This window comes from uncultured Methanobrevibacter sp. (genome assembly GCF_937881195.1).
Lineage (GTDB): Archaea > Methanobacteriota > Methanobacteria > Methanobacteriales > Methanobacteriaceae > Methanobinarius.
Genome location: NZ_CALGFC010000032.1, coordinates 57,672 through 139,468 on the forward strand (window position 1 = coordinate 57,672; position 81,797 = coordinate 139,468).

The window sequence follows — 81,797 nt, forward strand, 5'->3', positions numbered from 1 at the left end:
TAGCAAACAAAGTAGGCAAACCATCATTTTTATAAAGATCTTCACCTAATGAAATCAAATCAGGTATTTTATCGCCATTTTCTCCAACATCACATCCAATTAAACATGTCCCAGCTTTTTTAGCTGCTTCTACTTTAAGGGGAACAGTTCCAAATCTATCACGATCCATAGGAACCTTTCTAATGTCAATAATTTTATGAACTTTTTCTGCATTACTTTTTGCACGTTTCCAATTAGCTTTCTTTAATAAATCCTTAGAATAGAGATCAATAGCAGCACCACCTTTTTTATCGACTTTATCAGTGCCGCGAACTAGAGAATCTGCTATAACTCCTGCAAGACCTAAAAAATTTCCAACAGTATGTGCATAAGGCTCATCATTATTGACGACCCTACCAGCTAAAGTTGATCCAAAATCAATAGAAACACAAGGATTTCTATAATCAACATCAGTCCACTTAGATCCAAGTTTTATTCCTGCAGTAACAAGTTCTCCTTCCATTTCATTAGATACTACTTCTTCTCCTTGGGGAGGAAGAACACTTACAACTGCACCATCAAACATGACTTTATCAAGAAGAGTATAATCTTTTAACCTTTCAGGAAAATTATCAATAGACATTGCAGGAGCCATTTTTCTTGGAGCAACACCTGCATCCAAACAACCATTAGCTAAAGCAATAATGAGTTTTCCACTTTCTTCAGGTGTTGCAAAACCTGCAGTTACACCAGTTGAACGAACAACAAAATCTAAATCTTTTTCAATATCAATATGGGCTTTTTTTGCAGCTTCAATAACAGTATCTTTAATCAATTCAGAAACAGACTCTTTTGAAAGTTCAATTCCCCATACTGTCTCACCAAAAACTTCCTCATTTGGTTTTGGTGGCCTAATATCCCTTGTCATTTTAACAGTCTTGCTAAGAATATAACTTTCACTTGTATTTAAGTTTGTTGCACTTATAATACACTTTGTAGTTGTATTACCCAATTCAACAGATCCTGCAACATAATATTCATCTGGCCTCATTTTATAGCCAGAACCCGCAGTTTTAGTTGAAAAAGGAGATGATTTTAAAGACTCAAATTTTTTAAATTTGCTTTTAGCAATTACTGGTTTAGGTCCTAAACCAAATATTTTATTTATAAAAGACATATATTTCCCTCAAAACTTCCTTTTTATTTATAATGCTACACTTAAAAATCATTTAAATTAATAAATTAATAAATTAATAAATTAAATATAAAATAATCTGTTATTTCTATATATTAAGAATAAAGTTTATAAATATTATTAAAATATTTTAGATAAAAGTAAAAATTAGGGAAAAATAAAAAGTTTAATAATAAAATTATAAAATCTAACTAAAAACAATTAATAATAAAAATAGAATATTGAAATATAAGAACAAATAATCTAATAAAAAAGATAAAAATTTTGTAGATAAATAAAAAATAAAAATAAAATAAAAATAAAGTAGAAATAAAGTAAAAATCGATTTAAATTAAATAACTCTAAAAATAAAAAATCTAATCTAAATTACAATTTTTTTCAATTGTTCTTACTAAATGTATTGTACATGGAGCAAAATGTACGACTTCTTCTGAAACACTCCCTAATAAATGTTTATCAACAATACTTTTCCCAGTTCCCATAACAATAACATCTACACAATTATTTTCTGCAGTTTTTACAATTATTTCTGCTGGTTTACCCTTAGACAATTCTTTTCTGAATGATATATTTTTATTTTTTTCTAAATTCAATAATTCCATAAATTCTTCTAAAAATATTTTTCCTTTTGAATTAAGTTCAATAACCATTTCTTCTTTTATTCTTTTAGGTGTTAAAAAAGGAACAGAATCATCAACAACATATAACCCTATAATTTCAACTTCTCTATCCCCAATCAAATCAAGAGTGCTCTCAACTAGCTCTTCAGAATAATTACCCATTATTGGCACTAAAACTTTACTATACATAAAATCCCTCTTATAATTTCTAATAAATTTAATTTATATACTATTTAATAAATTATGGATACTTTATAAAACTATCAATTTCACTAATTAACATTATATAAAATATGCTATTTAAAAATTTTCTATCCTAATACAAATATTCTTAAAAATGCATATAATACATAAACCCCTAGAAGAATAATTCCAGAAAATCTATTTAGCCTATTTTTATTATATTTCATTAAAAGTAATGTACCTGCTGTAACCCCTATCATTACGGGGGCATCAAAGTAAAGAGACAATGGTTCAATTGGAACAGCAACTAATAATGCAGGAATACCAATACCAACCAATATATTAAAAGTTACACTTCCAAAAACAGTGCCCATAGATAAATCATGCAATCCTTTCATTGCAGAAGATAGAGTAACTACAAGTTCTGGAATACTAGTACCAATAGACAAAGTGAATAACCCCATGATAGCAGGAGGAATTCCAAATGTGGTGGCTAAAGAACTAGCACTTGTAATTAAAAGCTGACAACCTACTCCCAAACCAATAATACCTAATAAAACAAATAATATACTTTTTTTGTTTATAGAATTTCTTTTATTAGATAATTTTTCATTAGAAACATCTTCAGTATTTTTAACATCTTTTTTATTGTTAAAATCTTCTTCAATCTTATCTTTATGTTCTTTTTCTTGGTCTTTTACCAATATCCTCATGTAATAGATATAAAAAATAATCATTATAATAGAAGAAAATCCAGAAATATATAATTCACCAGTAAAATATCCAAATAACATAAATGCTAATAATACAAGCCCAGTAACTACTGCCATAAGCCCATCACGATTTATAGATTTCTTATCTGCTTGTACTAAACCAGTTATAGTTGCAGTTATACCAAAAATACCTGCTACATTCCATATATTTGACCCTATTACGACACCGACCCCCATTTCAGTATTACCACTTAAAGAAGCAATTAATGCAGACCCGAACTCAGGCAAAGATGTTCCAATAGCAGCAGCAGTTACACCAAGAAGAATCTGAGATATTCCCAAAGCAGTTCCTATCTCAACAATATTATCCACAAATAAATCTGCTGCTTTTATAACAATTAATAAAGATATTATTAGTAAAATACACATTAATATAATCTCAAACATACCCCACTTTCCTCCGAAACAAGCTAAATTAAATTTTTATAATATTTAATATATCAATTTATAACTAAAATCAATTTAGATTTCCTTGCATATAAAGTTTATTGAAAAGTATATAAAATAATTAAATAATTAAATAAAATTAGATATTCTTGTTTGAAATATATATCAAATTCCAAAAAATATAGAGTTATATTAAAAAATAAATAACTATTAAAATGATAAATAATTTTTAAAATGAAGTAAATTATAAAAATAAAATTAATAGAATGAATAATAATAATGACAATAATAGATAAAAATAAATTAAAAAATAAAATCTAGATTAGATGATACACATCTAATCAGATATTATTCGTGTTTAATGATAAATTATTAAAGAATTTAAATATTCTTATAATAATTTATTCATAGGGTGGCTTTCTACAGCTTCGGTTCCCATATCTTTAGCTGCTTCAGCTATGAATATGTCGACCATTGCACATGCAGGGAAAGCCAATCTAGCATTTTCAATAGGGCCAAAGAGAACAAAGTCCCCTCCAGTCATTTGTTGAACAATGTTAGATCCCATATCACAAACAGGCCATGCTTCTTTGTGATCTTTTTTGTATTCTCTTAACCAATTCCATGCAGAAGGTACATTGTGAATACCAGAACCTACAGGTAATCCCCATTTACTTTTTACAGCAAAAGAAGTTCTTGCAGCAACTCCAGCTCCTTGTCCAAGAGGAGTAACAGCAGTATCCATTAAAGGTTTAGTGATTCCACATTCTTCTGAAATTTGTAATAAACCTTGGTCAATAGTTCCATCACCATCTTCCCACATACCAATTTTACCTTCAACAGTAGGATTCATTGGGTTGAAACCTAATACAATAGAAGCAGATAAATCAGATTCTTTTACAGCTTCAATTTCTTCAGGTTCTGCTGCCATATTGATTGAGTTATAAATAGCTCTTTCAGATAATCCAGCTTCAGTAGCATATTTTGCTCCAGCCATTCTTGCTTCACCAGAAGTAGAATCTATAAGGAAAGGAGAATCAGAAATGTCACCAACAAACTCTAAGTACTTAACTAAAGCTTCTTCAGTTTGTCCGAAAACTTGTACTAAACAAGGATTTCCAGTGACATCCATCATTTCTTCCATAGTCTTAATTCTTTCTTCTGCCGCATCTTTATCAAAGACACCTGCTTTTTCATCACTAATAATATTGTGTCCACCATAAAAGATGGTACCTGCTAAAACAGTTGGATATTCTCCTGGCTGACCTCCAATCTTAACGCCAGCTATATCCAATACTTCTTGTTCTTTATCAAACCTAAACATAAATAATCCTCCATCCTTAGAGTAATGCACCTAGTAATAATGGTAAAAGATTATATTTCATAACTACAACCATTATTATAAGACCTATTATTATACCATATAAAATACCAACATCTCTACCAGTTTGTTGACCTAACCTTTGATAGTATTCACCAATAGTAAAATCAACTTTATCTTCAATATCATCTAATTTTTCATTAGCTTTGTTGTAATCATCAGCAGAGACAAGTACTCGAGGTATTGTATTTTCTTCAGACATTCATAACACCTCTTAGACCAAATTCGCTAAATATGGGATTACTACAATTAATACAAAAGCGATAGCTAATCCTAAACCAATCCCAGTGAATCTTGTTGAAATTAATCCTGCGAACAATCTTCCTTCTCTTCCAATTAATTGAGACCTATATTTTATATCTTCAGATACTTTTTTAATACCACGGACGTTAGGTTTGTTAGATAATTTAACCATTATTAAACCTCCTTATATAAATCCTAGGAATAAACATCCGACAACCAAAGTGAAAATTAATCCAATCATAATACCTTGAACTTTACCTGCATAATTACCAGCAAAATTTCTTTGTACAGCACCAATCATTTTCATTTGGGATTGAATGTTTCTCATCCTTGCCTCAATTAAAGCAGTTTCAGGAGCGACTGGGCGAACTTCTTCACCTTCATCCTCTTCATCTCCACTTTCATCAAGAGAAATTACATAAGCTTCCTCTTCGAAAGCTCCAGGATCTTTTTCTATGCATTCTTTAACTTTAGCTTCGATTGCACCAGCATCTTCTATATCAACCATATTAATAACTTCAAGTTGATTTTGGAATCTATCAATTCCTTCATCAGGAATATTTTCAACATATGGAATAGCTCCAGTAGCACCCATGATACTTCTTTTTTCTGGATCTACACCATTTTGATGTAATGCTTCAAAACTTTGACCTGTAATATGTCCTTGAACTTCAGATCCACATAATATTAAAAATCTGATGTTAGGGTTTGATATTATATTAGCTACAACTGTTTCAATTCCTAGATTTTCTGTTTTACAAGGACCAGAAATCGCTGCACCCGCATTAGCAGCAATATCCTCATTGTGAGAACCTAAAGTTGTAACTGCAACAGGACTTTCAGGGTCCCCTGCAATATAATCTCCATTAATTATTGGCCATCCTTCTGCAGGTGATTTTTTATCTGCCATCTATAAAACCCCCAAATTGACTAATAAAGGAATTGCAGCTAATAATACGAATAATCCTATTACAAAACCGTACACCATGTTTGTAAGCATACCTGCAGTAGCATAAGTGCCTTCTCTTCCAGGATAAGCCCCTTCGGAAACAGTGTTTGGATCTAATGAATGCATTAAATCATCTGCTGCAGCCTCTAAACTAGTTATTTCATTGTTTATATCGTCCATAGAGAGTACTAAAACTTCTCTTCCTAAAGCAGCGCCAATTACCCCAGTAGAGGGATCAAGAGTTAAGCTGTACTCAGGAACTATTTTAATTAAAGGTAACATTTCCATATTTTTTCCCCCTATTGTTCTTCAACTTTAGGCCATAATCCAGACCATTTAACAGATGCAGCTTCATTGAATGATGCTTTAATATATGCCCTAATAGATATTATCCATCCGACTCCAGCAACGATAATAACAGCTACCCATACAGGAATTCCCATCCAAGTATTAGGAACAGGATTAATAATAGTTAAAATTCCAGTGATAAACATAGCTAAAAATGCTGTGGAAGCGGCTAATTTAAGAGTTCTAACTTGATTTTCGTTAGGTCCTAAACATGCATTAAATGGATGTTGGATAGCCATGGTATTCATTATAAAGAATAATGCTATAAATCCAGGAGCTACAACAGATGTGAGAATTCCATCAAGATGATAGGTTCCTGCAAGAGTTGCAGAAAATGCTAATACAGATAAAGCAGCAGCACCAGAAATTTCAGCAGTACATCTTTCGAGTACAGGAATTTTCATTCCAATAATTTTCTTAGCAATTAAACCAACAATGAGACCTAATATCATTGAGAGTACTAAAGCAAAGATAGGCCCTAACATTCCAAGACCAGTAGTAAATGAAAGAGATACTAAAGCAATACCTGCTAATGCACCAATAATACCAATAGAAAGAGACATATATCCAATAGAAGGGACACCAGTACCTAAACCATAACTTGCAACTCTACGAATAGCATCTGCACCCCATACAATAGCACAAACACCACCTAAAGCTGCAAAAACAGGCCCAAATACGGGATTAAATGGAACTAGGTAAATACCAATAAGGCCACCAATAACTCCTAAAAGGAGTAATTTTTCAGCACCTATAGCACCACCAGTAGGTCCTCCACCAGCTGCTGACATTATGCAACACCTCCAGTTAAAAGAATAGCAAATACTCCCATTATTATAGAAGCAATACCACAAGCAAGAATACCAGTACCGATTCTTTTGAATTTAGGGTCGTGGAAACCTTCAATAGTACCACCAATATTATAAGAAGCAATTACTGAATTAATAAAGAAAACAGCTACAGCTAAGATAGCAGCTAATCCAGCAGTTACAGTAGGGTCAGTTATAAAACTTCCTTCTGTCATTGCAATATTAATACCATAGTAAACAAGTCCTCCACCAGCACCACCGAGTAAACCCCCGATAATACCACTGACAAAACAAACAGTAGGTAAACCATGTCCTTCAGTACCAGAAGTAACATATTTTTCTTGATTTCTACCAGTTATTGGGTCTACTTCAGCTTTTGCAGAAGAAGGTACAACACCAACACCGAATACATAAATTATGTTAGCAACTAACATGGTTAAACCCATCATCATCATTGCACCTACTGCTCCAGCAATTGCAATAATATACCATGGTTGACCAGTCATAGCTGCTGCAGTAATTAAACCAGTTAATCCAGCACCTGCTGCAAGCATTGCTGTACCAGTTCCTACCCCAGTAGCTGTTGCCATAGCTGCAGGAGCTCCTCCTACTGGTATGAAGTGTACACCTCCACCAATGAGGATTCCTCCAACTGTAATAAATATTATTAAACTTATTGGATCCATAAATGAAACCTCCTTAATCTTCCTTATATGGTCCATATTTAGTTCTAGCAAAGTTTTCAAGTCTCTCATTCATAATAATAAGAAGAATAATTATAATTAAACCTGCAATTAATCCTCCAATTAAACCAAATACAACAGTGATCCAGAAACTTAAAAATACAACAGTACCAAAACAAAAACCAGTTAACGGTCCACCAAATTTAGCACAAAAATTAACAGTATCAATAGAATTTCTTGCACCAACTTCGGATTTAGTTACAATATCACCATGAATAGCTACAGGAATACCTCCACCAAACGGATATTGTTGGTATTCTCTTTCTGCACCATAATGAACATCCCCAGTAGAAGAACCAATAGCACCAATAGTTATTCCCCACAAAACAGCGAGAAGCGGTAATGGGAAAACATGTAATGGAGTTCCGTTAAGAGGTATAGTCATTAAGTATGCTACACTTACAATACAAAAAGTAGTTATAAAACCATGACCTGCAACAGGTCCTAATGCTTGGGTTAAAGCATCCATAAACAAAGGTTGCTCAAATTGAGATTGACTTACAATCCTTCCCATATGAGCTGTTACTGTGTAAACAGTGTGTACTAAAGCAGCAATAGTTGCACCAATAGCAATTCCTACAATAGGCATTAAATTAAAGTTAAACATTGGTGAAATCAAAACAAATGCTATAGAACCTGCGATACCACACCATGTACCATATGCAACTGGTTCACCAGAAACAGCCTTATTAATAAATCGGTGTAAATGTCCCATTTGAGGAGCTAGCTGAACTTGTGAGTTTGGATTACTCATGGAACCAACATCAGATTCTAAATCCTCTGCGGCACCAGCTATAGTTGCAGCTGCACCCATCAATGCAACAACACCTAAAGTTATAGGGTCCATATTTTCTTTTCCTCCTTAGTTTTTATTAAATTGATAATTTAATAAATATGATATATTTCTTTATTGATTAAAATAGTTGTTTATTTTTATTTATAACTAATATAAAATCTTTAGAATTTATTAATAATTTTAATGAATATGATAATGATAATAATAATTTATCTTTTAACTCTCTTGATACTTATTTTATAAACAACTAAACTAAAAAAATAAAAAAAAATAGGTGTTAATACACCTATTTAGCAGGTATAATAAGAGATCTTTCACCATCAGGCATAAATTCTCTTAATGCACCTTTTGCAATTTCAGCACGAGGTTGGGAGAAATCGAAACTTAAGTTTTTATCAGCAAATGCAATTTTAACGAGTGGGTTAAATGCAAATGCGTCTCCACGAGCTGAATGAGGAGCTTGGGAAATACCTGCGTATTCTCCTTGGTGTCCTACGTTCATTGCATAGTTAGGATAATTTGGTCCTCTCATTTCAACAGGTAATCCTTCGTCATTTCTTATAGAGAATACGTTGGATGCACCACATTGATCTTGTAAATCGTAACCATAGAATCCTAATCTAGAATGTTGTTCTTTATGTAAGTACATAGCTAAATACCATGCACTTAAACCAGTTTGAGAGTTTCCAGTAGCGAAAGCTGTTGAACAACCAGCTGCTGCTGATATAACAGATGCTCTTTGAGAACCACCAAATTGAGTTTCAAGCAATGCAGGATATTCTTCATATTGTTCTAATGCATAGAAAGCTACTTCAGAACCTACATCAAGAACGGTGTCCATATTGTTTGGAGCTTCACATAAACCAAATTTATCTTCGACGTATTCTTTACCATAGTAAGTAAAGTCATCGAGAATATTATCAGTATAAGCTGCAGATGCGTATTGAGTAAATCCAACACCACCAGACATGTATGAACCTAACCAAATTTGATCGTATAATGCTGCACCCATAGCTACTACATCTAAAGTAGATCTTACAGGATCTTCAGGATTAACTCTTGAAGATTGACACATATCAGCTAAGAAACCAAATGCAATTCCACCAGGTTCATTTTCTGCTCTTGCTCTTCTAACTGGTAAGTAAGTACCCATGTGAATAACTTCTGCGTGTTTTGATGCATATGCAAAATCACCAGTAGCTCCTTCACCAGCACATTGATTATAAGCAGAAATCATGGACATACCGATTTGCATAGCAGACCATCTGGAAGTAGTACCTCCATCACAAACTCTTCCTACAATTGTAGGAATTCTTACAGCTTGCCATACTTTGTCACCAACTTCAGCTTTTAAAGCTTCAGCTTGTTCTTCGGAAAACTCTTTATTAATATCTAAAACGAATGCACTGTCAATTTCATCAGCTAACTCGTCATCACCAGTAAATACTTTTACATAACTGTCAGCTACGAGTGATGGGTTGGTTTCAACCATGTGCTCTTGTACAATAGCAGCACCAGGCATAGCGTGGTTAACAGTCTCTAAATATTCAGTGATTGTTTCAGGAGTAACTTCCATACCTAACCTTTTTTCAAGAACATTATGTGCAGTGTTTAATCCTACAATAACAGTTCTTCTAATGTCATCCCACATTTGTTGGATAGCAGCATTGTTAACAAAATGGAAATCGTCTCCTTCAACATAAGTTTCAGTTGTAGATACCTGGTAAGGCATTAATGCTCTTTGTCCTAATGGAGAACCTACATCTGGATTATATTGAGGAATACCTCTTTTTGCAGCGATTTCTTTACCTGCGTTAGCAAATTCAGTTTTCCTTTCAGATTGTTTCCATCCACCTAAGTTGTAAAAGGTAGTGGTTTTTTCTTCAGGATCTTCTTTGAATTTTTTATTTAATGCTTCGATAAACTTTTTATCAGCCATTTTAATCTCCTCTCCTTATTCTGGACAGAATCCACCTTCGGATCTTGTGACGTGTATTCTGTGTAATATTTCTACAGCGTCTTTATCGTCCTTATAAGCTTCACCATCTACTCTGTAAATGGTAGTCTTCTTCATTAAAGTTTCTTCATCTAATGGCTCACCGAGTACAACAGGTTCATCTAGTTCTTTACCAATTTGATCTTTTACCATTTCGATTTTACCAGTTTCTTTGTTTAATAATTGTCTTCTTAACATATCAAACATTACACCGTCTTCATCGAGTCTTAAAGAGTGACCGTGAACAGATTTACCTCTGATTCCAGACCTTGCTGGATCAAAATATTCGGTTTCTAATAATTCTTTGGAGATTTTTTCGAGATCTCTTTCTCTTGCTTCGATAATTTGTCTTCCTGACAAAGTACCAGCATCTACTCCTCTAAATCTGTTTAAGTAAGACCTAGATCTTAAATAAGGTTGAGCAGGGGCAAAATACATAGAATCTACAAATTGAATATATCTTACTCTATCTCCAGCTTTTGCACCGTCGATTGGTTCTACTAATTCTCTAATGATGTCTTCAGGCTCATCCATTTCATCTAATGGAGGGTGAACACTTTTATATTCTTCACCTGGAGCTCTGTGACCTAATACTTTTACTACGCCTTCATCAGATATTTCTCTTAATTTTTCTAACTCATATTCTGGGTCAGAAAAGTTTCTTCTGTTTTGAGCTACCTGAGAAGTTCCTGGATAATATTGTGCCATAAATCATGCACCTCCTAATGCTAACTTAACTTTTCTAATAATCTCATCTAATTTTTCTTGGGAACATGTTTCTCCCCTAATAACACCACTAACAATATCAACAATTTTACCATTAGTTTTAATTCCTCCTTTAGCCTCATTAGGCATGACATGGGAAGTTTTAACACCAATTTTTGCAAAATCTTCAAAATCGACAGGATATTCACAAATAACAACACAAGGACAATTAACATTACGAAGAATTAATCTTGCTTTATAAGTAATATGATTTTTAACTCCGCCAAGATGAATTACAAGTAATTTAAACTGTGACATTTGATTAACTTCTTTATCAGTCAATCCAAATCCGCCACTTGCACCTGGAGCATCAGATGGAGTTCCTGCACCCGCATTGAGTATCATTGTACTAGTTAAAACATTGGCTTCGCGAAGTGCAAAAGTTATTTCACAAACAGGTTTTGTAATATGCCTTCTTCCAGGAGACATAGCTACTGCAAGAACATCACTTCCACATTCTGCGAAAGTTCCTCTTTGAGCTATTCCTCCACCTTCACCAAGACCCATTGTTTCACGACAATCTACAACATGGGTACAACGTCCAATCATATTTTCATCCTTATTGTTAATTAAATAAATTTTCCTTTATTTATATTTAAATCTTTATTTATATTATAAGTAAATTATAATTGAATTATTATTATTTAATATACAAAATATAAGATCCTTAATCCATATCTTTTTTTATGATAGTTACTCTGTCTGCGAGCTTAGCTGATTGATCAGTCATTCCAATTAACTCTTCAGGGATGTCTGAGTCACCATATTTTATGTTATCAGAGACAGTCTTCTGAGTTCTGATGTATTTTCCGATATTAATATCAAATCCAAAAGGAAGATATTCATTGCATATCTCCTTTATATCATCAATAGTTGATTCATTTGAAATTTCAACAAAAATACGGCCAGTTTTGACTTTAAGCTCAAGTTCTTTACCATTGACTGTAATTTTTCTCCTATCAACATATCTAGGATCTTCGTTAGGGTCTTCGGGTGGGAGCCTAGGTCCTTGAATAACTGTTCTTTTAACATCATCAAGACTTTCAATACCATTTAACAACTTTTCAGTTGTATTTGCTCCTAAAACTCTATGTGGAAATACTTCTATGTCCATTTATAATTATCCCCATTTAATTAGTATGATTGTATGATTAATTCAAATTAATAATATTTAGATTTATATTAATTTTATATTCATGTTAATTTTTATTAATAAAATAATTTATCCAATTAAAACCATGATATGTAAAATCATCCAAATATATTGTAATTAATTATTATAATTAATCAAAAAACATGCGAGATTTTAGATGTCACCTTTTATGTCTGCAGCTGCTTCCACTACATATTTTAATGGTTCTCTGAATTCATCAACACTACTGAATACTTCTTTAATTAAACCAGAAGTTGCTTCAGGTGAGAAAAGCTGAGTACCTGCGTCAAGACACATTGCAGCAACAACACAAGGGATACAGAATCCTTTACTGTGTCTAGTTACAACGTGATTACCATTAAAGAGACCTGGGCCTCCTCCACCATAAATAGAGTGACTAAAGAATGAAAATCCTACAGCTACACCTTCAGCTCTACCGAAATCTACACCTGGAAGACCAGTTGCAAATTCAATAGAATCATTGAAGTATAATAATGAAGAAGGTACACCTTGAGCAGCTCTTGCAGCAGCTACATTTACCATAGTTGCAGCAGTAGCTCCAGCAGCAGCATAAGCATTCCATTTTGCTAAATCATTAGTTTCATAAACATTAAAACCATTTAAATCTTTTTCTACACTAACAACGCCATCAGCAGTAGCTTTAGCAACAGTGTCATTCCTAACAGAACCAACAGTTCCTTCTTTAGCATTATCTTTAACTAAATCTAAAACAATGTTGTCTGCGTTCATTCCTTGGTAAGCTAATCCTAATAAATGCATTCTTTCAAATGCTCCAATAGCGTCGCCCATTTCAAACATAGCAGTTTGTTCTAAGATACTGGAAAGTGCAGTTCCTTGTAATGTATTTTTTAATGTAGCAGCAGCTACGTGGTTAGCCATAATATTTCTTAAAGCATAACCCGGACCTTCAAGCTTTTGAGGAATATCTAACATAGTTGCAATGTTAGAACCCATATAATCAACAGATTGAGGATATCTTCCAAGAATTGCAGCTTTTACCATGTTAGCATCATACATACTAATATCAAATTGTTTAATAATAGCTTGTACTAATGCAGTTGCAGTTGATAAGGTTGCTACAGAATATTCAGCAGCAGATTCTAATCTTGCAGTTGGTATTTGAACTAAAATCCTCTTTCCACCGGAAAGAAGCTCTACATTGGTATCATCATCATCAGTTACTTGAACCATTTCTTTTAAAGCAGATGCAATAGATTGAGCATTGCCAGTAATATCTAGGTCCATTTCTCTTCCTAAGATCTTAGATCCCTGTCCACCGACAGTTGCAGATCTTAATGAATTTTCTATACCTTCTAAGTTTACAGCTACGGTCCTTTTTACACCACTTACGATGCTTTTTATAGCAGGATTCCGTAGTGGGCTTAAGGCTTCGATAGGCACATTAGATTCTACTAATGACCCTCTATCGTCGTATAAATCGACTTTATCATCAAACTTCGCCATTTTTTCCCTCCTAACTAAATATAGTTATTAATATACCTCTCTAATACAAACGGTCATTTTTAAGCCTGCATTGAGTAAGCTTATTTGCAGTTTTTTGCAATAACTAGCTATTTGGTATACGAATTTTAATTTGATTAATATATATTATAAATATTATTTCTGAGAACAAATAGCAAAGCTTATAAAGGAGAAGTGAACCTGAATTTTTTAAGAAACCTAGAATATAAAGTAATACTTTTTTAATCATTTGAAAAAGAATTTTAAATCTTTTAGAAATGAAATAAGAATTTAAAACTATTAATAAACCCCTAAATCTATCAAATGATAAAATAAAGATTTTAAAAATGGCAATTTGCGAAAAAATTGAAAAAATAATTGCAAAAAAATATATTTGCTATATGAAAAAACTATACAAAAATAGTAGGAATAATGAACAAAAAAACCGAAAGATAAAATAATATAAAAATTTGAGGAAAATTATATAAAAAGTAAATAAAATTTTGAAAACAAGAATATAATTATAAAAATTGTAGTTTTTAATAATTAAAATATAAAAGAAATAATAAGAAAAAAATAATAAAAGATAATTGAGAAATAATAAAAAATGTATATTTAATTATATTTAATAAAAAGTAATAAAGAATTAAAAAGTAATAAAAAATTTATTTTTAATTTTATTATACAAAAGTAATAAAAATATAAAAAATAATGAAAAAATAATTATTATGAAAAATTAAAATAAAACTAAAAAATTATAATAAAATTAGAATAAAACTAAAATTTGAAAATTACTTTTTTTTCATTCCAAAAAAATTAATAGCTCCAACCAAATCCCTAAATAATTCAAGTTCCTTCTCAATTACATTTTCTTCAGTTAGTGTTCCACTCATTTCTCCATCAACAGATAACTTATCCGGTCCTCGGCCGACTACTCTTTCAATACCATCAGAACTCAAAATTCTTTCTGCATCAATCTGATGAACAAAACATCTTCCAGGTATGATAGCCGTATCTTTAACATTAGATAAATCTAAATCTTCAAGATCTTCTTTTGTAATTAAACAAGCAATATCTTTTTTAGTAGCAATAACATTAACATCATCCGTATCCAACTTATCAAATATTTTTTCAATATATGGAGCAGCAATTTTAGAGGTTATTATTGTAGCCTCACCCACTATTTCCTGGATAAATTGTAAATATATTTCGTTTTCATCTTTTGATATTGCAAATGGAGCACCTGTATCCGGATCTGAGACCGGTGTCCCAGTAACCCTAATATTATATTTTTTATTTATATCTTCTACAAGTTTCTGAAATTCTTCAACACTTGTAGAATCAATATCTTTTATAATAGGTTCATTTCCAAGAATTAAACCTTCATTTGTAGTATTAGCAAATCTCATGAGAATCAAAGCTTTAGCACCCCAATTTTCAAGGTCTTCACAAGTTTGGTGTAAAACATCACCATCATTTACACCAGGAATAATAACTGTAGCTGCATGAAGTTCTGTACTCTCAGCAAAAATTTTCGCTGCTTTAATCGATTCTTCAGGATTAGGGTCTTTCATCCATTTTGCCCTAAGATCAGGATTAGAAGAAAACAAAGTAAATGTAACTTCATCTACTCCATTATTTATTAGTCTTGTAGCGATATCTGCATCATCAATACCCTTTCCACTTGTATATCCAAGATGCATAGGGATTTCAAATTGTTTTAAAGTTCCAGTTAATTCTTCAAGGTGAGGATAACAACTAACATCCCCCCCACCACTTATATTAACTTTTAGATTATTATCTGCTGGATTGATCATCATCAAAGTAGTTTGAATCTCATTTACAACAAAAAAAGGCATTTTAAATTCGTTTTTTGTTTCAGTAACGCCTTCACCACAATGAGAACAACCAATTTTACCAGAAGAACATTGAGAACATCCTAAAGGCTCAATAGATTTTACTTTTCTAAAATAACAATATTTACAGAAGCCTCGACAATCTTTTCCAGGAATCCCGCCAACATCAGCTACAATTTGCATATCAATACTATTTTTTTTATAGTATAAAAATCTTTTTAGTTAATAAAAATCATTTTAAATTAAATATCAAAAATAATTAAACATCCCAAAAAAACATATTTTATTCTTCATATGATTCATTTTTATGAGATTTATAACATCAATTAATCATGAAATATTATAAAAAGAAATAAAATAAATTAGAAAAAGAATAAAATAAATTAAAAAATAAAATAAATAAAATAAATTAGAAAAAGAATAAAATAAATTAAAGAATAAGATAAATAAAATAAATTAAAAAATAAAATAAATAAAATAAATTAGAAAATTATTTTTCTATTAATTAGTTTATTTCATTATATATTAAACCAATAGCTCTTGCTTGGAATAGAGTTAAAAATGATGGAATTATTAATAAATAAACAATCAATCCTATTATTGGAATAAATACAATCAAAGCAGCTATAAATGAAATAACAATTATGATTATACAAAGAAGTATAAACCAAATTATATAATTTCCCCATCCAATATTAGATATATTATTTATTATCTCCCTAAATTTAATAATTGAACCCAATTTACCAGATTCAGCTAATCTTGCCATAGCAATAAATGCAAATAATGAGAATATTATTGATAAAATTGCAGCAACTGTATTGACAATTAGCATAGCATAACCAGTATTAGCCATGTACATTGTAGCCATTGAATTAGGCATATATAATCCAGATTGGTTATAAGTATTTAATGATTGACTAAAAGAAGTAAACTCAGAAAATACTCCTAAAACATATGCAAGAATTAAAGTGATAACAAAAGGTATTATCATGTACACAATGTTTAAAATTAAAACTTTTATACCATCAATAATATTTTCAGACCATTGAAATTCAGGTAGAGCTTCTTCTTGACCCTCAAAAGATATATTTTTATTAATTATAGTTTCTCTTATAACACTAAGACTATATCCACTATAAATTAAAGCAACAACAAAAGTAAAAATTAATGCTATTATAAATATTATGGCTGCAGGGATAGCTTGAGCAAATGCCAAACTGATTAATGCAATCACCATAAATATACAAATTCCTATTATTAATAACCCTAGGATTAAAACCTTGCCCCAATCTTTACTAGGATATTTAAACGAATTTTTGAATAGTTCCGTAATGTTCATTTTATCACCTATTATAGAATTATCAAATAAATAATTTTATTACTTAATAATAATTATTCATTTATATCTATATATTATTTTACCAATAATAATTTATTTCATTGATAATCTTTATATATACTATTTTTATTTAATATAATATTTTTATTTAATATACTGATTTTTATATATAAAATAAAATTTACTTATCAATTTTACTTATTAATTTTAGATTTCCTATAAATTAAACCAACAGACCTTCCCCAAAATATTGTTATGAATGGTAAAATTATTAAAAATAATATAATAAAACCAAAAAATGGAATAACTGCAATTACAATTACTATAGATAAAATAAGAATTAATATAACACATAAAATTATAAGAGAAATTAAGTAATGTTTCCAAGTAATGTTTCCAATATCATATATTACTGCTTTTAAGTCCAAGGCAAATTTCATATCTCCATAATAAGAGAACCTAGAAATAGCAATAATCAAGAATATTGTTGATATAATAAATAAAATAACAGCAACAATAGGAACTAAAATAATATTATGAACACTCAAAACCATTGAATAAGTGGGAATAGATGTTTCATAACCAAAAGAAAAAAATGAAGTAATTATTTCAGAAATTATAGCATATGCACCAATTATATAAGAAAATAAAATAGTTATTACAATTGGCACAATATAATATATTATCGATATGAAAAATACTTTAATTCCTTTTGAAAAATTTTTAATAAGATTTAAATGAGGAAAATCTAATTTATTATCTACCGTATCTTTAATTATAAAAGTTATATATCCAATAGCAATAATAAATATGATGAAACCAATTAAATTTGAAATAAAATACAAAATCGGAGTTAAAAAATCTTGGCTTAATGCAGTAGTAATTGAAGGTAAAAGGGAAAATATGGCATCAAAAAAAAATAAAACACCTAAAGTTAATAATTTATCAATATCATTAATAGGATAAGATAAAGAATCTTGAAAAAGCCTTATGACCTTCATTTTTTCACCTGAAAACATTCTAATGTTCTAAAATTAATAAAATCATATAATTTTAATTAATAATGAAAAAACACAATCAAATAAAACAATATATGATTAATAATATAGAATTTGTAAAAAGATATTATTAAATCTATCGAAATTTAGTAATAACTACTCATATAATTCCATGTATTAAAAAATAAAGCTATGAAAAAGATTTTTATCTAATAATTAATTATTATTTAATATATTATATTCTAAAAGATATAAAATATAATGAATTCTTAGAATATATATAAAAAAAAAATTTATAAAAAATAAATTAAAATAATTAAAAGGAAAATATAATAAAAAAAATTAAAATAAAAATTGATATTGAAATAAATAAAAATTAAAATATCATATTTCTATTCTTTAGATTCATTATAGACTAAACCAAGAGCCCTTGCAGCAAAAATCTCTATATATGGCCTAATAATTAAAAATGCAATTATAAGTCCAATTACAGGAATAGCTGAAATCAAGTTAACTACAAAGCTGAGAATAAAAATGATTATTGCATAAAGAATAGCCCATAATATATAATTTCCCCAACTTATTTCACCAATTTTTTTGAAAACATCTACCATATTAACTGCAGATCCTAAACTTTCAGTATCGGCTAAAACAGCTTTAGCAGCTAAGAATAGTAAACCGAATATGATAAAAAGTATTGCAGCTACTATAAATACAGTTAAAAAACTAGCTCCAGCAGCACTTAAAAGAGATTCCGGTGCAGCAGCGAGTGATCCGCTTACAGCATAAAATGCTATTAATTGATATAAATGTTGAAAAGCACCAGTTGCATAAATCACAATTAAAGTGATTATTACAGGAATTATATAATATACTATACTTAATATAAGTACTTTGACTCCATCTACGAAATTTCTACCCCAATCAAATTCAGGCAAATCATCACCCTTATTAACTGTTTTTCGAACTATACTAAGGGTATAACCATAGATAATCAGAGTTATAATAACTGCAAGAATAAATGATATAATTCCTAGAATATCTGCAGCAATATATTGATTTAATACAATACCAAATGCTTGTAAAATAGCAAAAACGCCCATAATTAAAAATAAAACACCTAGTATTAATAACTTGTCCCATTGTTTTGTTGGATATGTTAATGAATCTTTAAAAAGTTCAACAATTTCCATATTTTCACCTCACATACACAAAAAATAATAATATTTTTTGTTATTAAATTATCTGTTTGATATTATTAATATAGTTTTAGGATTATTAAGATAAAATTTATAGATAAGATAAACTATTTAGATTCAATCATCTGATACTTAATAAGAAATACATAGTTAAAATAAAGCATTCAAAAAATCTAAATTGAAATTAAAAAATTATAATTAAAAAATTATAATTAAAAATATATAAAATTAATAAAAATATTAAGAAATTGATCATTATTGAATAAAAAATATTAAGAACTTAAAGATTTAATAATTTCTTTCAATCTTAGAATATCAATATCTGATTTTAAACCAATAGGATTAAAATGAGTCTTAGAAACTTTAAAACCTTCTTCGGTTATTTTATCCATAACATCGGCTATTTTAGGAGCACTTATTTTAAGATTTCTGCAAATTATATGAATATCATAAAAAGTGATAGGAGAATTTGCCTCTTCAATACATGTATTAAGCAATTTTAATATTTTATTCTCAGTATTTAGTTTTTTCTTATTAGGGTTATTTTCATCAAGTTTTTCAACCATTTTAGATATGAATTCAGAATTTTGAATCTTTCCAATCCATAATGGCCCTGCAGAAATCAATTTTTCTCCACAAACAGGACAATAATCAGGAATAGGGTTAGCTAAACCAACAACAGGAACCCTATAGAGACATTTTTTACAGTGCGAAATATAACCAATATTATTAGCTAATGAATTATCAGTAGCTGCTGAACCTTTATTTACTTTAATATATAAACGCATGTAATGTTCACTACTATGAGAAAGTTTAATGTCACCAATATACTTTTTATATTTAGCAAGTGTTAGAGAAACAAATCCTGCTAAAATTCTAATTCCATTTTCATGACAATACTCGCTTTTGTATGGTTTTGCATTATATTTCCGAATACAAGGTTCTTTATAAGTTCCACATAATGCAGAAGTATCTGTAGCAGTTATACAGAGAAGAGAATCCTTTTTTAGAGAATATCCTACAGAATCAACAAAATATGAAGGAGTTCCAAATGGATCTATATCTATTACATCAAATATTCCTCTGTTTTCCCTCAATATCATATTAGCTTCTTTTTGATAAAAATCAATTTCAACATTATTATTAATTGCATTTTCTTTTGATTGTTCTATAGCAAGAGAACTTATATCATTTACAGCAACCTCATTAACATTGAAAATTTCTTTTTTATACCTTATAGCGCGTATACCACTTCCTCCAAAAACATCACAAATATTTATTTCTCTTCCTATTTCCTCCTGAAATGTTTGTAAAGCAAGTATAGATATATCCCTATTAAATTCCATCCTAGGATTGTAAAAAACAGGAGCACTAGATGAAACTTTATCAAATTTAGGAACTTTGATTTCAACTAAACCTTCATTAATTATTTCTATATCATGTTCATTCATTAGCTACTCCCCTAATAATTAATTTTCAATATTAATAACATATTGAATTTTATTAGCATATTAACTTTCAAATATTTTATATTATATATTATTTAACTATCATTTAATTATTATTTATAAAATTATATACTAAGTCCTTATATCATCAACATATAATGAAAATACAAGAAATAAATAAAAATAATAGTAATGAATAAAAATACTAAAGATATTTTAATATGTATATATTTTTAAATATTAATAATTTTAATAATTTTAACTTTATAAATTTATATATAATTTAACAATTAATTAAATAAATCATTCAAACTAAAGATATATTAATGATAATTAAAATAAAAATAAAATATAAATAGTTATAATATAAATCATTGAGCTATAATTGATAGTTATAATAAAGGTGTATTAATGTCAGAAATAAAAATTCCTATTGCAAATCCAATTATTGGAGAAGAAGAGATAAAAGAAGTTGTTGAAGTTTTAAAATCAGGTTTTATTGCTCAAGGACCAAAAGTAGCTGAATTTGAAGAAAAATTTGCAGATTTTGTTGGCGCAAAATATGCAATAGCAACTAGCTCAGGTACAACAGCTTTACATGTAGCTCTTCTAGCTTGTGGAATTGGAGAAGGGGATGAAGTAATTACAACACCATTTTCATTTGCAGCTACTGGAAATTCTATTCTTTACACAGGAGCAAAACCTGTTTTTGTAGATATTGATAAAAAAACTTTTAACATAGATCCTAATAAAATAGAAGAAAAAATAAGTAAAAAAACAAAAGCAATTATGCCGGTACATCTATATGGTCAAGCAGCAGATATGGATAAAATTAAAGAGATAGCTGAAAAACATGATTTATATATAATTGAAGATGCTGCACAAGCTCATGGTTCTATATATAAAAACACTAAAGTAGGTAGTATAGGAGATATTGCTTGTTTTAGTTTTTACCCAACTAAAAATATGACTACTAGTGAAGGAGGAATCATAACTACAAATAACAAGGATTTAGCTGAAAAATCAAAGATTTATAGAGCTCACGGAGAAACAAAAAGATATGAACATGCAGTTTTGGGATATAATTACAGAATGACAGATATAGCTGCTGCTATTGGCCTTGCTCAATTAAAAAAAATTGATGACTTCAATCAAAAAAGAATTAATAATGCCAATTACCTTACTACTAATTTAAAAGGTGTTGAAGGAATATCAACTCCAAAAGTATTAAATGGTGTGAAACATGTTTATCACCAATACACTATAAAAATAGAAAAAGATAACAGGGACGAGTGGGTTAGTTTCCTTAATGATAATGGAATTGGAACTGGGATTCATTACCCAATACCCATCTATAAACAAGAGTTATATATCAATTTAGGATATGATGAAAATCTTGAAGAAACAGAGAAAGCTGCAAGTTCAGTTATTTCAATCCCCGTACATCCAAGCATTAGTGAAAAAGATTTAGACACTATTATTAAAGTAATAAAAGAAGCTTCAAATAAATTTAATTAATTTTATTTAATTAAATTTTATTTATTTAAGATTATTTAATCAATATTTATAAATTAATATTATATAAACAAAATTAGTTTATATAATATAGAATTAATTTTTATAATCTAAATATTAGTTTATATAATCTAAAATTAATTTACATCCATTAAAAGTGCATATATTATTATTAAAATTATATATAAAATTATTTTAAATATATTAACTCAATTATTTTAAATATATGAATTTATTTTCACATATTAAATTTTCAAACATAGCTATTTTTAATATTTATCAGAATAATTACATTATAACATTCTATTTTGACCATTTTGATTTATCCATCTATTTTTTATCAAAAAATATTTTTAATATTATAATCCATTTTATTAGTTTATAATATTACAGTTATAGTATTCCAATTATATTACAGAAGAAGAATGATAATTATAATTATAATGATAATAAAATGAATTATTATATAGGAATTATATAAACATATAATAATTATATGAACTAAATATTATATTTTAATTAAAAATAAATATCATATTAGTAAATATTATAAAAAAATTTTTAAATTTATTAATATTATAAATGTAGTAAAATTAATGAGATGTTGAATATGAATAAAAAATATTTTAAAATTATTATTGTTCTAATTTTTTTATTATTTGTTGTTTCTACAATAGAATGTTCTATAGCCACAACTAAAGTTGATGATAACATTTCAAACTCAGAAAACACTCTTAAATCAAATTACACTAATAATTCTGAAATAAACATAAACAATGAATATTTAAATTCAAATAATAGTGCTTTAAATGATGTGAAAAAAACAACAAGTAAAAATTCAAATGATTTGAATAGTAATACAAGTACTAAAAAGAAATCTAAGATAGAAAGTGGTTGTTGTTCAATAATCCTTCAAGTAAATTCTAGTGCTTATGCTTATGCTTATAGAAGAGATTCAACATATGCAGCAAATTTGTACATAAAAAAAGTAAAATTATATGGAATAGAGGCCTTAAAAGAATATAAAACAACAAACACTTACTTTTTCCACTCCATAATATTTAAAAATGGTTGGTACCTTGGAGCAGGAGGTAGTGATAATCCAAGTGTTAATAAATATCTTGAGAATTTAGGCGCAAAAATGGTATATAAAAATTCTATAACAAAAAATTACTTGGAAAAAGCTATGAAAAAAGTTAGAAGTTTAGGAATAGGGCATTTTGTTATTAAATCCCCAAAAGGAAAAGTGGGAGTTGTAGTTTATAATTATGGTGTTTCAAAAATGAATATCTTTAGGATGAAATCTGGAGAATATTTAAGCATTCCAAACAGCCCTAATCTTTTTAGGCATAGTAAATATACTGTTAAAAAAAATAATCCTGTTGATGCAGCTATATATATAGCTGGTACAGATAGTTTTGGAGTTAATAGGAGAAATATAATGGTTTATAATGTTACAAATTTTAAGTATAATAAGAATAATACTAAAAACAACATAAATACCAAAACACTTATAAAAATATGGGTAACAAACGATAATGGCAAATATGTTGGAAGAAATACAGGTAGTAAGTCAGATAATGTTTTTTTTAATGGTAAAAAAGTCAGAGCGGGATCTATACCAATTATTCCTAATAAAAAGTATATTGGAAGAGTTGTACTTAAATAAAAAGTGAAAAATAAAAATAAAAAAAGATTGAAGATAATATAATTTTTAGAGCATATATATTAAAAATAAAATTATGTTAAGAATAAAGTTATATTAAGAAAATTAATATTAAATATATAATATATATTAAATAATCTATCAATTAATTATCTCATTAACAGTATCAACTTTATCTTTTAATCCCCTATTTTTTTTATCTCTTCTATCATCTATTTTTAGAACAGTGTATACCCTATTAGCACCAATATTGAAAACTGCTTCTTGAGCAGATTTAATTGCATCATAAACCTCATCAAGATTTTGAGCTTCAATCTGAGTTCCCATACCCGTAAGTTTATATTTAAGTCCAGAATCCTTAATAGCCTGAACAGCTACAGCAACATATTCACCTAAGTCAGTACCCTCTGTTCCAATAGGAACAACACCAAAATCTACAAGTATCATAATTTTACCATTAAAATTTTGTATAATATATTATTTTTATTAATTGTAATTATTATATTAAATATTAGCTATTTTTAATAACAAATAAACCTAAAATATTAGCTATCTTCAATTAGCCGAATAAGTTCAATATCATTTAAATCTTTAAGATTATCACTTAAGTATATAATTGCATCATAAATTTCTTCTGCTCTTTTACCGAGTAATTGACCATTTAAATCATTTTCAGCTAAAACAATGACCTTTTCTGGATGTAAAGAAGATTTTTTCCTATTTATATCATTATGAATATGCTTAACCCTAGTTTCTATCCCTTTTAATGCAGATTCGGGGATTTTTGGATTAATCTCTTTAATATCCAATACATTAAGAGGGACACTAGCCACTATTATTCTCTGAACATCAACCCCTAATTTTTTTAAAGTCTTTTTAAAATTATTTTTAGAGGTTATAAAAAGAATATTTTCAGTTAAATTAGATATATCAATTTTTTCTTCTTTTTTCTCAATAACATTAAAGTCAACTAAAATAGAATCTATATTTTTTCTTGCTGAAATAAGGAATTTTGTGAATTTTTCTGCTTCTTCTTTAGAAAGTTGATGCTTTGGTAAGCTACTATAAATAAAATCTTCTGCAGCTATTAAATCCTTAAATATATTTTCAAACCTTTTTAAGTTAATATCTGAAGCATTAGGAGATTTTAATTTAAAATTTTCTTCAGAATTAGCAGCTGATTTTTTTAATAAACTTTGAGCCTGTTTTAATCGAAGATCTTTCATGAAAATTCCCTTATTTGTTTAGAAAAAAATTAAAGCATGTGAATTGAACTTGAATCTTCTTTAACAACATTCAAGACGGTCTGAGTATACGTTCGTTCGACATATGGTTCTTTTAGTAAATCTTTTACAAAAACATCCAATTCATCGGTATCTTTGAACTTAGCTATTAAAAATGCATCATATTCTCCAGTAACATCATAAATAGCTAAAACATGCCTACTAAAAGATTCTTTATTTTCCCAATTCTGTAGTTTTCCACCTTTTACCCTAACTCCAATAATACTTGTAAGGCCATAGCCAAGTTTCCTATGATCCATTATTGGAGCAAACTTCTTGATTACTCCTGTTTTCATTAATTTATCAACACGATTATGAACAGTCCCTACAGAAATATCAAGTTCCCTAGAAATCTGCCTATAAGGAGTTCTAGCATCTTCATTTATCATTTCAATAATATTTTTATCTGTTTCATCGATGACAACCAATTCATCTTTGTTATTACTACTCATAGTATCCTCCTAAAAATAATAATTAAATTAACCAACCACAATTAGTAATGAAAAATATAAGATGAAAAATTTATTTCATCCTAATTTTAAAATTACTACACCTTTGAACAATGTTTAGTTTTTCATTATTAATATTCTTTTTCTTTTTAAATTTTTTATAAAAACATTATATTGATACATTTATAGTTTATTAAATATCATATTTAAAATAAAAATATTCTATTAATAACAAACAGTTGTAATTATTATATAAATTACAATTAATAAATAGCAAAAAGGCAAAAAAATGAGAAATGTTAAAATATATTGAAAAATATTAAAAATTGTTGAAAAATGTTAAAATATGATGAAAAATATTAATAAATTTCTAAAATATTAGAAAATTATAAAAAGTAGAAAAAGTAGAAAAAGTAGAAAAATTAATAGATATATGAATTAATTTATATTAAAATTATATTATAGCACTTTCACTTAAAAGTTTTACAAGAATATAATTATACATTTGAGACCTTTTTATATCTGCAATTTCAGCCAAATGTTTGTCATTTATCATAACATTAGCTATTTCTTCATTATATTTATCATAATCAAGTTTAACCCTAACACCATCAAGTTGGCTTGTGACCGGAGTTGGTGAAATTATTTCAGATATAGCTGGAACTTGATTTTCAATTGCATTCTTTACTAATATAGATGGAGCTAAAGGTGGATCTAAAGCCATGTCCTTTCTTTTTTTATCTAAAGTTTTTTCAACAACTTCAACTAATTTTCTAAGAGCCCTTATATTTTCTCCTCTTTTTAGTCTCCTTGGAATTCTGCCCAAACCACTAACATATTCATCAGCACCTGGAAGATCATTAATATCTATTTCAGGAGCCCCTGTAACAATTACAGGAATATCAATATCATCAAATAAGAAAGTTTTATCTATTATACACTGTTTAAAACTACCAAGAGCATATATGGCTATATCATGCTCTTCAATCAATCTTTTCTCATATTCCGTGATTCCTGCAGTACCCTTACCTGCACCACGAGCAAGCCCAATCATATTATCTTTTGCACCAAATCTTCTAAGATATTCAGAAATATCACAAGCAGCATGAGGAAGATGGTGTCTTGCAAGAGTTGGAGACACAATAGCTATTTCACAACCAGCCATTGGAGCAATAGATATTTTACCCAACAATTCTTTTGATTTTTCTTTAATTTTATCAACATCATCAATAGGAATTGCCATGTTTAAAATTAAATCCATCTGAAGAATATTCTCCTGAAGAATAAATCCTCCTAAATCATCGATGAGTTCTCTTATTTCTTCACTTTTATGGACTCCTCCAGAATAAGTTAGGGTTTCATACACATTTTCATCTCCAAATATGATACAAAAATTAATCCAATATTATTATACAATAATATAATTCTAATTATATAATATAATTCTAATTATTATTAATAATTTTAATTATATAAAATTTATAATTATTATTAGAATTCAATACAAATTATATTATTAATAATGAAAAGGATATATTAATAACAACTTAAATTTATTAATAATAATTAGATTTATTAATTATAAAGTAGATTTCTTAATGATAATTTATATTTATAATCATTATTTATAAAATTATTTAATTATTTAATTATTTAAACAATAGTTCTCACAATCCTAAAAACCATAGGAAACTATTAAATAGGTATATTTTAATCATGAAGATTAATCATAGAAAATTAGAATATATTTAAAAACAAAGAATATTATTAAAAAATATAAAATATTATCAAAAAACAAAGAGTATTATTAAAAAAATATAAAATATTATTAAAAAATATTATTTAATTTTTAAATTATTTAAAATAGAATATCTCAATTCAGCTCTTTTAATTGGATCCTTAGGGGCATTATTATGAGTAGGGATAGAAATTAATATGTTTGATCCGTCTTTATTGTTAAAATTCATATAATCAGGAAATATAGTATAATCTGATTTTGAATCATTATCTTCTAATTCGACTATTGTAAACCCCATATCCTCAACAATATCCCTTAAAAAAAGAGAATATACTTTAACTCTTATATTTAAATTTTTTTTTCGAAAATCTCTTTTTTTATCATTATCCAGCCAATCAAGTGCTAAAGAATAATTTGAAAATATATCACTGATTAATTTAGAACTTAAATCAGATTCATTTAAAAATAAATCATTATTTTTTAGACTAAGCTCTTCAATGTCAGAATTAAAATTGTCATCTGGGATTGAATAATTAATGTTGAGTTTATTATTTGGAATTTTTTTAAGTTTTGATACTTGAACAATACTATTTTTTATTTGAGTGAAAGTATTTAATTTTATTTTTAATGAATCCATTTTAGTATCACTTTCAGATAAAATAATAGCTATATCCCCCTCTTCATTATCAGGGTTCTTATTAACTTTATAATTAATTATACCTGCAAATTCAAGTATTTTTTCACACATTGGTGTTGTAACGATTTTCATATTACCTAATTCACATATTAATGTTATTGAGAGATTATTATAATTAGATACAATTTTAGAATGATGATAATTTTTATAAATATAATTTATTATAATAATTATAAATTCTCATAATATAGGACCTGATTAATATTTTAATTAAAATTTTTTTTAAATATTTAATTAAAAATTTCTAATAAATAATTAAATATTTTTAATTAATGTTTCTAATAAATAATTAAATATTTTTAATTAATGTTTCTAACTAATAATTTTAATTAATAGTTTTTAACTAATAATTTTTAATTATATTTATTGTGTTAATATTTTATAATTATAACCAATTTATCTTAAATCATTTACTAACAATAGACATTTAAATATATAAATATACTATTTAAAAAAATATATTAAATTCTTTATATAATAATCCTCTTTATATAATATATTCATTATAATTATAATAATATTAAACTATTATAATAATAAAATTAAATATTAATTTTATAATTATTAGAATTAATTATAATTATCAAACAAAAATAAAATATAAAAAATATATAAAAAAATATATAAAAAGGAAAAAACATGGAAATTACATTAAGTCTTGAAAAAACAAATTCGAAAGATATTTCTATAATGGTGGATGCTTTTAGAGCTAGTACTAGTATTACAATTGCATTAGATAAATTTGAAGAAGTCATACCTACATTTACACCTGAAGAAGCTAAAAAAATAGCTAAAGAAAAAAAAGGAATACTCGCAGGAGAACGTATGGGAAAAGCTTTAAAAGGCTTTGATTTGGGAAATTCCCCAGTTGAAATAAATAATCTAAATACAAACATTAAGAACCTAATATTAACAACTAGTAATGGAACAAGAATTTTAAAAGATATGAAATCAACAATCCTTATAGGTTGTTTTATAAATGCAAAAGCAGTCGCTGAAAAAAGTTTACATATAGCAAAAGAGAATAATTATACACATATTGATGTGGTTATGGCAGGATGGAAAGGAAATTTTGCAATAGAAGATTTTTTAGCTAGTGGAGAGATATTATATTGGATTCAAGAAGAATTTGATGAGAAATATTCCGATGAAAAGTTTAATATTAGTGAATATGCACAAAGTGCTATTTTAGCTAGTAGAAACTATAAAGAAGCTAAAGAAATAGTCTATAATACAAAATCTTCTAACAGATTGAAAAAATTAGGATATGAAAAAGACATAGAATTTTCTTTAAGAAAAAATATTAGTCAAAATGTAGCTATTTATGATAAAGGTGCTTTAAAGCTATATAAATAAAGTAAAAATTATGAAAATAATATCTTATAAAAAAATTGCACATAGTTTTATATATACATAGTAACATATTATTATAGCTAATAATATTAATTTTACAATTATTATAAAAATTATTAAATATATAAATCATATGATTATTTATTATTAAGTTAAAAAATCATAAACTCAAAAAGTTTTATTAATTAAGAGTGTTTTTTAATGAAAAGAGAATGTTTAACAATTATAGGAACCGCTCATGTCTCCCAAAATAGTGTCGAAGAAGTTAAAAATGCAATATATGAACAAAACCCAGAAGTAGTTGCAATAGAACTTGATATTGGAAGATATGAACGCCTTATGAAAGAACAGGCAGGTATTGAAGAAGATGAAGAAATATCTGTAACAAAAATAATTAAAGAAAACAAAGTTGGTTTATTTGTAGCTAGTGGAATTTTAACATACATCCAAAGTAAAATTGGGGAAGATGTAGATGTTAAACCAGGTTCTGAAATGATTGGAGCTATAGAAGCAGCTAATGAAATAGGTGCAAAAATTTCTTTAATTGATAGAGATATAAACATAACACTTCAAAGAGCCCTAAATGAAATGTCCTTATGGGAAAAATTAAAATTTGTAATAAGTGCAATCTCTTCATTGTTTGCAAGTGATGATGAGCTTCAAGATATTGAAGATTTAAAAAATCAGGACACATTAGATGAAGTAATGGATTATTTTAAAGAAGCATCCCCTAGTGCTTATAAAGTTCTTGTTAAAGAAAGAGATGCTTATCTTGCAAATAGCATTTTAAATATACCAGAAGATCATGTTATAGCTGTGGTTGGAGCAGGCCACAAAGAAGGAATGACGAAATATTTAGACAATCCTGAGAAAATTCCTCCAATAGAAGAATTAACCAGTATTGAAAAAAAAAGAGGCATTCCATGGCTTAAAATTATATTAGCAGCTATTCCAATATCTTTTGTGGTGATATTTTTTCTTGCTTTTTTAAATGGAATTAATATAGAGAATAATCTTTTAGAATTTGTTTTAATAGGTGGTGGAACTGCCTTTATTGGGTCAATACTTTCAGGTTCAAAAATACAATCTGCAGTGGTTGGTTTTATTGTTGCACCACTTACTATAATACACCCTCTTCTAGCTGCAGGATGGTTTTCTGGATTGACAGAAGCTAAATATAGAAAAGTGAGAACAAGCGATATTCGTAATTTAAGCAAAATTGATAGTTTCAGAGATCTTTGGAACAATAACATATTTAGAATATTATTAGTTGTTATTGGAACAAATTTAGGAGTAAGTATTGCTACTTTAGTTATATTACCATCAAGAGTATTTATACCATTATTCTTGAAAATATTTGGATATTGAAACATTATAGAGATAATGATTATAAAATATAATATTATGCAAAAATTATATTAATTATAGAATCATATTAATTGATAATTATATTTTTTATTAAATTCCATATTAATAAAATATCATATTAATAAAATAATTATAATTCAATAAAATAAAGTTAATTATAATATATTTGAAATTATAATCTAATTTAAGTTATAATATGACCATGATATTATAAATTATGGTTCAAAATAATAAATATATAAAATTAATTATAATATATAAATTAATTATTTTATTTGGAGAAAAAATGTATTTTATTTTTCGTTGCGATTGTGGCAGAGTTTTATATGCAAAAGAGGGAGTATCTACAAGAAAATGTGTTTGTGGAAAATCTCTAAAAGTGAAAAAAAGAAGAATTTTCAAAAAGGTAGAATCTATTGAAGAAGCTACTGAATCTGTCCAAAAAATGCAGGAAGAGATTTACGGCAGAAGTACATTCAAAAAAGCTAATGAAATTCCTAAAAAACGATTTTTAAACTGATATTAATCAGATTATAATAAATTCTAAATAATAAAAATCGAAAATGAAATAAAATAAAATATAACAAAATAGAATATACCATAACAAATATAATAAATTTTAAAATAGAAAGAATTTATAAATTTATATGAGAATTATTACGCTCATCAAGGAAATAGAGAAATGATATATGACACAATAATAGAAATCATCATAATACTCATTTTAATAGTTTTAAATGGAGTATTGGCTATGTCAGAACTTGCAATCGTATCTTCTAGAAGGAGTAAATTGCAACAAATGGCAAATAATGGTAAAAAACATGCTAACACAGTCATAGAATTAATAGATGACCCTAATCAATTTTTATCTACAATACAAATTGGAATTACACTTATTGGTATTTTAGCAGGTGCTTTTGGTGGTGCAACATTAGCAGAACCCCTATCTCAAAATTTAACTTTCTTAGGAAGTTATGCTAGTGTAATTAGTGTTATAATTGTTGTTTTAATAATAACATATTTATCTTTAGTAATTGGAGAACTAGTTCCAAAAAGAATAGCATTAAATAACCCTGAAAATATTGCTGTAAGTTTAGCTAAATACATGAAGATTCTTTCTAAAATTTGTGGACCCTTAGTTAAAATATTAAGCTCTTCAACAAATTTCATTTTAAAAATTATAGGTTCAAAGGAATCAAAAGAAAGTGTAGTCACTGAAGATGAAATAAAGATGTTAATTGAAGAAGGACTAGAAGATGGAACAATTGAAAAAGAAGAAGAAGATATAATTAAAAGAGTTTTCCGTCTTGATGATCAAAAAGTAGATATGCTTATGACTCCAAAAAATGAGATTATATGGATAGATCTTGAAGAAAGTTTAGAAGAGTCAAAAAGAAAGATTATAGAAAGTGAAAGGTCGATATTTCCAGTAGCTGAAGGAGATCTAGATAATTTGTTAGGAGTTGTACAATCTAAGGATATACTCAGCTCAATTTTTAAAGAAGAAAATCTTAATATTAGAAATTATCTAAAAAAACCATTAATTGTGCCAGAAAATCTTCCTTCATTGGATATATTAAAATTATTTAAAGAAAATCTTGAATATGTCCATATTGCTATTGTTGTTGATGAATATGGTAGTGTAGAAGGTTTAATTACTTTAAACGATATATTAGAAGGCATAGTTGGAGACATTCCAGGAATAGATGAAATGGATGAGCCTACAGCTATCCAGAGAACAGATGGTTCATGGTTAATAGATAGTGGTTATTCTGTTGATAGATTTAAGGAATTATTTAAAATTGAAGACCTATACGAAGATGAAGGAAATTTTACCACATTAGCAGGTTTTATTCTTAGTTATCTTAACAAAATACCTGAAACAGGGGAAACATTTAGTTGGAAGAACTTTGATTTTGAAATAGTTGATATGGATGGGCATCATATTGATAAAGTATTAGTCTTAAAAAAAGACATAGAACCCCCTAAAGAAGAAGAAGGAGTATAATAAATATTAATAATTTTAATTATATAAAAAAAATATTGGAATAAAAATGCCAATAAAATAATAGAGAAAATATTTAAAAAAAATTTTAATATTAATAAAAATTCAATAGTGAAAAATTTAATGATAAAAAATTTATTAAAATGATAAATCTAAAATATTATAAATATTAATTTTTAATAAATATAAAAAGTAGTTTATTAATATTTAACTATTACTAATAAGGTCAGTTATCTCACAAGCTTTACATATTAGCCCAGAACATGGTTCTCCACATTTTTTACATTCATTAATATTATTTTTTTGAGTTTTTATGTCTAAAATCATTTTTTTAAATGATTCCATTATATTTTCTTTGGTTCCGGGATTTTTAGATTCTATTTTATTAAGAAAATTTTTCGTTTTTCCTCTGAGAGATATATTAGAATAAGGACACTCATCAAAATGGATGTTAATATTGTTCATTACTGCCCAAATCCCAACATCTTTTTCTGATGTATTCCATAAGGGTTTAATTCTTGGAATAAGTTTTGGATGTATCATACTAAGCATTGGGCCAAATTTAGAGAATTTAATTGTATCCGCCCTGGAAAAACTCATTAAAAAAGATTGAATCTCATCATCAAGATTATGTCCTGTTGCAATTTTATCTGCACCAATTTCAAATGCTGTTTTGTTTAAAATACTTCTCCTAAAAACTCCACAGGGAATACATGCACTTTTAAAATGATGGTAAATATTATCTAATTTAAATCCTACCTCTTCACTAAAAGATTTTTGTATAAGTTCTACATCAAGCTTTTCTGCATTTTTTATAGCAGACTCAATTCCATGTTTTCTATAACCGTCAATACCTTCATCAACCGAAATAGCAGTCAAATCAAAATCAATATTTGAATCATTTTGGTATTTAACTAAAGCATATAATGTTAAAACACTATCTTTTCCACCAGAAAGAGCAACGGCAATATTATCTCCATTATCAATAAGATTATATTGATTTATGAGTTTTTCTATTTTAGAAAATATTTTTTTATTAAATTCTTCTTTCTTTAAAATAGTCATGATAATCACCGTTATAAAAAAAATATTTTTAATTAAATGTATTTGTATTAAAAATACCAAAAATAAATGCATTAATATAAATAATACCACAAAATTATAATGTCATTAAAATTATATTTATAATTATTACCAATATATCAAAAATACACTAATCTAATCCAAAAAATATTATAAATAATATTTTTAATTCAAAACTTAATTTAATAATCTTTTTAAATTCAAAGTTTTATCCAAAAGCTCATCATTTAAGTATTTTTTATTAATATATTTATCATATATAGCTAACCTTTCTTTGAGACTTAAGCCGACTTCTTTTGTTAATTCATGCATATGATTAATTTCAGGCCAAGGAGACTCTGGATTAACATAATCCTTACTAACAGGAGAGATTCCTCCCCAATCATCAGCACCACATAATAAAAACATCTGATTTGTTTCATGATTAAGATTTGGTGGAACTTGAATAGAAACATTCTGAAACAATAATTTAGCTACTGAAACTGTCCTAATCATGTCTAAAACAGAAGGTTCTTTGTTTTTTTCCATTGGAATTCCCTTTTTAGATCTAAAATTTTGAATAATAATTTCTTGTATATGCCCATATTTATTATTCAATTCTTTTATTTTCAAGAGAGAATTAGCAATTTCTTCTTTTGTTTCACCAATTCCAATTAATATTCCTGTTGTATAGGGGATTTTTAGGCTTCCTGCATCATCAATAGTTTTAATTCTAATTTTAGGATCTTTTCCAGGACTATTTATATGTGCATCCATACTTTTAAGCCGATCAGATGAATTTTCAAGCATCATACCCATTGAAACATTCACTTCTTTTAGTGACTTCATTTCATTATAACTTAAAACACCAGCATTAGTATGAGGAAGAAGATTTGTATTTTTTATTGTGGATTCACAAATATCATAAATATATTCATTCATATTTTCAAAGCCTTTTTCCCTTAAAGCATTCATTACCACTTTTTCTTGATCTGCTTGTTCTCCAAAAGTGAATAAAGCTTCTTTACATCCATATCTTTCTGCATTTTTTAGTTGATAAATGACTTCTTTTTTATCTTTAAGAATAATTGCATTTTTATCATTAGGATCTTTTCTAAATGTGCAGTAGCCACAATAATTTCTACATATCTCTGTTAAAGGAATAAAAACATTTTTAGAATAAGTAATAATATTATTCTCTCTTTTTGAATTAGCAATTCTCATTAAATCAATGATATCATTTTGTTTAGTGTTTAAAAGAGTTAAAATCTCATTTTTATTTAATTTTCCTTTTTCTAAATTAGAATCACAAATATCAGAAATCATATAATTAACCTTATAATCTAAATCAACTTAAAATCAAATTAAATCAAATATGATTTAATTTGAATAAAATTAAACTAAATAAAACAAAAAATAAACTTAATTAATAAATAAAATAAAGAAGTGGTTCAAAAACTTGAATAATTCGCTTATAAAACATTTAAATAAAGTTTAATTATTGAATTCGTAAAAATCAATCTTTTTCATCATCAGAAACTACAACTTCTACAAATAATGGACCCACATCAGCTTTATCTTTCCAGGTAACTATAAATACTCCGGAATGAGTTAAATTCATTAATTTAAATTTAACAAATAAATTCATAGCTTCTAAAGATTTTGTCATCCTGAGTATGCCATTAGAATCAGTATCTCCTTGTACAGAAACATTAGCCCTTATTTGTTCATCCATCCTATTTATAAGTTTTCCAGCTTCTTCAGATACAACATCTATTTCATTTCCTTGAAGTATATCTTTTAATTCATCTAATTTTGATTCTATTTCATCAATAGAAATATTTTTTGGGGATCTTCCCCTAACAATTAGAATTCTATCAGTATCTAAAGCAGCCCGTGATCCATCAAAAGCTTCAAAAAATCCCATTACTTGTCCTGCAATTTTATGCAATTTAACCATTAAATCACTCTTTATTTAATTTATATTTATTATATTATAATTTAATTTATTAAAAGTTTTATTAATTTCAATTAATATTTGCATTATTAATTTATTTAATAGTTTATTAATTAATTTATAATTAACTACTATTAGTTCATTTAATTTATTAAATAATATTATTCATTATACTATCAATTAGATAATTTATTTATTAGATAATCTATTTATTAGATAATCTATTTATTAGATAATTTATTTATATATATTTTATTAAATAAATAAAAAATTTATAAAAAAATCTATAAGAAATTTATAAAAAATTTATAAAAAATTCAGATAAATGAGTAAAAAACAAAAATAATAATTTATAAAAAAATTAATTTAAAATTTGAGGAATTGTTAAGCAGTAAAACCCCAAAAAACATATATAGATAAATTTTTTTATATATAGCTCACATATAAACAAAATCTTAGAAGATAAATTTCTATCAATTATCTTCTATTTCTGCTTTTAATTCACCCATAGTTGAAATTTTCTCTGCAAATGCATTATGTCTATGAATACTCTCCTCATTTACCTGACGAACTGTTACTAAAGTATCATCTGGAAGATGAGAATAATTTTGAATAATTTTCTCAACCATGTTTCTAACGCAATCTTCAACAAATCCTGGTTTTTTATGGGCTTGCATGACAATAGCATTCTCATCAGGCCGTTTAAGAAGTTCACATACTGGAGAACTCATAGAATCCTCAATGATTTGGATTATATCTTCTCCACGAACAACATGATGCTCTGGAACTTCTATTATTACTGTTCCAATTCCTCTTTGATTATGTGAAGCAAAAGTAACAGTATCTAAAACTTTTTTAGTGGTTTCCTCATCTAAGAACTCCAATAGCTTAGAACGATCAGCTTCCATTACAGACTCCTGTGCACATGGACAAACAGTCATTCCAACAACTTCTGCACCAATACTTTTCCTTATATTAAATTCACCATTTTTTCTATATCCAACAGCTTTTGCTATAAGTTTTGTCATTTCTTGAGTTTTGTTTTCTGTGACTGGTGATTTTTTAACAAACATAAAATCACTGATCATTCTTACTTCAGCCACTTTAGCATATTTGTGTTTTTCCATCATTGTTTTGACGATTTCAGCACATAATGATTCAATCTCAACAGAACTTTTATTTACAACTTCTTCTACAACTTCACTAATAGCTTCTGGACTTCGAGACATGTGAATACCACGTTGATCACTTGGAAGATCTACAAAAGCATCAAATTTAGGAATAAGAACTATTGGTCTTTTTTGACCTCTTTCTATTTTTAAAAGTTTTTTTACTCCAGTAACTCCAACACGAGTTAAATGAACTGGGATTTTAGGCATATTATCTTGTGTATCTGGGAAACAAACTACCAACTGTAACACCACAGTAAATATAATTCAATTTCATGAATATGGATAAAATAATTATTCATGAATAGCTAAAAATTTAATCAAATAAAAAAATTTACAAAAAATTATAAAATTTTATAAAATTTTATAAATATATACAAACTTTAAACATTGAAAATTACATACTTTTTATATAGAGTTTATATGTATATTCCATATATTTATTTTCCATGTTTATTTTCTAAATTTATTTTCTAAATATATAATTCCATATTTATAATATTATAATCTTTGTACAAATAATCATTTAAAACTATCTAAAAAATAGTATATTATAAAAATTATCAAACTAAAAATGAAATATGAACATTTAACTCATTATTAATATTTTGATAAAAATATTAAAAATTTAATAACAAATTAATATTAAGAACATCCCTAGAATTAATAGATTCTTGCATCAACAACACAATGTACTACTCCGGGAGAGTATTTTTTTATAATCCTATTGCCAATTATTTCTACTTCTCGATTCTTAGCAATTAACTTAATTCTTTTTATAGGGCGAGTGTTCATCAATTTTTCTGGAACAGTTTCATGATAATGTATAATTCCACCAGAATTTAGCGAATTGATAGCAGGAGATAAAAAATTATGTGTTGTCTTAACATATCCCATTAAAATTCTATCAGCAGATATATTAGGAGTTATTTCAGCAGAATCTCCCAAAATAGGCTTAATTACATCATAACCCAAATTTTGATGGGATTTTTTGTTAATTTTATTTAAAGATATATTTTCATTAAGATAATAATAAGATTCTGGATTTATTTCTATGGAATAAACTTTTCTGGGGTTAGAATGAAATGCGAGAGGTATTGAAAAATAACCAATTCCTGCAAACATGTCCAAAACAATTTCATCATCTTCCACAAGATTTGAAATCCTCATTCGCTCATTAGTATTACCCTTTGACCACATCACCTTAGATATATCTAATTTAAATAAACAACCATTTTCTTTATGAATAGTTTCAGTTGATTTACTACCTGCTAAAATTTCAACAGAAGGTTTTCTCATTTTTCCATTGATAGATTTAATTTTAGCTATAGTATCGACATTATGTTCTTTTAAAAGATCATTTAAATTATTATAATATTCTAATTCTAAATTATCATCAATTATTAGTATTTTGCCAATTTTCTTCCATTTCATTTTATCTATTTATATCCATTTTCAATTTATTTATTATAATATTATTAAATTTATTATTATTCAAAATATATTAATTATATTATTTATTCAATAAAATATATTATTAATTATAATTTATTTAATTGATTTAATTTAAAAAACTATTTATTAAAAAATCCATTTAGTTTTATTTTGATATTAAATATTAATTAATAATTTAATATTAAATTAATAATTTAACCACAAATATAAGATTACAAAAGAGTTTTAAAACTATACAACTAGCAAAAAGTAATACTTTTTAGGATTTTTTTTAAAATAGTCAATTATTAATGATTTATCATTAAAAAAAGAGATTATTAAGACAAATAAAAGAAATATTGTGTTAAAAAAGAAAAAAAATAATTATTATCAAAGAATAAGTTCAATCCTCTGGATTTTACCAATGTGGAGTGTATATGAGTGTGAAAATGCCCAGAGGACGAATTATGAACTTTTTCCTTATATTGCATTAGCAAATATACTTATAGTAATACTAGTATAAAAAGCTTTCTTTAGTAATACTTTTTTGAATTTTTTTAAAAAGATATTTTTTATGAAAAAACATATAATCATTGAGTAATTATTAATCTTATTTAAATAATAACAATATATTGCATTAGAGGGTATTTTCGGGAATAAAATTTTCAAAGTATTAAAAAAATTACAAGATACAAAAAACAAACATCAAATTTATTAAATATTAAAATTATTTTATTTTAATTCAATGTGTTCTTAAATCTATATTCTATATGTCCTATGAAAAAATTTTAAGAATATTTTTAATAATACTTTCTAATGTAATACTTTCTAATGCTAAAATTTTAAAGATAGATATAAAATTAATTAGTAAATTGAGATAATATAATTTTTAGTCCAGTTTAAGTTTATAAAAAAGTTTAAATCATCATAAAACTAATTTTAATTATTATTAAAAGGATAAACCAATTTATTTTTAATAAATATCCAATTTTAATGAATATTATCGATAATTATCATATTTTATTAGATATTATTAATAATAATTCCATTTTAGTAAATATTATCAACAAATATATTAATTTAAGAAATATTTTAATTCTTTTAGTTAATATAGGTTAATTTTATATAGTAGAAATTAGAAAGAAAATAGACATCATTTATAGATTGTAAATGGATAATTTTTATATTCATATTTTATCATATTTTGTTTTTCTTATTGTATTAATTTTTAAAATCATTGATCATTGTTTAATAATATCAAAAAATCTATAATATGCCTTAAAATTAATATTAAATAAATTTAAAAACATTTAAAAAAAAAATGAAAGATTATAATAATTTTAAAATAATAGCTAAATAAAAATTATTCAATTTTTAGATTATTTTTTATTATATTAAGAAAAGGGATTAGTAAATGACACTTAAAAAAGCTTTAAACATATTTAAGAGCGATATAAAAACTGTAGCTAGTAACCCAGTAGTAATTATAGTTCTATTAGCCATAATAATAATCCCTTCCCTTTATGCAATAGTAAACATTGAAGCTAACTGGGACCCATATGGAAATACAGCTAATTTAAAAATAGCAGTTGTAAATCAGGATTTAGGATACTCAACAAATGGTGAAAATTTTAATGCCGGAAATATGTTAGTTGATGGATTAAAAGAAAATAAAACATTTGATTGGGAATTTGTAAGTTATCAAGAGGGAATGGAAGGACTAAATAAAGAAAAATATTATGGAATGATTATAATCCCGTCGAATTTTAGTAAAACTTTATTATCAATTGAAAGTTTAAATCCAGACAAATCAGAGATAACTTTTATTACAAATGATAAAATGAATCCAATTGCTTCAAGAATAACTAAAACTGGTGCTAATAATATCCAATCATCAATTAATGAAGAAGTTACTAGGACTATTGATGATATCATATTTAATAAATTATATAATATCGGAGAAGTAGCTAAGAATAATGAAGAAAATTTTAATAATTTGAAAAGTTTTTTAAATAATTTAAATAGTAAAACTAGCAGTATTGGGTCTTATTTAAACAGTGGGCAACAAGATATGGGCGTTATTAATAATGTATGGTCAAGTATCTATAAAGACTTACCCCAACTTAAAAAAGACACAGATGGTTTAAAAACTGATTATGATAAGTTATATAGTCAAATTGCATCAAACCCTCAAAAAGCATTAACGACTGTAAAAAAAATGGAGACTAAAGTTAATGATGTTATTCAAATTTTAAAAATTGCAGATGTTTTTTTAAATGATCTTTACAATTTAACAAAAGATGAAAGTCTAAAACCTATAATAAGCGATGTGGAAGAAGATCTTTATTTAGCAAATAGTATGCTAACTGTATTACAAGATATTGAGAAAAATATTGATGATATAAGCCACAATAAAGGGAAATTGGTTAAACTTAATAGTCTTATAAATCAATTAGATAAAAATGTCAATACTCTCAATAACAACAAAGAGACAATTAATAATAAAATCAAAGTCGCTTCAGAAGGTATTAATTATGCAAACTCTAATTGGCCAGTAGCTAAAAAATATATTGAAGAGGCTACGAGTAAAATTAATAGTGTAGATTATAGTGAACTAACCCAACTTTCAAATACAAACTTAGATAGTATTGATAACTACTTTAAAAGCCCTGTAGAAGTTAAAGAAAAAAAAATATATCCTATTTCTAGTTATGGAGAGGGAGTAGCTCCATTTTATATATGTTTAGCATTATGGGTAGGTTGTGTTATTACATCTGCAATGGTAAGTACAAGATTTAAGCCAAATCCAAGATTTAATCCTATGAATCATTCCCTAAATAGTAATATACAAAAATTTGATCCTGAAAGTGTATATCTTGGAAGAATGGGATTATTCCTTATAATAAGCATATTACAATCATTAATAATCATTTTAGGTTTATTATTACTAGGATTGAACATTAGTTCAACCTTTTTATTTATAATAACAACATTTTATATTGGATTATGTCTCATGATAACTATATATTCCATAATTTCGACACTAGGAAATTCTGGAAAAGCACTCGTTATTGTCCTTCTTGTTTTCCAAATTCCCGCAACAGGAGGAACATACCCAATACAGTTATTACCCCCATTTTTCCAATTTATACACTCCTTATTGCCTTTAACATATGGTATTGAGGCATTAAGAGAGGTGATGGGAGGAGTTTATTGGAGTAATTATATATACAATATACTCATATTAACAATATACCCAATTGCTGCATTCTTAATAACTCTATTAGTTAAAGAGAAATTAGAAAAATATGCAAAATTAATGGAAGACAAACTAGAGGATAGTGGATTATTCTAGAAATAATCTAATTATAATTATATAAAAAAGTTTTAATTATAAAAAATTTAATTATAAAATATATAATTATAAACTTTCCTTTATCTTAAAAGATTAATATCTAAGGTAATATTTATCTAAAATATTTTTTCAACAACAAAACAAATATGATCTTTTTCATAAGGCTCAAGTTTCACTTTTTCTACTATTTTAAACCCTTTTTCTTTTAATTTTTTTTCTTCCTGTTTAAATATCTTCTGCGGCTTCTGATTAACATCAATACTCCTTGATTTAATCATTATAATACCAAAACCATCTTCTTTTAGAAATAAATTCATATTTTTTATAAATGCATCTGTTTGGTTTGGTTGAGCAACATCACAATAAACCAAATCTACTTTTGAAACTAAATTAAAGTAAATCTTTGGTTTAGTAGCATCCCCCAAAATTGGACCAATATTCGGACGTTTTTCACATAAACGAACTAACTTCCTCATACTAACTGGTGAAAATTCTAATGCATAAATAGATCCTTTTTTAGCTATGTCTGATATATGTGAAACAGTCGTGCCAGTTGATGCCCCCAAATATAATATTTTAGAATTTTCCTGAATTTTTAGTTCTTTAAGGCCATTTAAATAAGCAGCAGCTAATTTTGAACGGTTTGGATTCCATTGTCTATATTCAATGCTCTCTTTTTCAAATAGCTGCTCACCATATACTCTTTTTCCAAGAACAATGTTTTCAGTAGCTATTATACCATCTTTAATGTAAATAATCATAATAATCAATTCGTTATACAAAATAGAATTCTATCTTTTTTTTCCTTTTTTCTTCTTGGACTTTCTCTTTTTTTTCTTTTTATTTGTTTTATAAGGCTTAGATTTTTTACCTTTTTCAAAATCTCTTTCTTCTTTTCTTCTTTTTGTTGTCTTTTTTGGAAAAGGATTTTCCTTTTTGATTTGTTCTACCCTATTAAGAAAACTTTCATTGATGTTTGGGTCAAATTCCCCAGAAAAAACGTCTTTTCTTGCAGCCAAAGCTATTTTTAAAGCTAATGTTCTAGCTATCTTCCCTCTAATCCACCAATTACTTGTCCTTACTTGAGGGTGTTGAAAGAGTAGTCCATGCTTAGGGGGTCTTTCTCCAGTCTTAAGATGCCTAAATAAAGCTTTTTCAGCACCCATGATTTGAATAGTAGCTGCAGAATACATTGAAAGATTTTTAATACCTCCAATATGAGCAATTAACTTTGCAGCGAGTGAAGACCCTAATAGATCCCTCAAATTAGGAGCTAATTTCTCCATCTTTTTATCAATATAATCTTCAGTTTTGTTTCTAGTTTTCTGTAAAGATTGTATTGATTTTGCAAAATCATTTATCATATTTATATCTTCAATCTCCACATCTGCACCATTACTCCCCTCATTAATATCAATATCATTATTTTTTAAAATAACCTCTGGCGGAGATTCAATAACTTCTTCCCTATTTTTATTTTCTGCAATTATATTAATAAAACTTTCATTATTATGAATTATATCAATTTCGGGAAAATATATCACATTCCATTCCCTAATTCTCTCTACAAGTTTACTAATAGATTCGTCAATTTCATCAATAGAGTTAATAGCCTGAATAATTAATTTATCTTCATCTTTAGAAGATTCCTTCATTTTAAAAACAGCTATTTTATTATAGATAGAGTTTAATTTAGATTTATTATCTAATTCATCTGATCCAAAAAATCCTATTTCAAATAATATATCATCAGTATTGGATCTTAAATATTCCCCCCCATTGTTTGGAAGTTTTATCTTAATTTTATCCTTTTCTTCTATTCCAATATGAGAAATATAGTTAGAAAGATTTCTATTCGTCTCGATAATTATATTATCATAATTTTTAGATAAATTTCTTATCAAATCTATTTCTTCAATCAAAATTTCATTATTTTCCATTTTAACAATGTTTGATGGAATTTCTTCTTCTTTAAAAAGATTATATTCAATGATATTAAAATTTTCATCAAAAGCAATGAAACCTGCAATAGAATTTGTTACATAAATTTCCATAATATTATTTTAGTTTACATAATTATAAATCTTACATTATCTAAAGATATACTATAAATAAAAAATTATATTTGTCAAATTATAATGTTTACCAAATTAATATTTAAATATTAATTAGAAATTAATCTATTAATTAATAATATAAAAATAATAATATAAAAATAATAATATAAAAATAATAATATAAAAATAATTATTTAGTAGTAAAATACCCCAATAATCTAATAATTTTAATTAATATTTAGAATAATTTCATACAATCTAAAATAAAATTAGGCAATATTAGAACAATTTTATAATAATTAAAAATAATATGAATATAATAAAAATTCAATTATTTTATATTATTATTATTATTATAGATATCATATTAATAAATTAAAAAAATAATATTAATCATCATGGAGAGTACATATGTTAAAAACACATTTTTGTGGAATTGAATTTCAAAATCCTCTTTTATTAGCCGCAGGAGTTATGGGAAGTACTGCTTCCTCATTAAATTGGATTTTAGAGTCTGGTGCAGGAGGAGTCGTGACAAAATCATTTTCAGTTAACCCTAATAAAGGATACAAAAATCCAACAACCGCGGAAGTTGAAGGAGGAATCATAAATGCCATTGGTCTTTCAAGCCCGGGCGTTTTAAATTTTAAAAGTGAATTAAAACTTATTGAAAGAAATAATGACAAAGGACATAAAAATATTATCATTGGATCTATCTATGGATCAAATCCTGAAGAATTTACATATATAATAAATGAAATAGAATCTCTCGTTGATATGATTGAATTAAATGTTTCTTGCCCACATGCAATGAGTGGGTGTGGAGCAGCTATTGGTCAAGATCCTGATCTCACATATGAAATTGTAAAAGCTTCGAAAAATGCAAGAGAGTCTAATACTCCAATTATAGCTAAATTAACACCTAATGTGACTGACCTTACACAAATAGCAAAATCTGCAGAAAGAGCAGGTGCTGATGGATTAACACTTATTAACTCAGTTGGTCCTGGAATGAAAATTGATATAAATGCAAGAACACCCATTCTTTCAAATAAATTTGGAGGAATGTCTGGTCCAGTGATTAAACCAATAGCTATAAGGTGTGTTTATGATACTTATGCTAATTGTAATATTCCAATTATAGGAGTTGGAGGAATATCTAATCATGAAGATGTTGTTGAATTTTTATATGCTGGAGCTTCAGCTGTTCAAATAGGCACTTCAATAATGTACCAAGGAATAGAAATATTTTCAATAATAGCAAAAAAATTAAAATCTTTTATGGGAGAAAATGGTTTTGAAAATATAAATGAAATGATTGGGTATGCAAATAAAGAATAAAAATAACAATATAATGAAATAAACAAGAAAATTAATTTATGACCTTAATAAGTATTAAATAAAAGTTTTAAAAACATTGAATAAATAATACCTCTTAAAGGAGATTTTAATGAATAAAATTATAAATAATTATAATATTTTAGAGATTAAAGAGATAATTTCTGAAACTGAAACTATTAAAACTTTCATATTCGACTGGGAAATGAAAAAGGACAAAATTCCTTTTCCAGGACAATTTGTAATGGTTTGGAATTTTTTAAATAAAACTGATGAAAAACCAATGTCTATTTCTATTATAGATATTGAAAACGAAAAAATAGGAATTACTATTAAAAATGTTGGAAAATTCACTTCAAACATACACAAATTATCTGTTGGAGATAAATTAGGTATTAGAGGACCTTATGGAAATGGTTTTAATACATTAGAAATAGAAAATAAAGACATATTAGCTATTGGTGGAGGAGTTGGCATGGCCCCTATAGCTTGTTTTGCAGATTATGCTAATGAAAAAGCAAATATTGATGTTGTTTGTGCATCTGTAACAAAAAATGAACTATTATTTTCAAACAAATTAAAAAATAATAAGAATAATATGAATATTTTTACATGTACTGATGATGGAACTTGTGGATTTGAAGGATATGCAACCCATAGAGTTATTGAATTACTTAAAAATAAAAATTATGACCTAGCAGTTGTTTGTGGGCCAGAGTTAATGATGAAAGGTGTTTTTGATTTGCTTGAAGCTAAAAATATACCTGCACAGTATTCTATGGAAAGATATATGAAATGTGCAATGGGAATATGCGGACAGTGCTGTGTTGACAATACTGGTTGGAGAATTTGTATAGAAGGGCCTGTTTTTTCAAATAAAGATTTAGAAAAAATTGGAGAATTTGCAAAATATCATCGAAATGCATCAGGAGAAAAAGAATTTTATTAATTAAATAAATTATCTCGTTTTTCACAATTTCAAATATAAAAATTAAAAATATTAAATTATTAAAAATATTAAATTAATTAAGAATTATTAAATTTTAAGAATTATTAAATTATTAAGAAGATTAAATTAATTAAGAATATTAAAATATTAAAAATACTGCTAATCAAATAAGTAGTATGAAAATTATTTAAATGGTGTTAAATTGAAGGAAAAAATTTTCGACACAGTTGGTTCATCTTTGTTTATAATAGCAGTATTATTAATAATATCCCTATTTACATTAATTCCTATATTAAACATGGTGATTTTAGGAATAATAATAGCTTATGGATTAAAACCAATAAAAAGGAAAATAGAATCAAAAATTAAATATCCTTCAATCTCAATTATAATAAGCATAATAATTGTAGTTATTCCACTAATATTACTATTTGCTTACACACTTTCAGTTACTATTGATTTATCCTACACTTTTATTAATAATAATCACAATATTTTAAATCAAATAAGCCTTAATCAAGCTACAGATATTATTAATGGTTATATACCTGTTGAAATGCAGTCATCAACTCAATCCATTACTAGTACTCTAACAGAGTTAGTAAATGATATATTAAAATTATTCTTTGGATATTTCATAGAATTTGTGAAATCATTACCATTTGTTATGGTTCAGATATTTGTTTTAATATTTTCAATATTTTATTTTTCAAGAGATGGACATAAAATTAAATCTTATGTTAAAGCATTTATTCCAGAAAATAAACATGAATTCTTTGGAAATATGGTTAAAGAGATTAAAACTGTATTAAAGAGCATATTTTATGGGCATTTTTTAACAGGATTTATTATAGGAGTTATAGCAACTATTGGATTTTTCATATTAGGATATCCATATGCATTATTTTTAGGAATTTTAACAGGAGTTTGCCAATTAATACCTGTTATTGGACCTTGGCCAGTTTATACTACATTATTCATATATGATATAGTATCAGGAAATTATGTTAGAGGAATTATAGTTCTTTTATTTGGTTTTGGTCTTAGTTTGAGCGACATGTATATAAGACCAACTCTCTCTGGAAAATATGTAGATATTCATCCGATGATACTTTTACTTGGTTTTGTAGCAGGACCAATTGTTTTTGGACTAATAGGATTTATATTAGGACCTTTAATTTTAGGAATTACTTATGCAGTTGTTAAAACATACAAAAATGAAAAAGAAAAGTTAACTTCAGAAATTAATGGTGAAACAATATGAAAAAATAGATGTAATTAGTATAGAAATAATTAATATAAAGATATTTAATGCGAAATTAGATAATATGAAGACATATAATGTAAAAATAGATAATATATGAATCATTAATAGATAATATAATGATAATTAATATAGAGTATAGATTATTAATATAGATAATAAAGATAATTATATAGATACAATCATGAATTGTGGAAAGATCAATTATGGAAAGTAAAAATATTATATTATTGGACATTGATTATATAACACATGAAGAAAAAGCAGTGATACGACTTTTTGGAAAAATAAAAGAAGAAAATGGTAAAACTGGGGAAAAAAAAATAATAGCCCTAGATGAAACATTCGAGCCATATATATATTTAATAACTAATAATATAGAAAAATGTAAAGAAGATCTTGAAAAATTAACCCCAATGCCTGAAAAGGTAGAAAAAGTTAGAAAAAAGAGATTTCAGATTGAAGGAGAATTTCTAAAAGTAACCTTCAAACATCCACAAGATGTTCCAAAATTAAGAGAAATTATAAAAGATCTTGAATCTGTAGATGATATTCGTGAACATGATATCCCATTTTACAGAAGATATCTTATAGATAATGATATTTTTCCAATGTCCGAAATTAAACTTTCAGGAGAATTAATCAATTCTTTTCCAACCATAAAATCTAAAGATAGTGATTTAGAAATAATAAAGCTAGAGAAACCCCCAGAAACAGTTGATAGTGAATTTCCAAGTTTAAGAATATTGAGTTTTGATTTAGAAGTTAGAAATCCTGATGGTATGCCTAATTCAAAAAATGATGAAATAATAATGATTGGTATTTCCAGTAATTTTGGTATTGAAAAAGTAATTTCTACAAAAGGGAAAGATTTAGAATTTGTAGAAACCGTTTCATCAGAGAAGGATATGATAAAAAGATTTGCAAATATTGTTAAAAGTAATAATATAGACATTATTGTGGGTTATAATTCTGACAATTTTGATTTTCCCTATCTTAAAGATAGGGCAGGAATTTATGATATAAAACTTGATTTTGGAATGGATGGTTCGGATCTAAAATTTTTAAGAAGAGGTTACACAAATGCTGCATCATTTAAAGGACTTATACATGTAGATTTATACCTAGTTATGAGAAGATACATAAGTTTAGATAGATACACTTTAGAAAGAGTTTATTTTGAATTATTTGGTGAAGAGAAAATTGAAGTAGCTGGAGATAGAATTTACCAATTTTGGGACAATGGTGGAGAAGAACTAACAAATCTATTTAAATATTCTTTAGATGATGTTGTATCAACTTTAAAAATAGCTGAAGAAACATTACCCCTTAGTTTAGAACTTACAAGAATAGTTGGCCAACCATTATTTGATTTAACTCGTATGGCTACAGGACAACAAGCTGAATGGTATTTAGTGAGAAAGGCATATGAATATAATGAACTTGTTCCAAATAAACCTACAGGTGGAGAATTCTCTTCAAGAAAATCAGAAAGTGCTGTTGGAGGTTATGTAAAAGAGCCAGAAAAAGGATTACATGATAATTTAGTACAATTTGATTTTAGAAGCCTATATCCCAGTATAATAATTTCAAAAAATGTTTCTCCAGATGTTTTATTAAAAAGTCATTTAGGCGAAGAATACAATATAGCTAATTATCTTAATAAAGAAGATATAAATGAAAATGACTTCAATATTTCTCCAGAGTACAATAATAAATTTGCAAAGAATCCAGTAGGATTTATCCCCTCTGTAATTGGAAATGTTATTAGTGAAAGATTGAAAATAAAAAAACAAATGAAAGAATCAAATGATGAAACTGAGAAAAGAATATTGAAAGTACAACAAGATGCATTGAAACGTTTGGCAAACACAATGTATGGAATTTATGGATTTTCAAGGTTTAGATGGTACTCAATGGAATGTGCAGAATCCATCACTGCATGGGGAAGAGATTATATAAAAGAAACTATGAAAAAAGCAGAAGAATATGGATTTAAAGCAATTTATGCAGATACAGATGGGTTTTATGCAAAATATGATCATTCAGATAAATGAGTATAATATGAAATATATCATAAAAGTTTATACTATTTAATTTTATTAAAATTAATTATGCTAAAATTTATTAAATTTAACTATATTCATTTTTATTAAATTTAATTATTCCTGATTTTCATTAATAAATCTTGATTTTATTAATAAATATTTTATTAATAAATATAATACAATAAAAATTACTTTTTATAAATCTTTTAGTTTTTCCATCAAATGTTCTAAAGTTAATAAAAAATATTGATTTATTTCAAATTATTTTAGTTTCATTTATATTATAAAAAATACAAATAATAATATACAAGATATAAATTTATATAACTAAATTTATATTTTTAAAAGAACAATCTTAATTATTAACATTTAAAGTACTGGAAATTAGTAAATATTAGTTTTTCTTTAAAATTTTTGATATTTAAAGAATATTATATAAATAATATAAATCATTTTTATTTAATATTAAAAATTTATCAATTTAAGAATTAATATATCTTACTAAATAAAAGTTAATACTAATTGTTAACTATATAATAAAAAGGTATAATTAATATAATAAAATATAATAAAAAATTCATAAATATATTATATTAAATGAAAGGGGGGATTTAGCATTAAAAATCCAATAAATTTCATTAAAAAAACTAATAAAGCAATTAATACATACCTAAAATCAACCAAATTACATGAAAAAGAATACGAGAAAATTAATTCCGCTGAATCAAAAATAGAATCTATAAATCATAAATTAATATCAATTGAAACACTTTTAGAAGAAATCGCCGAAAAAGAAAATATAAATAAATATTGTCCAATTTGTGGTAAAAAGTCTTATGTGTTTTTACAATATGGTGCAGACAATAGAAAAAATGCTAGATGTCCCCACTGTGGTTCATTAGAGCGAGATAGATTAACATTTCTAATATTCAAGAATGTCGTGAATGTTTTTCAAGAAAATGTTAAATTGCTCCATATAAATCCAAAATATATTTTTTCAGATTTATTTGAAAAACACTCCAATATTGATCATTGGCCTGTAGAAATTAACAAAAAAGACAAAAACTCTAATTATTTTGATATAGAGGATATGGCATACAAAAATAATAGTTTTGATGTTGTTTTTCTTAGCCATGTTTTAGAATATCTTCCCAATGATATGAGAGCACTAGAAGAAATTTATAGAGTAATTAAACCTGCTAAAACTGGTGCATATGTGGTTATTGTATCACCAATTTTCAAAAACCTAGATAAAACAGAAGAAAGAGAATTTAATGGGCAAATGAAACCTGTTAGATCATATGGAATTGACTTTTCCAATCGGTTAAAATCAATAGGTTTTCATGTTCAGAAATATGACAAATTTGATTTAATCGAAGAAAAATATCTAAATATGTATGGGATTTTTTACAATTCATAATATAAATTTCTTAAAATAATTTTATAATAAGAATAAACTATAAATTTTTTTAATTAATATTTTAGCTAATAGAAAATAAAGTGCTTTTCAAACTTTTTTAATAAGATTTATAATTTATTATAAATAAAAACCAAATCTTCAAAATAATAATTTAAAACTATTTTTATTTAATAATAAATTAAAATTAATTTTTTTTAAAAAGCTATTAAAAAATATTGCTCTTTTTTAATATTCTGAACCATATAAACTAATTTTATCAATAATAAATAACTTTATCAATGAAAATTATTAACAATGATAATTATTGTTAATGATAATTATTGTCAATGATAACAATTATATATTATAAAAATCATATAATATTATATGCTTTATTTTATTTTGAAATAGAGCAAACAAAAATTTTTAGAGTTTTAAAATGGAAAAAATTAAAAATATGGATAATATGAGTTATTATTTGAATTGTTATATTTTAATTCTTAATAAATCTCATCAAGCATTCATAAGCCCTTATTTAAAAGAAAAAAACATTAGTTATAACCAATATGAACTAATCTTACACATTTATCATGACGAAGGTTCTATTCAAAGAAAAATAGCTTCAGCTTGTGGTACTGATAAATGTGGAGCATCTAGGTCTCTTAGAATATTAGAAGATAAAAAACTAATTATTAAGAAAATTGATGATAATAATAGACGTTCTTACAAATTGTTTTTAACAAAAAAAGGAAAAGAAGTTGTTGAAGACATAATTGAAAAAGAAATCCAATGGGAAAATCATATCTGTAAAGAGATGGATATTGAAAAAGAAAAACTTTTTGAAATATTAAATAAAGCATGTGTTAGCTGTTTAGAATTAATAAAAAAGGATTGATAGGATAAGATGAAAGATATAAACTTCAAACCAATAACTTTATCAGATAAAAAGATATTTGATGATTATTTTAATAAAACTAATTTTAATAATGCTGAAAAGAATTTTTCTAATCTTTTCATGTGGAGAAATACCTATGAATATGAATATGCAATAATTAAAAATTGTTTATGTATAAAAGGTAAATTAAGAAATAGTAAGAAACCATTTTGTCATTTTCCATATGGAGGATGTGATATAAAAGATTCACTGTCTTTAATAAAAGAAATTTTCAAAAAAGAAGGAAATGAATTAATCATTAAACCATTACTTCCTGAAATGAAAAAATGTTTAGAAAAAACTTTAGAAGATTTTATATTAATAGAAGACAGAGATTCATTTGATTATATTTATAATTCAAATAAATTAATTACATTATCAGGTTCTAAATTACGTAACAAACGTAGATGGGTTAAAAAATTTAGGGAAAATTATGAATATACATATGAAGAAATTAATAGAAATAATTTAATAGAAGCTAAGGAATTTACCATAAATATCATTAAAAATTCAAACAATGATTTAGATGAGATTATAGCTATGGAAGAGATGTTTGACAATTTGTTTGAATTAGGTATTAAAGGCTGTATTATTAGAGTTGATGGCAAAATTGTTGGAGTATCTACTGGAGAAGAATTGACCAAAAATACTGTCATTATTCATTGTGAAAGAGCAGATGCAAGATTTGAAGGCATTTATAATTGCATCAATCAAGAGTTCTGTGAAAAACAATGGTCAGATTATAAATTTATTAACCGTGAAGAAGATCTTGGAATTGAAGGTTTAAGACAAGCAAAATTAACATATCGGCCAGATTTGCTATTATCCAAATATATTGCTAAGATAGGGGTTTAAATATGCCTTATGTTAATAAACTAGACGGTGAGAGAATATTTTTAAGTTTAAGTCAAAAAAAGGATTTATATCTATATAATAATTGGTTAAATGATTTTGAAATTAATTTAACATTTGGTAGAAGCCATATAGCCTTTAATGATGAAAAACAGGAAAAATATATTGAAGATTATAATAATAGTAATGATAAGTTTTTCTTTGTTATAGTAAAAAAAGGAGAGACTTTTGAAAGTGATCAAGCTATTGGAATTGGGTTATTATATGATGTAGATTTTGTTCATGGAAAAGCTACTTTAGGTCTTTTATTAGACAAATCTTTTCAATCAAAAGGTTATGGTAAAGAGTCTGCTAATTTGCTTCTTAAATTTGCATTTAATATTTTAAATCTAAACAATATTATGTTATATGCTATCGACTTCAATGAGAAAGTAATAGATATGTATAAAAAAATTGGATTTAAAACAATTGGGCGTCGAAGAGAAGCATATCCAATAAATAATAATGTTTATGATGAGATTTATATGGATATATTAAAAAAAGAATTTAATGAAGAAAATAAATAGGCATATTTAATAAAAATAGGTATGATTTTTTATAAACAAAAAATATTCTTATAGATTATAATTTTTATAGATTATAAATAAATAAGATAATTTCTCAACCCTATGATAAACTATAAACATTTATATTGGATAATTTTTATTGTGATGACTGGAGGAATTGTTTGCGGTCTTAATATTGCAGGGATTTCTGGTGCAGTTAGTTACATTCAGGAAGTATTTAATCTAAATGATATTGAAATAGGTTTAGTAGTAAGTTCACTAACAATCGGTTGTATAATAGGTTCATTAATATTAGGATATTTATCAGAAAAACATGGAAGAAGAAAAATACTAATTTTAACATCATTTATATTTATTATATCCTCATTAGGAAGTGCATTATCCACTTCACCAACAACATTGATATTTTATCGTTTTATTGGTGGATTATCAGTTGGAACAATATCATTTTTAGGGCCAGTATATATCTCAGAAATTTCTCCTCAAAAGATTAGGGGAAAACTTGTTTCTTTAAATCAGCTGGCTATTGTGATAGGAATTCTTTTGGCATATATTTTTGATTATTTGATAATTTATACAAATAATTCTTGGAGATATATGTTGGCCATTCCCATTATTTTTAGTATTATCTATATGATTTTCTCCATAAAATCATTACCTGAAAGCCCGCGATGGTTAGTAATTAATAAAAAAAAATCAGAAGCGGAAACTATTTTCAAGAATATAGAAGGGAAAAAATCAGCAAAAGAACATATAATGAAAATTGAAGAATCTTTATCAATGAAAAATAAAGTAAAACTTAAAGATTTTTTTAAAGGGAAAATTAAAAAAATAATGATAATTGGGATTATTTTAGCTATTTTTCAACAAGTTGTAGGTATAAATGCAATAATTGCATATGCCCCATCTATTTTTGAGAACATTGGGATTCAAACACAAAATGCACTACTTCAATCAATTTTGATAGGTTTCGTTAATTTTTTATCTACATTTATTGCTATTTGGTTAATTGATAATAAAGGCCGTAAAATATTGCTTATATATGGTTCAATAGGTATGACCTTAACTTTATCATATTTGGTTTATGGTTTTAGTTTAAGTCAAAATAATATTTTAATATTAATTGCCCTATTAGGTTATATTGCATTTTATGGTGCTTCTTTTGCGCCTATTCTAGGAGTTATAAATTCCGAAATATTTTCAAACAATTTTAGAGGAATTGGAATGTCTTTTACTGCTGCAATAAATTGGTTATCTGCATTTGTAGTAATACAATTTTCCCCATATATAATTAATAATATAGGAGCATCTATATTATTTGGCTTTTTTGCAATATTTAGCTTTTTATCACTAATATTTGTTAAATTTTACATACCAGAGACTAAAAATAAATCTCTAGAACAGATAGAGATAGAATTGAATTCAAAATAGTAAATTTCGTAGATATAGATATAAATATAAATATAAATATAAATTCTCAGCTGATTAATAAAACTAAGAGCGAAAAAAATAGTTTATAATTATCATTGATGATGATGACTTTTTATATTATCAACTGAGAAATTACTTTAAAGTATCTAATATATTCTATCAGACACAATATCAATATTATAATTCATACTATATAAATATTTAGTATTACTAAATCTATTTTATTTAAATAAAAAGTAATAATTCTAAAAAAGTATTAAAAAATACAAATAATATTTAAAAAAATAATAAAAAAACTAAAAAATTTTAGAAAAAGTAATAAATTAAAAAAATGACAAATAAAAATAATTTAATAAATAAAAATAATTAAAAAATAGATAAATAAAAATAATTTAATAAATAAAAATAATTAAAAAATAGATAAATAAAAATAATTTAATAAATAAAAATAATTAAAAAATAGATAAATTAAATAAAAATAATTATAAAAAGCTCAAAGCATTTGGAACTTTTTTTGTTATATTTTGAGCAATTCCCGGTACTGTAGATGTTATAATAGAAGTTTTAGATAATGAAGCAGAATTTATATCATCAGAATTCCCAGAAATTACATTTATACCCAATTCCTCTTGTAAATTATTTACTGTAGCTTTTTCCACAAATGGGTCAATGTCAGTTATAACAATTTCATCAACATAACCTTCTATCTCTTTAGCTAAAACCCATGAAAGGAATCTTCCACCTAAAAGAGTAACAGAATCTCCATTTATCTCTTCTTTAATATCTGAAATTGTCTTTTCAATCGGCATGTTTTTATACATTTTTGAATTTGTAATTGCACCCCAATGTGCATCACCAACAGTAAAAGAACCTATTTTTTTTGGATATATATTTTCGGGTCCTGATAATTTAACTGCTTTTGTAAGTGCTAGAAGCTCACCCCTACCAATAGGTGCATTAACTGGGCTATTTTTAATTTCTTCTTTTATAATTTTTAAAACACGAGGTAAGCCAAACTTTCCCCTTTTTGCAGAACCTGGAGAATATCCACACATATATCCATGATGGTTATTTGGAAAACCTGAAATAATAATATTAAGTCCTGCCCTTAATCCTGCCCTACATTCATTTTCATATGCTCCATTAGTAGCTACAACTTTTCCAGGACATAAAACTCTAGACATTGCAATTGCCTTAGAAAATGCTTCAACACGATTTTTTGATGAATTAAATGGACCTCCCTCTATTACAAATATATCCGAATTGATATCTATAGCTTTTTCAAAACCAGTGATCAAATCATCATAGCCATCTCCAACAAACATTATTGTTTCAAGAGCTTTTCCATGTTTTTTAGCTAAATTTGCCACATATTCTGCTTCTTCAAATGGAGCAGAATGTCCAACCCCTCCTTGCTCACTGGTTAAATTTACAGCAACTGAAGAAGATAATTTAATCCATTCTTCTTTATCTTCTTCCCTTTCTATTTCTTGTTCAATCAATCTTTTATGTATCCTATCTTTAGGACAACCAGAAGAAGAATCACCTTTATTATAACAATCTCCACCACATTTAACAATTTCTTTTGGAAATTTCATTGCACCATATTTTCCAAAGTGATCCAAATCTAAAGGAACATCAGTTAAATTATAAACCTCTTCCATTATATCAATGCCTTTTTCACCATATTTTTCACCAATATCTGAAAATGCATATGCACAAATATGAATAGGTGCTCCAATATTATTAGCCAATATACAATTTCCTAGAAGATCAATTTTTTCAAGGTCAGAAGCACAAGTTCCAACCACTACTTCAGTTAAATCACAGCCTAAAGGAAAACGTTTAAAATTAGTTCCTAATTTCATAGCATCTTCTTTTGATAATTCTGAAATAGCATCAACAACTTCTACAATGTTTTTTTGAGATTTAGCTAATTTTAATGCTGCATCATAATCATTTATAGATTCTTTAATTAAATCATACATCCAATCACACAAAATATTTGTTATATAATTTATAAATATTATAAATATACTAATTGAATTTGTCGCAAGATGAAATTTATTTAGATAGCTTTATAACATTAATTGTTTAATAATAATTATTGTAGTTTTATATTAATATGTAAAATCTACTTTTATATTAATTGAGTAAATTTTCCATGTATAGCTAGAATTTATAAGTTTTAGTATTATGCTGACTTAATATAGTTAATAATATTTATTTTAAATAAATTATTAATAATAATTAGGTTATAGGATATATAAATATTACTATTTATAAAGACTATCATTCATTTCTTTATAAATTAGAAAGTAATACTAAAATGATAGAATTTGATGACTTATTTTTTCTAAAGCATACCATACTCACTTAAAAAAAATGAAAAATTTTTATTTAACTAGTATTATTTGCATTGTTAAAATGTAATAATACTTGAAATAAATAAATATAATACCTAAATGTTTATATTGTATAAATACTAAAAAGGTAAATATACTACATAATATTAAATCGGCAATTAGTATTACTAATTATAGATATTACAAAAAGGCAGTAAGCATCTAATTGTGTTTATTTAAAAAGGTAGTATTAATATAAAGCAAAAGGAGAAAAAAAATGAAAGTAGCAATTTTAGGAGCAGGATGTTACAGAACACATGCTGCTAGTGGAATAACTAATTTTTCAAGAGCTTGTGAAGTAGCAGAAAAAGTAGGAAAACCAGAAATTTCAATGACACATTCAACCGTCACCATGGGTGCTGAATTAATGGAATTGGCTGGAATAAAAGATGTAACTATTGCAGATCCTGTATTTGATAAAGAATTTACTGTAGTAGATGATTTCAGTTATGAAGATGTTATGGAAGCTCACAAGGAAAACCCGGAAAAAATAATGCCTCAAATAAGAGAAAAAGTTGGTGAATTAGCAAAAACAGTCCCTAAACCACCAGAAGGTGCTATACATTTTACCCATCCAGAAGATTTAGGATTTAATGTAACAACCGATGATGTCGAAGCTGTTTCTGATGCTGATTGGATTATGACTTGGTTCCCTAAAGGTGATATGCAAAAAGGAATCATTGAAAAATTCTCTGACAACATTAAAGAAGGAGCTATTTTAACACATGCATGTACCGTTCCTACAACAATGTTCCAAACTATTTTTGAAGATTTATCAAGTGCAGATATGAATCAAGCACCTAAAGTAAATGTGTCTTCTTACCACCCAGGAGCAGTTCCTGAGATGAAAGGACAAGTTTACATTGCAGATGGATATGCAAATGATGAAACTGTAAATAAATTAGTTGAGATTGGACAAAAAGCAAGAGGAAATGCATATGAATTACCTGCTGAACTTTTAGGTCCAGTATGTGATATGTGTTCTGCTTTAACCGCAATAACTTACGCAGGTATCTTAGGATACAGAGATTCAGTTACAAAAGTTCTTGGAGCTCCAGCAGGATTTGCACAAATGATGGCTAAAGAATCCTTAGAACAAATAACTACTCTCATGAATAATAGAGGTATCGATAAAATGGAAGAATACTTAGATCCAGCAGCATTATTAGGAACTGCTGATTCAATGAATTTTGGAGCAACTGGTGAAATTTTACCTTCCATTTTAGAAGCTTTAGAAAAAAGAACAGAATAATTTCTAATTTTCTAAAATAGATATTCTATACATTCTATAGATAATCTATAAATTCTAAATAGATAGCCTATATATTCTAAATAGATATTATATTGTTAAAAAATTTTATAAAATTAATAAAATATTATAAAACCATTTTTAAAAACAATAAATATCTATTTTAGATATTAAATAAAAACACAAAAATCTTCTAAAAAATTTATAAATAAAAAAAATATAAAAAATATAAAAATAATAATATCAAAAGTTAAATAAAAAATAAAATTTAATAATATAATCAACTAAAAAAGAGTTTTAAAAAATATAAATTGTCAATAGAAGATATAAAATATCTATATAGATTATAAAGTAATTAAAAAAATATAATATATTTAGAAGTTAATATAAAAAATTTACATAATACATTATAATAAATAGAATATATTATAATAGAAAGAATATATTATAATAAAATAAATTATAATTATAAATTAAGTATCACTCTTAAATAATCATTTTGGTGTTAAATTGATAGATAAAATATTAAAAAAAGTTCACAGAAGAGAAGATCTTACAAGAGAAGAGATATTGGAACTTTTCAAAATTGAAGATGAAAAAGAACTTGAAAAATTAATGAATGTGGCATCTTATATTAGAGACTGTGAAAACAATCAAATTAAGTTAACATCAACTATTCATATGACTAACATATGTAAAGTAAAACCTAAGTGCAAATATTGTGGTTTTGCTACAAAAACCTCAAGTGAAGGATACTATCATGGTTTTTATAAAAAAGATAGTGAAATTCTTGAAGCAGCTAAATGTGTTGCAGATAGTGAAATACCAAGAATAAGTTGCTCAGGAGCTCATGGATATGATGGCAAACACGCTGTTGTAGCTACAAAAATTGTAAAGGAAAACACTCCTTTAGAATTATTAGTAAATGTAGGTTCTGATTTAAATAGAGAAGCAATTAAAGATTTAGCAAGATATAATGTAGATACTGTTTGTTGCAATCTAGAAACAGTTAATGAAGAACTTTTCAATGAAGTTAAACCTGGTGAAAAGCTTCAAGATAGAGTTGAAATTTGTGAAATGATTTGCGAAGAAGGTATTGAATTGTCTTCAGGATTACTTATTGGTCTTGGAGAAAGCTATGAAGATAGAATTGATCATTTATTATTCCTTAAAAAGTTTAATACATTAGGAGAAATTCCTATAATGGGATTTAATCCATACAAAGACACTCCAATGGAAAATCATCCCCCTTGTTCAATTAGAGAACAGATGAAAACTATTGCAATTACAAGAATTTTATTTCCAAAAATTAGAATCACTGTACCAACACCTACAATTGGGCCAGAAAATGTTGAATATTCTCTAAAGGCAGGAGCTAACAATTTGGCTACAGTAATTCCTAAAAATTACCCTACAGATGTGAAAGGAGTCGGTTCTCCAACATACGGAAATCTTGAAGATGTTTTAAATATTTTAAATAAATTAGGCCTTAAATTAGAATGTAATTAGAAATATGCCTACTTATTCAGCAAAATATAATGATTAAATATAATAAAATATTATAATTTATCTTTAATATGATTAAATATAATAAAATATTATAATTTATCTTTAATATGATTAAATATAATAAAATATATAATACAATTATATATTTTAAATTAATTTAAATAATTTAATACATAAAAAAAAATATAGCTAACTTTTTTTAATTTAACACTCCAAAATAATCATGAATGTGAAAATATGGCTTTTGAAAATATAATAAAAAATGCTGCTAAAGAATCAATGGAAGGAACAAGAACTGGAGATAAAAAAGAAGAAGTATTAGCAATACAAAATTATATAAAAAATGCTAAAAAAGTATTTGTTCCAAACAAAAATAATATTAAAACCCAAGTAATCAATGGAATATTAGAAAAATATGGGATTTCAAAAGCAAAAAATTTGGATATAAATACAAACTCTGCTGATTCACACAGATTCCCTTGCATCTCTAAAGCTACTATGGCCCTTGATCAAAGTGATGCAGACATGATAATAGGGAGAGGAAGACTTGGAATTCCTGGTTCAGGATCCATGCTAGTTTTTATGGATAATAAAGGAAGAATATTAACCGCAGGTTTTTCACCATCCCATGTTGTTCACAAAAAATCATTAGAAGAAGCTGTACGAGATGAAACTATTATGGCATTGAAAAGAATAGGTCTTGAAGAATCTTAAAAGTTTAATAATTAAAATTATACTAATTTAAAATAAGTTATTTTTTAAAACTGTAATTAATATTATTAATAATTAATTTGCTGATTTATACTTTTTATTACTAATATTAATTATGGTGTATTTTTTATATAATATACCTCATCATCATCAGAAAATATTAATTTTATCTATTTATTTACAATTAGCTATTTATACGGTTGATAAATTGAAAGAAAAAAATAAAAAAATAGAATATGAAACTGGGATAACCTCTGAAGTTTATACTATAAAATCTAATATGAGAATATTAGACATATTAAACATTATTATTCAAAAAAAATCATTAGCTATATTTAAATGGGTTAAAAAATTAGAAAAAGAGCATGAAATTAAAATAAATGATGTTAAAATAGTTGGAGGATATTTAACAGGGCTAGGAATAGCTAAAATGTTAAATAATAAATATAATGTGACAGTTATTGATATTTACCCTCATATTGAAAAACTAATTGATAATTATGAAATTAATGCTCTACCAGAAGATATAGAAAATGGTGAAAAAGAGAAACATAATCCAAATAAAGAGAATAATAAAATAAATTTTTCACAAGATTTAAGTTTACTTAATGGGTCTGATTTAATAATAGATACTACTGGTTTAGGAGGAATTTCTCCCGAACAATCTTCTAAAATAACAACAAAAGCATTTTTAATAGAAGATCCAGTAGCTGAAGATAATGATATTCTTATTAAAAATAAAAATAACATAAATGAAAGATTAATAAACATTAATTCAGAAAATAAAGCTATTTTAAAAACAAAAGGTTTGAATACAAAAACTTCTGGAACAATGACATTTACAATAGATGTTTTAAGTAAATCTATAGCAGAATGCATTAAAAAGGAAGGAGTTTTGTACAGTGTTGCAGAAATGACATTTTTTGAAGAAATTATATTTAAGAAAAAAAATTTAAAAATGTTTTTTGAAATAATAAATTCAGAAGCATTAACTGTTTCAACTATTAAATTCTTTAATGTTGATGAAGTAATAAATAGCTACTTATCAAAGATTAATTCTTCCATACAAATTAAATAGAATTAAGATAGTATATTAGTTCCAAAAAAGTTATAATAATTTTATAATAATATTGTAAAATTTATTAAGAAATTTCACAAACTATGAAAAATCATGAAATCTATTAAATATAATTATTAATGAGTATTATGAAATTAAAAGAAATTATAAAAAAGATAGATGTGATGATTCCAAAAGAATTAGGACTAGAAAATGATAATATCGGTTATTTTGGTCCAAAATTTGAGGACATAGACATAAAAAAGATAAAAGTAATTATGGATTTAACTATTGAGGAAGATAATAATTCCCAAAAAAATGAACTCATAATTTCGCATCATCCACCACTATTTAATCCAAAAACACCGACATATGTGATTCATTCAAATTGGGATATAATTAATGGTGGGGCAAATGATGCACTTGCTAAAAAATTAAATTTAAATGTTTTAGAAGTTTTTGATGAAGAAACTGGAATCGGAAGAATTTGTGAAGGTTCTTTTAATTTCAAAGATTTTCTAGATATAATACCAAAAAAATTAAATATTGATTATTTTAGAGTAGTAAACCCCTTAAATAAGCAAGAAAATAATGAAAAATTAAAAATTGCAATTATTTCTGGTTTTGGACTCAGTAATATTGATTATATAAAATTAGCTAAAAAAAATAAAGTAGACATACTCATATCCGGAGATTTAACTCATAAAGGGGCAATTTTATCTAAAAATTTAGGAATTTGTATTGTTGATATATCTCATTATGCTAGTGAAGTGCCAGGATTAGAAGAATTATATGATATTATATCCAAAATAGGTATTGAAACTAAGTTAATCCACCAAGAAATCCCCTGGAAATATATAAATTCCATTGACTTATAATAGATGGTTTGTTATTTGTGAGCTTTTTAGTCTTAAATTATAATTATACAAATAATTTTATAATTAATAAATATTTAAATATAAACAATATAAAATATAACAATTGTTAAGAATAGGAGAATTAAAAATGATTCAAAAAATTGAAGATAGTTTAATCCCAAAAGGAAAAGTAGATTTAGTAGGTGTTGGTAGATTAGGACTTAGAACCAGTATAAATCTTATACAAGTACATAGAGGAGGTCCAAAAACTATAAACGTTTTTGATAATCAAAAGATATCAAAATCTGATTTGATATTTTTAATGTATGGAGGAAATGTTGGAGAATATAAAACAGACTTCATAAAAAGATTATCAACCCATGAAAAAAGTTATAGAAATGTAGAAAGTTATAATGTTAATATAAACGAGGAAAATTTAGATTTAATCAATGGAAATGTTGTTGTTTTAGAATTAGCAGGAGGAGATACCATATCTACAGCTGCTAAAATAATAAAACATGCACATAAAAATGGGGCAAAAACAATTGGGACTGGAGGAATATTTGGGATAGGTGAAGAAGAAATAATCACCAAAGATATATCTGAATTTGATGATTCAAACATTGTTGTTAATTTACTTAGAGAAGAAGGAATTAAAAAAAATCATAAAATTATTACAACAAACAAATTTATTACAAGTGGAGTGCCAATAACCCCCTATGTTTTAGATAATGTAGCAAATATCATAACAAAAGAAACACTTAAAGAATTAATAAATATTTAATTAGAAAAATGAATTAAAATCTAAAAAATATACTGAAAAATTTAAAAAAATATATGAAAATTATGAAAATTTTGGAAAGTTTTTATTAAATTTATTGAGTCATATTAAAAAATTTATTTTAAGAAATATATATATATATTAAATTTATTCTTTTTTTAGAACAATTTGAAAAAATATTTTTATTTATTAAAATAATCTTTATTATTAAAATATTCTTCACTAATAAAATAATTTTTATTATTAAAATAATATTTTAATATTAAAATATTTTTTATTATACTATTAATTAGTTATTACTAACAAGTCATCGAAGTCATTTAAAGAATCTAAATCATCATTCAAAAGATTTAACAGGATACCAAGTGTTTTTTCGATTCCGCTTATTTGTCTTTTTAAAATAATATCAGAATCTGAACTAGTCAAATCTGCATAGACATCAGAAGTTGTTGTAATAGTTAAATCATTAGTTACTATAGCTATACCACCTTTTCCAATTCCTGCAGTTGTTCCAATACCAATGTCTGAATTTGATAAATTTTTAACGGCTTTTGCCATTAATTCTGCCACTATTAAGTCATTTTCTTGGTTGAAAACCTTTATTCCTTTAATTAAAGTATAAGGCTCCGGTGTTTTAACTTTTAATATATTTTGTAAACTTTCTAATGTGGGAATAAATAAAGAACAACTTAAACTTAAATTATCAAAAAAATCATCATTTGAATTATTAATAATATAATTTTTTATTCGATAATTAGAAAGATTATTTCCTCCAAAATCATTTTCATAACCTTGTGCCAAAATATGTATTTCATGACCAATTTTTCCATGAGTGAAACATTCAGCTGTAGCTATTTTTATCATAATAAACCTATTAAAATTTGTTTTTAAGTAATATAAATTTAATATTATTTAATATTATCTCAAACATCTACTAAATAATATTAAAATCATAAATATAATAAATAATATTAAAATCATGAATATAATAAAGATAGATACTTTAATAAATAATATAAATCTAATTCTAGAAAAAAATAATGAATTTGAATCTTTATAAATTATTTTAAGATTTAAAATTATCTAATGAATCCATAAATCTATTTTTAATATACTCCGGACTTAAATCTATAATTGGAGAATCAGCATTTCCAGGAAGAATTTTATAATGTATGAAAACCGTTCCTACTGACTCATCATTTAAAATATCCTCAAAATTTATTTCATCATAATTATAACATTTTTCAAAACCAATACTTTTAGCTACTTCTAAAAGATCTATATTTTGAGCATATGTACATTGATTACCGGTAGATCCATAACACCCATTATCAAAAACTATTAAAATAAGATTGTTTGGATTTTGATTAAATATTGTCACCAATGAACCCATATTCATCAAAACAGAACCATCACCATCAAAAACGACTATTTTTTCTTTATTTTTCAAATTTTTATTAGAAGTATCCTCTTTAGCAATAGCTAATCCTAAACCAATAGAAGAAGCAAGCCCCATAGAACCTAACATATAAAAATTTTCTGATCTGTCCTTAATCTGATATAATTCCCTAGATGGAAATCCAATATTACATATAACAATTTGATTAGTTATATAATTCATTATATCTAAGATTGCATCAAAACGTTCCATAATAATAAATTCCTAAATTTTTTACCAATAATTAATATCTAATAATATTGAAATTGGAGATCCTTTATCAATAGATAAATCCCATGAGTTAGATATGATCTTTTTTGCATCATTTGGAGATTTTGGATTAAAATAGTCTAATCCCATTGCAGTCAATACTTCTGGAGTTGCCTTACCCATTGGAACTTGCCCAATAATTGGTTCCCCTTCGGTTCCCCTATGACTCATTATCATAACTAATGGTAAAGAGTATAATTGGTAAAGAGAACCTAATGCATTAACACAATTTCCAAGTCCAGAATTTTGCATTAATATAGCTGTTTTCTTACCACCAAAATAAGCTCCAGCACAGACCCCAAGTCCTTCTTCTTCCCTTGTAACTGGAACATGAACAATTTCTTCATCATCATCAATTAATTCAAGTATTCTCCCAAGATTTACACAAGGTACACTTACAATAAAATTAATTCCAGCGGATTTTAGTCCTTGATAAACTGCTTCACTACTATCCAATTAAAAAACCTCATTTATTAGAATAATAATATATGAATTTTATAAAATGAATTAAATAATTTCAAATTAAAATAATCTAAAATTAATAATTTTAAGTTAATTTAAATTGCTAATTTTAGCTTATTAAATAAATATATTTTAGATTAAATTTAAATTGCTAATTTTAATTAAATTAATATTTAAAAAATACAAAATTTAAATGAATATAAATTTCATGATAATATAAAAAAAATATAAAATTGTAAAACTTTAAAATTCTAAAACTTTAAAATTCTAAAACTTTGAAATTCTAAAACTTTGAAATTCTAAAACTTTAAAATTTATATTATTTTTACAAATAAAATTATAATTATCTTTAGAATTTTTATATATTTATTAACTATTCTGAGATATAATCATTAATATCAATGTCTAAATCATCACATATTCCTTTTAAATTTTCATATAACTTTTTATCTATGGATAATCCAGATTTTTGATTATTTGCAATATTTTTTACTTCAAGATCCCCTGGAACAAAAGTATCTCCACTTTCACGAACTTGAGTCACAAACTCTTCATTTTTTTCTTTGAAATCATCAAGTTCTACAAATTTAGAAGGATCGATAGCTATAAAAAGGTCTCCCTTAGTACAATTTTCTGCATGGTTAGCAGTTCCTTTAACTCCAGTTCCAAATGCTGCATTAACAAGAGGCCCAGTCATTAATTCAATCATAAATGCTAGAGCATAACCTTTGTGTGCCCCAAATGGTAATATAGAACCTTTCAAAGCTTCAGCAGGATCTGTTGTAGGATTACCTTCACTATCAAGAGCAACCCCTTCAGGTATTTCCTCACCTTTTCTCAAGGATTCTAACAATTTTCCTCTAGCTGAAGCAGAAGTAGCCATATCTACTGCAATATAAGTATCTTTAGAAGGAATTCCTATAGCAATAGGATTAGTTCCAATTAATGGCTTATTTGCCCCTAAAGGAGCAATAGCTGGTTCTGTATTAGCAGTAACAATACCTACAACATCATTTCTTATAGCCAAATCAGAATAATAACCAGTAACTCCAAAATGATTAGAGTTATGTGTTCCTACAGCACCAATACCCATTTTTTTAGCTTTTTCAATAGCTAAAATCATAGATTTATGAGCCACTAATTGACCAAATAGACTATTACCATTTATAAGAGCTATAGCTTCAGTTTCTCTTTCAATAGTAATTTCACCATCAGTTTTGATATTGCCATTTTTGATACCATGAATATATTGAGGAAATCTTCCAATCCCATGTGAAGTAAATCCTTTTAAATCAGCATCTAAAGTAGCATTAGCTACTATTTCAGCATCGTCTTCATTTAAACCAAGTTTAGTTAATATTGCCATTAAAAGAGATTTTTCTTTTTCTGCTGTTAATATCATGAACACACCTTAAATCTTAAATTTTTTTATAAATAATAATAATAATAATAATAATAATAATAATTTTTTATAATGATAATTAATATGTTAATAATTTTTTATAATGATAATTAATATGTTAATAATTCTTTATAAAAATATTTAATATATCAATAATTTATTTAATTATAATTAATATGTTGATAATTTTTAATAATAATATTTAATATATAGATAATTTTTAATTATAATAATATGATAGTAATTCTTGATAATATTGTCAAATTATTAAAACTAATATTCTATGTTAGTAGATTTAAAAGTTTTAAGAGTGACTTTACTAGAATCAGAAGTTACTTTACCAATTTTATAAGCTTCACAGTCGCTATTTAAAGCATTTAATACTTTTTCAGAATCTTCTGGAGAAACTATAACAACAAAACCTATTCCCATATTGAATACTTTATACATTTCTTCTAATGAAACTCCTTGATCATATATCAATTTGAATATGTCTTGAGGAGAAGGAAGATTATCCATATCAAATCCAACATCTTTATTAAGTCTTTTAAGGTTGTTAAAACCTCCTCCAGTTATATGAGCTAAACCATTTATATTAAAATCTTTTTTAAGTAGATTTACAATAGGTTTTACATATAATTCTGTTGGGCGTAACAATTCTTCTCCAATTGTAGTCTCAGGATTATTTGGAATAGGATCATTAATATCAAATTTATTGTTTTCAAGAAGAGTTTTTCTAGCTAAACTCAAACCATTACTATGAATACCACTACTTCTAATACCAATTAAAACATCGTCTTCAGAAATATTATTTCCAGTTATAACTTTATCAAGATCAACAAAGCCAATTCCAGTTCCAGCAAGATCAAAGTCATTTACTACTTCTGGAAGTGAAGCAGTTTCTCCACCAATAATAGCTATGTTTGAAAGTTTTGCTCCTTCTGCAAGACCTTCAGCAATTTCTTCAGCGATTTCAGGATTAGGTTCTTCAACAGCCAAATAATCGACTAAAGCTATTGGTTCTGCACCTACGCAGAGTATATCGTTTACGACCATAGCAATACAATCAATACCAATAGTATCATACTTTTCCATCATTTTAGCTACTAAAATTTTACTACCAACACCATCAGTACTCATTGCAATACCTTTATTGCCCATTTTAACTAAAGCTGCAAAATGCCCACTTTCAGTTATAATATCTCTGTATTTCAAAGTTGGCTTTAATTTTTCTGCTAACTTAGCAACTGTAACTTCTTCGAGGTCTATGTCAACTCCAGAATCTGAATAGGTAACCATTTACTCACCATTTCTAAAATAAATTAATGATTGATAATATATCATATAAATAATTTTTATATAAATAATATTTATATAAATAATTATTATATAAATAATTTTTACATGGATAATTATTATATTTAAATAATTTTTACATGTAAATATAAATATTTATTTTTAATATTAATTTAATATCACCCAAATAGTATAAAAAGTTAAATACCTAAATTAACAAGTTAAATATCCAATTTCAACATTTAATATTTAATTTAAATTAATTAGGTTTATAAAATGAATGAAATCAACTATTAAAAATAAATTCACAATAATTTTAATGTATAAAATTTGTCATATTTAATATACAACATAAATATTTATTAATTTCATAATATTTATAGCTATTATATCATAAAAGTAATTTAGTTAATATTAATAATTAATAAAAAAAGAGCTGATTAATCCAAAATATATAGATTAATCTAGTAATATAATAGATATTAATGAAAAAATTAGTAAAATTATAATATTTAAATCAAATAATAATTTAAAAACAAATAAACTTATTTTCCAATAGCCTATTTAATAAATTATAAAAGAAATTTTTAATATAATTTTTAGTATTATTTACTTATTACTATTTTTAAAATTTTTTTAGCTTAATTAGTCCAAAGGCATCTTACTGAATTCTAGTACATTCTAAATTAAGTGGAGTTTTAGTTTCAATTTTATAACTCCTGTGAACACTTGAAGCTAAATCTAATGTTTTATATGCATCTCCATGACACATTATAACTTTTTCTGGTCTTGGAGAAAGTTTTTTAACATATTCCATTAATTGACGCCTGTTAGAATGACCACTGAATCCTTCAATTGTTTTAATCTCCATTTTGACATTATAAACTTTGGTTTTGCCTTCTTCTTTTAGAGGTATTTCTTTCCAGCCTTTTTGTATTCTTCTACCAAGAGATCCTTCAGACTGATAACCTACAAATATAAGAGTACTTTTTTCATCTTCACTTAACCATTTGAAGTATTCAACAGAATTTCCACCAGTTAACATACCAGAGGTTGAAAGAATAATACATGGTTCTCCTTCAACAATATCCTTTCTTTCATTTACATTTTGAACCTTATGGAAAGCTTCTGAAATAAATGGATTTCTTCCCATATGGAAAATTTGATCCCTAAGATCTTTACTTAAATATTCTGGTCTTGCAGTATGGATAGCTGTAGCTTCCCAAATCATACCATCAATATAAATTGGAACTTCATCTATCATTCCATGACGCATATATTCCTCTAAAACAATCATTAGCTCCTGAGCTCTTCCAACAGCAAAAACTGGGAGTAAAACTTTTCCACCTCGTTTAAGAGTTTTATATATAGTCTTCATCATTTGTTTTTCAGCATTATTCCTTGAAGGTTGAACATCTTCATGTCCGCCATAAGTACTTTCCATAACAACAGTTTCTACTCTAGGGAATCTTGATGTAGCAGGTTCTAAAAGCCTACTTCTTTCATATTTAAAATCTCCAGTATAAACCATATTATGTTGACCATCACCTATATGCATATGAGCCATTGCAGAACCCAATATATGTCCAGCATTATGAAGAGTTAATCTTATATCTGGAGAGATATCAGTTACTTCACCATAATCAAGAGTTATTGTGTGTTTAATACTTTTTTGAACGTGTTTTATATTAAATGGAAGAGGATCATCCTCTCTATGAGCAATATCAATGTGATCAAGCTGCAGTAATGTCATTAAATCTCTAGTTGGAGCAGTACAATAAATAGGGCCTTCATAACCATAATGATAGAGATAAGGTAAAAAACCAGTATGATCCAAATGAGCATGAGAGATTATAACTGCATCAAGATCAGATAAAGAGAATTCAGGAACATTTAAAAATGGATATGCATTTTTTTCGTCACCTGCAACATTAACCCCACAGTCAAGAAGAACACGACTATTTGGAGTTTGAAGTAACATACATGATCGACCTACTTCCCTAAATCCTCCCATAGAAGTTAATCTAGCCCATTCATTCTCATATTTTGAACCTTGATGGATTCTAGCACCAAGATCTTGTAATATCTTTTTTCGCTCTTTACTATTATGTTTAAGAGTATTTCTAACTCTTTCAATAATTTCAGAAGATATTGGAGGAGTTCTCAATATTTTAGGAGCCCAGCCAGTATTTTTAACAACTTCTCTTGATGTTACTCCATATTTCCCAATGACAAGCCCTGGTTTTTTAGCCTCAATTACAACTTCACCAGTTACTTCATCAAATGAGATGTTTGTAATCATTGCTTCTTCTGGGACAATTTCATGTATTTTGTCTATTGTTTTTTCAGGGTCCAAAAGTACGGATTTATCAGACCTAATTATTATTCTTTTTCTTAAGTCTTTAGCTAAATTCCTTATTAGATCCCCATTTTCAGTTATTATTTCTGGGTTTTTTGTATAAATAACAACTTCCGGGCCTTCAAATTCTACTTTAGCAACTTGCACTCGCTCAGGAAGTCTTTGTACGATTGTTTTTTTGATTTCTTCAAGAATCTCTGAAGTCATATAATCACTTTGAAAAATAAGATGTGTAAAAATCTTGATTTAAACAAAAATTATCTAAGAATTCTAAAATATCTTATACAATTAATTTTTAAAACATGTAAAAAGTGTAATGTTCTAAAAAAATTTTACAATATTAAGCATATCATACAGATTTTAACAAATTTTAACATTTTAAATATAATTTAATAAAATTGATTTCGAAAATCCTATTTTAAATATACTATAACAAATTTAAGTATTTTAAATAAGTCCTAAATCTGTAAACTCAAATATATGCAACATTTAGCTATTTGAGAGTTGTAATAAGTTTTAAAATTTATAAAGTGAATTTATAAAATGAATTTATAAAGTGAATTTATAAGTATATTTATAAAATGTATTTATAAAATGTTTAAATTAATAATATGTTTATTGTAAAATATTTTGAAATTAGATATTTTATAAAGTATTTTTGAAAACATTGAATATAATTATAAACCATTATTTTAATAAACCATTATTTTAATCAAATAATATTATTAAAAAATGGAATATAAACATTAAATAATCAAAATATTTTAGGAATTCTTAATTTAGTTTTGTAAAAAATGTATTATAGTGAAAACAGTCTTTAACAAATAATATTCTGTTTGCTCAAGTCTTTCAATATACACATATTTAATAAAATAAGTTTTAATAAATAAAAAATGTAAATTAGCTAATTTAGCTAATTTCTTTTAATTTTGCTTCAATAATATCTTTAGATAACATTTCGAAGCCTTTTTCGCTATCAACAGTAGCTACTAATATACCATTTCCAGAATAAGTATCACGTTCCATAGCTGCCCTAATAGCCCTAATAGCTACATCAACACCCTCTTCAACATTTATACCTTCTTTTACTCTGTCTTCAAGTACACCATAGGAAAAAGTAGATCCAGAACCAGTAGAGATAAATGAATCTTTAATCATACCTCCAGCAGGATCAAGAGAATAAATTGAAGCTCCATTTTCATCCACACCACCAAGTAATGTCTGTACATATAGTGGAGAAGAATGTAAGATATTTGCAGCTAAAGCTGAAGCAGATTCAATACTAATATTTTCACCATTTCTCATTTTATATAATGAAACTTCAGCACTGATAACTTTCATTAAACTTTGTGCATCAGCAACAGAACCTGCAATTGTAGCTGCAATATGATCATCAATTTTAAATATTTTTTCTGCGACTTTATGAGCTACTAAATTTCCCATACTAGCTCTTCTTTCGCTAGCGAAGACAACACCATCGGTACAAGTAATACCCACAGTTGTAGTGCCTTCTAATGTATCTAATGTGTTTTTATTACTCATCTAATAACACCTCGTATGTGATAATAATTTTTATTAAATAACTCTATTTTCGAATTATTTTATGATATGAATAATTAATTTAAAATTATTATTAATATATAAATTATCTTATATAAAATTATACAATTAAATGCAATTTAAAGAGATAATCTAAAAAGATAACCATATTATTTACAGAAAAATCTTTAATTTATTGAAAATTAAATTAGAAATTCCCATAATTTTGCTTTAAATCAAAAAATTGAATAATAGTGGATATTATAAAATTAGCATAATTTTAATTTTTAAATATAAATTTTATCTCAAAATATATTTTTAATTAAATATAATCTTAATTTAGAATTATTTTTATTAAATAATTCTTAATTTTTAATATATAAATATAGAACTAAAATAAACATATTAACATAAGATAATATAAATCAATTCAATATGTTCAGTCTAAGTAATAATAATATATATTTTAACTATATATAACATTTTCTATAATCTCAATTAAATTCTGCAAAAATGGACAAAAGATAATAGAGCATGGCCAGATATTAAAAATATAAGCTATTTATATCTAACATAGAAATATAAGTTACAAAAACAATAAAATAAAAAATATTAAAACTACTTAATTAAAATTTAATCAAAACTACTCTAATTATTATATAACTATTATATGAAATTATGATTTAATATATTTTAATATATATTTTGTAAGTCCACCATAATAAAGTTTACTATTAAATTAATAAATTAAAAAATTTCAATGATTCTTAGAGAAGATTAAAACTAATTTAATATTAAATTAATAAATAAAATAACTTCAATGGATATTAAAGAAGATTAAAACGAATTTAATATTAAATTAATAAATAAAAAAAAGTTTAATAAACCTTAAAGAAGATTTAAATTATAATTTATCTGATAATGAAATAAATCAATTTAATTAATATCTTTTTCTAATTTATCAAATATTATTTCAGCTATTTCAGTTTTAGAACATTTTGGAACTTCAAGAATTTCTTCATCAACAAGAATAACTTGGTTATTATCAGAACCAAATCCACAACTTTCAATACTAACATCATTAGTAACTACTAGATCTGTACCTACTTCTTTCATCTGTTTTTTAGCCAAATTAATCATTTCATCTTTTGAAATATTATAATCTGCTTTAAAACCTACTAAAAAGATATTTGGATTTAATTCCTTTATTTGCCTAATAATTTTTTCAGTTTGCTTAAATTCTAAAGATAGATTAATTGAAGAAGATATTTTAGATTCACTCTTGTTTATTGGAGCAAAATCAGAAACAGCAGCAGTAGCTATAAATATATCATAATCTTTTACTAGTTCTTTTGTTATTTTATTCATTTCTTGACTTGATTCAACATATGTTATATCAAAACAATTTGGCATATCAACATCAATCATTCCAGCGATAATCTTAACATCAAATCCTCTAGAGTAAGCTTCTTTAGCTAATTCTAAACCCATTTTTCCAGAAGATTTATTAGTTATCCCCCTTATTGGGTCAATAGCTTCATAAGTTCCTCCTAAAGAAATCAATATCTTTTTACTTAAATTAGGAGTGTTATCTTCAGCATTTGAATCATTATTATCTTTTTTATTTATCTTCTGTTCATAATTACTTAAACTAATTAGATGTTTGGACTCTAATATTATATCTGTAATCTTTGGAAACTTAGCTTTACCTTCTTCCATTCTAGGACTTACAAATTGTACTTTTTTAGAAGATATCTCAGATTTTATTTTATCAATATTACCAGAAATAGATTTAAGCATAGAATCATGCATAGATGGTACAAATAATATAGGCGTATCATGACCATCAGCTGTTATAAGTAAAGAATTGATTGGATTATCAGATATTTTATATGCAAATTTAGTTATAACATTAGCTGTAGCAGGAGCAACAAGTATTAAGTCAGCTTGAGAATATTTAACATGTTCTATACCACCAGTGATATCTAAAACTACTTCTTCTCCTGTTGCAAATTCCATAGAATTAGGATGGATTATTTTTGTGGCAGCATCACTCATAAATGATTTAACCTCAAAACCTTGTCTTCTTAATTCCCTAGCTAATTTAATTGACTCTGTAGCAGCTATACTTCCAGTTACACATAATATAATTTTCATTTAAACCACTTTAAGATTAAATTATTGATAAAAATTTGATTTTTTAAAAATAAATTTTTTTTAAATATGTTTCTTTAAAAATAAATTTGCTATTTAAAATTTCTTTTTAAATAATAAATTTGTTTTCTAAATTTGTTTTTTAAAAAAATAAAAGTTAAATTCTAAAATATAATTCTAAAAACACTTAAAAAGCATTATATAATTCTAAAAATGCTAAAATATAATAAAAATATTAAACAAGAGATTTTAATAAAAAAAATTTACAATTAAAGAAAATGGAAAAAATCCAAATTTTAATTGATAAATTGTTTTAAAATTTTTAAGTTATTTAAAATTTTTAAGTTATTTTGAAATTGGATAGTATGAACTCGAAATTTTTAAGTTGATTTTGAAAATCATCTTGAGGAGCAGTACATAAAATAACAAAAACTTCATTATTATTTTCTATCCAAATGGCCCTGTGTTGTTTAACTGAACCATTATCATCTTGAGTATATATAGCTTCTAAAGCATTATACGATCCAACAGACGTGTTTCCAATTGCAATTGGAGAATAGCTCGAATTGGAAAATAATTTTGAATATGTCTGGTTAAAGTATGTATCCAAAGAAGAAGGAAGAGTTTTTTTCTCAATATTAACATTTACACTACTAAATCCATTACTAGCATCTTTAGATTTAGGATCAGCAACTGCCATTATTGAATCATTAGATCCAGAATTTGCTACAACCCATGAACCAGGATATTTAATTAATACGCCATTTTTAGCTAAGGTTTTAGGAGTATCTGTCCCATTATCCCCGGAATTATCGCTAGATGATGTGATACAGCCAGATACAAATATAACAGCTATTATAAGTACTATGCCTAAGATATATTTTTTCATTAGTTCACCTATATTATGGTTTAGACATTAATTAGTAGTTCCAGATTCATCATTACCAGAATTTCCACCATCAGAGCTTCCAGGATCAGTATTATCTCCACTATCCTGTCCACCATTGTCATTAGAGTTATCATCCGAATTTCCAGAATCTGAACTATCACTAGAAGAATTAGTGTCAGTAGAAACATCTGTACTAGTACTACTATTAGTATCAGTAGTGCTATTTGTAGCATTAACTAAAAAATTTGGAAATGCTGTATCATCAACCATAACAGAAGCTGTTGGAATAGTTGTTTGAGGACCAGTAAATAATCCAAAACTAATACCAACTAAAAAAGCACCAATTAAACATACAACTGCTAGAATAGCATATTTTCCTTTATTGGAAACTTTAACATTTGTTTTTACATTTTCATTACCTTTTGGCTTTACTACATATTTATTTATAAGATCTTGATCTTCTTTTTTGCTAGCTTCAGCCATACTTCTTTGGGCAGGTCCAGAATTGTGTTTTTTAATAGTTTGCCTTCCCTGCATATTTCTTATTCTATTTGTAGCATCTAAATTAGCTATTCTGTTAGAATATTGGTTAGATAAATATTTGTATTTATCTTCAGAAATATTTCCTGCCTCGTAATCCTTTTTAAGCTCTTGCATAATTTTTAAGAGCTTTTGTTTATCTTGATTAATATTATCCACCCCATAAGGCTTTTTATTCTAAAAAATAAATAATAATTAGATATTTATTATATAAAATTGATTATAAGAATTAATTTTATTATATTCCATAAATATTATAATAATTTTATTATATTTCATAAAATTATAATGAAAGTTATATCATTATACTAAAAGTATTATACTAAAAGTTATAATTATGAAAATTATGTAAAATACTATTATAAAAATTTAGTATTATTTCATAATTTATTATAAAAAGTAGTATATAAAAATTACATTATAAATTATATATATTGTACAAATAATTATATTATTGTATAAATTATATTGATTGTAAAAATATCTTAATGATAGTAATTTATCTTAATTATAATAATCTATCTTAATGATATTATAAAATATTTTATGATGAATATATTTTATAGGATATTTCAAATTATTAATTACTTAGAATATATTATATGTAAACTATTTTATTTATAATTTATCTAAAGTTTATGATTTATCCAAATTTGCCTTAGGATAAGAACCTAATATTTTCATGTAAGAAACTTTTTTTTCGACAGTATTGAGGATATTTGAAATATTTGTCTCATCCCTATGACCTTCAAAATCAACGAAAAATATATATTTACCTAATCCTTCTTTAGAAGGTCTAGATTCGATTTTAGTAAGATTTATATCATATTCAGCAAAAACCCCTAAAATATCATGAAGTCCCCCAGGATTATCATCAAAAAGAGAAAATAAAATCGAAGTTTTATCATTTCCAGTTATTTTAGTCTTATTTTTAGATAATAAAACGAATCTTGTTTTATTATTTTTTATATCTTGAATATTTTTATCAATTGCTTTTAAACCATATAATTCTGCAGCTTTTAATGTTCCTATAGCTCCAACCCCAGATTTACCTTTAATAAATTTAGCTGCTGCTGCAGTACTTAAAGTGAAATGAGTTTTAATCCCATGATTCTCTAAATAATTTTGACATTGCGCTAATGCTTGAGAATGAGAATATACATCTTTGATATCATTAATATCATTATTTATAATAATATGATTATCATTACTATCAATATCCTTATTTTCATTAACATTATCCTCTTTATTACCATCAATATTATAAATATCCCCATCTACAAGAAGATTATGGCTAATTGGAATAATTAATTCTTTTTCAATGTTAAGGTCGACTTTATGAGCCAACAGATCTAATGTTATACCAACTGGTCCTTCAATAGAATTTTCAATAGGAACTATCCCTTTAGAACACTCACCAGTAGTAACAGATCCCATTACAGAAGGAATTGAACAATAAGAAACTAATTCTTCACCTAAGCTAGATGCTGCTTCATGTGTGAAAGTTCCATTTGGACCTAAAAAAGCAATTTTAGGATTTTTTTGATTTTTGTTAAGATGTGGTTTTGAACCTATATTAAAAACTCCTTAAAAGACCTTGTAAAAATATCTTCAAACTTCTTCTATGATTATATATAAAAAAAATTAATTAAATATGTTTCGATAAAATTTTAAAATTAGTAATAAGACTTTAAATTTAAAAAAAGATAAAATTTTAGAATAAAAATAATAAATTAAAATTAAACTCTAATTAATTCGCTGAAGAATAAATAAAATATCTTTAAAAAAAGTGGAAAAAATGAATATAAATATAATATATCTTTATTTTTTGTGAGATATTCCATATCCCTCATAAATTTCACCCATTAAAGGCCATGTTAAAGTTTATTGTTTATTTAATGAGTAAAACCTAGTTTTATCTTCATATATGCTCCAAGAAAAGATTTTTTCATGAAAATAAATAATTCTAAATAATAAAACTAATAATTCTAAATAACAAAACTAATAGTTTTTGGAAAAATTAAATTTTAAAACAAATTGAATATTATTATATAATTAATTATAAGTATTACTTTATTCTAATTATGTATTAGTTGGATGTAAAAGAAAAATGTTAATTTTATATGATTAGGTGAAAAATGACACATACACCAATAGAAGATATTCGTAGAAGAACAAATGATTCAATATTATTAATAATTACTGTAATATTATTAGCATTTGTTGTGGAAATATTAGCATCCTGTTTAGTGGTATTAACTAATGAAAATATTACTATTTTATCTATTTCTAGTTTACCTTTTATTACTCTAGCATTTGTACTTTTTTATAAATTTTTCCTCTCAAATGAAACAATAAAAATTAATTTAAGAGGAATTATAGCTTACGAATTTATAGATAACGAGGCAACTCCAATTGAAATTTATGGGTATTCTTTTAACGAGAGTTTTAATACTGCATTAGAATCTTTATTTCCTAAAAATAAAAAATATATTAAAATATTTAATAATGAAGATTTAAACGAGAACTTTAATACAGGATTAGAATTTTTGTTTCCTAAAAATGAAAAATACATTAAAATATTTAATAATGAAGAAACTATTGAAAAAGATTATAATTACAATCCCGAGATTCTTAATAAAAAAAATATTATCAATTCCATATTAGAATACTTAATAATAGACAAACTAAGTGTACATCTAGATGATTATTATGCTAAAAATGAAATTGATGAAAAAAAGATAAAAACGATCACTATAGAAGAATTTGATAGTGATACTTTAGAAAATAAGATTTTTTCAGAAAATAAAGTTTTAAAGAATATTATTAGGGAAGAGTTTGAAATAAATCTACCTATGAACTCAAAAATAATAAGAAATAAAGATAATTATATAGAAATTAATAATAACATATTTAACATCACTATAATTCCAGATTATCGAGGTTTCAATGAAGATATAAATCCTATTTTGACAGATTATGATAATACAGAAAATCAGTATCCTTTTTATTCAATTGAGGTTAAAATAAGTATAAGTTTAAAAGGACATTTTTTATTCAATGATGATTATGGATGGCTTGATTCATTCTTAGAAGAAATAGAGGAGTTTGTCTCTATTGAAAATTTAAATAAAAAATTAAATCCCGATTTATTAATTTGTCTTTCAAGAATAATGAAATAAAAATATATTACAAAAAAATACAATTTATTCAAAAATTAATTAGTTTTGATTATTCTAAGATTAAATAAAAATTAAAGGGGTGTAAAAACAATATTATTTTATCCTCTAATTGATTTAGGATCATCTTTACGATTATATGTATTAGATGCTCTAATTTTCCCTGTTTTACTATGTATAATAACTTCAGTATTGCCCTGAGTTTTCGCTTGGCGGACAGCATGATCAATAGCACTCTGTTGAGTCTCATGAATTGATGATGATCTTATTGCATGTGCTTTTTTGTTAGACCAACCCCCATTAGGATTTTTAACAACATGAATTTGATTTTTCTTTCCTCCCAAATGAAAGCCTCCTTATATTTGAATGATAATATATTTCTATATTAAATTATTTAAATATATTGACTAAATTAAACTTATGTACCAATTGATATATGATTTTAAAAAGCCTAAAAAAGCTATCTAAATATATTTGAAAATGATTTTGCACCAATTAATTCTTTTTCAATGCAAAAATTAAAGATAAAATTTTAAGATTATAAAAATAAGAAATTAAACGTGAAATATAAGAATAAAATTTTAAAAAATAGAATTAGAATATTAATTATTCTCCTAATTCTAAATCAACAATTAAACCAAGTAAATCAGATTGAGTTACAATACCAACTACGGTATCATCCTCATTTACAATTGGATAACCATTATAACCTGTTTCTAACATATTATTAGCTATATCGGCTACTGTAGATTCAGAAGATAATCTTTCAACATTTGGAGACATTACTTCTTCTACTAATATGTTTTTTATTTGTGCTTGTTTATATTTATCTGGAACATGTTTTCTAAATGAAGTTAAAGCTCTTGCTATATCTTTTGAAGTTAATATTCCTGCAAGTTCATTGTTTTCATTTACTAATAATCTTCCAATATTAGAATCCATTATGACTCTTCTTGCATGAACTAATCTATCTTGAGAAGATACAGAAATTATTTCACTACTCATAATATCAGTAGCTAATATTTTTTCATAAGCTTTTCCTTTACATGTATCAATAAAATCAGATTTAGTAATTATTCCTACTAAATCGCCATCAGAAGTGATAGGAACTGCCCCAATATTTTTTTCAAGAATTAGTTTAGCAGTTTTATCAATATCTTCAGTTTCTTCTAAAGTTATAACATCTTTAACCATTACTGTTGAAACATGGAAATGGGAAGGAGCTAAATTACCATATTTTGAAGAGCCTAATTTTGTAGCTATATCTTTTTCTGCAACTATTCCTACTAACTCTTTCTCATTGTTTTCGTTAACATTAGTAACAGGTAATCTAGATATTTTATTTTTTTTCATTAATCTAAGAGCATCACAAATATTTTGGTCTTTATCAATAGTTACTAACTCTTCGGACATTAAATTTTTTATTTGCATTTTATCACCAAAATAGAACATATGAATTTTTAAGTCATTAATTTTTGATATAATCCATTATAGATTAATCAATAAAAATGTTAATATAATATTTGATTATTTTTTAATCCCTATTATTTTTTAATCGCCTTTAGAATATCACTCTCAGTTATAATTCCTAATAATTCCCCATTTTTAACAACTGGAACTCCACCAATGTCCTTTTCTCTTAATATTTCACATAAATCACCTAACCTAGTTAAAGGTTCTACAGTTGTGACTTTATTTTCCATTATCTCAGAGATTTTAGTTTCTAAAATTCCAAGCCCACTATTTGACTCCATTTTAGCAAATACTTTATTATCTCCTAAGAATTTTAAAACATCATTAGAAGTTATGATACCCTCTAAATACTCTTCTTCACCATGAGCTGCAGTATCTTCCATGGCTTTTGCTAAAATTGGAATCCTTCTTAATTTGTTTCTAACCATTATTTTAGAAGCACTTTCAATTGGTGTTCCTGGTGTAGTTGTAATAACATCAGTACTCATGAAGTCTTCAACTAATTCTTCAGTTAAAACACCAGCCATTGCTAAAGCAAAATCTCTTTCAGTTATAATACCCACTAATTTTTCATTTTCATCTAAAATAGGTAATGCTCCAACATCCTTTTCTAACATTAAGCTAATACAATCATTGATTGAATCTCTGTTTGTCATAGAGATAACATCACGAGTCATAATTTCCCTTACTGACTCATTGATAGCTGCTAAAAAGTTATCATTATACTTTTCTTCAACTATATTAAATTTATCTCCTCCCCCTAAGAAATTTAAAATATCCATAGCAGTTACTATTCCTAAAAGTTTTTGAGAGCCGGGATCTGTAACAGGAATTCTTCTGAATTTGTGTTTTACCATAACTTCAGCGACTTCAATTATTCTAGTAGTTGGGTGGACAGATATGACTTCCTTTTCAGCTAATGTCATTACGTCTCCAACATGTTCTGAAACTCTGGTTTCGTTTTCTATAGATCCACGTTCCATAGATTTTCTTAAGTTTATGGCACTTTTGTCTTTCATTTCTACACCTCGAGAGATATAAATCAAAAATTAGATAACTTAAAATAAAAGTCTAAATTATTAAAAGATTTTTTTAACTTCTTTTTGTTTGTTATCTTGTTTATTATATATCTAGTATTAATCATAAATAATTTTTGTTTAATTTTTCTTATTATAAGTTTCATAAACAATTTTTATTAAAAAGTACAATAATAAGTGATAAATATAAAAATAGTTTAAAAAAAATAGAATATTCCTAAAAATCGTATAATATTGAATATATACTAAATACATAATGAATAAATAATAAATGAATTTTGAATAAATAATAGAGAAATAGTAGATAACTAATGAATATATACTATTAATTTAGTAATCAAGTAAGTTCTATATTAAAAAAAGAAAGTAGGGGAAAGTTTTTTATTAAAAATGTTTATTATAAACATTTCAATTTTTCCCCTTTAAAATGTTTGTTTTTTTTATTTGAGAAATGAAAAAGTTAAGATTTCTCAAAAGAATTAAATTTTTGTGTTTATCTTTGTTTTATTGGTTTGTATACTTTTAGTTTTAGTTTGAATTTTTCTCCTGATTTTAAGTTTAATTTGAATTTTATTTTATTGTTTCCGTATTTATAGCTAAGTTTTTTGTTGTAGACTTTCCATAGTTTGTATTTTAGGTTTTTGATGATTACTTTT

The 81,797-nt window shown here is 25.7% G+C and carries 71 protein-coding genes (1 of these 71 only partly in view); 23 read left to right on the plus strand and 48 right to left on the minus strand.

The genetic code is table 11. The annotated features are described in order from the left end of the window. The 21 genes from Q0087_RS05100 to Q0087_RS05200 all read right to left on the minus strand — a co-directional run. A protein-coding gene (locus Q0087_RS05100) for a methanogenesis marker 14 protein (protein ID WP_297898594.1) crosses the window boundary here: on the minus strand, window positions 1-1,156 show its 5' portion. Its footprint begins 314 nt before the window's first position; 1,156 of the gene's 1,470 nt are visible here — the first part of the coding sequence; its start codon is at window positions 1,154-1,156; its stop codon lies off the left edge, out of view. A gap of 374 nt (window positions 1,157-1,530) precedes the next feature. Continuing rightward, the gene (locus Q0087_RS05105) at window positions 1,531-1,983 is read right to left on the minus strand and encodes a universal stress protein (protein ID WP_297898595.1); all 453 of its coding nucleotides are present in this window, start codon (window positions 1,981-1,983) and stop codon (window positions 1,531-1,533) included. 122 nt (window positions 1,984-2,105) lie between these two features. Next, window positions 2,106-3,137: a calcium/sodium antiporter gene (locus tag Q0087_RS05110; RefSeq protein WP_297898596.1), complete on the minus strand. Its 1,032-nt coding sequence runs from the start codon at window positions 3,135-3,137 to the stop codon at window positions 2,106-2,108. A 391-nt stretch (window positions 3,138-3,528) separates the two neighbouring features. Next, entirely contained in the window at window positions 3,529-4,461 is a 933-nt protein-coding gene (mtrH, locus tag Q0087_RS05115; protein WP_297898597.1) for a tetrahydromethanopterin S-methyltransferase subunit H, read from the minus strand. Between the two features lie 16 nt (window positions 4,462-4,477). Next, a complete protein-coding gene (gene mtrG, locus Q0087_RS05120; protein WP_297898598.1) occupies window positions 4,478-4,720 on the minus strand; it encodes a tetrahydromethanopterin S-methyltransferase subunit MtrG in 243 nt (80 codons plus the stop codon). 12 nt (window positions 4,721-4,732) lie between these two features. Continuing rightward, the gene (locus Q0087_RS05125) at window positions 4,733-4,933 is read right to left on the minus strand and encodes a tetrahydromethanopterin S-methyltransferase subunit F (protein WP_297898599.1); all 201 of its coding nucleotides are present in this window, start codon (window positions 4,931-4,933) and stop codon (window positions 4,733-4,735) included. A gap of 12 nt (window positions 4,934-4,945) precedes the next feature. Continuing rightward, the gene (mtrA, locus tag Q0087_RS05130; protein ID WP_297898600.1) at window positions 4,946-5,671 is read right to left on the minus strand and encodes a tetrahydromethanopterin S-methyltransferase subunit A; all 726 of its coding nucleotides are present in this window, start codon (window positions 5,669-5,671) and stop codon (window positions 4,946-4,948) included. Further along, a complete protein-coding gene (locus Q0087_RS05135; protein ID WP_297898601.1) occupies window positions 5,672-5,998 on the minus strand; it encodes a tetrahydromethanopterin S-methyltransferase subunit B in 327 nt (108 codons plus the stop codon). Window positions 5,999-6,009: 11 nt separating this feature from the next. After that, window positions 6,010-6,849: a tetrahydromethanopterin S-methyltransferase subunit MtrC gene (gene mtrC, locus Q0087_RS05140; protein WP_297898602.1), complete on the minus strand. Its 840-nt coding sequence runs from the start codon at window positions 6,847-6,849 to the stop codon at window positions 6,010-6,012. Then, on the minus strand, window positions 6,849-7,553 hold the full coding sequence (gene mtrD, locus Q0087_RS05145) for a tetrahydromethanopterin S-methyltransferase subunit D (protein WP_297898603.1): 705 nt from the start codon (window positions 7,551-7,553) through the stop codon (window positions 6,849-6,851). Before mtrD ends, mtrC begins: the two co-directional genes overlap by 1 nt. 13 nt (window positions 7,554-7,566) lie before the next feature. Further along, window positions 7,567-8,457 carry a tetrahydromethanopterin S-methyltransferase subunit E gene (gene mtrE / locus Q0087_RS05150; RefSeq protein ID WP_297898604.1) on the minus strand — a complete coding sequence of 297 codons (891 nt, stop codon included), beginning with the start codon at window positions 8,455-8,457 and terminating at the stop codon, window positions 7,567-7,569. A gap of 235 nt (window positions 8,458-8,692) precedes the next feature. Beyond that, on the minus strand, window positions 8,693-10,345 hold the full coding sequence (gene mcrA / locus Q0087_RS05155; protein ID WP_297898605.1) for a coenzyme-B sulfoethylthiotransferase subunit alpha: 1,653 nt from the start codon (window positions 10,343-10,345) through the stop codon (window positions 8,693-8,695). Window positions 10,346-10,360: 15 nt separating this feature from the next. Next, window positions 10,361-11,110 carry a coenzyme-B sulfoethylthiotransferase subunit gamma gene (gene mcrG / locus Q0087_RS05160; protein WP_297898606.1) on the minus strand — a complete coding sequence of 250 codons (750 nt, stop codon included), beginning with the start codon at window positions 11,108-11,110 and terminating at the stop codon, window positions 10,361-10,363. A gap of 3 nt (window positions 11,111-11,113) precedes the next feature. Next, on the minus strand, window positions 11,114-11,716 hold the full coding sequence (mcrC, locus tag Q0087_RS05165; RefSeq protein ID WP_297898607.1) for a methyl-coenzyme M reductase I operon protein C: 603 nt from the start codon (window positions 11,714-11,716) through the stop codon (window positions 11,114-11,116). A 118-nt stretch (window positions 11,717-11,834) separates the two neighbouring features. Further along, window positions 11,835-12,281 (minus strand): methyl-coenzyme M reductase operon protein D, encoded by a 447-nt coding sequence (mcrD, locus tag Q0087_RS05170; RefSeq protein WP_297898608.1) that lies wholly within the window; start codon window positions 12,279-12,281, stop codon window positions 11,835-11,837. A 192-nt stretch (window positions 12,282-12,473) separates the two neighbouring features. Continuing rightward, on the minus strand, window positions 12,474-13,805 hold the full coding sequence (mcrB, locus tag Q0087_RS05175) for a coenzyme-B sulfoethylthiotransferase subunit beta (protein WP_297898609.1): 1,332 nt from the start codon (window positions 13,803-13,805) through the stop codon (window positions 12,474-12,476). A gap of 788 nt (window positions 13,806-14,593) precedes the next feature. Continuing rightward, complete coding sequence (gene mmp10 / locus Q0087_RS05180) at window positions 14,594-15,841, minus strand: methyl coenzyme M reductase-arginine methyltransferase Mmp10 (protein WP_297898610.1); 1,248 nt, start codon at window positions 15,839-15,841, stop codon at window positions 14,594-14,596. Between the two features lie 322 nt (window positions 15,842-16,163). Continuing rightward, window positions 16,164-17,000, minus strand: a complete 837-nt coding sequence (locus Q0087_RS05185; RefSeq protein WP_297898611.1) for a DUF4013 domain-containing protein — start codon at window positions 16,998-17,000, stop codon at window positions 16,164-16,166. Between the two features lie 194 nt (window positions 17,001-17,194). Beyond that, window positions 17,195-18,001, minus strand: a complete 807-nt coding sequence (locus tag Q0087_RS05190; RefSeq protein ID WP_297898612.1) for a DUF4013 domain-containing protein — start codon at window positions 17,999-18,001, stop codon at window positions 17,195-17,197. Window positions 18,002-18,390: 389 nt separating this feature from the next. Continuing rightward, a complete protein-coding gene (locus tag Q0087_RS05195) occupies window positions 18,391-19,191 on the minus strand; it encodes a DUF4013 domain-containing protein (RefSeq protein ID WP_297898613.1) in 801 nt (266 codons plus the stop codon). A 278-nt stretch (window positions 19,192-19,469) separates the two neighbouring features. Beyond that, window positions 19,470-20,648 carry a tRNA (guanine(10)-N(2))-dimethyltransferase gene (locus Q0087_RS05200; RefSeq protein ID WP_297898614.1) on the minus strand — a complete coding sequence of 393 codons (1,179 nt, stop codon included), beginning with the start codon at window positions 20,646-20,648 and terminating at the stop codon, window positions 19,470-19,472. Between the two features lie 408 nt (window positions 20,649-21,056). Between Q0087_RS05200 and Q0087_RS05205 the strand changes: the two genes are divergently transcribed. Both Q0087_RS05205 and Q0087_RS05210 read left to right on the plus strand, forming a co-directional pair. After that, entirely contained in the window at window positions 21,057-22,163 is a 1,107-nt protein-coding gene (locus Q0087_RS05205; RefSeq protein ID WP_297898615.1) for a DegT/DnrJ/EryC1/StrS aminotransferase family protein, read from the plus strand. 607 nt (window positions 22,164-22,770) lie between these two features. Then, complete coding sequence (locus Q0087_RS05210) at window positions 22,771-23,829, plus strand: hypothetical protein (protein WP_297898616.1); 1,059 nt, start codon at window positions 22,771-22,773, stop codon at window positions 23,827-23,829. A 138-nt stretch (window positions 23,830-23,967) separates the two neighbouring features. Here Q0087_RS05210 and Q0087_RS05215 read toward each other — a convergent pair whose 3' ends face one another. From Q0087_RS05215 to Q0087_RS05235, 5 genes are all read right to left on the minus strand, one after another. Next, window positions 23,968-24,273 carry an MTH1187 family thiamine-binding protein gene (locus tag Q0087_RS05215; protein ID WP_297898617.1) on the minus strand — a complete coding sequence of 102 codons (306 nt, stop codon included), beginning with the start codon at window positions 24,271-24,273 and terminating at the stop codon, window positions 23,968-23,970. A 98-nt stretch (window positions 24,274-24,371) separates the two neighbouring features. Next, window positions 24,372-25,052 carry a DUF2100 domain-containing protein gene (locus Q0087_RS05220; RefSeq protein WP_297898618.1) on the minus strand — a complete coding sequence of 227 codons (681 nt, stop codon included), beginning with the start codon at window positions 25,050-25,052 and terminating at the stop codon, window positions 24,372-24,374. Window positions 25,053-25,081: 29 nt separating this feature from the next. Then, window positions 25,082-25,561: an Lrp/AsnC family transcriptional regulator gene (locus Q0087_RS05225; RefSeq protein ID WP_297898619.1), complete on the minus strand. Its 480-nt coding sequence runs from the start codon at window positions 25,559-25,561 to the stop codon at window positions 25,082-25,084. Window positions 25,562-26,012: 451 nt separating this feature from the next. Beyond that, window positions 26,013-26,924, minus strand: a complete 912-nt coding sequence (locus Q0087_RS05230) for a methanogenesis marker 7 protein (protein WP_297898620.1) — start codon at window positions 26,922-26,924, stop codon at window positions 26,013-26,015. Window positions 26,925-27,396: 472 nt separating this feature from the next. Beyond that, entirely contained in the window at window positions 27,397-28,065 is a 669-nt protein-coding gene (locus Q0087_RS05235; RefSeq protein WP_297898621.1) for a hypothetical protein, read from the minus strand. 567 nt (window positions 28,066-28,632) lie between these two features. On the opposite strand from Q0087_RS05235, the gene comB reads away from it, so the two are divergent. The 4 genes from comB to Q0087_RS05255 all read left to right on the plus strand — a co-directional run bounded on the left by comB (window position 28,633) and on the right by Q0087_RS05255 (window position 32,722). Then, entirely contained in the window at window positions 28,633-29,349 is a 717-nt protein-coding gene (gene comB / locus Q0087_RS05240; RefSeq protein ID WP_297898622.1) for a 2-phosphosulfolactate phosphatase, read from the plus strand. 198 nt (window positions 29,350-29,547) lie between these two features. Then, window positions 29,548-30,714, plus strand: a complete 1,167-nt coding sequence (locus Q0087_RS05245; protein WP_297898623.1) for a TraB/GumN family protein — start codon at window positions 29,548-29,550, stop codon at window positions 30,712-30,714. A 286-nt stretch (window positions 30,715-31,000) separates the two neighbouring features. Next, window positions 31,001-31,234, plus strand: coding sequence for a DUF1922 domain-containing protein (locus Q0087_RS05250; protein ID WP_297898624.1), 234 nt, complete (start codon window positions 31,001-31,003; stop codon window positions 31,232-31,234). Window positions 31,235-31,399: 165 nt separating this feature from the next. Beyond that, window positions 31,400-32,722: a hemolysin family protein gene (locus Q0087_RS05255; protein ID WP_323383890.1), complete on the plus strand. Its 1,323-nt coding sequence runs from the start codon at window positions 31,400-31,402 to the stop codon at window positions 32,720-32,722. A gap of 204 nt (window positions 32,723-32,926) precedes the next feature. On the opposite strand, the gene Q0087_RS05260 is transcribed toward Q0087_RS05255, so the two are convergent. The 5 genes from Q0087_RS05260 to Q0087_RS05280 all read right to left on the minus strand — a co-directional run bounded on the left by Q0087_RS05260 (window position 32,927) and on the right by Q0087_RS05280 (window position 38,341). Then, on the minus strand, window positions 32,927-33,784 hold the full coding sequence (locus tag Q0087_RS05260; RefSeq protein WP_297898626.1) for a TIGR00269 family protein: 858 nt from the start codon (window positions 33,782-33,784) through the stop codon (window positions 32,927-32,929). A gap of 195 nt (window positions 33,785-33,979) precedes the next feature. After that, a complete protein-coding gene (cofG, locus tag Q0087_RS05265) occupies window positions 33,980-35,107 on the minus strand; it encodes a 7,8-didemethyl-8-hydroxy-5-deazariboflavin synthase subunit CofG (RefSeq protein WP_297898627.1) in 1,128 nt (375 codons plus the stop codon). 190 nt (window positions 35,108-35,297) lie between these two features. Next, window positions 35,298-35,741 (minus strand): DUF2120 family protein, encoded by a 444-nt coding sequence (locus tag Q0087_RS05270; RefSeq protein ID WP_297898628.1) that lies wholly within the window; start codon window positions 35,739-35,741, stop codon window positions 35,298-35,300. 470 nt (window positions 35,742-36,211) lie between these two features. Continuing rightward, a complete protein-coding gene (gene mptA, locus Q0087_RS05275) occupies window positions 36,212-37,150 on the minus strand; it encodes a GTP cyclohydrolase MptA (protein WP_297898629.1) in 939 nt (312 codons plus the stop codon). Window positions 37,151-37,570: 420 nt separating this feature from the next. Further along, window positions 37,571-38,341 (minus strand): class I SAM-dependent methyltransferase family protein, encoded by a 771-nt coding sequence (locus tag Q0087_RS05280; RefSeq protein WP_297898630.1) that lies wholly within the window; start codon window positions 38,339-38,341, stop codon window positions 37,571-37,573. A gap of 1,414 nt (window positions 38,342-39,755) precedes the next feature. Here Q0087_RS05280 and Q0087_RS05285 point away from each other — a divergent pair. Continuing rightward, window positions 39,756-41,696: a YhgE/Pip domain-containing protein gene (locus Q0087_RS05285; RefSeq protein ID WP_297898631.1), complete on the plus strand. Its 1,941-nt coding sequence runs from the start codon at window positions 39,756-39,758 to the stop codon at window positions 41,694-41,696. Between the two features lie 116 nt (window positions 41,697-41,812). Here the strand turns inward: Q0087_RS05285 and Q0087_RS05290 are convergent, their stop codons facing one another. Both Q0087_RS05290 and Q0087_RS05295 read right to left on the minus strand, forming a co-directional pair. Then, the gene (locus tag Q0087_RS05290) at window positions 41,813-42,457 is read right to left on the minus strand and encodes a fibrillarin-like rRNA/tRNA 2'-O-methyltransferase (protein ID WP_297898632.1); all 645 of its coding nucleotides are present in this window, start codon (window positions 42,455-42,457) and stop codon (window positions 41,813-41,815) included. A 30-nt stretch (window positions 42,458-42,487) separates the two neighbouring features. Beyond that, window positions 42,488-43,750: an NOP5/NOP56 family protein gene (locus Q0087_RS05295; protein WP_297898633.1), complete on the minus strand. Its 1,263-nt coding sequence runs from the start codon at window positions 43,748-43,750 to the stop codon at window positions 42,488-42,490. A 414-nt stretch (window positions 43,751-44,164) separates the two neighbouring features. Between Q0087_RS05295 and Q0087_RS05300 the strand changes: the two genes are divergently transcribed. The 9 genes from Q0087_RS05300 (at window position 44,165) to Q0087_RS05340 (ending at window position 54,534) form a co-directional block, all read left to right on the plus strand. Further along, window positions 44,165-45,094 carry a dihydroorotate dehydrogenase gene (locus tag Q0087_RS05300; protein ID WP_297898634.1) on the plus strand — a complete coding sequence of 310 codons (930 nt, stop codon included), beginning with the start codon at window positions 44,165-44,167 and terminating at the stop codon, window positions 45,092-45,094. Between the two features lie 109 nt (window positions 45,095-45,203). Further along, the gene (locus tag Q0087_RS05305) at window positions 45,204-46,040 is read left to right on the plus strand and encodes a dihydroorotate dehydrogenase electron transfer subunit (protein ID WP_297898635.1); all 837 of its coding nucleotides are present in this window, start codon (window positions 45,204-45,206) and stop codon (window positions 46,038-46,040) included. Window positions 46,041-46,242: 202 nt separating this feature from the next. After that, complete coding sequence (locus Q0087_RS05310; protein ID WP_297898636.1) at window positions 46,243-47,304, plus strand: AI-2E family transporter; 1,062 nt, start codon at window positions 46,243-46,245, stop codon at window positions 47,302-47,304. Window positions 47,305-47,510: 206 nt separating this feature from the next. Then, window positions 47,511-49,361, plus strand: a complete 1,851-nt coding sequence (locus Q0087_RS05315) for a DNA-directed DNA polymerase (protein ID WP_297898637.1) — start codon at window positions 47,511-47,513, stop codon at window positions 49,359-49,361. Between the two features lie 829 nt (window positions 49,362-50,190). Further along, on the plus strand, window positions 50,191-50,772 hold the full coding sequence (locus Q0087_RS05320) for a class I SAM-dependent methyltransferase (RefSeq protein ID WP_297898638.1): 582 nt from the start codon (window positions 50,191-50,193) through the stop codon (window positions 50,770-50,772). A 418-nt stretch (window positions 50,773-51,190) separates the two neighbouring features. Beyond that, window positions 51,191-51,646: a MarR family winged helix-turn-helix transcriptional regulator gene (locus tag Q0087_RS05325; protein ID WP_297898639.1), complete on the plus strand. Its 456-nt coding sequence runs from the start codon at window positions 51,191-51,193 to the stop codon at window positions 51,644-51,646. A gap of 9 nt (window positions 51,647-51,655) precedes the next feature. Beyond that, window positions 51,656-52,540 (plus strand): DUF2156 domain-containing protein, encoded by an 885-nt coding sequence (locus Q0087_RS05330; RefSeq protein ID WP_297898640.1) that lies wholly within the window; start codon window positions 51,656-51,658, stop codon window positions 52,538-52,540. A 2-nt stretch (window positions 52,541-52,542) separates the two neighbouring features. Beyond that, a complete protein-coding gene (locus tag Q0087_RS05335) occupies window positions 52,543-53,103 on the plus strand; it encodes a GNAT family N-acetyltransferase (protein ID WP_297898641.1) in 561 nt (186 codons plus the stop codon). Window positions 53,104-53,205: 102 nt separating this feature from the next. Then, the gene (locus tag Q0087_RS05340; RefSeq protein WP_297898642.1) at window positions 53,206-54,534 is read left to right on the plus strand and encodes a sugar porter family MFS transporter; all 1,329 of its coding nucleotides are present in this window, start codon (window positions 53,206-53,208) and stop codon (window positions 54,532-54,534) included. 482 nt (window positions 54,535-55,016) lie between these two features. Here Q0087_RS05340 and hmdC read toward each other — a convergent pair whose 3' ends face one another. Then, the gene (hmdC, locus tag Q0087_RS05345; RefSeq protein WP_297898643.1) at window positions 55,017-56,522 is read right to left on the minus strand and encodes a 5,10-methenyltetrahydromethanopterin hydrogenase cofactor biosynthesis protein HmdC; all 1,506 of its coding nucleotides are present in this window, start codon (window positions 56,520-56,522) and stop codon (window positions 55,017-55,019) included. 634 nt (window positions 56,523-57,156) lie between these two features. On the opposite strand from hmdC, the gene hmd reads away from it, so the two are divergent. From hmd to Q0087_RS05375, 6 genes are all read left to right on the plus strand, one after another. Beyond that, window positions 57,157-58,191 carry a 5,10-methenyltetrahydromethanopterin hydrogenase gene (hmd, locus tag Q0087_RS05350; protein WP_297898644.1) on the plus strand — a complete coding sequence of 345 codons (1,035 nt, stop codon included), beginning with the start codon at window positions 57,157-57,159 and terminating at the stop codon, window positions 58,189-58,191. 507 nt (window positions 58,192-58,698) lie between these two features. Further along, entirely contained in the window at window positions 58,699-59,697 is a 999-nt protein-coding gene (hmdB, locus tag Q0087_RS05355) for a 5,10-methenyltetrahydromethanopterin hydrogenase cofactor biosynthesis protein HmdB (RefSeq protein ID WP_297898645.1), read from the plus strand. 237 nt (window positions 59,698-59,934) lie between these two features. After that, window positions 59,935-60,411 (plus strand): DUF3236 domain-containing protein, encoded by a 477-nt coding sequence (locus Q0087_RS05360; protein ID WP_297898646.1) that lies wholly within the window; start codon window positions 59,935-59,937, stop codon window positions 60,409-60,411. A 205-nt stretch (window positions 60,412-60,616) separates the two neighbouring features. Continuing rightward, entirely contained in the window at window positions 60,617-61,486 is an 870-nt protein-coding gene (locus Q0087_RS05365; protein WP_297898647.1) for an SAM-dependent methyltransferase HcgC family protein, read from the plus strand. Window positions 61,487-61,614: 128 nt separating this feature from the next. Then, entirely contained in the window at window positions 61,615-62,343 is a 729-nt protein-coding gene (locus Q0087_RS05370; protein ID WP_297898648.1) for a Nif3-like dinuclear metal center hexameric protein, read from the plus strand. A gap of 127 nt (window positions 62,344-62,470) precedes the next feature. Then, the gene (locus Q0087_RS05375; RefSeq protein ID WP_297898649.1) at window positions 62,471-63,106 is read left to right on the plus strand and encodes a ThiF family adenylyltransferase; all 636 of its coding nucleotides are present in this window, start codon (window positions 62,471-62,473) and stop codon (window positions 63,104-63,106) included. A 282-nt stretch (window positions 63,107-63,388) separates the two neighbouring features. On the opposite strand, the gene Q0087_RS05380 is transcribed toward Q0087_RS05375, so the two are convergent. From Q0087_RS05380 to Q0087_RS05430, 11 genes are all read right to left on the minus strand, one after another. Then, complete coding sequence (locus tag Q0087_RS05380) at window positions 63,389-63,967, minus strand: FeGP cofactor biosynthesis protein HcgF family protein (RefSeq protein ID WP_297898650.1); 579 nt, start codon at window positions 63,965-63,967, stop codon at window positions 63,389-63,391. Window positions 63,968-64,169: 202 nt separating this feature from the next. After that, complete coding sequence (gene comE / locus Q0087_RS05385) at window positions 64,170-64,754, minus strand: sulfopyruvate decarboxylase subunit beta (protein WP_297898651.1); 585 nt, start codon at window positions 64,752-64,754, stop codon at window positions 64,170-64,172. A gap of 21 nt (window positions 64,755-64,775) precedes the next feature. Beyond that, a complete protein-coding gene (gene comD / locus Q0087_RS05390) occupies window positions 64,776-65,267 on the minus strand; it encodes a sulfopyruvate decarboxylase subunit alpha (protein ID WP_297898652.1) in 492 nt (163 codons plus the stop codon). Between the two features lie 379 nt (window positions 65,268-65,646). After that, window positions 65,647-66,675: an L-sulfolactate dehydrogenase gene (comC, locus tag Q0087_RS05395; RefSeq protein ID WP_297898653.1), complete on the minus strand. Its 1,029-nt coding sequence runs from the start codon at window positions 66,673-66,675 to the stop codon at window positions 65,647-65,649. Window positions 66,676-66,948: 273 nt separating this feature from the next. Beyond that, window positions 66,949-67,974 (minus strand): phosphoribosylformylglycinamidine cyclo-ligase, encoded by a 1,026-nt coding sequence (gene purM / locus Q0087_RS05400; protein WP_297898654.1) that lies wholly within the window; start codon window positions 67,972-67,974, stop codon window positions 66,949-66,951. 658 nt (window positions 67,975-68,632) lie between these two features. Further along, window positions 68,633-70,537 carry a beta-CASP ribonuclease aCPSF1 gene (locus tag Q0087_RS05405; RefSeq protein ID WP_297898655.1) on the minus strand — a complete coding sequence of 635 codons (1,905 nt, stop codon included), beginning with the start codon at window positions 70,535-70,537 and terminating at the stop codon, window positions 68,633-68,635. 702 nt (window positions 70,538-71,239) lie between these two features. Further along, complete coding sequence (gene psmB, locus Q0087_RS05410) at window positions 71,240-71,872, minus strand: archaeal proteasome endopeptidase complex subunit beta (RefSeq protein ID WP_297898656.1); 633 nt, start codon at window positions 71,870-71,872, stop codon at window positions 71,240-71,242. Window positions 71,873-72,805: 933 nt separating this feature from the next. Next, the gene (gene coaBC / locus Q0087_RS05415; RefSeq protein ID WP_297898657.1) at window positions 72,806-74,026 is read right to left on the minus strand and encodes a bifunctional phosphopantothenoylcysteine decarboxylase/phosphopantothenate--cysteine ligase CoaBC; all 1,221 of its coding nucleotides are present in this window, start codon (window positions 74,024-74,026) and stop codon (window positions 72,806-72,808) included. Between the two features lie 337 nt (window positions 74,027-74,363). Continuing rightward, window positions 74,364-74,912, minus strand: coding sequence for a PsbP-related protein (locus Q0087_RS05420; protein WP_297898658.1), 549 nt, complete (start codon window positions 74,910-74,912; stop codon window positions 74,364-74,366). Window positions 74,913-74,939: 27 nt separating this feature from the next. Further along, entirely contained in the window at window positions 74,940-75,611 is a 672-nt protein-coding gene (locus tag Q0087_RS05425) for a hypothetical protein (RefSeq protein WP_297898659.1), read from the minus strand. Window positions 75,612-76,088: 477 nt separating this feature from the next. Then, on the minus strand, window positions 76,089-76,982 hold the full coding sequence (locus Q0087_RS05430) for a prephenate dehydratase domain-containing protein (protein WP_297898668.1): 894 nt from the start codon (window positions 76,980-76,982) through the stop codon (window positions 76,089-76,091). A 608-nt stretch (window positions 76,983-77,590) separates the two neighbouring features. On the opposite strand from Q0087_RS05430, the gene Q0087_RS05435 reads away from it, so the two are divergent. Continuing rightward, window positions 77,591-78,634, plus strand: coding sequence for a hypothetical protein (locus Q0087_RS05435; protein WP_297898660.1), 1,044 nt, complete (start codon window positions 77,591-77,593; stop codon window positions 78,632-78,634). 98 nt (window positions 78,635-78,732) lie between these two features. Here the strand turns inward: Q0087_RS05435 and Q0087_RS05440 are convergent, their stop codons facing one another. From Q0087_RS05440 to Q0087_RS05450, 3 genes are all read right to left on the minus strand, one after another. Continuing rightward, on the minus strand, window positions 78,733-78,975 hold the full coding sequence (locus tag Q0087_RS05440) for a DUF2188 domain-containing protein (protein WP_297898661.1): 243 nt from the start codon (window positions 78,973-78,975) through the stop codon (window positions 78,733-78,735). Window positions 78,976-79,237: 262 nt separating this feature from the next. Beyond that, window positions 79,238-80,062, minus strand: coding sequence for a CBS domain-containing protein (locus Q0087_RS05445; protein ID WP_297898662.1), 825 nt, complete (start codon window positions 80,060-80,062; stop codon window positions 79,238-79,240). A 113-nt stretch (window positions 80,063-80,175) separates the two neighbouring features. Next, window positions 80,176-81,123, minus strand: coding sequence for a CBS domain-containing protein (locus Q0087_RS05450; RefSeq protein WP_297898663.1), 948 nt, complete (start codon window positions 81,121-81,123; stop codon window positions 80,176-80,178). Window positions 81,124-81,797 lie beyond the last annotated feature (674 nt).

What these genes read in the sequence shown, in the direction of transcription:
- Q0087_RS05105 (WP_297898595.1), bottom strand. Translation starts at nt 1,983, where the DNA reads ATGTATAGTAAAGTTTTAGTGCCAATAATGGGTAATTATTCTGAAGAG.
- Q0087_RS05110 (WP_297898596.1), bottom strand. Translation starts at nt 3,137, where the DNA reads ATGTTTGAGATTATATTAATGTGTATTTTACTAATAATATCTTTATTA.
- mtrH (WP_297898597.1), bottom strand. Translation starts at nt 4,461, where the DNA reads ATGTTTAGGTTTGATAAAGAACAAGAAGTATTGGATATAGCTGGCGTT.
- mtrG (WP_297898598.1), bottom strand. Translation starts at nt 4,720, where the DNA reads ATGTCTGAAGAAAATACAATACCTCGAGTACTTGTCTCTGCTGATGAT.
- Q0087_RS05125 (WP_297898599.1), bottom strand. Translation starts at nt 4,933, where the DNA reads ATGGTTAAATTATCTAACAAACCTAACGTCCGTGGTATTAAAAAAGTA.
- mtrA (WP_297898600.1), bottom strand. Translation starts at nt 5,671, where the DNA reads ATGGCAGATAAAAAATCACCTGCAGAAGGATGGCCAATAATTAATGGA.
- Q0087_RS05135 (WP_297898601.1), bottom strand. Translation starts at nt 5,998, where the DNA reads ATGGAAATGTTACCTTTAATTAAAATAGTTCCTGAGTACAGCTTAACT.
- mtrC (WP_297898602.1), bottom strand. Translation starts at nt 6,849, where the DNA reads ATGTCAGCAGCTGGTGGAGGACCTACTGGTGGTGCTATAGGTGCTGAA.
- mtrD (WP_297898603.1), bottom strand. Translation starts at nt 7,553, where the DNA reads ATGGATCCAATAAGTTTAATAATATTTATTACAGTTGGAGGAATCCTC.
- mtrE (WP_297898604.1), bottom strand. Translation starts at nt 8,457, where the DNA reads ATGGACCCTATAACTTTAGGTGTTGTTGCATTGATGGGTGCAGCTGCA.
- mcrA (WP_297898605.1), bottom strand. Translation starts at nt 10,345, where the DNA reads ATGGCTGATAAAAAGTTTATCGAAGCATTAAATAAAAAATTCAAAGAA.
- mcrG (WP_297898606.1), bottom strand. Translation starts at nt 11,110, where the DNA reads ATGGCACAATATTATCCAGGAACTTCTCAGGTAGCTCAAAACAGAAGA.
- mcrC (WP_297898607.1), bottom strand. Translation starts at nt 11,716, where the DNA reads ATGATTGGACGTTGTACCCATGTTGTAGATTGTCGTGAAACAATGGGT.
- mcrD (WP_297898608.1), bottom strand. Translation starts at nt 12,281, where the DNA reads ATGGACATAGAAGTATTTCCACATAGAGTTTTAGGAGCAAATACAACT.
- mcrB (WP_297898609.1), bottom strand. Translation starts at nt 13,805, where the DNA reads ATGGCGAAGTTTGATGATAAAGTCGATTTATACGACGATAGAGGGTCA.
- mmp10 (WP_297898610.1), bottom strand. Translation starts at nt 15,841, where the DNA reads ATGCAAATTGTAGCTGATGTTGGCGGGATTCCTGGAAAAGATTGTCGA.
- Q0087_RS05185 (WP_297898611.1), bottom strand. Translation starts at nt 17,000, where the DNA reads ATGAACATTACGGAACTATTCAAAAATTCGTTTAAATATCCTAGTAAA.
- Q0087_RS05190 (WP_297898612.1), bottom strand. Translation starts at nt 18,001, where the DNA reads ATGAAGGTCATAAGGCTTTTTCAAGATTCTTTATCTTATCCTATTAAT.
- Q0087_RS05195 (WP_297898613.1), bottom strand. Translation starts at nt 19,191, where the DNA reads ATGGAAATTGTTGAACTTTTTAAAGATTCATTAACATATCCAACAAAA.
- Q0087_RS05200 (WP_297898614.1), bottom strand. Translation starts at nt 20,648, where the DNA reads ATGAATGAACATGATATAGAAATAATTAATGAAGGTTTAGTTGAAATC.
- Q0087_RS05205 (WP_297898615.1), top strand. Translation starts at nt 21,057, where the DNA reads ATGTCAGAAATAAAAATTCCTATTGCAAATCCAATTATTGGAGAAGAA.
- Q0087_RS05210 (WP_297898616.1), top strand. Translation starts at nt 22,771, where the DNA reads ATGAATAAAAAATATTTTAAAATTATTATTGTTCTAATTTTTTTATTA.
- Q0087_RS05215 (WP_297898617.1), bottom strand. Translation starts at nt 24,273, where the DNA reads ATGATACTTGTAGATTTTGGTGTTGTTCCTATTGGAACAGAGGGTACT.
- Q0087_RS05220 (WP_297898618.1), bottom strand. Translation starts at nt 25,052, where the DNA reads ATGAAAGATCTTCGATTAAAACAGGCTCAAAGTTTATTAAAAAAATCA.
- Q0087_RS05225 (WP_297898619.1), bottom strand. Translation starts at nt 25,561, where the DNA reads ATGAGTAGTAATAACAAAGATGAATTGGTTGTCATCGATGAAACAGAT.
- Q0087_RS05235 (WP_297898621.1), bottom strand. Translation starts at nt 28,065, where the DNA reads ATGAAAATCGTTACAACACCAATGTGTGAAAAAATACTTGAATTTGCA.
- comB (WP_297898622.1), top strand. Translation starts at nt 28,633, where the DNA reads ATGGAAATTACATTAAGTCTTGAAAAAACAAATTCGAAAGATATTTCT.
- Q0087_RS05245 (WP_297898623.1), top strand. Translation starts at nt 29,548, where the DNA reads ATGAAAAGAGAATGTTTAACAATTATAGGAACCGCTCATGTCTCCCAA.
- Q0087_RS05250 (WP_297898624.1), top strand. Translation starts at nt 31,001, where the DNA reads ATGTATTTTATTTTTCGTTGCGATTGTGGCAGAGTTTTATATGCAAAA.
- Q0087_RS05260 (WP_297898626.1), bottom strand. Translation starts at nt 33,784, where the DNA reads ATGACTATTTTAAAGAAAGAAGAATTTAATAAAAAAATATTTTCTAAA.
- cofG (WP_297898627.1), bottom strand. Translation starts at nt 35,107, where the DNA reads ATGATTTCTGATATTTGTGATTCTAATTTAGAAAAAGGAAAATTAAAT.
- Q0087_RS05270 (WP_297898628.1), bottom strand. Translation starts at nt 35,741, where the DNA reads ATGGTTAAATTGCATAAAATTGCAGGACAAGTAATGGGATTTTTTGAA.
- Q0087_RS05280 (WP_297898630.1), bottom strand. Translation starts at nt 38,341, where the DNA reads ATGAAATGGAAGAAAATTGGCAAAATACTAATAATTGATGATAATTTA.
- Q0087_RS05285 (WP_297898631.1), top strand. Translation starts at nt 39,756, where the DNA reads ATGACACTTAAAAAAGCTTTAAACATATTTAAGAGCGATATAAAAACT.
- Q0087_RS05290 (WP_297898632.1), bottom strand. Translation starts at nt 42,457, where the DNA reads ATGATTATTTACATTAAAGATGGTATAATAGCTACTGAAAACATTGTT.
- Q0087_RS05295 (WP_297898633.1), bottom strand. Translation starts at nt 43,750, where the DNA reads ATGGAAATTTATGTAACAAATTCTATTGCAGGTTTCATTGCTTTTGAT.
- Q0087_RS05300 (WP_297898634.1), top strand. Translation starts at nt 44,165, where the DNA reads ATGTTAAAAACACATTTTTGTGGAATTGAATTTCAAAATCCTCTTTTA.
- Q0087_RS05305 (WP_297898635.1), top strand. Translation starts at nt 45,204, where the DNA reads ATGAATAAAATTATAAATAATTATAATATTTTAGAGATTAAAGAGATA.
- Q0087_RS05315 (WP_297898637.1), top strand. Translation starts at nt 47,511, where the DNA reads ATGGAAAGTAAAAATATTATATTATTGGACATTGATTATATAACACAT.
- Q0087_RS05325 (WP_297898639.1), top strand. Translation starts at nt 51,191, where the DNA reads ATGGAAAAAATTAAAAATATGGATAATATGAGTTATTATTTGAATTGT.
- Q0087_RS05330 (WP_297898640.1), top strand. Translation starts at nt 51,656, where the DNA reads ATGAAAGATATAAACTTCAAACCAATAACTTTATCAGATAAAAAGATA.
- Q0087_RS05335 (WP_297898641.1), top strand. Translation starts at nt 52,543, where the DNA reads ATGCCTTATGTTAATAAACTAGACGGTGAGAGAATATTTTTAAGTTTA.
- Q0087_RS05340 (WP_297898642.1), top strand. Translation starts at nt 53,206, where the DNA reads ATGATAAACTATAAACATTTATATTGGATAATTTTTATTGTGATGACT.
- hmdC (WP_297898643.1), bottom strand. Translation starts at nt 56,522, where the DNA reads ATGTATGATTTAATTAAAGAATCTATAAATGATTATGATGCAGCATTA.
- hmd (WP_297898644.1), top strand. Translation starts at nt 57,157, where the DNA reads ATGAAAGTAGCAATTTTAGGAGCAGGATGTTACAGAACACATGCTGCT.
- Q0087_RS05360 (WP_297898646.1), top strand. Translation starts at nt 59,935, where the DNA reads ATGGCTTTTGAAAATATAATAAAAAATGCTGCTAAAGAATCAATGGAA.
- Q0087_RS05370 (WP_297898648.1), top strand. Translation starts at nt 61,615, where the DNA reads ATGAAATTAAAAGAAATTATAAAAAAGATAGATGTGATGATTCCAAAA.
- Q0087_RS05375 (WP_297898649.1), top strand. Translation starts at nt 62,471, where the DNA reads ATGATTCAAAAAATTGAAGATAGTTTAATCCCAAAAGGAAAAGTAGAT.
- Q0087_RS05380 (WP_297898650.1), bottom strand. Translation starts at nt 63,967, where the DNA reads ATGATAAAAATAGCTACAGCTGAATGTTTCACTCATGGAAAAATTGGT.
- comE (WP_297898651.1), bottom strand. Translation starts at nt 64,754, where the DNA reads ATGGAACGTTTTGATGCAATCTTAGATATAATGAATTATATAACTAAT.
- comC (WP_297898653.1), bottom strand. Translation starts at nt 66,675, where the DNA reads ATGATATTAACAGCAGAAAAAGAAAAATCTCTTTTAATGGCAATATTA.
- purM (WP_297898654.1), bottom strand. Translation starts at nt 67,974, where the DNA reads ATGGTTACCTATTCAGATTCTGGAGTTGACATAGACCTCGAAGAAGTT.
- Q0087_RS05405 (WP_297898655.1), bottom strand. Translation starts at nt 70,537, where the DNA reads ATGACTTCAGAGATTCTTGAAGAAATCAAAAAAACAATCGTACAAAGA.
- psmB (WP_297898656.1), bottom strand. Translation starts at nt 71,872, where the DNA reads ATGAGTAATAAAAACACATTAGATACATTAGAAGGCACTACAACTGTG.
- coaBC (WP_297898657.1), bottom strand. Translation starts at nt 74,026, where the DNA reads ATGAAAATTATATTATGTGTAACTGGAAGTATAGCTGCTACAGAGTCA.
- Q0087_RS05420 (WP_297898658.1), bottom strand. Translation starts at nt 74,912, where the DNA reads ATGAAAAAATATATCTTAGGCATAGTACTTATAATAGCTGTTATATTT.
- Q0087_RS05435 (WP_297898660.1), top strand. Translation starts at nt 77,591, where the DNA reads ATGACACATACACCAATAGAAGATATTCGTAGAAGAACAAATGATTCA.
- Q0087_RS05445 (WP_297898662.1), bottom strand. Translation starts at nt 80,062, where the DNA reads ATGCAAATAAAAAATTTAATGTCCGAAGAGTTAGTAACTATTGATAAA.
- Q0087_RS05450 (WP_297898663.1), bottom strand. Translation starts at nt 81,123, where the DNA reads ATGAAAGACAAAAGTGCCATAAACTTAAGAAAATCTATGGAACGTGGA.